Genomic DNA, 112,470 nt, shown 5'->3' on the forward strand with positions numbered 1-112,470 from the left:
GAAGCGGGCGACGCCCGTCCAGCGGCCGGCGATCGCGATGCGGACCCCGAGCGCGGCCATGCCCAGCATGGACAGCGGCCAGAAGAGGTCGATCACGAAGAAGAACCCGGTGTCGTACAGCCCGGGCGTCAGCGCCCACATGAGCGAGGACACGATCGCTACCGCGAGCAGGCCGTGCTCGACGTGCAGGATCCGCCGGGCCAGGCGGCCGGTGCCGATCGCACCGGTCCGCATCTGCACGGTCACGAGGAGCACCAGGCCGATCTGGAAGGCGACCGCGGCCAGGTTGACGACGGTGGCCTGCCAGGTGCCGGCGGGTGGCGTCGTACCCAGGAACGCGCAGGCGACCGCCCAGCTCCCGGCGCCGGCGGAGAGGGCGATCCCGGCGCGTCGGACCAGGCTCGCGGAGGCGCCGGGGACGCCGCCGGCGGGCGTGTTGAGGTCCGTGCGGGCCGGGGCGGGGGTGGTGCTGAGCGACATCTCGTCTCCCGTGGTCTCGTGCGGTGCCCTGTGCACCGCCTGGGAGAACCGTCTCGGGGCGGCGTCCCGGGCACCCAGGGCCGCGCGCCCCCGATCCGGTCCCGGAGCGTGTCCCGGGAAATACGGGACACCGGCCTCGTGACGTCCGGGACACCGGACGGCCAGTATCTGCGCGTGCAGGCGAGGATCCCGGTGGCCGAGTCCACCGACGCGGGGACCCCGGCGGGCGACGTCGCCCCCTCCCCAGCGCGCCGCCGCCCGCGGGTCGCCGCCTGGCTCGTCGTCGCGGTGGTGCTCGGCTCGACGGCCGCGGCAGCAGTCCTCGACGCGGTCACCCCGGAGGTCGCGCGGGCCGCCCGCCCCGGCGCCGAGCTCGGCTGGGTCGTCGCGCTGCCGGGGCTCGCCCTCGCCGCCCCCGCGTGGCTGCTGCTCACCCGGGTCCCGCGCAACGCGCTCTCGTGGGTGGTCGCCGGGACGGCGGTGCTCTGGGCCACGGACGGTCTGGCCGAGTCGTGGCTCACCTACGCGCTGCGCAGCGACCCTCCCCTCCCCGGTGCCAGCCTCGCCTCGTGGACCGTGGAGCGGCTCGGCGCCTTCCTGCTGCTGGGCCTGCCGCTGCTCCTGCTGCTCTACCCCGACGGCCGGCTGCCCACCGGCCGGCTGCGCCGCCTGGCCGTGGCGAGCCTCGTGTCCAGCGCGCTGCTGCCGGCGCTGCTGCTCGTCGTCCCCTCCGAGGTGGCCTACTCCCGGGAGGGCACCGGCACGCCCGACGTCTACGCCGGGCTCGACCTGGACCTCACGACCCTGCCGATCCCGCCGGACGTCGCGCAACCGCTGCTCCGGATCGCCTTCCCGCTCGCGCTGCTGGGCGTCGCCGTGCCGGCCGCCGCGGTCGTCGCGCGGTACCGGAGGGCCCACGGCGAGCAGCGCCGCCGGATGCGGTGGCTGCTCTGGGCGGCCGTCGTCGACGTGCTCGTGATGCTGTCCACGCTGCTCCTGCCCGGCGGGACGAGCACCGCGGCGCTCTCCGTCGCCGTCGCGCTGACCGGGACGGCGGTCACCCTCGGCATCCTGCGCCCGCGGGCGGTCGACATCGACCGGCTGCTCGGCGGCACCGTCGTCTACGGCGTGCTCGGGATCGGCGTGGTCCTCCTCGACCTGGCCGTGCTGGCCGGAGCCGGCGCGCTGCTCGGCGACCGGTTCGGCGAGCGCGATGCCACGCTGCTGACGCTGCTGCTCGTCGCCGCCGTCTACGTGCCCCTCCGGGCCCCGTTGTGGCGCCTCGTCCGGCGTTGGGTCCTCGGGGAGCGGGACGATCCCTACCGGGTGGTCTCCCAGCTCGCGGCCCGGCTGGAGCGGTCCGACGGCGTCGAGGCGCAGCTCGTGGCGATCGCGGCGGCGGTCGCGGAGGCGTTCCGGTCGCCCTACGTCGGCGTCGAGGTCGAGCACGCCGGGGGCGAGCGGCTGGTGGCCGAGCACGGCCGGCGCCCGGCGGCGGTCCAGTCCCTCCCGATCGCCTACCGCGGCGAGGAGGTCGGCCGGCTCCTCCTGCCCAGGGACGGCGTCCGGGCGCACCTGGTCACCCGCGACGAGGGGCTGCTGGCCGACGTCGTGCGCCAGGCTGCGGCCGCCGCCCGGGCCAGCTCGCTCGCCGCCCAGCTGCAGCGGAGCCGGGAAGAGCTGGTGGCCGCCCGCGAGGAGGAACGGCGCCGGCTGCGCCGGGATCTGCACGACGGGCTGGGCCCCAGCCTCGGCGCCGTGGTCCTCCGCATCGACACCGCCCGCAACCTGACCTCCGCGGGGCGCGCGGAGGACGGCGACCGGCTGCTGCGCGCGGTCAGGGACGACGTCGCCGGCGCCCTGGCCGACGTCCGCCGGCTGGTGCACGACCTGCGGCCGCCGGCGCTGGACGACCTCGGCCTGGCCGGTGCCGTACGGCAGCAGGCGGATCGGCTCCTCGCGCCACGGGTCGCCGTCTCGGTCACCGCCGGTCCCGGTGCCGACGAGCTGCCGGCCGCCGTGGAGGTCGCCGCCTACCGGATCGCCTCCGAGGCGCTGGCCAACGTGGCGAAGCACTCCCGGGCCGGTTCCGCCACCGTCTCGCTGCACCGTGACGACGACGGGGCGCTGGTCCTCCGGGTCGCCGACGACGGGGCCGGGATCGATCCTGCGGCACCCGCGGGCGTCGGCCTGGTATCGCTGCGGGAGCGGGCCGCGGAACTGGGCGGCCGGTGCACGGTGGAGTGCCCCGACGAGGGCGGCACGGTGGTGCGGGCGATCCTGCCCGTGGAGAGGACCCGGTGATGACCTCGTCCGAGGAGCCCCTGCGGGTGGTGGTGGTCGACGACCACCCGGTGTACCGCGACGGCCTGGCGATGCTGCTGGGCTCGGTGCCGGGACTGCTCGTCGTGGGCACCGCCGCCGACGGCATCGACGCGGTCGCGCTGGCCCGCGAGGAGCAGCCCGACGTCGTGGTCATGGACGTGCAGATGCCGCGGCTGGACGGCATCGAGGCCACCCGCCGGATCACCACCGAGTCGCCGTCGGTCGGCGTCGTCGTGCTGACCATGAGCGAGGACGACGGCACCGTGTTCGCCGCCGTCCGCGCCGGGGCCCGCGGTTACCTGCTCAAGGGCGCCGACCAGGAGGAGGTCGTGCGGGCGGTGACCACGGTGGCCTCCGGCGGCGCCGTGTTCGGGGCGGCGCTGGCCCGGCGGATCACCGACTTCTTCGCCGCCGGGCCGGCCGGCCCCGGATCGGCGTTCCCCCAGCTGACCGCCCGCGAGCGGGAGGTGCTCGACCTGGTCGCCGCCGGGCGGTCCAACGCGCAGATCGCGGCCGCGCTCTACCTCTCCCCCAAGACGGTGCGCAACAACGTGTCGAACGTGCTGAGCAAGCTGCAGGTCACCGACCGGGCGCAGGCGATCGTGCGCGCCCGCGACGCCGGCCTGGGCCGCTGAGCACCGGGAATGGTGCTGCGGCGCGGCTCGTTCGACCTGGCATGACGACCTCCCCCGAGAAGCCCCAGGTCACCAAGACCGATGAGGAGTGGCGGGCGCAGCTGTCCCCGGAGGAGTACGCGGTGCTCCGCCAGGCCGGCACCGAGCGCGCCTGGACCGGTGAGTACGTCGACACCAAGACCGTCGGCGTCTACGAGTGCCGCGCGTGCGGCGCCGAGCTGTTCCGCTCGGAGACCAAGTTCGACTCGCACTGCGGCTGGCCGTCGTTCTACGAGGCCTCCGCCGAGGACAACGTCATCCTCCGCGAGGACCGAAGCTTCGGCATGATCCGCACCGAGGTGCTGTGCGCGACGTGCCACAGCCACCTGGGCCACCTGTTCGACGACGCCCCGCAGACGCCGACCGGCGACCGCTACTGCATCAACTCGGTGAGCATCAGGTTGCAGCCCGCTACGACATCGTGATCCTCCGGACCACACCGCGGCCAGGAGCCGTGCTCTGACACGGCGATCCTCCGGATCACACCGCGACCAGGTGCCGCGGCCGGGCTGCGCTGAGCTGTTCCGCGGTCGGCGTCGGGAGGCCTCCGGCCCCCGCGACGCCGACCGCCGGGCTCACTACGCGAGGTCGCGGACCAGCTCGGCGACCGGCTTGCGGGTGCCGGTGTAGAACGGCACCTCCTCGCGCACGTGCCGCCGGGCGCGGCTGGCCCGCAGGTCGCGCATCAGGTCGACGATGCGGTGCAGCTCGTCGGCCTCGAAGGCGAGCATCCACTCGTAGTCGCCCAGCCCGAACGAGGCCACCGTGTTGGCCCGCACGTCGGGGTAGGGGCGGGCCTGCATGCCGTGCTCCTTCAGCATGTCCCGCCGCTCCTCGTCGGGCAGCAGGTACCACTCGTAGGACCGCACGAACGGGTAGACGCAGACGAACCGCCGCGGCTCCTCGTCGGCCAGGAAGGCCGGGATGTGGCTGCGGTTGAACTCCGCCGGCCGGTGCAGCGCCATCTGCGACCACACCGGCTCCAGGCGCCGGCCCAGGGCGGTGCGGCGCAGGCGGGTGTAGGCGTCCTGCAGCGCCTCGGCCGACGAGGAGTGCCACCAGACCATGAGGTCGGCGTCGGCCCGCAGCCCGCTCACGTCGTAGGTGCCGCGGACGACGACGTCCTTGCCGGCCAGCTCCTCGACCAGCGCGGTGGCCTCGTCGGCGGCGGCGGACCGCTGCTCGTCGCCGAAGGGCTGCGCCAGCCGGAACACCGACCACATCGTGTACCGGATGGTGGCGTTGAGCTCGTTGGCCCGCTTGCCGGTGCTCCGCTCGTCCACCTGCTGCTCGCTCATGCCCCCATCTTCCTCCGCGCCGCGGACGACGCGAGGACCGGGCGGCTCAGGTGCTCGGGATCACCGACAGGTGCCGGCGGGTGCGTCCCGGCAGGCAGGCGAGCGCGGCCAGCGCCAGCGCGACGCCGTCCTCGACCAAGGCCGCCTGGGTGTCGGGCATCCGCTCCGCCGCCCACCGCCGCCAGGCCAGGCCGCCGAACGAGCCGGCCAGCGTGCCGGCGGCCCCCGCCACCACGGGGAGGGCGCCGTTCGCCAGCTCCCGCGCCGCCAGTCGCCACGCGCCCTCGGCACCGGCGAACAGCCGCGGCACCAGCGCCGCCGGCTCCGTGCGCGGCGGGATGCCCGACTGCTTGTCGGCGACCACCTCGACCAGCACCCCGGCCGCCGCGAAGGCCTTCTTCGCGCTGGACATCCGGCCGACGGCCCCGCGGCTGGCCGGAGCGGTCAGCACCGGCGCCGCGAAGCCGAGCGAGCTGCGGCTCCCGGCGGCCAGCCCGAGCACCGCCGCACGCAGGACCAGGCCCGGCCTTGCCGGGGCGCGCGGAGCCGTCCGCTCGCTCGGGGTGGGCACCGCCTCCAGCACCGCCTGCACCGCGCTGCCGTACGCGAGGTGCGGAACCGCGTCGGCCATCCAGTCCGCACCCGACCAGGTACGCGGATCGCCCACGCCCAGGGCGGCCACCGCGCCGTCGGTGACCGCCGCCGACGCCGCCCCGGCCAGCGCCGCTCCGACCGGGGCGGAGAACCGCACCCCCAGGGACCGGACGGTGCTGGCCAGGACACCCACGCCCAGGCCGTTCACGGTGCCGGCGAGCGCGCCGAGCGCGGTCCGCCGGGCGTCGCGGGCGGCGCCGCGGCCGGGGATCTCCCGTCCCGCCCGTGCGGCGACGGCATCGACCAAGCGCTCGGGCACCGTGCTCGCCGGGCGCCCGCGCGCAGCCATGTCGAGGTAGTTGACGGCGTCGAGGACGACGGTGCCCAGAGCACCGGCCGCCAGGCCACGGACGAAGGTGCCGGTCATGCTCCGACCCTGTGCTGCGACGGCGGCCCCGGCAACCGGAGGCTCAGCCGGTGGCCTCCTCCGCGGTCGCGGCACCGCGCCGGGGAGCGGGCGTGCGCGCGCCGGGTGTGCGGTGGGCGGGCGTGCGGTGGGCGTCGCGGCAGTCGGGGCAGGCGGCCATCCACACGTGGTGGCGCAGGCAGCGGACGGGGGTGACGGGGAACTGGTCGTGGCGGTGGATCGTGCTCACCGGACTTCCAACGCCGCGGCGGCACCGGTGATGCCCCGGTCGGCCGTGGTCCGCACCACGGGCGGGACGGGGCATCAGGTCAGCGCGTCGAGTGCCCGGTGGGCGTCGCGGATGCACGCGGGGATGCCCACCCCGCCGAACGCGGCCCCCGCGATGCCCAGTCCCGGGACCTCCGCGACGGCCGCGCGGGCGGCGTCCACGCGCGCCTGGTGCCCGACCAGGTACTGCGGCAGGCCACCGCCCCAGCGGACGACGGCGGTCTCCAGCGGCTCCGGGCGGGAGAGCCCCAGCAGATCGGCGACGTCGGCCACCACCGCGGCGGCCAGGTCGTCGTCGCCACGCTGCAGTTCGCCCTCGTCGCGGAACCGGCCCACCGACGAGCGCACCAGGAGCACGTCCCCGCCCAGGTGCGGCCACTTGGCCGAGGAGACCGTGACGCCCTTGACCAGCCGCCCGGTGACCGGCGGCACGAGCAGCCCGCTGCCGGCGTCGACGGGCTGCGCGGGGAAGGCCATGGCGACCACGGCCATCGAGGCGTACGGGATGCCCAGCAGCGGCTGCACCGCCCCGGGGGCGACGTCGGCGAGCAGCCGGGCCGCCTTGCCGGCGGGAGCGGTCACCAGCACGGCGTCGGCGCGCAGCACCTCCGGCGCACCCGCCGGGCCGACCGACACCTCGAACCCCGCGGGCGTCCGCCGGATCCCGTGCGCGGGGGTGCGCAGCCGGACCTCGGCCCGGGCCGCTGCCACCAGCGCCGCGGGCAGCGCGCCGATGCCCTCGTCGACCGTCTGGAACACGGGGCCGTCGGCGTCGCCCCGGCTCCGGTTCCCCGCCTCCCGGGCGGCCGCGGCCGCGGCCAGCACCGACTCCGCGCCCGGCAGGTGGGCGAACAGCGCCGGCATGGTCGCCTGCAGGGAGAGCTCGTCGGCCCGACCGGCGTAGACACCGCCCAGCAGCGGCTCGACCAGCCGGTCGACCACCTCGTCGCCGAGCCGCTCGCGCAGCAGCCCGCCGACCGCGACGTCGCCGTCCACGGCGAGCGGCGGCAGCTCCACCTCGGCCCGCACCCGGGCGACGCCCGCGGGCGAGAGGACGCCGTCGAGCCCGTCCGCCGACGCCGGCACGCCGAGCACGGTGCCGGCCGGGAGCGGAAAGCGGCCGTCGGGCAGCACGACCGACGCCTGGGTGGTGGCCGGCGCGACGAGCCGGTCCCCCAGCCCGAGGGCCTCGACCAGGCCGATCGCCTCGGGCACGCGGGCCAGCATCGCCTCGGGCCCGGTGTCGTACCAGTGCCCGGCCAGCTCGATGCGGTGCAGCTTCCCGCCGATCCGGTCACCGGCCTCGAGCACGACGATCTCGTCGTCGGGACGCCTGCGGCGCCACTCGAAGGCTGCGGCCAGCCCGGTGATGCCGGCCCCCACGACGACGAGCCGGGACCGGGTCATCGCGTGGTCAGCTCGTGGACGAGCTCGACGACGTGGGTGAGCACGTCCGGGTCGGTCTCGGGCAGCACCCCGTGCCCGAGGTTGAAGATGTGGCCGCGGGCGGCCTCCGCCTGCCGCACGACCCGGCGCACCTCCCGGTCGACCGTCGCCCGGTCGGCCAGCAGGACCGCCGGGTCCAGGTTGCCCTGCAGGGAGCGGTCGGGGCCCACGCGCCGCACGGCCTCGTCCAGCGGCACCCGCCAGTCGACCCCCACGACGTCGGCCCCGGCCTCGCCGATGAGCGGCAGCAGCTCCCCGGTGCCCACCCCGAAGTGGATCCGGGGGACGTCCCGCTCCCCCAGCCCGTCGAACGCCGCGCGCGAGTGCGGCAGCACCCGCTCGGCGTAGTCGGCGGCCGACAGCACGCCGGCCCAGGAGTCGAAGAGCTGCACCGCCGACGCCCCGGCGTCCACCTGGGCGCGCAGGAAGGTCGCCGCCGACGCCGAGAGCCGCTGCAGCAACCGGCTCCACGCCTCCGGCTCGGCGTACATGAACGCCTTCGTGCGGGCGTGCTCCTTGGAGGGACCGCCCTCGATCAGGTAGGTGGCCAGGGTGAACGGCGCCCCGGCGAAGCCGATGAGCGGCGTGGGACCGAGCTCCGCGACCAGCGAGCGCACCGCCGTCTGGAGGAAGCCGAGCTGCTCGGGCGCCAGGTCGGGCAGCGCGTCGACGTCGGCGACGGTGCGCACCGGGTCGGCGACCACCGGCCCGATGCCCGGCTTGATCTCGATGTCCACACCGGCGACAACCAGCGGCAGCACGATGTCGGAGAAGAGGATGGCGGCGTCCACCCCGTGACGGCGGACCGGCTGCAGGGTGATCTCGGTGACCAGGTCGGGATCCTGGCAGGCCGCCAGCATCGCCGTGCCGGCGCGCAGGGCCCGGTACTCCGGCAGCGAGCGCCCGGCCTGGCGCATGAACCAGACGGGCGTGCGGCTCACCGGGAGGCCGCGAGCGGCACGGACGAGGTCGGAATCGGCCGGGGACGCCGACGCGGGAGCGGGACTCACGACCGCCGATCCTCCCAGACGGCCGGGCGGCACCGGTCCGCCGCGTCCTGCGGGCCTGCGGCGCGTCGGCGCCGCCGCGCCGCCTCCGGGCCTACTCTGCGGACGTGGAGCCGCGCAACCGGGCCGAGGCCGGGGACGGGAGCCGGGACGACGCCGTCCCGGCCGCCTTCCGCGCCGCCCTGGAGTCGCTGGCCGTGGTGCGCGTCCGCCCGGAGATCGAACTGGGCCGCATCCCCGCCCCGCAGCGGCTGGCCCCCTTCGCCTACGCGATCGGTGCCCGGGTGCCCGACCCCGACGCCGGGGACGACGAGGACGACCTGGAGATCGCCAGCGCGCGGTTCATCGTGCTGTTCGACCCGGAGGGCCACGAGGCGTGGCACGGCACCACGCGCTGCGTCGGCTACCTCTCCGCCGCCACCGACGAGCAGCTGGTCGACGACGCGATGTTCTCCGAGGTGGCGTGGAGCTGGCTCACCGACGCGCTGTCGGACTCCGGCGCGGCGCACCACACCGTCGGCGGCACCGTCACCCGCACCGCCTCGACCCGGTTCGGCGAGCTGGCCGGGCCCGAGCACTCCGTCGACGTCGAGATCCGCGCCTCCTGGACGGCCGACGGCGCTGACCTGGACCGGCACCTGCTGGCCTGGCTGGAGGTGCTCGGCAACGCCGCCGGGCTCCCGCCGCCCGGTGTCCGGCTGCTGGGTCCCTCCGACCGGGTCGGTAGCGAGACTCTCTAACATCGGTGCGGCACAGCGGCGCGGAGCCCGTTGCGCCGGTGCTCCTCCCCAGGATCGGCGCGGTCGGCCGCGGTGGACCCCGGCCCGGGCGCCGGTGACCGACAGACGAGGAGCGGCGAGAAGGTGGACGGCAACTGAGCACCGAGCCCACCCCCCAGCCACCGGAGGACCCGGCGGCCGCTGCGGCCCCCGAACCGACCCCGCTGCTGGCCCCCCGCGACGGGCTGCCGCCGGTCATCGAGACCTCCACCCAGCTGGTGGAGTACGCCGAAGCGCTGCGCGCGGGTCGCGGCCCCGTCGCCGTCGACGCCGAGCGGGCCTCCGGCTACCGCTACGGGCAGCGGGCCTACCTGGTGCAGCTGCGCCGCGACGGGTCGGGCACCGGCCTGCTCGACCCGATCCCCCTGCCCGACCTGTCGGTGCTGCAGGAGGCGATCGCCGACGCCGAGTGGGTGCTGCACGCGGCGAACCAGGACCTGCCCTGCCTGGCCGAGATCGGTCTGGTCCCCGCCCGGATCTTCGACACCGAGCTGGCTGCCCGCCTCGCGGGACTGCCCCGGGTCGGGCTCGGCGCCGTGGTCGAGTCGCTGCTCGGCTTCTCGCTGCAGAAGGGGCACTCCGCCGCCGACTGGAGCACCCGCCCGCTCCCCGAGGAGTGGCTGGTCTACGCCGCGCTCGACGTGGAGGTGCTGGTCGACCTGCGGGACGCGCTGGCCGCCATCCTCGAGGAACAGGGCAAGACCGAGTGGGCGCGGCAGGAGTTCCAGGCGATCCTCGCCGCCGGCCCGCCGGCGCCCCGGCAGGACCCGTGGCGCCGCACCTCGGGCGTGCACGGCCTGCGCAGCCGGCGCCAGCTCGGCATGCTCAAGGCCGTCTGGGAGGCGCGCGACGAGCTGGCCCGCAAGCGGGACGTCGCGCCCGGCCGGGTGCTGCCCGACTCGGCGATGGTGGCCGCCGTCCAGGCCGACCCGAAGAACGAGGGCGCCCTGCTGGAGCTGCCGGTGTTCCGCGGCCGGGCCAACCGCCGGCTGGTGGCGCACTGGTACAACGCGCTGGCCCGCGGCAAGGCGCTGCCGGAGGACGAGCTGCCGCCGCACAGCAGGCCCGGTGACGGGCCACCGCCGGTGAACCGGTGGGCCGATCGCGATCCGGCGGCCGCCGCCCGGCTGCAGGTGGTCCGCGCAGGGCTCGCCGAGCTGTCGGAGAAGCATGCCGTGCCGGTGGAGAACATCCTCTCCCCCGACCTGGTGCGCCGGCTGATGTGGAGCCCGCCGGAGCCTCGGGAGCCCGGCGCCGTGGCGGATGCGCTGCGGGCCGGCGGCGCCCGCGAGTGGCAGATCGAGCTCACCCGCGACCTGCTCGCCGACGCGATCACCCGCGCCTGAGGAAGGACCCCGACGCCCCCCACCGCTCGCACGCTCGCGGTGGGTCCCTGCGCCGGGGCCGCAGGAGGGCAGGTCCCTGCGCCGGGGTCAGGAGGACGAACGACGACGCCGGCGCCGCCCGCGGGGTGCGGACGACGCCGGCGCCGGCGTGGTCACCTGCCGCCCGCCGGCGCTGAGCACGGCGGGCGGCAGGGGTCATCGTCGGGCCGTGGCGGCCCGTCGGCGGGCGAGCGCGTCGACGCCCGCGGCGAGCAGGAGCACCCCGCCGGTGATGATGAAGTTGAGGTACGCGGCCACCCCCAGCAGCCCGAGCCCGTTGGCGATGATCGCGATGACGAGCCCACCCAGGACGGCGTCCCGGGCCCGGCCACGCCCACCGAAGAGGCTGGTGCCACCGATCACCGCGGCCCCGACCGCGTAGAGCAGGGTGTTGCCGGCACCGGCGTCCGGGGTGACCGAGCTGAGCCGGGAGACGGCGAAGATGCCGCTGAGCGCCGCCAGGCTGGAGGACAGGACGAAGACGCTCACCCGGATGCGGGTGACGTTGATGCCCGCGCGCCGCGCCGCCTCCGCGTTCCCCCCGACCGCGTAGATGTGCCGGCCGTAGCTGGTGCGGCTCAGCACGAAGGTGAGCAGCAGCAGGAGCACGATGACGATCGGCACCGCGTAGGGGATGCCCTGCAGGTCGATCGCGGCGGCCAGCGCCCGGTCGACGCTGAGGATCGCCGTCGCCGCCAGCACGACCGCCGAGATGACCGCGACGCGGAGCAGGACGACGACCAGCGACTGGTGCGCCAGCCCCCGCGCCCGCTGGCTGCGCCACCGCCACAGCTCGGCGACGGCGTAGACGACCACGACCCCGATCGCCAGCACCCAGCCCCACACGACCGGGAGGTTCTGGTTGATCAGGCCGACGATGACCTCGTCCCGGACGGGCACGGTCCCACCCTGGCCGATCAGCCAGAGGGTGACGCCCTGCCAGCCCAGGAACAGCGCCAGGGTGACCACGAAGGAGGGGATCCCGACGATGCCGACGAGGCTGCCGGTGAACAGCCCGATGAGCGCGCCGACCGCGACCGCGGCCAGCACGGCGACGTACCAGGCCACGTCCGCCTGCACCAGCAGCTGGGCGAGGACGGCGGCGCAGACACCGCTCACGACGCCGGCGGAGAGGTCGATCTCCCCCAGCAGCAGGACGAAGACCAGGCCCATCGCCAGCACCGTGATCGGGACGGCCTGGGTGAGCAGGTTGGCCAGGTTGATCGGTGTCAGGAACGTGTCCGGCCGCAGCACGGTGAACAGGACTCCCAGGACGACGATGCCCAGGATGGCCGGCAGCGCGCCGAGGTCACCGGCCCGCAGCTTGTTCACGTAGCCGCGGACGGCGCCGCCCAGGGAGTTGTCCTGCCGGTCGCCCTCGAAGCCGGCGGCCGGCTTGTGCGGCCCGCTCGCCTCCGCGGCGGTCAGGGTGTTGCTCGACATGGAAGTCCTCTCAGTCCTCGAGCGCTTCCGGCGCGAGCCCCAGCTCGCCGGAGCGGCCAGAGGTGATCAGCTCGATGACCTGGGTGCGGTCGACCTCGGAGATGGGGACGTCCGCGGCGACCCGACCCAGGTACAGGGCGGCGACCCGGTCGGCGACCTCGAACACGTCGACCATGTTGTGGGTGATGAACACGACGGCGTGGCCGGTGTCGGCGAGGCGGCGGACCAGGTCGAGCACCTGACGGGTCTGCGCGACGCCGAGCGCGGCGGTGGGCTCGTCCAGGATGACCAGCTTGGACTCCCAGAGGACGGCCTTGGCGATGGCGACCGTCTGCCGCTGCCCACCGGAGAGGCTGGACACCAGCTGGCGCACCGACTTCAGCGTGCGCACCGACAGCTTGGTGAGCGTGTCCCGCGCGGCCTCCTCCATCGAGGCCTCGTCCAGGACGATGCCACGCTTGCGCTCCCGGCCGAGGAACATGTTCTGGACGACGTCGAGGTTGTCGGCCAGCGCGAGGTCCTGGTAGACGACCTCGATGCCCAGGCGCGCCGCGTCGCGCGGACCGTGCAGCTGCACCGGCCGACCCTCGAACTCGACGGTGCCGGAGTCGATCGGGTGGATGCCGGCGATCGACTTGATCAGCGTGCTCTTGCCCGCGCCGTTGTCACCGACGAGCGCGGTGACCTTGCCGGGGTAGACGTCGAGGTGGACGTCGTGCAGGACCTGGACGGCCCCGAAGCTCTTGTTGACCCCGCGCAGGCTGAGCGTGGGCTGCTCCGAGGTCGTGGTGGTCGGGCTCTGTTCGAGTGCGGACACCGATGCGTCCTTCCGCAGGGGGCCGGCCCGTCGGGGGCCGGAGGGAGACAGTCTGGTGCCCTGGGGTCCGCGGGTGGCCGGGGACCCGCAGGGCGGGCGGCAGACGGCCGGGGCGCCCGACTGGTGGGCGCCCCGGCCGGACCGGCTCAGGAGATGCCGAGCTCCTCGCAGGCAGCCGCGTACTCGCCCGTGCAGACGTCCTCGGCCGACTGGTAGCCGTCCTCGATGACCTGGTTCACGTTGTCCCGGAAGATGGAGACCGGCTCGAGCAGCACCGCCGGCACCTCGCGCTCACCCTCGGGGTCCTCGACCGAGCCGTCGACCTCGGGCTCCTCGCCGTTGACGAGGGCGACCGCGAGCTCGGCCAGGGCGTTGGCCTCCTCCTCGATCGGCTTGTAGACGGTCATGCACTGGCGCTCGGCGAGGATGTTCTGCAGCCCCTCGACCGTCGCGTCCTGACCGGTCACCGGCACCTGCCCGGCGACGTTGTTGCGGGCCAGGATCGACACGACCGCGTTGGCCAGGCCGTCGTTGGCGGCCAGCACGCCCTGGATGTCACCGCCGGCCTGGGTGTACATCTGCTCGAAAATGGTGGCGGCCTGCTGGTTGTCCCAGTCCGGCACGGCCTGCTCGGCCACGACGGTGTACTGGTCCATCGGGTCGAGGACCTCGTGCGCACCCTGCGAGAAGAGGGTGGCGTTGTTGTCGTCGGGCGAGCCGTTGAGGAAGGCGATGTTCGCCGGCTCGTCGCCCAGGCACTGGGCCAGGCCCTCGCCCTGCAGGCGACCGACCTGCACGTTGTCGAAGGAGACGTAGTAGTCGCTCTCCCCGCCGAGGGTCAGCCGGTCGTAGTCGATGGTCTGCACGCCCTGGCTCTCGGCCTGGCGCTGGATGGCCGCGCCGGAGGCCGAGTCGAGGTTCGTGATCGCCAGGACGGTGACGCCCTCGGTGATCATCTGCTCGGCGATGGTGTTCATCCGCTGGGCGTCGCCCTGCGCGTTCTGGATGTCGTACTCGACGCCGGCCTCGTCGAAGGCGGCCTCCAGGAGCGGGCGGTCCGCGGACTCCCAGCGGGCGGAGGACGCGGTGTCGGGGAGGATGACACCGATCTTGCCGGCGGCGTCACCGCCGTTGCCGCCACCGCTGCCGCCATTGCCGCCGCTGTCGTCGCCACCACACGCGGCCAGCCCGAAGACCAGGGCCGCAGCGATCGCCGTCGTCACCGTGCGCCGTCGCGCCATGAGAGGGACCTCTATTTCGTTGGGGTTGCAGAGAAATTCCGGCGGGTCATCTTGCGCAGCTGTCGGTTGTGACCGCAAGCACACCCCGGAGCCGTTGCCGGACCGTGATCCGGAACCCCCTCGATCGGGTTCGTGCCGCGCTTGGACCTCCGGTTACCGGCGGGTAACTTCTAGCCGGACGGGCCCTCCCGGGCCCGCTACGAACTCCTGCGGAGGTCCCATGTCCCGCTCGCTGCGTGAGGTCGTCTTCGTCGACGGCGTGCGCACCCCCTTCGGCAAGGCCGGTCCGAAGGGCATCTACGCCGAGACGCGCGCCGACGACCTCGTCGTGCGGTGCATCCGCGAGCTGCTGCGCCGCAACCCGGCGCTGCCGGCCGACCGGGTCGACGAGGTGGCCATCGCCGCCACCACCCAGATCGGCGACCAGGGCCTGACCCTCGGCCGCACGGCCGCGCTGCTGGCCGGGCTGCCGAAGACGGTCCCCGGCTACTCGATCGACCGCATGTGCGCCGGCGCGATGACCGCGGTGACCACCACCGCGTCCGGCATCGCCTTCGGCGCCTACGACGTCGCCATCGCCGGCGGCGTCGAGCACATGGGCAACCACCCCATGGGCGAGGGCGTGGACCCGAACCCGCGGATCGTGAGCGAGAAGCTGGTCGACCCCTCCGCGCTGGTCATGGGCTCCACCGCCGAGAACCTGCACGACCGGTTCCCGCACCTGACCAAGGAGCGCGCCGACGCGTTCGCGCTGGCCAGCCAGCAGAAGTACGCCAAGGCCGTCGCCAACGGGCAGATCGGCCCGGAGCTGGTGACCGTGGCGACCCGCTCGGCCGAGCACGGCTGGGGCGTCGCCACCGTCGACGAGCCGCCGCGGCCGCAGACCACCCTCGAGGGTCTGGGCACGCTCAAGACGCCGTTCCGCCCGCACGGGCACGTGACCGCCGGCAACGCCGCCGGTCTCAACGACGGCGCCACCGGCTGCCTGCTCGCGGCCGAGGACGTCGCCCAGGAGCTGGGCCTCGACATCGGCATGCGCCTGGTCGGCTACGGCTTCGCCGGCGTCGAGCCCGAGGTCATGGGCATCGGCCCGGTGCCCTCGACCGAGAAGGCGCTGGCCCGCACCGGCCTCTCCATCTCCGACATCGGCCTGTTCGAGCTGAACGAGGCCTTCGCCATCCAGGTGCTGGCGTTCCTCGACCACTTCGGCATCGCCGACGACGACGAGCGCGTCAACCCGTGGGGCGGCGCGATCGCCGTCGGCCACCCGCTGGCGTCCTCCGGCGTCCGCCTCATGACCCAGCTGTCCCGCCAGTTCGCCGAGCGGCCCGACGTCCGCTACGGGCTGACCGCCATGTGCGTCGGCCTCGGCATGGGCGCCACCGTGATCTGGGAGAACCCGAACTGGGAGGGGTTCCAGAAGTGACGAACGCCGTCTTCGAGAACGAGGTCGTGACGCGCGCCCTGGTGCGGTTCGTGACCCACCCGGGCCTGGCCGGGGAGATCGCGCTGATCACCCTGGACAACGGGCACGACCACACCCGCCCCTCCACCTTCGGCCCGGGCGGCCTCGCGTCCCTGGACGCCGCGCTGGACGAGGTCGCGGCGCACACGCCGGCCCCGGCGGCGATCGCCGTCACCGGCAAGCCGTTCATCTTCGCCGTCGGCGCCGACCTCTCCGGCGTCCCGTCGGTGACCGACGAGGCGACGGCACGGCAGATCGCCGAGACCGGCCACCGGGTGTTCCGGCGGCTCAAGGACTCGACGATCCCGACGTTCGCCTTCGTCAACGGCGTGGCGCTGGGCGGCGGGCTGGAGCTGGCGCTGCACTGCCACTACCGGACGATCAGCGGCACGGCCGCGGTCGCCTTCCCCGAGGCGTTCCTCGGGCTGGTGCCCGGCTGGGGCGGCACCCAGCTGCTGCCGAACCTGATCGGCATCGACGCCGCCGTCACCGTCATCGTCGAGAACGCCCTGGCGCAGAACAAGATGACGCCGGCGCCGAAGGCCGCGAAGCTGGGCATCGCCGACGCCCTGTTCGAGCCGGCCGACTTCCTGGAGCGGTCGATCGAGTGGGCCGTCGGCGTGCTCGACGGCTCGGTGGCGGTCTCCCGGCCCGAGATCGACCGCTCGGCCTGGGACGACGCGATCACCCGCGCCCGCGGCATCGTGGCGGCCCGCACCCGCAACGCCTCCCCCGGCGCCGTCCGCACCGTCGAGCTGCTCGACCTGGCCCGGGCCGGTGTCGAGGGCGAGGCCTTCACCGCCGGCACCGCCGCCGAGGACGACGCACTCACCGAGCTGCTGATGAGCGACCCGCTGCGGGCCTCGCTCTACTCGTTCGACCTGGTGAACAAGCGGGCCAAGCGGCCGGCCGGCGCGCCGGACAAGTCGCTGGCCCGGAAGGTCACCAAGGTCGGCGTCGTGGGCGCCGGGCTGATGGCCTCGCAGCTGGCGATGCTCTTCGTGCGCCAGCTGAAGGTGCCGGTGGTGCTCACCGACATCGACCAGGCGCGCGTGGACAAGGGCGTGGCCTACGTGCACGGCGAGCTGGACAAGCTGGCCCAGCGGGGGCGGCTGAGCTCCGACAAGCTCAACCAGCTCAAGGGCCTGGTCACCGGCTCGCTGTCCAAGGACGTCTTCGCCGACGCCGACCTCGTCATAGAGGCGGTCTTCGAGGAGATGTCGGTGAAGCAGCAGGTGTTCGCCGAGGTCGAGGCGATCGTGTCCGAGACCTGCGTGCTGGCGACCAACACCTCGGCGCTGTCGGTGACCGAGATGGCCGCCAAGCTCGAGCACCCCGAGCGCGTGGTCGGCCTGCACTTCTTCAACCCGGTCGCCGTCCTCCCGCTCCTGGAGGTCGTGCGCGCCGAGCAGACCGACGACGCCACGCTGGCCACCGCCTTCGCCGTCGGCAGGTCGCTGAAGAAGAGCTGCGTGCTGGTGGCCGACGCCCCGGCGTTCGTCGTCAACCGGCTGCTCACCCGGTTCCTGGGCGAGGTCACCTCGGCCGTGGAGCAGGGGACGCCGGTCGAGGTGGCGGAGCGGGCGCTCGACCCGCTGGGCCTGCCCATGACGCCGTTCGAGCTGCTCTCGCTCGTCGGCCCCGCGGTCGCGCTGCACGTCGCCGAGCGCATGCACGAGGCCTTCCCGGACCGGTTCGCCGTCGGCGAGGGGCTCAAGCGCGTCGTCGAGCTCGGCAAGTCGAGCGTCTTCGTCGAGCCGGGCGTCGTCGACCCGGAGCTCGCGGACGCCTTCGCCGGCGACGAGCCGCTCACCGCGGAGCAGGTGCACGACCGCGCGGTCGAGGCGCTGGCGCAGGAGATCCGGCTGATGCTGGACGAGGGCGTCGTGCAGGCGGTGCAGGACATCGACCTCTGCATGATCCTGGGTGCGGGGTGGCCGTTCTGGCTGGGCGGCATCTCGGCCTACCTGGACCGCACCGGCGCCTCGGAGAAGGTCACCGGCTCGCGGTTCCTCCCCCAGGGCGTCGCCTCCCTCCCCGCGTGATGATGATCAGGTGACCTGATCGTTCCGGGTCCTGGCTCACGGTCAGCGCTGAGCCAGGACCCCACACGGTGAGCCAGGACGCACGGCCCCGCACGTCGACGACGACGCGCGGGGCCGTTCGTCGTCCGCCACCGCTCAGCGGTAGCTGTCGACGTACTCCCCCGAGGGCGGGATCACCGTGATGACGTCGACCAGCACGCCCTCCGGGCCCGCGAGCACGAAGTGCCGCTGCCCGAACGCCTCGGTGCGCAGCGGCAGCACCGCGGTGAGCCCGGCGTCGAGGACGAGCCGGCGGTACTCGGCGTCCACGTCGTCGACCTCGATGTTGACCAGCACCCCGGCGGCAGCCGCGCCGCGGTGGGACGCCGGCACGGTCGGGTGGTCGGGATCGAGCACGGCGAGCTCCCAGCGCTCCCGGCGGAGGCTGACGTACCAGTCGGACTCGAACGTCGGCTCGAAGCCGAGGTGCTGCCGGAAGAACCCTGCGGTCGCCTCGACGTCGTGGCTCATCAGCACGGGGTACACGCTCGTCACGGACATGACGGCTCCTTACGTACAGTCTGTCGGTAAGTGTCGCCGACGTTATACCTGCACGCTGTACGTATACAAGGAGGTCCGGTGCCACGACGCAGCCGGGAGGAGAGCGAGGCCACCGCCGCACGCGTGCTGGAGGCGGCCACCGAGCTGTTCGCCCGTGACGGGTACGCCCGGGTGGCCCTCGAGGCGGTCGCCGCGGCGGCCGGGGTCACGCGGGGCGCCGTCTACCACCACTACGCGGGCAAGGCCGAGCTGTTCCGCGCCGTGGTCAGCGGCGTCCAGTTGCGGGTGGCCGATGCGGTCGCAGCCGCAGCCGAGGCGGAGACCGACCCGTGGCGCGGGCTCGAGGCGGGCTGCCGGGCGTTCCTCGCGGCGAGCTCCGCGCCGGGGATGCGGCGGATCGTGCTCGTCGACGCGCCCGCCGTCCTCGGCTGGCAGGAGTGGCGGACGGCCGACGCCGCCGGGTCGGGGCGGCTGCTGGCCGAGGCGCTCACCCAGCTGCACGACGCCGGCCGGCTCGGGGACCGTCCGGTTGGCGCCACCGCAGCCCTGCTGTCGGGGGCGATGAACGAGGCCGCGCTGTGGATCGCGGCGGAGCCGGACACGGCCGCGGCGATCGAGGAGGCCTGGGCGCCCCTGTGCGACATGCTCCGCGCCCTGCGCCGCGACTGAACCGGCACCCGCCCGCCGTGCTGCGACGCCCGGGGTGGGACGCCCGTGCCCGGTCCCGTACCGCTCGGCGCGCCGGGACCGACCGCGCAGCCCCCTCCGGTCAGGAGCGGCTCACCCGACGCCGCGCACGGCCTCCTCGGTGATGTGAACCCCCTCGGCGAAGCGGGCGGCCTGCTCCGGCGACCAGCCCAGCGCCCGCGGGACCTGGACGGCGACCGGCTGGCCGGTCACCGGGTCGACGTAGTGCAGCAGGTGCTCGACGCCGATGTCGACGGCTCCCGGCGAGTCCGGATCGACGCCGCCGTCCACGACCACGCCGTCGGTCGTCCCGACACGGACCGGCACTCCCCCGGACGGGGCGGGAGCGTGCGTCGAGCGCAGCAGCACGGTCAGCTTGCCCGCGTACTGCGCCGGGTCGGTGTTCTCCGCGTCGGCCGGCGCGATGGTGAGCGCGTGCTCGGTGACCCCCTGCACGACCCACCCCTGCGGCACCGCGTCCACCACGAAGCCGGCCGGCTGGACACCGGTGTAGTCGACCAGCGCGATCCCGGCCGTCGCGATCCGGGGCGGCTCGTCCGGCGGCGCGGACGGCGGCACCGCACCGCCGCCCAGCAGAGCGGCGCCGGCCAGCGCGCCGGCCGCGAGCAGCCCGGCGACGCCGGAACGCCGGACCCGCCGACGGGCCAGCGCACGACGACCGCGGGCGAGGTCGGCCCGCACGGTCTCGGGTCGCACGGTGGTGTCGACCGAGGCGGCGGCCTCGCGGAGCAGCGCGGAGAGGTTCACCGGTTCCTCCCGCAGGTCGAGGCGGTGCGGTTCTCGTCGACGGGTACCGGACCCGCCCGATCGGGTGTGGCATCCGGCACCGGGGCCGCACCCAGCGCGCGACGCAGGTGCTCCAGCGCGCGCGAGGTCTGGCTCTTCACCGTGCCCTGCGAGCAGTTCAGGACGTCCGCGGTCTCCGCGACGCTGAGCTCGTGCAGGTAGCGGAAGACGACGGCGGCCCGCATCCGCGGCGGGAGCTCGGCCAGGGCCGCCCCCACGCGGCCCAGCCGGTCGTCGGTCTCGGTGTGCGCGTGGTCGGCCGGCACGTCGGGGAGCTCTCCGTGGGAGCGCTCGCGTCGCCGCCACGGGCGTCGTGACTCGTCGACCAGGGTGTTGACGAGGATGCGTCGCGCGTAGGCCAGGCGGGCCCGGGGCGCGCGGACCCAGTGCCAGGCCAGGTAGAGCCGGGTGAGGGCGATCTGCACGAGGTCCTCGGCGAGATGGGTGTCCCCCGCGGCCAGCATGGTCGCGGTCCGCAGCAGGTCACCGCGGTGGCGGACCACGAAGTCGTGGAACGCCTCGTCCCGAGCCGTCCTCACGGCATGTCCGTTCCGTGCATGACTTGAAGACGGAACCGGCGTCGCGGAGGTTGCATGACCGCCGGCCCCGCCGGACGGACTCAGCGGAACTTGGCGGTCAGGCTCTCCATCGTGCGGTTCACCGACGCGACCTTGATGTGCGAGAGCCCACCGGCGGCGCCGGCCGCGAGCATCGCCTCGTGCGCGGCCCGCAGCGTCGCCCACACCTCGTCGGCCTCGCCCTCGAGGGTCGTGCCGAGCGCCCCGACCTCGTAGCGCAGCCCCGACGCCTGGATGACGGCGATCGCCGCCTCCACGTGGGCGTGCGGGTCCTCCGCGGTGCCGGGCGGCGACGGCGCCACCTGGATCTCGGCGACGACGGTCATCGCCGGCCCTCCTCGACCGACTCGACGACGTGCTCGTCGCGGGACTCGGCGAGCCGGGCCGTCCACTCGGCTATCCGGCGGGCGACGTCCTGCTCGGTCAGCCCCGCGTCGGCCAGCACCTGGCCACGGCTGCCGTGCTCGAAGAACTGCTGCGGCAGGCCGAGGGTGCGCACCGGCACGTCGACGTCGCGGTCCTGCAGCGCCTGGGAGAGCGTGGTCCCCACCCCCCCGGCGCGGCCGCCGTCCTCGACGGTGACGACCAGGCGGGAGCCGGCGGCGAGCTCGAGCAGCTCTTCGGAGACCGGCAGCACCCACCGCGGGTCGACGACGGTCACCTCGATGCCGTGGTCGGCAGCGCGCTCGGCGACCGCCAGGCACATCGGCACCATGGAACCGACGGCGACCAGCAGCACGTCCCGCCGCTCGCCACGGCGCAGCACGTCGACCGGCCCGCGTCGCTCGACCGCCGGGATGTCCGGCGGCAGGGAGCCCTTCGGGAACCGCACGACCGACGGCCCGTCGGAGACCTCCACCGCCTCGCGCAGCTCCTCGCGCAGGGTGGCCTCGTCGCGCGGCGCGGCCAGCCGCAGCCCCGGGACGACCGAGAGGATCGACATGTCCCACATGCCGTTGTGCGAGGCGCCGTCCTCACCGGTCACCCCGGCGCGGTCGAGCACCACCGTCACCGGCTGGCGGTGCAGCGCGACGTCCATGAGCAGCTGGTCGAACGCCCGGTTGAGGAAGGTGGAGTAGACGGCGACGACCGGGTGCAGCCCAGCCATGGCCAGCCCGGCGGCCGAGGTGAGCGCGTGCTGCTCGGCGATGCCGACGTCGAAGGTGCGCTCGGGGAACCGCTCGGCGAACGGCGCCAGCCCCGTCGGGTGCAGCATCGCTGCCGTGATGGCGACGACGTCGGGACGCTCGGCGCCGACCCGCACCAGCTCGTCGGCGAAGGCGTCCGTCCAGGGCCGCCCGGTCTTGCGGGCGCTGGTCCCGCTGTCGGGGTCGAAGACGCCGGTGGCGTGCCAGGCGTCGATCTGGTCGGTCTCGGCCGGCGGGTAGCCGAAGCCCTTGGTGGTGACGGCGTGCACGATCACCGGCCCACCGAACGAGCGGGCGCGCCGCAGCGCGGACTCCATCATCTCGACGTCGTGACCGTCGACCGGGCCGACGTACTTCATGCCGAGGTCCTCGAACATGCCCTGCGGTGACAGGACGTCCTTGAGGCCCTTCTTGATCGCGTGCAGCGCGTCGTAGAGCTTGGTGCCGACGACGGGGGCCCGGTGCAGCGCCTGCCGGACGGCGGCCAGCGCCTCCTCGTACCCGGGGCGCAGCCGCAGGGTGGCGAGTGCGTCGGCGACCCCGCCGATCGTGGGCGAGTAGGAGCGCCCGTTGTCGTTGACCACGATGACGACCGGGCGGTCCTGGGCCGCGGCGATGTTGTTCAGCGCCTCCCAGGCCATGCCGCCGGTCAGTGCGCCGTCCCCGATCACCGCGACGACGGGGCGGGAGTCACCGCGGATGGCGAAGGCCTTGGCCAGGCCGTCGGCGTAGGACAGCGACGTCGAGGCGTGGCTGTTCTCCACCCAGTCGTGCTCGCTCTCGGCGCGGCTGGGGTATCCGGAGAGCCCACCTCGCTGGCGCAGCCGCTCGAAGCCCTCGACGCGGCCGGTCAGCATCTTGTGCACGTAGGACTGGTGGCCGGTGTCGAAGACGATGGGCTCGCGCGGGGAGTCGAACACCCGGTGCAGGGCGATCGTCAGCTCGACGCAGCCGAGGTTCGGGCCGAGGTGCCCCCCGGTCCTGGCCACGCTGGTGACCAGGGCGTCACGGACCTCCGCCGCGAGGGCGGGCAGCTGCTCGGGGGGAAGGGCTCGAAGGTCCTCCGGACCCCGCAGCGATCGCAGGAGCGGCACGGTGCGGCGGTGTCCTCTCGGTCTGGGCGGAGGCTGCTGAGCAGCCGCCGACCCACTGTAGCTGCGCTTCACGGGTACTTCCGGTCGAGCGGGTGCTGCGGATGCAGCTCACAGCCGGGGAACCCACCGTTCACCCCGCAGCGCACCGCCGACGACCTCCACCCCGCGGGCGGCGGCGGCCAGCCGGGCGCCCTCCCGTTCGTAGGCCCCCATCGCCGCCTCGATGGCCTCGGGCGGGAGCTGGTCGGCCAGCTCGACGCGCAGCGTGCGCCAGCCGGCGCGCGCGGCCTCCAGGCCGGCCGCGACGTGGTCCCCGGCGAAGCGGGCGAGCAGCACCGGGTACCGGCGGAGCACCTCGTGCGCGCGGTAGTCCGGCGGGACGAGGTCGAACAGCCAGGCGACGGCGGTGCGCTCCCAGTCCGGCGCGCCGGGTGGGCGCACCTCCTCCGGCCAGCCCGGCGGCAGCGTCCTGTCCACGGCACCAGTCTGCCGCACCGGTCGAACATCCGTTCGACGGCGTGCCGGTGCCCGGGTGCCCGCGTCAGCCGGCGGGCGGCGCCGTCGTCAGGAGCCGACCTGCCGCTTGAGCCAGAACTGCTCGAACCCCCAGGTGCCGGCACCGCTGGAGTGGTAGCTGACGAGCTCCCACCCCTCGGCACCGAGCTTGTTGAGCACCGAGCTGGTGTCGCCCTGCTGCCGTTCCGACTGACCGCCGGGGAGCTTGACGCTCACTCCGGCCCGCTGCGACTCGGCGTCGTTCGCGGTGATGACCGAGGCGTATTCCCACGTGGGCACAGGGAGACGGTATCCAATGGGCATCCGGCGGGTGACGGCAGCAGGACGGGAGGCGGTTCCGTCGCGGTCACCGGCCGGCCGGCACCAGCAGCGCCACGCACTCCACGTGGGCGGTCATCGGGAAGGCGTCGAACCCGCGCAGCGCGGCCAGCCGGTAGCCGGCCTCCCCGAACGCCGCGACGTCCCGGCCCAGCGCGGCCGGGTCGCAGGCCACGTAGACGACGGCGCGGGCCCCGCTGCCGGCCAGCAGCCGGCTCACCGCCGTCCCGGCACCGGCGCGGGGCGGGTCCAGGACGACGACGTCGGGCGCGGCGCCGAGCTCGGCGAGCAGGCCCCCCAGCCCGTCGGCGTCCACCTCGCCCTGCCACACCTCGGCCTGCGGGAGCGCGGCCAGGTTGGCGTCGGCCGCGGCGCAGGCGCCCGGGTCCTGCTCCACGCACACCACCCGGCCCTGCTCGCCGACGGCGGGGGCGAGAGCACCGCCGAAGAGGCCCGCGCCGGCGTAGAGGTCGAGGACGAGCTCCCCCGGAGCCGCCGCGGCGAACTCCGTCACCGCCGCGACGAGCGCGTCGGCCGCGGCCGGGTGCACCTGCCAGAAGCCGGTGCCCTCGACCTCCCAGTCGCGCCCGCCCGCCCGCCGCTCGGCGCGGCCGGCCGGCTCCGCGGGCAGTTCCTCCCCCGCCCGCAGCACCTCGGTGGCCTGCACCCGGCCCCGGCGATCCAGCCGCGCGGTGGTCACCGTGCCCGCCGAGTCGACCGAGACGTCGACGGCGCCCGCCCCCGGCCAGCGCCGTCCGAGGACCGCCCGCGCCGCCGGCTCCACGGTGATCGGGCAGTCGTCGAGGGGCACCACGTCGTGCGACCGGTGCCGCCGCAGGCCGGGCGCGCCGCCGTGGTCGACGGCGAAGCGGGCCCGCGAGCGCCACCGCAGGGCGCCACCGGGCAGCTCCTCGACGGCGAGGCCGGCCACCACGGGGTCCTCGGGGTCGAGCCTGCCGAGCCGGACCAGCTGCTCCCGCACCACCGCGGCCTTGAGCCGGTGCTGCTCGGCCGGCTCCACGTGCTGCCAGTCGCAGCCGCCGCACTTCCCGGGGCCGCTGTACGGGCAGGGGCGCTCGACCCGCCCCGGTGCCGCCACCAGCACCTCGACGGCATCGGCGCGGCAGAAGCCGGGGTGCCGGTCCTCGGTCACCCGCACCCGCACCCGCTCGCCGGGCAGGGTGTGCCGGACGAACACCACCCGGCCCTCGTGCCGGGCGACGCAGTGCCCGCCGTGCGCGACCGGACCGACCTCGACCTCGAACTCCCGCCCGGTCCATCCCAGGCCCTTGGGAGCGTCGGGCGCCTTGGCCGCGGAGCGCCTACGGCCCCGCTGCAGGGCCCCGCCCCGAGCCTGCGAGGGGTGAGGAGAACGGGGTCCTTCATCCATACGGGGTCACGTCCATCTCGTCGTCGGTGTAGCCCCGCCGGAGGTCACCGGGCGCGGGCCCGCCGCGCCGCCCGTCGGCGTCGTCGTCGTGCCCGGCGGTGCTCTCCAGCTGCCATGGCACCGTGGTGATCATGACCCCCGGCTGGAACTGCAGCCGGGCGCGCAGCCGCAGCGCGCTCTGGTTGTGCAGGACGTTCTCCCACCAGTGGCCGACGACGTACTGCGGCACGAAGACCACCACCAGCTCGCGCGGGCTGTCCCGCCGGATGCTCTTGACGTAGTCGAGCACCGGGCGGGTGATCTCCCGGTACGGCGACTCCAGCACGGTCAGCGGCACCGGGATGTCGTAGCGCTGCCAGTCGGCCTGCAGCGCCCGGGTCTCGGCGTCGTCGACGTTGACCGTCAGCGCGGTGAGCGCGTCGGGACGGGTGGCCCGGGCGAAGGCCAGCGCGCGCAACGTCGGCTTGTGCACCCTGGAGACGAGGACGACGGCGTGCACCTTGCTCGGCAGCGTGCGGGCGTCGGTGTCGGGTTCCAGCTGCTGCGACACGTTCGAGTAGTGCCGGTTGATGGCTCTCATCAGGAGGAACAGCACCGGCATGGCCAGCAGCACCAGCCAGGCGCCGCGGGTGAACTTGGTGACCACGATGATCAGCAGCACGACGGTGGTGAGCGACCCGCCGACGAAGTTGATCGCCTGGGAACGGCGCATGCGCCGGCGGGTGACGGGGTCGTCCTCCGCGCGCAGCTCCCGGTTCCAGTGCCGCACCATCCCCCACTGGCCGATGGTGAAGCTGGTGAACACCCCGATGATGTAGAGCTGGATCAGCCGGGTCACGTCGGCCTCGAAGACGACGATCAGCAGCCCGGCGAAGCCGGCCAGCAGCAGGATGCCGTTGCTGTACACCAGCTTGTCGCCGCGGGTGTGCAGCTGCCGGGGCAGGAAGCGGTCCTGGGCCAGCACCGATCCCAGCAGCGGGAAGCCGTTGAACGCGGTGTTGGCGGCCAGGATGAGGATGAGCGCGGTGGCGGCCTGGATGTAGTAGAAGCCGACCGAGGTGTCGCCGCCGAAGGTCGCCGCGGCCAGCTGGGCGATGACCGTGCGCTGCGGCTCGGTCTCGCAGGCGGTGAAGCCCACCAGGTCGCAGGGGAACTCGGTGTACTTGACGTCGCCGAGCAGGGCCAGCGCGGTGACCCCGGCGAACATGAAGGCGGCCAGCCCGCCCATGAGCGCGAGCGTCGTGGCGGCGTTGCGGCTCTTCGGCGGCCGGAACGCCGGAACGCCGTTGGCGATCGCCTCGACCCCGGTCAGCGCGGTGCAGCCGGAGGCGAAGGCGCGGAGCGCGAAGAACACCAGCGCCAGCCCCGCCACCTGCTCGTAACCGGGTTCCGGGGTGATCGAGTACTGGGCGCTCTCGGCGACGACCGGGTTGTCGGTGAAGAAGTCCCGGATGAGGCCGGTGACGATCATGATCATGATCCCGGCCACGAACATGTACGTCGGCAGCGCGAAGGTCCGGCCCGACTCGCGCAGCCCGCGCAGGTTCGCCGCCGCGAGGATCGCCACCAGGCCCAGCGCGATGGCCACGCGGTGCTCGTTGAGCGCGGGGAAGGCGGAGATGATGTTGTCGGTGCCGGCCGAGACCGACACCGCCACGGTGAGCACGTAGTCGACCAGCAGCGCGCTGGCCACGACGAGGCCGGCGAACTGGCCGTGGTTCTTCATCGCGACCTCGTAGTCGCCGCCACCGGAGGGGTAGGCACGCACCACCTGCCGGTAGGAGAGCACCACCGTGATCAGCAGGAGCACGACGAGCAGCGCGAGCCAGGGGGCCAGGTAGAGGAACGCCGTGCCCGCCAGGGTCAGCACGATCAGGATCTCCTGGGTGGCGTAGGCCACGGAGGAGAGCGGGTCGCTGGCGAAGATCGGCAGCGCGAGCCGCTTGGGCAGCAGGGACTCCCCCGCCCGGTCGCTGCGCACGGGGCGGCCGAGGACGAGGCGTTTCGGGAGTTGTCCGAGGTCGGACAGGCTTGGCACGGCGCGATGGTACGGACGTGCGGGAGGCCCGCGGGCGTGACTCGGCGCACCTCGCCCCGACGGGGGGATACCGGCGTCCTGCCCGCTGGCGGACCGTGCGCGGGTGTAGCTTCGCGGCCGGTGATGCGCGGGCGGTCGGCGCCGGCGCCGCCGGAGATCTGCGGGAGTGACGCGCGTGCACGTGGTCGTGATGGGCTGCGGCCGTGTCGGCTCGGCCATCGCCCGGCGCCTGGAGCAGATCGGGCACAGCGTGGCCGTGATCGACCAGGACCCCGAGTCCTTCCGGCGGCTCGGCCCGGAGTTCACCGGGCGCCAGATCAAGGGCCTCGGATTCGACCGGCAGACCCTGCTGGACGCCGGCATCGACTCCGCGGGCGCCTTCGCGGCGGTCAGCAGCGGCGACAACTCCAACATCATCTCGGCCCGCGTGGCGCGGGAGACCTTCGGCGTCCAGCACGTCGTGGCCCGCATCTACGACTCCAAGCGGGCCGAGGTCTACGAGCGCATGGGCATCCCGAGCGTCGCCACCGTCCCCTGGACGGTGAACCGGCTGCTGCGCGAACTCCTCTCGGTCAAGGTGAGCGAGCTGTGGCGCGAGCCCACCGGCAAGGTGCTGCTGGTGCGCGTGACGGTCACCGACGCCTGGGTGGGGCGCAAGCTCGCCGCCCTCGAGGCGGCCACCGGGGCCCGCGCGGCCTGGCTGGTCCGCTTCGGTGAAGCCCAGCTGCCCACGCCGGTCACGGTGCTCCAGGACGGCGACCAGCTCGTCGTCGCCGTCACCGACGAGCTGACCGCACGCGTGCACGAGGTCGTCGAGCGCGGCCCCCAGGAGGGGAGTCACTGATGCGGGTCGCGATCGTCGGGGCCGGCGCAGTGGGACGGTCCATCGCGGGGGAACTCCTGGGTTACGGCCACACCGTCATGCTCATCGAGAAGGACAGCCGCAAGGTCCGCACCCGGTCGGTGCCAGGCGCGGAGTGGGTGCAGGCCGACGCCTGCGAGGTCTCCTCGCTGGAGGAGGCGCAGCTGGCCACCTGCGACGTCGTGGTGGCCGCGACCGGCGACGACAAGGCCAACCTCGTCGTCTCGCTGCTGGCCAAGACCGAGTTCGCGGTCAATCGCGTGGTCGCCAGGGTCAAGGACCCGCGCAACGAGTGGCTCTACACCGAGGCGTGGGGCGTCGACGTCGCCGTCTCCACCCCCCGGGTGCTGGCCGCCCTGGTCGAGGAGGCCGTGTCGGTGGGCGACGTCGTCCGGCTCATGAGCTTCCGCAAGGGCGCGGCCAACCTGGTGGAGATCACCCTGGGCGACGACACACCCTGGGTCGGCCACGCCCTGCGCGAGGTGCCGCTGCCCCGCGAGACGGTGCTGACGACGATCCTGCGCGGCGACCGGGTCATCACCCCGTCGCCGGACGAACCGCTGGAGTCCGGCGACGAGCTGCTGTTCGTGTCGCACGGCGACACCGAGGAGGAGCTGCAGCACGTCTTCGCGCCGGACGGCCCGGGCCGCATCGACCGCTGAACGAGGGACCCCGTCCTCCTCACCCCTCGCAGGCTCGGGCGACCCTCTGCACGGGGCCGCACGTGCCCCTGCACCGGAGTCGTGATCAGGTGACGGGCGGGCCGGGCGCGCGGTGCCGGTGCAGCCGGGCGACCACCCACAGGGTCACCACGAGCACGACCGCGGTGAGCGGCAGGCCGAGCACGACCGACGCCGTGCCGAGCAGCTCCACCTCGTCGGCGCGGTAGAGCACCCACTGCACCCCCGCCCGCAGGAAGAACGAGGCCGCCCAGAGCGCGGTCAGCCAGGAGTAGGCGCGCAGCAGCCGGGGCTCCCGGCGCCAGTGCAGCTGCGGCACCGCCGCCGGGTCGGGCACCGGCGGCGCGGTGGCGGGCGCGGGCGCGTCCTCGCGCGCCGCCCGACGACTCCAGGGCAGCGAGTGGGTGGCCATCGCGCCGAGGTGGCTCGGCGCCAGGAACTCGGCCACCACCCCGACCAGCGGCCAGCGCAGCGGGATCGAGCCCAGGAGCACCACCCCGACCACCAGGCTGCGGACGATGCCGAGCACGAAGAAGTCGCGGGCCTGACCGGTGTTGGCGGCGATGGCCACCGCGATGCCGACCCCGACCAGGCCGCTCACCGCCTGCTGCACGCTCTGCCGGCGGCTCAGCCGCAGCACGAAGACCGCGACCGCCGCGACCACCGCCGCCCAGATGCCGGTGCGCAGCCCGGCGATGCCGTTGGCCACGATGAAGGCGACCGTGGGCAGCGTGGCGTCGAGCATGCCGCGCCAGCCACCGAGCTGCGCCAGCAGCTGCTCGCGGTCGAACGGGGAGGCCGGCGCGCCCGCCTCGGGAACGTGCTCGCCGTCGCCCGGCCGGCCCGCTGCGGTCACCTTCGTCTCCCCCGATCGCTGCCCGGCCCACGCATGACGGCTCCCCGCCGCTGGGCGGTGGTCAGCCGGCGCTCAGCTCGTACCAGGGGTTGTAGATGACCTGCCGGCCCTCGAAGGAGGCGAACCGCCCCCGCGCGGTCAGCGACCGACCGGGCTCGATGCCCGCGATCCGCCGCCGGCCCAGCCACACCAGCGTCACCGACCCCGAACCGTCGAACAGCTCGGCCTCGAGCGTGGGCACCGTCTCGCGCGGCGTGTAGACGACCGACTTCAGCCGACCGGTGACGGTGACCACCGCGCCCTTGCGGCAGGTGCTGACCGGCTCGCAGCCGGCGGTGGCCGTTCCCGCGCGCAGCTCCTGCGCGTCGATGGCGTGGTCGTCGGCGGTGAGTCGCTGCAACGTGCGCGACCACCAGCCCGCCGGTCGGGTCTCCGTCACGGTTCCAGCGTAGTGCGCCACGGTGCCCACGGGGACGCGCGCGGGTGTTCCCTGCATCGCGTCGTCAGGCCGGGCCGGCAGCCGGCCCGCCGTCCGGCGACCGCGGGCCCGCAGCCGTCCCCGGGGCGGGCCGCTGCGCGGCCAGCTGGGCCGCGGCCTGCGGGGGCAGGGCGAGCGGGAGCGGCTCGCGCACCGGCATGGGCTCGCTGCCCCGGACGACGACGATGCCGCGGAACGCCGTCTCCAACGCCGCCGCCTCGGCCTCGGCGCCCGCGGCCGCGGAACCGCTGAGCAGCCCCCGCAGGAACCAGCGGGGTCCGTCCACGCCGAGGAAGCGGGCCGGTCGCCGGACCGACGGCTGGGCGGCCTGCCCGGGCTGCGCCGGCGGGGCCGCCACGACGGTGCCGACGAGCTCCGCGCCGAACGGGCCCTCCACCTCGCGCAGCGACGCGCCCTGACCCGAGGCGCTGCGGGCCAGCTCGGCGCGGACGTCGTCCCAGATGCCGGCCGCCCGGGGCGCGGCGAAGGCCGCGATCTGCAGCAGCGAGTCCCCGTGGCGCAGGGTCGCGCCGATCACCTTCTGCTGCTGGTTGAGCTCCACCCGCAGGTCCATGCCGGGCAGTGCGGGCAGCCGGATCGCACCCAGGTCGATGCGCGCCAGACCGTCGTCGGGCGCGTCGGCCTCGTCCCAGGGACCGCTCGTGGGCGGGACGTCCCGGATGCGCTGCTGCGGCTCCGGGGGGACGCCCCGCTCGCGCAGGCTGCGGTCGATGCGGTTGCGCCGTCGTCCGAACGGCATGTCAGTTCCCCTCGGGTGCTGGAGTGTCGGAGGACCCGGCCGCACCGGCCTGGTACCCGCCGGTGGAGCCGTGCCCACCCCCGCCGCGCTCGCTGGGCGGCAGCTCGGGGACCGGCACGAACCGCGCGCGGACCACCGGCTGCACCACGAGCTGCGCGATGCGGTCGCCGCGCGACAGGCGCAGCGGGGCGGCCGGGTCGAGGTTGATGAGGTTGACCATGATCTCGCCCCGGTACCCCGCGTCGATGGTGCCGGGCGCGTTGACCATGCTGAGCCCGACCCGGTGCGCCAGCCCCGAGCGCGGGTGCACGAAACCGGCGTAGCCCTCCGGGATGGCCACCGCGACGCCGGTGCTCACCAGCCGCCGCTCGAAGGGGGCCAGCTCGACGTCCTCGGCTGCTGCCAGGTCGGCGCCCGCGTCACCGGCCAGCGCGTAGCGCGGGACGGCGGCGTCGGGTGCGGTGAGGAGGACGGGCACGTCCAGCTCGGCGGAGGGATCGGGCACGTCGGCGACCCTATAAGGTCCCCGCCTTCACGCTCCGGGCCCGCGCAGGTCGGACAGGACGCGGCGCGCCAGGCCCTCGGTCGCCCGGCGGTTGACCCGGCCGGAGAGCGCGGCGCCGACGAGGAAGGGGGCCGCGCCGGGGACGGCACCGGCCAGCCGGCGGGTCATGCGCCGGCGCAGGGCGCGCATACCGGCGGTGCCCAGGACGGAGCCGAGCCCCGCGGCGCCGACGCCGGCCACGGCCCGCTGCTGCGACCAGCCGGCCAGGTATGCCTGGGCGCGCGCGGCGGCGTCCCCGGGAGGTCGTCGGCCGTGCAGCTCGTGCAGCTCACCGATGAGGACGACCTCCACCGCGGCCACCAGCACCGTCTCCGCCCCCAGCTCCAGGGGCACGGCGAGCAGCGACGGCGGCGCGAACCAGTGCGCGGCGGACAGCCCGCCGGTGGCCGCGCCGATCCCGGAGGTGGCCCGGCCGGCACGCTGGACGAGCGCCTCGGCGATCTCGTCGTCCGAGAGACCGGGATGGGCGGCGCGCAGCCGCTCCCGGTCACGGATCGGCAGCCGGGGCACCGCGGCCGCCAGGAGGTCGCCCAGCAGGGCGCCAGGTGCCCGGCCGTCCCCGCCGGGAACCCGGGCGTCGGCCGGGCCGGGCGTCGGCGGGCCGCTGCCCCCTGCGCCGAACGCTCCGGCCACGGCGCCGGCGACGGCACCGACGACGTCGCGCAGGCCGCCTCCGGCCGCCCGGTCGGCGCCGCTCCCGGTCAGCCCGGCGACGGCGTCGGCGACGGCCCGCCCGGCGCGCGCCAGGGGGCCTTCCTCGACCGGCGCGGCGCCGTCCGACGGCGCCACCGGTCGTGGCGGTGGGACGTCACGCGGCGCCCCGGTCCGCGGCCCCTCGGTCATCGGTCCCCCAGGTGAGGTACTGGAACGGCCCCCGTGCAGGGTCCCGCCGCGAGCCTGCGAGTGGCGGGGGGCACGGGGGTCCTTTCAGGCGCAGTCGCGGCAGAGCAGCTGGTCGCCGCGGGTGGAGGCCAGACGGCTGCGGTGCTGCACCAGGAAGCAGCGCGAGCAGGTGAACTCGTCCTCCTGCTTGGGCAGGACGCGGACGGTCAGCTCCTCGTTCGACAGGTCCGCTCCGGGGAGCTCGAGGTTCTCGTTGAAGTCGGTCTCGTCGACGTCGACCGACGAGGACTGGGCCTCGGCCCGGCGAGCCTTCAGCTCCTCGAGCGAGTCCTCGCCGAGCTCGTCGGTCTCGTTGCGGCGCGGGGCGTCGTAGTCGGTGGCCATGGGGTGTGCCCCTCCTCCGGGGTTCTCGCGGGCGTCGTGCCCGCTCGTCTGACGCGGCGCGGGGTGCGCGCCGTCGTCCTGGCCGATCGCCGGTGGGCGACCGGTGGGTCGGTGTGGGGCGTCCCTCACCGGGCGCCCGTCCACTGCGCCGGCCTCTCCTCGCGGAGTGGCCAGCAGCCCCCCAACGCCGTCCGGCCCCGATTTGTGCCCGACTCTGCGGAGGTGACACATCGGGCCCGGGAAGGGCCGGGCGGGCGGCGGAGCGCCAGAGGTTACCCTGCGCCGGTGGCGACTCCCCCGGGTGCTGATCCAGCCGTCGTCGGGCCGTACCTGGCCTCCGTCTTCGGGGAGGAGCGATGGCGATCGGTGGACGTCGAGCTGATCGCCGCGGGCATGTCCAACCTCACCTACGTGGTGACGCCCGAGGGCGGGTCCGCGGACGACGCGGTGATCCTCCGGCGTCCGCCGACGGGCGCCGTGCTGGCCACCGCGCACGACATGGCCCGCGAGCACCGGGTGATCTCCGCGCTGGTCCCCACGCCGGTGCCGGTGCCGCGGACACTGCACCTGTGCACCGACACGAGCGTGCTGGGCGCGCCGTTCTACGTGATGGAGCGCGTCGTCGGCCTGCACGTCATCGACCGGATCCCGGAGGGCTACGCCGACGATCCCGCCCGGCGGCGCGCGATCGGCGAGGGCCTGGTCGACGTCCTGGCCGATCTGCACTCGGTCGACCACGTCGCGGTGGGCCTGGGCGACTTCGGCCGACCGGAGGGCTTCATGGCCCGCCAGGTGCGTCGCTGGACCCAGCAGTGGGAGGCGACCCGCGACCGCGAGCGTCCGGGGTTGGACGCCCTCGCCGCCCGGCTGGCGGAGACCGTGCCCACCACCCAGCGGCACGGGATCGTCCACGGCGACTTCCGGCTTGACAACTGCCTCCTCGACCCGGAGGTGCCCGGCCGCGTCCGGGCGGTGCTGGACTGGGAGATGTCGACCCTGGGCGACCCGCTGGCCGACCTGGGCATGCTCCACGTCTACTGGCCGCAGGCCGGGGAGCGGAGCGTCGCCGGGCAGAGCACGGTGACGGCTCTGGAGGGCTTCCCCACCCGCGCGGAGGTCGCGGCACGCTACGCCGAGCGCAGCGGCCTGGACCTCTCCGACCTGCCCTGGTACGTGGGCTTCGCCTACTTCAAGTTCGCGGCGATCGTCGCCGGCATCGTCGCCCGCTCGGCCGCCGGAGCCATGGCGGGCAAGGACACGGCGGGCTACGCCGACCGGATCGACCCCTGCGTCGAGCGGGGACGCGCCGCGCTGGACGACGGTGCGATCTAGGGACGCCGTCCGCCCCTAAGCTCGCTGCTGACAGCCGTCCGCACCAGTCGTCGGCGCCGTCCGTCCCGTCCCGGCCGGTCGGCCCCCCGCCTGCCGGATCCCGCCCGAGGAGCATTCCCGTGACCGAGCGCACCGTCCAGCCTCCGGTGCGCCCGCGCAGTGGCCGTCGCCCGCTCCCCCCGCTGATCTTCCTGCTGGTCCTCGCGCTGGCCGCCGGAGCCGTGTGGTGGACGGTGGTCCGGCAGGACCGGGAGCAGCAGGCAGCGGACGCGCGGGCGTGCGCCACCGCGGAGGCGGCGCCCCCGTCGCTGGACCCGGCAGCCGTCTCGGTGCGGGTCCTCAACGCCACGGACCAGGGCGGGCTCGCGCAGACGGTGGCCGACGAGCTCGCCGCACGCGGCTTCACGGTGAGCGAGGTCGCGAACGACCCGAGCAGCCGCGAGGTGGAGGGCGTCGGGGAGGTCCGCCACGGCTCGCCGGGCAACGACGCCGCACGCTTCCTCGCGGTGCACGCGCCGGGCGTCGGGGACTACCGCGACACCCGGGCCACCGCGGTCGTCGACCTCGTCCTCGGCCCCGAGTTCACCTTCCCCGACAGCCTGGCCACCCCCGAGGAGGTCGAGACGGCGCTCACCGCGCCGGAGAGCGCCGCCGAGGACTGCTGAGCCGCACTGCCGGTCAGCGGTGCAGCTCGGACACCAGCGCGAGGAAGGGCTCGGCCACCGAGGGGGCCACCGCGACGACCATCGGCTCGCCGACCGGCGTGCCGTCGAGGCCCGTCACCACCGCGCCCGCCTCGGCGGCCACCAGCGCGCCGGCCGCGTGGTCCCACGGGTTCAGGTCGAGCTCGTAGTAGGCGTCCACCCGGCCGGCTGCCACGGCGCAGAGGTCCAGCGCGGCACTGCCGAACCGCCGGATGTCCCGCACGCGCGTGACCAGCTGCGCCACCACCGCGCCCTGGGCCCTCCGCTGCTCGACCCGGTAGCCGAAGCCGGTTGCGACCATGGTCCGGTCCAGCGCCTCCGGCGTCGGAACGGTGAGCCGGCGCGGCGGCCGCCCGGGCGACTCCAGCCACGCGCCGCCGCCGGACGTCGCCGAGAACAGCTCCCCGGTGGCCACGTTGAGCACCACGCCGGCCCGCACCACCCCGTCGACCTCGGCGGCCACCGAGACGGCGTAGGCCGGGATGCCGTAGAGGAAGTTCACGGTGCCGTCGATCGGGTCGACGATCCACCGCACCCCGCTCGTCCCCTCGCGTGCGGCCCCCTCCTCCCCCAGCACCCCGTCCGCCGGCCGGGCGGCGAGCAGCCGCCGCACCAGCAGCTCCTCGCTGGCGGTGTCCACCGCCGTGACGACGTCGACGGGGCTGGACTTGGTGGTGACGTGCTCGCCGGCGGACTCCCGCCCGCGGGCCACCAGGGCGGCGGCCTCCCGTGCGGCCGTCACCGCGAGCTCCAGCAGCGCGCCCGGTGTCGGCCGGTCGGAGGGAAGTGCGTGCGCAGAGGTCATGCGGCGATCCTGCCGCAGGGAGGGGACCCCTCGTCGGGGCCCGCTGCGAGCATGCGAGCTGCGGGGGGCGAAGGGGGCCTTCCACTAGCCTGTCGGCGTGCAGGGCTTCGGGGTGGACATCGGCGGCAGCGGCATCAAGGGGTGCCTGGTCGACCTGGACGAGGGACGGCTGATCGGGGAGCGGCTGCGCATCGAGACGCCGCAGCCGTCGCTGCCCGAGCCCGTCTTCGACGTCGTGGCTCGCATCGTCGGGTCGTTCGGGTGGTCCGGACGCGTGGGGGTGACCTTCCCGGGGGTGCTCAAGTCGGGCGTCGCGCACACGGCCGCGAACGTCGACAAGACCTGGCTGGGCACGGACCTCGCCGCGGGGGTCGCCCAGCGCGTCCCCGGCCCGGTGGAGACGCTGAACGACGCCGACGCCGCGGGACTGGCCGAGATGCGCTACGGCGCCGGCCGCGACCGGCGCGGGGTGGTGCTCATGCTCACGTTCGGCACGGGCATCGGCAGCGCGCTGTTCGTCGACGGGAAGCTGGTGCCCAACACCGAGTTCGGTCACATCCAGGTCGACGGCGAGGACGGCGAGAAGCGCGCCTCCGCGGCCGCCCGGGAGCGGGAGGAGCTCAGCTACCCCGAGTGGGCGCAGCGCGTCGACCGCTACCTCGACGTCCTGGAGGCCGGCGTCTGGCCGGACCTGATCATCGTGGGCGGCGGGGTCAGCAAGAAGGCCCACAAGTGGGTCCCGCTGCTGTCCACGCGCACCCCGGTGGTGCCCGCGGAGCTGCAGAACGACGCCGGGATCGTCGGGGCCGCGCTGGCTGCGGCCGAGCGCGGCGAGGCCTGACCGCGGCGTCCCGGCGCCGGGTGACCCTCCCGGGGTGAGCCGACCGCCCCCTCGGAGCGAGGGGCCGGGGTGCGAGGCGCTGGTTTCACCCGGCGACGTCGTTACAATGGTGGAGCCCCAGCCCGCCGCGCTCCAGCCGGGAGGGATTCCCATACCCGATCGTGGCCAAACGCCGCGCCGGTCCGTGGGGTCCCCTCCCGCTCCGAGCACAGGGCCGGAGCCGCTGCCCGCGGGCCACACGGTCCCCCGGGGAACGCACCCAGCACGGGAAGGAACCTGAGTGCCCGCCGATCAGCCAGCACCGGAAGCAGCCGCAGCGAGCACCCCGCGCGCCAGGACGGCCGCAGCCGGTACCCGTGCCAAGAAGCCGGCCGGCGAGCCGGCCGCTGCGCGGAAGAAGGCACCGGCCAAGGCCGCCGGTACCACGACCGCGGCCAAGGGCCGCGCAAAGCCGGCGATCACCCCGTCCACGGCGGCCGGCGAGGGCACGGTCCTCACCGCGGTGGCCAGCGAGGACGGCGCGGTCGCGGTCGTCGACGCCGGCTCCGAGGGCCTCAAGCTCGACGAGACGGTCGTCACCGGCAAGGACGGTGTCGAGGTCGCCGCCGAGGAGGAGACCGCCGAGGGCGGCACCGACTTCGAGTGGGACGAGGAGGAGGAGTCCGAGGCCCTCCGCCAGGCCCGCAAGGACGCCGAGCTCACCGCCTCGGCCGACTCGGTCCGCGCCTACCTCAAGCAGATCGGCAAGGTCGCGCTGCTCAACGCCGAGGAGGAGGTCGACCTCGCCAAGCGCATCGAGGCCGGCCTCTACGGCGCCGAGCGGCTGCGCCAGGCCGAGGAGGAGGGCCAGAAGCTCTCCCCGCAGATGCGCCGCGACCTCAACTGGATCGTCCGCGACGGCGAGCGCGCCAAGAACCACCTGCTGGAGGCCAACCTCCGCCTCGTGGTCTCCCTGGCCAAGCGCTACACCGGCCGCGGCATGGCGTTCCTGGACCTGATCCAGGAGGGCAACCTCGGCCTGATCCGCGCGGTCGAGAAGTTCGACTACACCAAGGGCTACAAGTTCTCCACCTACGCCACGTGGTGGATCCGCCAGGCCATCACCCGCGCCATGGCCGACCAGGCCCGCACCATCCGCATCCCGGTGCACATGGTCGAGGTCATCAACAAGCTCGGCCGCATCCAGCGCGAGCTGCTCCAGGACCTGGGCCGCGAGCCCACCCCGGAGGAGCTGGCCAAGGAGATGGACATCACCCCGGACAAGGTGCTGGAGATCCAGCAGTACGCCCGGGAGCCGATCAGCCTCGACCAGACCATCGGCGACGAGGGCGACAGCCAGCTCGGTGACTTCATCGAGGACTCCGAAGCGGTGGTCGCCGTCGACGCGGTCAGCTTCACCCTCATGCAGGACCAGCTGACCAGCGTGCTGCAGACCCTCTCCGAGCGGGAGGCCGGCGTGGTCCGGCTGCGCTTCGGCCTCACCGACGGCCAGCCGCGCACCCTCGACGAGATCGGCCAGGTCTACGGCGTGACCCGTGAGCGGATCCGTCAGATCGAGTCGAAGACGATGTCGAAGCTGCGCCACCCCAGCCGCTCCCAGGTGCTGCGCGACTACCTGGACTAGGACGCCGGCACCGGTCCCGGACACCGCCGTCGGCCTCGCGCAGCGCCATGACCCGGACGGGTCACGGAGTGCCGGTGGCGGTGTACGCCGACACCTGTCGGGTAGACGGCGTAGCGTGGGGCCCGTCAGAACAGCAGCGGACCCACGGCCGGACCGGTCACCCGACGGCCCGGCAGATGATCACCAGCACGTGCACCACCCGTCCCAGCCAGTGACGTCCCCTGCTGAACCCGCTCCACCCACGCCCGGCGTGTTACGGACTCATCTCATTCGGCGAGTCCGGGATGAACCGGGCGGGAACGGGAATCCGAGGGGCCATCCTGGCGCTGTGCAGGAGGCCGATCCGCAGCCGCGGGTCCGTGCGGTAGAGAGCGAGTGATGACCCAGATGACCCAGACGCTGACGACGACCCCCGCCGCCGACGACCTGGTCGTGCCCTTCCACTGCGACCGCTGCGGCGCACTTGCCAAGGTCCGTGTCGTGCTCGCCAACGGCAGCGACCTCGTGTTCTGCGGACACCACGCCCGCGAGTACGAGGGCAAGCTGCGTGACATCGCCGTCGACATCATCGACACTGAGGGCGAGCAGCGCGTAACTGCGTGAGAGAGGCGCTATCGTCGCGCCCGCGATGACCGCCTCACCCGACGACGCCGCCGCGTCCGACGTCCCGCCTCGTGCGGGCGCCGGGCCGGCGGCTCCGTCGTCTGTGGGGGCCCCCGGTCGGCGGCGACCGGAGGAAACCCCCATGTCCCAGCACCACCCCGCATCCGACGAGACGGTGCGCATGCGTCCCGACGCCGGCGACGGGCCACCACCGCCCACGGGCTCGGTCCCGGCCTACCAGGCCGGGGCGGACGACACCCGTCCGGTGGGCCGGGACTGGCAGCCCGGCACGCCCGCTGCGTCCCCGGTCACCGCGGAGAACGCCGCCACCGGGTCGGACCCGGTGGACGACGACGCCGCCAGCACCCGCCGCATCCCGGTGGACGCGGAGGCACCCGCCGCGGACGACGACAGCGCGCGAACCGGCGTCATCCCTCCCGTCGACGACCACGACGCCACGGACGCCACGGACGCCGCGCCCCCCGAGCCGGCCACCCAGGACGCCGATGCCGCCGGTCCCCCGCCGCCGGGACAGGAGAACCACGGCGGCCCTCGCGGCCCCTGGTGGCGGCGCCGCGCCGCCCTGGTCCCCGCCGGTGTCCTGGCCGCGCTGGCCGCCCTCTACGGCATCGACCTGGTCGCGTCCTCCGGCGAGGTGCCGCGGAACACCGTCGTCGCCGGTGTCGACGTCGGCGGGCTCTCCCCCGCGATGGCGGCCCAGCGGCTGGAGGAGCAGCTCGCCCCCCGGGTCGTGGCCGACCACCCCGTCACCGCCGCCGACGTGACGGCCACCCTCTCCCCCGCCACGGCGGGCATCACCCTCGACGTCCCCCGCACCGTGGACGCGGCCGAGGAGCAGCCGCTCAACCCCTGGACGCGCCTGGTCACGCTCGTCTCCGACCGCGAGGTGGAGCCGGTGATCACCGGCGAGGAGACGGCGCTGAACGCGCAGATCGAGGCCATCGCCGCACAGGTCGACCGCGCTCCGCAGGACGCCACGATCGCCATCGAGGGCACCACGCCGTCGGTCGTGGAGCCGGTGGACGGCCGGACCCTCGACCGGGAGGGCGCCGCCGACGCGATCACCGACGCCCTGGCCTCCGGCGGGGACCCCGGCACGCCGATCGAGCTGCCCGTGGAAGAGACCCCCGTCCGGGTCGACGCCGAGGAGGCCCGCCGCGTCCTCGAGGAGACGGTCACCCCCGCGCTCTCCGCGCCCGTCCAGGTCGTGAGCCAGGACGGCACCACCTCGGCCGAGGTGCCGGTGACGGCGATCGCCGACGCGCTCGCCTTCACCCCCGAGGACGACGGCGAGCTCGCCGTCGAGCTGGACCCCGGGTCGCTGCAGGCGGCGCTCGGCGACGAGCTGTCGGTCTTCGGCGCCCCGGCGCAGGACGCCACCTTCGACGTCTCCGGCGGCTCGGTGCGCGTCGTCCCGTCGGTCGACGGCACCGGTATCGCGCCGGCTCGGCTGGCCGAGCAGCTGCTGCCGGTGCTGACCGAGGACGCGCCCCGGACCGTCACCGCCGAACTGGGCCCTGTCCCCGCGGACTTCACCACCGAGGAGGCCGAGGCCCTCGGCATCCGGGAGGAGATCTCCAGCTTCACCACCAACATCGGCAACCCGGCCAGCGGGACGAACATCCGGGTGGTGGCCGAAGAGGTCGACGGCGCGATCGTCATGCCCGGGGAGACGTTCAGCCTGAACGGCTTCACCGGACCCCGCGGTCTGGCGCAGGGCTACGTCGAGGCCGGCGTCATCAACAACGGCGAGTTCACCACCGCCGTGGGCGGCGGCATCAGCCAGTTCGCCACGACGATGTTCAACGCCGTCTTCTTCGCCGGTCTCGAGGACGTCTTCCACAAGCCGCACAGCTACTACATCAGCCGCTACCCGGCCGGCCGCGAGGCGACGGTCTACTACGACTCGATCGACCTCAAGTGGCGCAACGACGGGGACACGGGCGTCTACATCGACACCGCCTGGACGCCGGGGACCATCACCGTCACCTTCTACGGGACCCCGCGCTACGAGATCGAGTCGATCAGCAGCGAGCGCTACAACATCCGCCAGCCGGTCGTGCAGAACAAGCCGGACAGCCCCACCTGCGAGCCCCAGTCCGGCTCGACCGGGTTCGACATCACGGTGACCCGCGTCTTCCGCGACCTGGACACGGGTGCGGAGATCAAGCGGGAACCCTTCCGCACGCGCTACGCCGCCGAACCCGTGATCAACTGCGTCCCCGCCGAGGAGCCGGCCCCGCCGGGCCCCGAGGGCACCGCACCGGGCGGCCCGCCCGCGCCCGGAGGCCGGCGCCCGCCGCGTCCGCGGGCGGCCTGACGCCGGCCGCCCGAGGCGTTCCGCGGGGCGCCGGCGCCGGGAGTCCCGCCGGTCCCCGCTGGCGCGGCGTGCACACTGTGCAGGTGAGCGCCGTCCTCCCCAGCGGCTCGCCCGCCCGGGCCGGCGCGGACGAGCCGGAGCCCCCCGTTCCCGGCGCCTCCGGCGCAACCCGGGCCGATGTGCCACCGCCCTCCCGGCTGCGCCGGTGGCCGACCCCGCTGCGGGTGCCGCTGCAGGTGCTCGGGCGCACGCTGGCCAAGGCCTGGCAGGACCGCATCATCGGCCTGTCGGCCGAGGCGGCGTTCTGGCAGATCCTGTCGGTACCGCCGCTGCTCATCGGGTTGCTCGGCTCGCTGGGCTACCTGGGCTCCCTCATCGGCGACGACGCGGTCACGATGATCGAGGAACAACTGCTGAACGCCTCGTCCGAGGTGCTGACCGACGACGTCGTCGACGACCTGGTACGGCCTACGCTGGCCGACATCCTGGGCTCGGGCCGGCTGGAGGTGGTCAGCGTCGGCTTCCTGGTCTCGCTGTGGGCGGGGTCCTCGGCGACCGCGACCTTCATGAACACCATCGTCATCGCCTACGACCAGCGCGACGTGCGTGGCCCGATCCGCACCCGTCTGAAGGCGCTGTGGCTGTTCGTCGTCGGGCTTCTCCTCGCGGTGCTGACGCTCCCGCTCCTGGTGCTCGGCCGCGGCACGCTCGTCGGCCTCGTCCCGGCCGACTGGCGGAGCACCACCGACATGCTGATCAACGCCGTGTACTGGCCGCTCGTGGTGATCGGCCTGCTGCTGGCGCTCACCAGCTTCTTCCACGTGACCCTGCCGAACCGGCTGCCGTGGCGTCGGCACCTGCCCGGCGCGCTGCTCAGCCTCGGGTTCTTCCTGGTGGCCGCGCTGCTGCTGCGCGCCTACGTCGGCAGCTTCCTCACCACCGCCCTGCCCTACGGAGCGCTGGCGGCACCGATCGGCGCCCTGTTGTTCTGCTTCTTCTTCGGCATGGCGGTGCTCCTGGGTGCGGAGCTCAACGCCACCATCCAGGCCCGCTGGCCGGCGCCGCTGCGCCGGCACGAGCGCCGCCGCCGGGAGCGGCGGCAGGCCAAGCTCGACGAGGAGGCCCGCCGGCTCGGCCTGCGGTAGCGCTACTCCTTGCGGAGCTGCTGGTAGACCTCCTTGCACGCCGGGCACACGGGGCTACCGGGCTTGGGGCTCTTGGTCACCGGGAAGACCTCGCCGCACAGCGCCTCGACCATGGTGCCCATGACGGCGCTCTCGGCGATCTTGTTCTTCTTGACGTAGTGGAAGACCTCGTTGGCGTTGCCGGTGTCGGAGTCGCGGACGTCCGGCCGCTCGAGGATGTCGCTGCTGCTCATGCGGTCTCCCTGTTCGACGGTGCAGTCGTGCGACGGCCGCGCGGCCGGGATCGCCGCGGTGCTCGGCGCACCCGGCGACCATTCTGACAGGGTGCCGGGCGCGAGCACCGCTCCCCGCCCGGTCCTGTCCGCCGAGGGCGCCGACGCCCGGCGGCCGCCGCCGTCGCGGCGGCGCTCCGCACCGGCGCGGTCGTGACCTGCGCGGCCGGGGTGGTCGGTCAGCCCGGAGCGCGCCGGCCCGCCCTCACCGGCTATCCCTCGATGACGCGCCCCGTCCGGGCGGGGTTCTCCAGCACCCGGTCCGGCCGGGCATCCACCCCGGCGAGGCGGGTCCGACTCTTGGGCGGCCGGTCGTTGGCCATGACGACCGCGACCCACGGCAGCACCGTGCCGAGGATCGCCAGGATGATCATCAGCCAGACGATCTTGTAGAAGACGGCAGCCAGGATCAGCGCCAGACCGCGGATCGCCATGGTGATCACGTAGCGCCGCCTGCGGGCGGCCTGCTGGTCGGTCAGGCTCGGCGCAGCTTCGGTGATCAGCACCGGCTCCGGCTTGCGCGACCGCGGGAACTGCTGGCTCGAGGCCACGGGCACCCTTCCCTCCGCTGGCCGGTGGCCGCGGGGGATCAGCCCCGCCGGCTCCCCGGACCACCCCCATGGTGCCACCGGGCGGGGCCCGGTGCAGGGGCCCCGGTCAGCCCGTCGTCACCTGCTTCGCCGCCTTCGCGGCCCGCTTCTGCTCCTGCTTGAACGCCCGCACCTCGGCCAGGGTCTCCGGGCCGGTGATGTCGGCGACCGAGCGCCGGGAGCCGTCGGCGCCGTAGTCACCGGCCGCCTCCCGCCAGCCGGGCGGGGTGACGTCGTACTGCTTCCCGAGCAGCGCGAGGAAGATCTTCGACTTCTGCGCCCCGAAGCCCGGCAGCTGGTTCAGCCGCCTCAGCACCGTGGCGCCGTCGGGTGCGTCGGCCCACAGCCCCTCCACGCGGCCGTCGTAGCGCTCGACGAGGGTCCGGCACACCTCCTGGGCTCGGCCGGCCATCGAACCGGGGTAGCGGTGCAACGCCGGCGGTCCCTGGAACACCCGCACGAGCTCCTCGGCGTCCATCGCCGCCAGCTGCTCGGCCGAGAGGCTGTCCACGCCGAGCCGGTCGGCCAGCAGGCGCGGGGCCCCGAAGGCCCGCTCCATGGGGAACTGCTGGTCCAGCAGCATCCCGATCAGCAGGGCCAGCGGGTCTCGGCTCAGCAGCTCGTCGGCGGCGTCGTCCTGGGCGATGCGCAAGGTGGTCACGTCGGAGATGGTGCCGCAGAGCGGTCCTGCCGCAATCGCCCCCGGACAAGGGGCAGCGTCTCGATGGCGAGTTCCTGTGAGGTCAGGGACAGAGCGCTGATCGGAACACCCTTCCTGCGATCGGCGCAGAACGGTGGGAGTGAGAGGTGTGGGTGGGGGTGGCGATGCGTGTGGTCAGCTGGCTGGGTCGGCGGGCCGGGCTGCGGCCGGACCGCTGGGCTCGGGATGACGCCATGCGGCGACACTCCGCACCGCCCAGCTCGTACGGGTGACGCCCAGGCCGACCAGCCGGCGCAGCGCCGGGCCGGCGGGACTGCCGCCGACGTGGACGGTGATGGCGTGGAGGCCCCGTACGCCGTGCGGGAAGGGTGTTGTGGTCTCCTCCTCCTGCCACTGGCCGGTGGTCGTGCGGCACCGTACGCGCAGCCGGTGCGTACCGGGCGTGGCCGCCCATCGGGCCGCCCATGGCCGCCAGGCGTCCGGGCCGAGGTCGACGCCGAGGGTGGCCTCGGTCCACGGGCCGCCGTCGATCTGCAGCTGCACGCGATCGACGCCGATGGGCGGCGCCCAGACGTAGCCGCGGATGGTGACCTCGCCGGGCTGGATGTGGGCATGCGGGCCGGGGGCGTCGATGCGGGAGGCCGGGTGCACCGGGTAGGTGCCGTCGGTCCAGCCGCGCGAGCCCCAGTAGGACGGCGGAGGTGTCGCGGTGACGGTCAGGCGCCGCAACCACTTGAGGTTGCCGTCCTGCCCGTGCCGGCCGGAGACGAGCAGGCGGGCGGGGCTGCCGTGCTCGCGGGGCAGTGGTTGCCCGGCCATCCCGACGGCGAGGAAGCCGTGCCGGCGGGCCACGGCCAGCGGTAGCACGTTGGCGTAGCCGTCGACGGCCTCGGCGACCAGCCAGCCGTCGTCGTCAGTCACGCCGGCCCGCTCGAGCAGGTCGGCCAGGCCGAAGCCGGTCCAGCGGGCGCAGCCCATCCGGTCGCCGCCGACGGGGTTGTGCACGCAGATCACCAGCAGGTCGCGCTCCTCCAGGGGCAGGGCGAGGAGCTCGCGGAGGGTCAGGGACAGCGGCCGCTCCACCTCGCCGTCCACCTCGAGTCGCCAGGTGCCGAGGTCGGTGCGCGGCTCGGGGACGGTGACGTCGATGACGACCAGCTCGCCGGGCTCGGCCAGGAGCGGGGCGACGCCCGGCTGCGGTGCCGCGTCGGCGGCAGGCACCGGCGGCAGCGACCGGACGGGGGTCGGCAACGCCACCTGGTCGCGCAGCGCGGCGGCGCCACGGCGACGTGCGCGGCGGTCCGTGGCGACGACCGCGCCCGTGGCCGCCGCGGCGGCGGCCAGCACCGCCGACGGCGGTACCGTCAGCGGGGCGACCGCGACCGCGGCCGCGGCGGTGAACATGCCGGCGGCCGTGGCGGCTGCGGTGTCCCGGGCCGAGGCGTCGCCGCGGCGCAGCGCGAGGTAGCCGCCGACGGCGTGCGGAGCAGCGGCCACGGCGGCACCGAGCAGCGGGCGACGGCCGGCCACGGTGCCGCCAGCGGCGGCGGCGAGGCCGCTGGCACCGGCCGCGAGCACGGCCAGGCCGGGCTTGTCGGCCCGGCCGACGAGGGCGACGCCGCCGTCGACGAGCATCGCGGGGGCGGCGTCGACCAGGCCGCGGGCCAGGCCGGAGGACGGTGAGCGGCCACGGCGCGTGGCGGAGGCGGCGATCTCACCGGCCGCGGCGGCGAGCAGCCCGGCGAGCAGGCCGGTCCGCGCGGGACGTGCAGCAGGGGTGGGGTGGTGGGCCATCCAGGGCTCCTCGGGTGCGCGGTCGGTCGCGGATCAGTGGCTCGGTGGGCTGAGGCCGACGCTAGGAACGGACCGCCGGCGTCACGCCGGGAGAACCGCCGGGATTGCCGGGGCCGGGCCGGTGGGCTGCTGCGGCCCGGCGGCGTCCGCGATGAGCCGGGCGGCCAGCGCCCGGGCGTGAGCGCCGAGGAGGCGAGCAGAGCGGAGCCGCGGCAGGTCTGCCAGGGCAGGCCGGGAACGTGCCGGCCGGGAACGTCGCGCCGGCCGGTCCGGGCACCCGGGGAGAACCTCCAGGTCGGTTCCGGACGCCCGCACGGCGCCGGAGCAGGCCCGAGCCCTGCGGCTAGTCGACCGGAAGAGCGGTGAGCTCCGCCCGGGAGGCCACGCCGAGCTTGCTGAACACGTTGCGCAGGTGGAAGTCGACGGTGCGGGGGGACACGAACAGCCGCGCCGCGACGTCCCGATTCGACAGGCCCTGCCGGACGAGTGCGGCGACCTGGCGCTCCTGCGCGGTCAGTTCGGTGGTGGTGGTGACGTCGCGGCGGCGGGCGGTTTCCCCGGAGGCGCGCAGCTCCTGGGCGGCCCGTTCGGCGTAGGGCGCGGCGCCGAGCTCCTCGAAGACGGTGAGCGCGGCCCGCAGGTGCTCGCGGGCGTCGACCCGCCGCCGGGTGCGCCGCAAGTGCTCACCGAAGGCAAGCTGGGTGCGGGCCCGGTCGGGCAGCCGCGGTGAGGCGGCGTGCGCATCGAGGCCGGCCAGGAAGTGCTTCTCGGCGTCCGGGCCGTCGGCGAGCAGCGCGCGGCCGTGCTCGGTGACGGCGACCGCCGAGGCGATGCCGGTGGCCGCGGCGAACTGCTCGACCTCGGCCAGCCACGTGCGCACGACGTCGGTCCGGCCGGCGCGGACGGCGATGTCGAAGACGTCCAGGGCGGCCATGCGGCGCAGCATCGGGTTCTGCAGCTGCTCCAGGTGGTGCAGCGCGGGCGCGGGCCGGTCGGCGCCGCGCAGCGCCTGCGCCCAGTGCGCCAGGTCGGTGACGAGGCTGTCGGTGATTCCGACCGGGTGCGCCGCGCGGACCGCGGCGACGTCGGCGAGGTGACGGCTGGCGGCATCGTCCCCGCGCAGGGCCGCGATCACCGCCAGCTGCGCGGTGGGCAGGGCGGTCAGCCCAGTGGAGCCGGTGCTCGCGGTCAGCGGCAGCGCCTCGGCGGCGGCTGCGGCGGCTCTCGTCCACGCCCCGGTCGCCAGCTGCGCGGGGAACCCGCGGGTGAGGGCGTGCTCGACCATGTTGAGCGCGCCGGCGCGGCGGGCGGCGGTCAGCTGCTCGGCGTGCAGCCGCAGGCTGCGCTCGTCGTCGTCGATGAGCCAGGCGGCGATGCCGAGGTTGGGCTGCAGCACGTGGTCGCCGTCGAGCGGCTCGGCGTCGGTCAGGTCGAACGCGCGCCGGAACGCGGCCGCGGCGTGCGCCCAGTCCCGCCGGCCGACGGCGGCGAACCCCTGCAGCAGCTCCCAGGCCGCCCGGCCGGTGGCCGGTGCGTCGGCGGGAGGTTGGCCGACCAGCGTGGCGGGGTCGACCGGGCGCGGGGAGCGCGCCCCGAACGCCGACAGCGCCGCGGCGAGCATCGCCAGCGGCCGCGCGATCGCCTCGTCGGCTGTGGCGGCGAGGGTGGCGGCCTCCAGGACGAGGTCGTAGCCGTCGTCGAGGGAGTGGGTGTTCCACTCGATCTGGCCCTGCAGCAGCAGCAGCCGTGCGCGCTGCACCGGGTGGGTGAGGTCGGCCGCGGCGGCGGCCGCCAGCCCGGCGGCGTGCGATGGATGGGCGCCGAGCCAGGCCGAGGAGGCAGCGGAGAACAGCCGCCGGCCGCGGGCGGCGCTGTCGACGGTCAGTTCGGCCGCGCGGGCCCAGGCGGCGGAGGCGGCCTCGTGTCCTCCGCGGGCGGCGGCGCGCTCGGCGACGCCGTCGAGCGCGCCGACCACCGTCTCGTCGGGCCGATCGGCCGCCGCGGCCAGGTGCCAGGCGCGCCTGTCGGGGTCGGCGCCGAGGACGTCGGCCAGCGCTCGGTGGGCAGCGCGGCGCTGCGCGCTGGTGGCCGCCCGGTACACCGCCGAGCGGACCAGCGGGTGGTACAGCGCCAGGGTGTCGCCGTCGACGCGGAGCAGCCCGATCCCTTCCGCCTCGTCCAGGGCGTCGTCGGCGATGTCGAGACGCGAGGCGGCGTCGCGGACCACGGTCAGCCGGCCCGTGTCGTCGGCTGCGACCAGGAGCAGCAGCCGCTGGGCCGGCGCGCTCAGGCGACGGACCCGGTCGAGGAACCCGCGCTCGACCCCGCCGGTCAACGGAAGCGGGGTCGGCAGCGGCGCCCGCCCGGCCAGCTGGTCACCGGTCAGCGCGGCGGCGAGCTCACCGAGCGCGAGCGGGTTGCCACCGGTCGCGGTCACCAGCCGGTCGCGCACCGCCGGGTCGACCTCACCGTTGCCCTGGGCGGTCAGCAGCTCCTCGGCGTCGGCACCGCTCACGCCACCGAGCACGGCGGTGGGAAGATCGGGCGCCTCGAAGCCGTAGCCCTCGCCCTCGCGGGCGGCGAACAGCAGCGCGACGCGCTCGGCCTGCAGCCGGCGAGCGACGAACAGCAGCGCCGCGGCCGAGGCGTCATCGAGCCAGTGCGCATCGTCGACCACGACCAGCACCGGGGCCTCCTCGGCGGCGTCGGCGAGCAGGCTCAGCGTTCCCAGGAACGCCAGGAACCGATCGCCCTCGCCGTCGGCCTCGCCCAGTGCCGCGCCCAGCGCGGCGGCCTGCCGCGCCGGTAGCGCGTCCAGGCGGGCGCGCAGCGGCCACAGCAGCCGCTGCAACGCGGCGAACGCCAGCGGCGACTCCGATTCCACCCCCGACGTGCGCAGCACTTGCATGCCGGCCGCAGCGCTGACCGCGTCGGCCAGCAGCGTCGACTTGCCCGACCCGGCCACGCCGCGGATCACCAGGGATCCGCCGGCCCCGGCGCGGGCGGCGCCGAGCAGCGCAGCGATCGCCGCGCGTTCGGCATCCCGTCCGGCCAGCACGAACGGGACCGTACCGACCGCGGCGGACAGGTCCCGTGATCGCGATCCCGGTGGTTTTCCCGGCGTGAGGGCCCTCGACGGCGGCGAGCGTGGCAGCCAGACCCGCAGACCCACCTCGAGGAGGAGCCATGTCGGCCCACCCCACCATCGAACCGGCGGCGCCCGCTCACCAGCACCCGCACGCCTGCGGCCACGGTCACGCGGCACCTGCCGCGGACGAGCCGCGCCGGCCGTGGACGGTCTTCGCGCTGATGATCGCCGCCCAGTTCATGGTCATCCTGGACGTGTCGGTGGTGAACGTCGCCCTGCCGTCCATCAGCGAGTCCCTGCGCCTGTCGGCCGCGGACTACCAGTGGACGATCAGCGCCTACGTGCTGCTGTCGGGCGGGCTGCTGCTGCTCGGCGGCCGGATCGCCGACCTGCTCGACCGGCGCCGCGCGGCCCTCGCCGGTATCGCCCTGTTCACCGCCGCGTCGCTGGTCAGCGGTCTGGCGCAGACCCCGCTCACGCTCATCGGAGCCCGGGCGGCGCAGGGTGCCGGTGCGGCACTGCTCACCCCGGCCGCCTTGTCGATCATCATGACCGCCTACGCCGGAAAGCAGCGGCAGACCGCGCTCGCGGTGTGGGGCACCGTCGGCAGCCTCGGCATCGCCGCCGGCGTGCTCTTCGGCGGGGCGCTGACCAGCGCGCTGGGCTGGCGGGCGGTCTTCTTCATCAACGTGCCGATCGGCATCGCCGTCGTGCTCGGCACCCTGCGCACCGTGACCCGCGGCAACGCGAGGACCGGTGCGCTGCGCCGCCTCGACGTGCCCGGTGCGCTCACCCTGGTCGGCGGGCTGCTGGCCCTGGTGTTCGGCATCGAGGCCACCCGCTCGGCCGGCTGGGCCGCGCCGCGCACCTGGCTCGCGCTGGTCGCCGCCGCCGCCCTGCTCACGACGTTCGCCCGGCTCGAGCGGCGCGCCGCCGATCCGCTCATCCCGCCGGCCACCTGGCGGATGCGGTCGCTGGTCTCGGCCTCGGCGGTGATGGCCGGTGTCACCGGTGTGGTGGTCGGCGCGATCTTCCTGACCTCGCTGTACCTGCAGGCCATCGTGGGCTCGACGCCGGTCGTGGCCGGCTTGCAGTTCCTGCCGCTGGCCGCCGCGATCACCCTCGCCGCCGCCGCTGCGTCGAAGGTCATCGGCCACCTCGGCGCCCGCACCCTCATCCTCGGCGGGTTGGTCGTGCTGGCCGCCGGCGTGCTGCTGCTGGCCACGAGCGCCGGCGGCACCTCCTACGCCGCCCACGTGCTGCCCGGCTTCCTGCTCGTCGGTGCCGGTGTCGGCCCGATGTTCGTGGCCATCGCCGTCGCCGCGATGAGCGACGTGCCCGCCGAGCGCTCCGGGCTGGCCTCGGGGCTGATGATGACCGGCCACGAGATCGGCGCCGCCCTCGGCGTCGCCGCGCTCACCGCCGTCGCCGGCAACCTCGCCACCTCCGCCGGGCTCATCGACGGCTACGGCCGGGCGTTCGCCGTCACCGCCGCCGTCCTCGCCGCGCTGTTCGTGCTCACCGCACTCGCCGTTCCCGGCGGCAAGCCCCCGGCCGGCACCGCCGGCCACGGGCACGGGCACGGGCACGGGCACGGGCACGGGCACTGACCCGGCCGATCCCAGCACAGATCCCGGCGATTTCCCCGGTGAGAGGCACCCACCCCGGCGCCGAGGCTCCTCCCGACCGACGCCGCACCCACGCACCAGGAGCTCCCCATGCTGTCCGGCACCCCGCGCACCTTCATCGGCGCCACCACCTTCCGCGTCACCGGGATGACCTGCGCGCACTGCCGCCAGGCGGTCACCGAGCAGATCGCCGCCGTCGACGGCGTCGAGACCGTCACCGTCGACCTGGCCAGCGGCATGGCCACCGTCACCGCCACCCGGCCGGTGGACCGCGCCGACATCGCCGCCGCGATCGAGGCGGCCGGCTACCGCGTCCTGCCCTGACCGCCCGGCGGCGGAAGCCCGCGATGCTTCCGCCGCCGGCGCTCCCCCACTCCCTGCACCGCCCGCACGAAGGGACACCCGCCGTGAACCTGCTCCACGAGGAGCTCTTCCACGCCCGCCAGGCCGAACTGCTCCACGACGCCCGCACCCACCAGCTCGCGCGGGCGGCCGTGGCCCGCTCCCTGCGCCGCCGCACCCGCTGACCACCCGCCTCACACGCCCCCTGGAGACGCCATGCCCGCCCGCCCTCTTCTCCCACCGCACCCTCGGCCCGCCTCTGCAGGAGAGACCATGACCCGCTCCTCCGCCGTCCCGGCCGCCGCGACGACGGAAGACGAGCCGCCGATCGCCGCCCGCGCCATCGACCTGGTCAAGACCTACGGCCGCGGCGAGGCCACCGTCCGAGCCCTGGACGGCGCCTCGGTCGCGATCCCCGCCGGTGAGTTCACCGCCGTCATGGGTCCCTCCGGGTCGGGCAAGTCGACCCTCGTGCACGCCCTCGCCGGCCTCGACGCCGTCGACTCCGGCCGGGTCCTCCTCGGCGACACCGACCTGACCACCCTGTCCGAGCGCGACCGCACCCTGCTGCGTCGCGAGCGGATCGGCTTCGTCTTCCAGGCCTTCAACCTCATCCCGGCGCTGACCGCCGCCGAGAACATCAGCTTGCCGCTCACGCTCGCCGGCGAGCGCCCCGACCCGGCGTGGCAGGAGGAGCTGGTGGCGATGCTGGGCTTGGGTGACCGGCTCGACCACCGCCCGGCGCAGCTGTCCGGGGGGCAGCAGCAGCGCGTCGCCGTCGGCCGGGCGCTGATCGCCCGCCCAGAGCTGGTCTTCGCCGACGAGCCGACCGGCAACCTCGACTCCCGCGCCGGCGCCGCGCTGCTGTCCTTCCTGCGCAACGCCACCCGCACGCTGGGCCAGACGATCGTCATGGTCACCCACGATCCGGTCGCGGCCGCCTCCGCCGACCGCGTCGTCTTCCTCGCCGACGGCCGCATCGTCGACGAGCTGCCCGACCCCACCGCCGAGACGGTGCTCGCCCGCATGGCCGGCCTCGACACGCGAGCGGGGGTGTGAGCCGAGATGTTCCGTCTGGCTCTCGCCAACGCGCTCGCGCACCGGTCCCGGCTCGCGCTGACCTGGCTGGCCGTCGCGCTCGGTGTCGCGTTCGCCGCCGGCAGCCTCGTGCTCACCGACACCAGCAGTCGACTGCTCGACGAGCAGTTCCGCGCCACCGCCGCCGGCGTCGACCTCACCGTCCGGGGTGCGGCCGCCTTCGACGCCGCGATGGGGGTCGAGGTGCAGCGCGACCCGCTACCGGTCGGCCTCGCCGACCGCATCGCTGCCACCCCCGGTGTCGACCGGGTCCAGGCGGTGGTCTCGGGTCCAGGGCAGCTGCAGGTCGACGGGCAGTCCGTGGGACTGGCGGGGCCGACCATCCTCGCCTCCTGGGCCGAGGCCCCGTTCACCGCCTACAGCCTGCGGGCCGGCCGCGCCCCGGCCGGTGACGGGGAGGTGGTGCTCGACTCGGCGACCGCCGCCGAGCACGGCATCGCTCTCGGCGACACCGTCACCGTGTCGGCGACCGCCAGCCGGCAGCTGCGCGTGGTCGGCCTGACCGGCGTCGGGGACGGCGACGGCTTGGCCAACAGCACGGTGGCGCTGGTCGACCTGCCCACCGCGCAGGCGCTGCTCGACCTCGGCGCCGGAGTCACCTCGCTCGACGTGCTCGCCGCCGACGACGTCGCCGTGACCGATCTGCGCGGCGATCTGGCCTCCGCCCTCGGCGAGGACTACGCCGTGGCCAACGCCCAGGACGCCGCCGCCGCCAGCGCCGACGCCGCCAAGGAGAGCATCGACTACCTGCGCATCGTGCTGCTGGCGCTGGCCGCCGCCGGTCTCGTCGTCGGCGGGTTCCTGATCGCCAACACCTTCGGCATCGTGCTCACCCAGCGCGCCGGGGAGCTGGCGCTGCTGCGTGCCGCCGGAGCCACCGGCCGGCAGGTGTTCGTCTCCGTGCTCGGTGAGGCGCTGCTGGTCGGCGTCACCGGCGCCGCGGGCGGCACCGCCGCCGGAGTCGGCGCCGCCTACGCCCTGCGGGGGCTGGCCTCCGGCGTCGGATTGGCGCTGCCCGACGGCCCGCTGACCGTCACCGCCCGCACGATCGTCGTCGGGCTGGCCGCCGGCACGGTGATCACGCTGCTGGCCGTGCTGGGTCCGGCCCGACGGGCTGCCCGTACCGCGCCGGTGGAGGCCATGCGTAGCTCCGACCCCGTGCCGACGGCCCCCCGACGCGGCCGGCTGATCGCCGGCTGGGCGGCCTCCGCACTCAGCCTGGCGGGCCTGCTTGCCGCCGCGCTGCTGCGCGACATCGCCGGCGTCGCGCTGGGCGCGGTGCTGCTGCTGTTCGGCCTGATCGTGCTGAGCCCCGTGCTGACGCCGCGGCTCGCGCTCGCGGTCGGCCGGCCGCTCACCGGCCTCGGCGTGCCCGGCCAGCTGGCCCGGGAGTCCGTGGTGCGCAACCCGCGGCGTACCGCAGCCACCGCGATGGCCCTGGCGCTGAGCCTGGCGCTGATCGGCTTCGTCACGGTGCTCGGCAGCTCGGTGAAGGCCATCGGAGCGACCACCGGTGAGGCGATCACCGCCGACCTGCTGGTGCAGAGCAGCCGCGACGAGATGCTCGGCGGACTGTCCCCGCAGATCGCCGCCCGCGTCGCCGCCCTGCCCGAGGTCGCCACCGTCTCCGCGGTCCGCTACGGCCACTGGCTCGACGCCGGCACGACCAGCGCGCTCACCGCGGTCGACCCGGCCACCCTGCCCCGTGTCGCCGACATCGACATGACCGCCGGCGACCTGGCCGCCCTCACCGACGGCGGCATAGTGCTCGCCGACAGCGTTGCTGCCGAGCGCGGCCTGTCCGTCGGCGACACTCTCGCGCTGACCCTCCCGCGCGATGGTGACCAGCGGCTGCGGGTGGTCGGGCTGATGGCCGACGACTCCGCCCGCGCGCTGTCCACCAGCTACGTCATCTCCCTGGACACCTACGCCGCCCACTTCAGCGAGAACGTCGACGCCACCGTCTACGTCGCCCTCGCCGACGGCACCGACCCGGCCCACGCGCGGACGGCGCTGCGCACAGCGGTCGCCGACTTCCCCAACGCCGAGGTGCTCGACCAGGCCGAGGCCGCGGCCGGTCGGGCCGCCGCCGTGGACCAGGTGCTCGGTCTGATCACCGTGCTGCTCGGGTTCGCCGTGCTGATCGCGCTGCTGGGCATCACCAACACCCTGGCGCTGTCCATCGTCGAGCGGACCCGCGAGATCGGCCTGTTGCGCGCGGTCGGCATGACCCGCGGGCAGCTGGCCGGCATGGTCCGCGCCGAGGCGGCGCTGATCGCCGCCGTCGCCGCGGTCGTGGGCGTCGGTCTGGGTCTCGGTCTGGCCGCGGCCACCCTGGCCGGGTTGTCCGGGGACAACCCGTTTGTCATGGAGGTCCCCGTGGTCAGGCTGCTCGCCGTCACCGCCGCGGCGGTGCTCGCCGGCCTGGCCGCCGGGCTGCTGCCCGCCCGCAGGGCCGCGAGGCTTGACGTGCTCACCGCCATCGCCACCCGCTGACCACCGGGAGCCGGGCCCGGCTCCACGGGCCCCGGCGCCGGCACCACTCCACCGCAGCCCGTCCCCCTCCAACCGGTCCCCGCCACCTCCAGGAGCCGACCATGCCCCACCCGCCCGCGGCCGACCTCAGCGCCCCCGCCGCAGCGCCCCCACACGTCGCGATCCGGCGGGCCGCACCTGCCGACGCCGCCGCCGTCGCCGCGATGGCCGGCGAGATCGCCGCCCACGAGGACCAGAGCGCACACGTGCACGTCGATGTGGAGAAGTGGCGCCGGATGCTCGACCGCCCCGATGCCATCGTGCTGCTCGCCGAGCGCGCCGGACAGGCCGTCGGCTACGTCTCCGCCCTTCGCCAGCTGCACCTGTGGACCGGCGGCGACGTGCTCAACCTCGACGACCTCTACGTCCGCCCCGGCCACCGCGACGCCGGCGTCGGCCGCCATCTCATGGCCGCCCTCGCCGCTCTTGCCGCGCCCGAACAGCTGCTCATCCGCTGGGGCATGGAGGTCGACAACGCCGACGCCCAGCGCTTCTACCGCCGCCTCGGCGCCACCCTGCGGCCCAAGGTGCTCGCCGCCTGGACTCCCGCCGCCTACCGCCACCTCGCGTCCGCCCGCCCCCAGCCGGAGAACTGATGAGGCTCCACCTACGCCCCGCCACGGCCGGCGACCTCCCGGCCGCGGCCGCGCTCCTCGCTGACGCCTTCACCGACTACCCCTGGACCCGCTGGACCGTCGCCGCCGACGACCACGACCGACGGCTGACCGCGCTGCAGGAGCTGTACCTCACCGCCGTCGCCCTGCCCTACGGGCACGTCGATCTCGGCTACACCGCCGAGCGCCTGACGACGGTCGCCGTCTGGCTGCCCGGCACCGCCATCCCCGACCAGGTGTGGCGTGAGATCGGGGCGACGGTCGCCGACCTGGCCGGTGACCGCGCGGCCACGGCCGCCGCAGCCGACGCCGTGCTCGGCCCGCACCGGCCCGGCGGCGCACATCTCCTGCTGGCCAGCGTCGGCGTGGACAGGAGCCACCAGGGGCGGGGCATGGGAGCCGTCGCCCTCGCACCGGGGCTCGCCCGCGCCGATCGATACGGGCTGCCGGTGCACCTGGAGACCAGCGCGGCGCGCAACGTGCGCTTCTACCAGCGCCTCGGTTTCACGGTGACCGACGTCGTCGACCTGCCCGACGGTGGTCCACGCACCTGGCTGATGCACCGTGCGCCACGCCCGGCCGACGCGGGCCCTGCTGCCACCGGGACGGCGGCTGGAGCGGAGCCCATCAGGTGAGCGGGTTGCTGATCGCCCTCATCGTGGCCTGCGAGGTCGGCTTCTGGTGCCTGCTCGGCGCCTGCCTGGTCACCCGCTACCTCCTGCGCCTGCGCCGCACCAGCGCGGTCCTGCTGGCCGGCGCCCCGGTGCTCGACCTGGTCCTGCTCATCGCCTCCTTCCTCGACCTCCGCTCGGGCAGCACAGCCGGCGCCGCGCACGGGCTCGCCGCCGTCTACATCGGCTTCTCCGTGGCGTTCGGGCCGCTCACCCTGCGGTGGGCCGATCAGCGCTTCGCCCACCGCTTCGCAGGCGGCCCGCCACCCGCGCGCCCCCCGGAGTACGGGCAGGCACGCGCTCGCCACGAGTGGAAGCTGTGGGCCCGCGCGCTCGCCGGGTGGGCGGTCGCCTGCAGCCTGCTCGGCCTGGCCGTCCTCTCCGCCGACGATGCCGCGCGCACGGCGCACCTGGCCGGCTGGATCAACGGGCTCACCGCCGGCGTCATCATCTGGGCGCTGGCCTGGCCGCTGCCCTACACCTTCTGGCCGAAGACCCACCGTTCACGATGCCCCACCTCGTGACCGGTGCACGATCGGCCGGTCCACCGGCACCGCCGACCGGTTCACGAGCCACTTCGGGAACGGTCACTGCTTCGTCGACGCATGTGCTGCCAGCAGCATCCCGATCAGCAGCGCGAGCGGGTCGCGGCTCAGCAGCTCGTCGGCGGCGTCGTCCTGGGCGATGCAGAGGGTCGGCACACCCGAGATGGTGCCGTAGAGCGATCCCGTGGCAATCACCACCGAGCACCGCGGGCCGTATGGTTCCGCCGGTGGACGATGTGCCTGCCAGAGAGCTCGTTCCAGGTTTTGTGAACGAGCGCTGACTTCCGGCTTCGCTCTACCCCGGTCACCACCACGCCGTCCGCATCCTGGGCGCCGGGCGCCACTTCCCGACATGCATAACGAGCCGGCGCGCGGTAGCGTCGCAACAGTAGTTGAGCATTCAATGAGATACGCCGACTGCTGCCCGTCATGTCCGAACCAACGCGCTACAGGGAGACCCGTGCCCAACATCGCTGTCGTCTACTACTCGTCGACCGGGAACGTCCACCAGCTCGCCGCCGCTGTTGCTGACGGCGCCCGCGAAGCCGGGGCCGAGGTTCGCCTGCGTCGAGTCCCCGAGCTGGCTCCCGAGGAGGCCATCGACTCCAACCCGCTCTGGCGCGCCCACGTGGACACCACCGCCGATCAGGTCGAGGTGGCCACGCCGGCGGACCTCGAGTGGGCCGACGGCTACGCCTTGGGCACGCCGACCCGATTCGGCACCCCTGCAGCCCAGATGAAGCAGTTCATCGACACCCTCGGTGGGCTCTGGTTCACCGGGAAGCTGGCCAACAAGGGCGCCACCGCCTTCACGAGCGCGCAGAACGTCCACGGCGGCCAGGAGTCGACGATCCTGACACTGTTCAACGTGTTCTCCCACTTCGGGGCGGTCATCGTGCCGCCCGGCTACACCGACCCCCTGCTGTTCGAGGCCGGCGGGAACCCCTACGGCGTCTCCAACGCCTCGGGCGGCCAGGCGGCGACCGCCAACCAGGCCGAGCTGGCCGCGGCCCGCTACCAGGGCCGCCGCCTCGCCGAGGTGACCGCCAAGCTCGTCGCCTGACATGGATCACGGTTCCTGGGGCTGCTCCGCGGACTCGCCCCAGGAACCGGCCAGATCCAAGATCCCGGCGCTACCGCCGCAAGGTCGCCAGCGCCTCTCCCGCCCATACGGCACGGAGCGCGAACTCCACCCCGTCACGGGTCACCGGGCGCGTCGGCTGCCGCCCTTCCAGGGGCCACGCGGGTAGCGAGGGACTCTCGCGCCGCGGCCGCTCCGCGGGAAGCCGCGGTCAGAACCGGCCCTCCTCGTCGCGGCGGGCGAACTGCAGTCGACTTCTTCAGCTGCTTCGTCGACGCATGTGCTGGTCCAGCAGCCTCCCGGCCAGCAGGGCGAGGGCGTCCCGGCCGAGCAGCTCGTCGGCGGCGGCGTCCCGGGCGATGCGGAGGGTCGGCACGCTCGCGAATCCAGCCACGGGTCAGCGGGACGCCCTCCTGGCGACCGCGCTCCTCCACGACCGCAGTGCGCCGGAGCGAGACGCCGCCCAGGGCCCGGCCCCGTGACGGCGTGGTGCCGCCGCCCCTAGCCTGGAGCAGATGCAGTGGCCACGGTGGGACAGCTCGGCACGCTGGTGGCTGATGGCTGCGGCCGTCGTCATGGGCGCAGCCGCGGCTGTCGCGGAGCTCTGGTGGACGACCGCCGGCATGGCCGTCCTCGTCGTCGGTCACCTCGCCGCCCTCGTCCGCCAGCGTCGTCGAGAAGCCGGCGAGGATCGCCCGGGCCAGTGAGCCCAGCCGGACGCACCCGCTCTGCGAGCGTCGACCCGCAACCGCAGCGCACGTGCCCGGCTCCGCCGCGCAGCACCCGCGCCTCCCCCGGTGCCCTCCACCCCGAGGGGACGCCCCGGTGGGCTCCGCAGGGAGTCGCGGACCGCGAGAGGATCGGGAGATGCCGCGCCGTCCAGCTCTCCGGGCCACCCTGGCGCTGGTGCTGGTCACGACCGTGCTCGCCGTCGCGGGGCTGGTGTGCCACCCGGCACTGCGCGCGACCGCGAAGGCCGTGTTCGTGCTCGACAGCGCGCTCGACGGGCCGCTCCCCCGGCCGTGGGCGCCACCGGTCGAGCGCAGCGAGCAGCAGTTGGGGGACGTGGTCGTCGACCGCTACTCGCCCGCTGCTGTCGCGCCGCCGGTCCTCGTGGTGCCCGGTGCGGCCCCCGCCGGGCGGGACGACGAGCGTGTCGTGTCCCTGGCCTCGTCGCTCGCCGCCGCGGGGCGGGAGGTGGTGGTCCCCGAGCTGAGCCTCTACGGGCAGGTGCTGGACGTCGACGACCTCGACCGGGTGGTGGAGGTGGCCGCGGAGCTCTGCCGCGGTGGCGATGAGCTGGTGCTCCTCGGGTTCTCCTACGGCGGGTCCCTCGCCCTGGTCGCGGCCGCCGACGAGCGCGTGGCCGGCTGCATCGACCTGGTCGCGACCTTCGGCGCCTACGCCGACCTGGTCGGGGTCCTCCAGGCGGCGGTGACCGGGGTCTCTGTCGTGGACGGTGAGGTGCACCCGTGGCAGGGCTCCGACGAGTCCGTCGTCCGCACGGTGCTCCAAGACGCGGCGACGCAGCTGGTGCCCGAGGATCAACGGGAGCCGCTGCGCCGCGCGCTCGAGCGGCGCGATCCGAGCGGTCTGCCCGCCGCCGCGCGCCACGTCTACCGCATGGCGACCACCGACGACCCGATGCTGGTGGCCGACCTCGCCCGGAGCCTCCCGCCGCCCGGGGACGCCCTCGTGGAGACGTTCTCCCCCGTCGACGTCGCCGACGACGTCGAGGCCGATGTGCTGGCCGCACACGCCCTCGACGACCCGGCCGTACCGGTCGCGGAACTCGTGCGCCTCCAGCGGGCCTTCCCCGAGGCGGAGGTGGCGGCTGTTCGTTCCTTCGAGCACGTCGACCTGGCCACGGACGCCGACCTCGGCGCCCTCCTCAGCGATCTGGTGACCGCGTGGGGATTCGTGCAGGGCGTGCTGCGGGCGCAGGAGGACTGGCCCTGGGACTAGGGGCTCAGGGCGCGACCTCGTCGACCAGGTCCTCCGCGGCCCTGTGCGTGCGCCGCAGCAGCACCTCGCCGCCGGCCCAGAGCGCCCCGAGGCCCGCGACGATCAGGACCCACGGCGGATCGGGCCACTCGATGATCGACTGCACGTGGCGGTGCAAACCCAGGACCAGGCCGGCGAGGTGCACGAAGGGCAGGAGGAAGAAGGGCTCGTCTCGATCGCCGCTCCATCGGGGTCGTCCGGCGGCAGGGTCGTGACCGGGGTGACATGTCGCGGACGAGGCGACGAGGCAACGCGGTTCCGCCGTCCCTAGCCCGGGGCCGTGCGCAGGATGCGACCGGAGAGGGCGTCCCGCGACTCCCGGGACGGTCTGCACGGGTGGACCGGCGGCGGAGGCTAGTCCGAGACCTCGCGGGCGTCCTCGTCACCGGAGGAGACGAGGAGCCGCTCGGCGAACGCTGCTTCCAGGCTCTCGGTGAGCAGGTAGACCACCCCGCCGAGGAACGGCGCCAGCGCCCAGACGGCGACGTGCGAGAAGAAGGCGCTCAGCAACGCCGCGGCGCCCAGGCCGACGAGCACGGACAGGATGTTGAGACTGGTGCCGAGCGCCAGGGTCTGGGTGGGGTGCTGGGGCATCGGCCGCCGGAAGCCGGCCGAGAGGAGGCCCTCGAGGAGGGTGAAGGACATGACCGCGCCCGCCGCGTAGAGGAAGATGCGCGGCAGGTCGGGCGGCCCCTGCGTCACCTGGCAGACCCCGAAGGTGACGGTGGCGAGGATGGAGAAGCCGAAGGTGGTGCTCTCCCGCCCGACCGTGCTGCGCATTCCCCGGACGACCGTGCTGCCCACGCTCTCCGTGTCCCTGTCCGTCGGCACGACATCCCCCTCGCAGTTCCGGTAGCGGCGTGCTCCGGTAGGCCCGGACCGCTGCGACTGCCCGCCATACCCAGACGCGCCGACCCATGCCTCCGGGGAGCGTCCGCGGCAGCCCCGCTACGGAGATGCGCCCCCACGCTCCTGCGCCGGCCGGGTGCAGCGCAGGCGGGCACCGTGCTGGAACTCGCTCGGCCACGGCCCGCACACGCCCGTGCGAATCACACGCCTGTCCCTCCCGGCCACCTCGGCCCCGCCCCGTTCTGCGGTTACGACGATCACGTGAGCAGTCCTTCGTGCAGGGCACGAAGGACTGCATTCGTCCGGTCGCGTGCGCCCAGCTTGAGCAGGATGGCCGAGACGTGGTTCTTCACCGTGCCCTCCACCAGGAACAGCGCCCCCGCGATCTCCCGGTTGGTACAGCCCTCGGCCATCAGCCGCAGGACCTCCAGCTCGCGGGTGGTCAGCGCCTGGACCGCCGGGGCACCGGCGTCAGCCGGTGGGGCCCCGGAGCGGACGGCCCGCAGCAGCCGATCGGTGATCGATGGGGAGATGAGCGTGCCACCCTCGGCCAGGGTGCGCACCGCATCGGTCAACTGCTCCAGGGTCACGTCCTTGAGCAGGTAGCCCCGCGCCCCGGCTCGGAGGGCTCCGAGCACCAGCGTGTCGTCGTCGAAGGTCGTCAGGACGAGCACAGGGATCTCGATACCGCGCTGGTGCAGCTGCTCCAGCGTCCAGATGCCGTCGTGGCGAGGCATGCGCAGGTCGAGGAGGACGACGTCTGGCGCCGTGGCCGCGATGACCTCCAGTGCCGACTGCCCGTCGTCTGCCTCGCCGACCACCGCCACCTCGGAGAGCTCCAGCAGTGTGCGGATGCCCTGGCGGACGAGGGTCTGGTCGTCCACCACCACGACCCGCGTCACGTCACCGGCGCCCGGGCGGTGACGCGAAAGCCCTCGCTCCCGTCGAAGGTCACGTCACCGCCCAGCGCCTCGAACCGCTCGGCGATCCCACGCAGCCCGTTGCCGGGCGTCGGTTCCCGCGCACCGCGTCCGTCGTCGACAGCGGTCAGGACGGCTCGGGAGCCCTCGGCACGCACCTCGATCCGGAGGGTGCGGGCACCGGCGTGCTTGATCGTGTTGGTCAGGATCTCCTGCACGGCACGGACGAACGCGGCGGTCTCCTCCTCGCCGGCGCGTACATCGCGGTCGACAGCGACGGAGACGTCGAGCCCCGGGATGTCCCGGGCCACCTGACGAAGCGCCTCGGCGAGATCCGGCGACTCGGTCCGCAGCCGGCCCACGGTGCTCCGGACGTCCGCCAGCAGGTCCCGCGCGACCCGGCCCGCTCGGTCGACGTGCTCGCGTGCCTGCTCACCTGGCCGGTGGCGTGCCGCCTCCAGCTCCAGGCTGAGGATGGTGAGCTGGTGCCCGATCAGGTCGTGCAGCTCGCGGGAGATCCGCACCCGTTCGGCCGTGCGCGCCGAGTCCGACAGCAGGACGGCGGCAGCCTGCAGGTCGATGTGCGCCTCGGTCAGCTCCCGCCGCATCCGCTGCTCGCGGATCATGGCCACCGAGCTGAGGACAGCGGCCAACTGGATCAGCAGGTAGAAGCCCGAGACGACGAGCACCTCGGGGGAGGCACCGTCCCGACCGGTGGAGTAGGCGAGAACGGCGGTGTTGAGCCCGACCAGGAGGATGCCGGCACCCAGCGGCGCGACGTGGACGCTTACGGCCGCGGTCACCACGAGGAGGACCGGCAGCAGCCCCACGTGGGGGGCGGCCAGGACGACCGACCAGGAGAGGACGACGGCCGTGGTGAGAGCCCCGTACCTGAGCGCAGCCGGTCGCTCGATGACCACGGCGGACAGCAGCGTGACGATGAACCCGGCGAACAGCACGATCCACCAGCCACGGGGGATCGATGTCTCGGCGACTCCGAACAGCACCGGCCCGACGACCACGACGGTCACGACGAGCATGGCGAGGCCCGACCACTCCTCGGGTCCGAGTCGTCGCATACGAGGAGCCTAGGGGCCGCTCGAGAGCCGGCCAGGTGCCGGAAGTCATGGTCACAGCTCCTGACCATCGGCACAGGCGACCGGGCGCAGGCCGCACCTAGCGTCGCAGCCATGGGAACTGCAGCTCCGGTGATCGATGCCGAGGACCTGCACAAGCACTACGGCGACAGAGTGGTCGTCGGCGGTGTCACCTTGCGGGTCGACCGGGGTGAGGTGTTCGGCGTCCTCGGGATCAACGGCGCGGGCAAGACGACCCTGGTGGAGATGATCGCCGGGTTGCGCAGGCCCGACCGCGGACGGGTGAGTGTCCTCGGCCTCGACCCGCACCGCGACCGGGCCCAGGTGCGCCAGGTCCTGGGCGTCCAGCTGCAGCAGGCCCACTTGCACCACGCCCTGACGGTCGCCGAACTGCTGGCGCTCTACCGCACCTTCTACCCCCGCCCCCGGCCCGCCGAGGAGCTCCTGGAACTGGTCGGGCTGCGAGAGCACCGCGACGCGCGCTTCGAGAAACTCTCCGGCGGCCAGCAGCAGCGACTGTCCGTCGCCCTCGCGCTCGCCGGTCGCCCGCAGGTCGCGATCCTGGACGAACTCACGACGGGCCTCGACCCGCGGGCCAAGCGGGCGATGTGGCGGACGATCGAGCGCCTCCGCGACGAAGGCGTCACCATCCTGCTGGTCAGCCACGCGATGGAGGAGATCGAACGCCTCTGCGACCGCGTGGCCCTCCTCGAGAGCGGCCGCACCATCGCCGTCGACACACCCGGCGGCCTGGTGACCCGGGCAGGTGCCGACGACCTCGACGACGCGTTCGTCGCCCTGACCGGCAAGGAACTGGAGGACGACGGATGAGCACCGAGGCGACGATGCGGCGTCACCGCCCGGGCCTGACGTCGTGGCTGACCCTGATCACCTGCGAGGCCAAGATGGTCGCGCGCGACACCTCCGGCCTCGTCGTGCCGATCGTCGTGCCGCTGCTGATCCTGGTGATGAACGCTTCGGCGGCCGGCGACGAGGTCGTGACCAACGGGCGCACCGTCTTCGACGTCTTCGTCCTGCCACTGGTGTTCACGATCGTCGTCGCGACCATCGGGATCATCAACCTGCCGAGCTTCCTGGCCTACTACCGTCGCACCGGGATCCTGCGGCGCCTTTCGGTCACCCCGGCTTCGCCGGTCATGGTGCTCGCCGCACAGGTCGCCGTGGGCGTGTTCCAGGCACTCATCGGCATCGCACTCGCGCTCGCACTCGCGGTGGGCGTGCTCGACGCCAACCTCCCGGTGCGTCTCGGCGTTGCCACGGGCGTGCTCCTGCTGGCGATGGCCGCGATGTACGCCGTCGGCATGATCGTCGCGGCGACGGCGCCGACACCCAACTCCGCGGTCGCGATCGGACTCGTCACCTTCTTCGCCCTCGGCGCCCTCGGGGGGCTGTTCGGCGGCCGCGACTCCCTGCCGGACGCCCTCGCCCTCCTCGGCGAACGGCTCCCCTTCGGAGCAGCCGTGCAAGCCCTGTCCTCGGCCTGGGCCGGCGTCGCGGTCGACCCCCTCCATCTGCTGAGCCTGGGCGCGACGACGGTCGTAGGCGTAGTCCTCGCCGCTGCGCTCTTCCGCTGGGACTGACGCGGAGGCGCCTGGCCGCCTCCGACCAGCCGGCGCGGACGGGCACGCCTGGCACTGGTCGGCTCGGGGATGCCCGCGAGACGGTCCTCAGCGGGGGTGGCTGTGCGGCCGCGCGCCCTCGGGCGCGGCCCGCCGTTCGACGTAGGCCTGGATGGCCACGAAGGCGGTGACCACGAGGCCGGCGCCGATGGCGAGGGCGAACATCGGCAGCCCGCCGTCGTCCGGTGCCAGCAGGGTCCGCTCCTCGTCCTGCCACGGCCACAGCGCGCGCAGGCACCCCACCATGAGGCCGCTCATGATCGCCAGGGTCAGGGCTCGGTGCCGGTGGAGGGCTGCCTGCAGGGCCTTCACGAACATCCCCAGCCCGAGCGCCGCGCCCAGGGCGAAGGCGCCCACGTAGGCGAGATCGCGGTCGTTCACCGCGGTCAGGGTGGGCTGGTAGAGGCCCAGTGTCAGCAGGAGGAAGGAACCTGACAGCCCGGGCAGCACCAGCGCGCAGATCGCCACCGCCGCGGCGACGACGACCACCGCCAGGGGTGGGTCCACGTCACCTGCGGGCGGCAGGCCGGTGAGCACGAACGCCGCGACGGCGGCCAGCACCGCTGCGGCGACGTCGCGCGAGGACCAGCGCCCCACCATCCGGGCCGGCACGATGATCGAGAACAGCACCATCCCGAAGAAGACCGCGCGGGCGCCCACGGGGTGGTCGGTGATCACCGGCTCCAGGAGGCGGGCGGCGGCGAGGACGGCGAAGAGCATGCCGACGAGCACCGGGACGATGGTCGACCACTCCGCTCGGCCCACCTGCTCCCGGGCTCGCGCCCACTGGCCCGTCACGGCCAGCCGCAACGCGGTCACGACGTGCCCGGCACCGTCGATGAGCCGCTCGTAGACCCCCACGACGAGGGCGACCGTTCCCCCGCTGACCCCCGGCACGACCTCCGCGGCGCCCATGGCCACGCCGCGGAGGACGTGACCGGGGGCGGGAGGCAGGCGCGACGGCCGCTCGGGTGGGGCAGAACTCGCGTTCACTGGTGGGCGCACCAGGACGAAGTTACCGCCGACACCCTGGCGCGATGTGGTCGTCGACCGGTGCGCCGCGAAGGCGTCGTCCGACGGAGCTGCCCGCCCGGTCCCACCGTTCCCGGCTGGCGCGATCGAGGCCCTCCCGTTGAGGTGGTCATCGGCGTCGACAGTGGCGCCCTGACACCTCCGGAGGTCACCCGCGTGAACCAGACCCAGTTCCTCTGGGACGGCTGGGACCCGATCCTGCGCATCCTCCTGGTCGGCACCTTCGGCTACATCTGGCTGGTGCTGCTGCTGCGCGGCACCGGCCCCCGCAACATGGCCAAGATGACGCCGTTCGACTTCGTCATCACCGTGACGCTCGGCTCGGCGTTCGGCCGGGTGCTCACCGCCTCCGAGGTGCCGTTGTCGGAGGCGTTCGTGACGTTCGCGCTCCTCGTCGCGCTGCAGTGGCTGTTCGCCGCGGGGCGGGCGCGGTGGTCTGCCCTCAGGCGGCTGGTGGACCCCGGCCCGACGCTGCTGTTCCACGACGGGCAGCCGGTGGACCGCGCGCTGCGCCGGCACCGCATGATCGAGGCGGACCTGCACTCGGCGGCGCGGGAGAAGGGGTTCGGTTCACTGGACGACGTCGCGGCGGTGATCCTGCAGGCCGATGGCACGCTCGCCGTGGTCGGCGCGAGCAAGATGGGCGACGGCGCCTCGGTGCTCCCCTTCACTTCGACCGGGAGGTGACGACGACGGCGGCGCGCCGCTGGGGGCGCGCCGCCCAGGGTCGGCACCGGCCGTCGTCGTGGCCATGATCAGCTTCTCCCGGTCGGTGTGCCGCGACCGATCCGGCAGCACCATCGGCGCCGCGGCTGTGGCGGGGCTGTGCGCCGGCCCCGACCTCCATGCGGGTCCGCAGGTCCCCGCCCGTCGCCGGCGGGGGCGCGGGAGAATGCCGAGGTGCGAGCGGTGGTGAGCCGGGTGAGTACAGCGGCTGTAACTGTGGACGGCGGAGTCGTGGGCGAGATCGGCCCCGGCTTGCTGTCACTGGTCGGAGTGGGCCGGGACGACGACGCGGACCGGGCACGCGCGATGGCGCGCAAGATCCACGAGCTGCGCATCTTCCCGGGGCCTGACGGCGCGGTGTCCGCGTCCGACCTCGGGCTGCCGCTCCTCGTCGTCAGCCAGTTCACGCTCTACGCCGACACGCGCAAGGGCCGCCGCCCGTCCTGGCAGGACGCCGCCCCGGGCGAGCTCGCCGAACCCCTCGTCGACGAGGTCGTGGCCGAACTGCGCCGCCGCGGCGCGACCGTGGCCACCGGGGTCTTCGGTGCCAGCATGCGGGTCTCGTCGGTCAACGAGGGGCCGATGACCCTCCTCCTGGAGGTCTGACCTGCGGAACCGCCCGGGGCCAAATGACATGACTGGGACCCCGCGGCCCCGGGTACCGAGGGGTGACCGAAGACACTCCCTGTCGGTTTGCTGTGAACGGCGGGTTAGCGGAACACGAACCCCCGTGGCGGCCGTTGTGCAGGGCGTACCACACCGGACAGAGAAGAGCGGGACCGGCCGGTGACCCCGTAGCCGTGGACCCGCTCCACGCCTGGACCGCACCGCCGCCCGACGACGCCCGGCAGGTGCATCCGAACCCAAGGCAAGGACGAAGACCCATCGTGACGCTGCTGCAGTCCTCCCCCACCGACACCCTGGACGTGCGCGCCCCCCGGCGGGAGCCCGACACCAGCGGCCTGGTCTCCACCGACCTCGTGCGCGTCTACCTCAACACGATCGGCAAGACCGCTCTGCTCACCGCGGAGCAGGAGGTGGAGCTGGCCAAGCGGATCGAGGCCGGGCTCTACGCCGAGCGCCTGCTCGCCGAGCAGGAGGGCCTCACCCCGGCCCGCAAGCGCGACTACAAGATCCTGGCGACCGACGGCAAGGCGGCCAAGGCGCACCTGCTGGAGGCCAACCTCCGGCTCGTCGTCTCGGTGGCCAAGCGCTACACCGGCCACGGCATGACGTTCCTGGACCTCATCCAGGAGGGCAACGTCGGCCTGATCCGTGCCGTCGAGAAGTTCGACTACACCAAGGGCTTCAAGTTCTCCACCTACGCCACCTGGTGGATCCGGCAGGCGATCACCCGCGCCATGGCCGACTCCGGGCGCACGATCCGGCTGCCCGTCCACCTGGCCGAGCAGGTCAACAAGGTCGTCCGGACCCGCCGGCGCATGCACCAGGAGCTGGAGCGGGAGCCCACCGCCGAGGAGCTGGGGCTGGAGCTCGACCTGCCCGAGGAGCGGATCACCGAGCTGCTCGAGTACAGCCGCGACCTGGTCAGCCTCGACCAGACCGTCGGCGCCGACGAGGAGTCCCGCCTGGGTGACTTCATCGAGGACGCCGACGCCGCCGTCGCGGAGGATGCCGTGGCCTTCCAGATGATGAAGGGCGATGTGCGCACCGTGCTCTCCACGCTGGAGGACCGCGAGCGGGACGTCGTCGTGCTGCGCTTCGGCCTCGACGGCGGCCAGCCCCGGACGCTGGAGCAGATCGGCAAGCAGTTCGGTCTCTCCCGCGAGCGGGTGCGCCAGATCGAGCGCGAGACGATGGCCAAGCTGCGCGACCCGCAGCGCGCCGACGCCCTGCGCGACTATCTCGCCTGAGCGATGACACTGTCGTCCTCCGGACGACACCACGGCCACGAGCCGTCCCCCGGCTGCGCTGAGCGTGTCCACGGACGTCCTGCCGGGAGCCTCCGGCCCCGCGCCAGGACGCCGTTGCGCGCAGAGCGGCTCACCTCGACGAGGTGACTGCCGGGCACGAGAGCCCGTCCCCGACTCCGGGGGCGGGCTCTCGGCGTCTCAGACCGGCGAGCGCATCCTCCTGGGCCCGGGGTCGACCCGGGCGGTGGGCGGACCGATGCGGGCGGTGCCGCCGGCCACCACGAGCGACCGGCCACCGTGCCACGGGTTCTTCGGACCCACGATGACCGGCTCCAGCTGCAGGTGCAGCACCTCGGGCAGGTCGTCGGCGAGGCGGGCCACCCGCAGCAGCAGGTCTTCCAGCGCCTCCACGTCGACCGGCTCCGCACCCCGGTAGCCGTCGAGCAAGGGCCAGGCGCGCGGCGCGCGGACGAGCTCGGCTGCGTCCAGGTCGGTCAGCGGCAGCGTTCGGTACGCCCGGTCGCCGAGCAGGTCGGTGGCCACGCCCCCGACGCCGAAGCTGACGAGCGCCCCGAACGACGGGTCGTCGACGATCTCGACCACGGTGGCGACACCGGGGGCGGCCATCTGCTGGACGATCACCGGATCGCCCGCCGGGATCGCGGCGTAACCGGCGCGGACGGCGTCGGCGTCGACGAGGTCGAGGCGCACCCCGCCGAGGTCGGACCGGTGCCGCAACCACGGCGCTGTGGACTTCAGGACGACGGGGTAGCCGATCTCGTCCGCGGCGGCGACGGCGTCCTCCGCGCTGGTCACCGTCCGCGTCGCGAGGACCGGGACGCCGTAGGCCCCGAGCAGCTCGATCAGCTCGTGGTCGACCAGCTCGCGCCCGCCGGCGCCCTCGGCCAGGACGCGGCGGACCAGGCCGCGGGCGGCGGCCTCGTCGACGTCGGGCAGGTCGGGCACCTCGCCGACCGGGCGGCGGCGCCATCGGCCGTACTCCACCACCTTGGCCAGCGCGATGACCGCCCGCTCGGGCGTGCTGTACGACGGCACCGAGCCGCGGGCGGGCATCCCGTGCTCGTCGAGCACCGCGAGCTCGGGCGGGATGCCCTCGGCGGAGAGGAAGCTGGCCACGATCGGCTTGCCCGACCCGGCCGAGACCTCACGCAGCGCCGGCCCGTACTCGGCCGACCCGGCCATCAGCGGCGGCAGGAACACCGCGATCACCGCGTCGACGCCCTCGTCGTCGACGGCGGCCTGCAGCGCGGCCCGGAACTCCTCGGGGCTGCCGGCGACCCCGATGTCCACCGGCGCGTCGTGCGCCAGCTCCATCCCCTCCTCGAGGACGGCGTCGGCGACGAGCACCCCAATGGCGGTCGAGTTGCCCACGACCGCGACCCGGGTCCCGGCGGGCACGGGCTGGTGGGCCAGCAGCGTGCCGACGTCGAACAGCTGCGCGACGGTCTCCACGCGGATCACCCCCGCCGAGGCGAACAGCGCCGCCACCGACTGCTCGGGCACCGCCACCGACGTGCCCGCGAGGCCCGGGGTGACCCCGACGTGCCGGCCGCTCTTCACCGCGACGACCGGCTTGGTGCGCCCGACGGTGCGGGCCAGCCGGGCGAACTTGCGGGGGTTCCCGAAGCTCTCCAGGTGCAGCAGCACCACCTCGGTGCCGGGGTCGGTGGACCAGTACTGCAGCAGGTCGTTGCCGCTGACGTCGGCGCGGTTGCCGGCGGAGACGAAGGTGGACAGCCCGATGCCCCGGCTGCGGGCCCGCTCGAGCAGCGCGACGCCGAGCGCGCCGGACTGGGCGAAGAACCCGACCCGGCCACGGCCGGGCACCATCGGCGCGAGGCTGGCGTTGAGCCGCACCTCCGGGTCGGTGTTGACCACGCCCAGGCAGTTGGGCCCGACCACCCGCATGCCCGATGCGCGGGCCGCGGCGACCAGCCGGCGTTCGGCCTCACGCCCCTCCGGCCCGGCCTCCCCGAAGCCGCCGGAGATCACGACCAGGCCGCGGACCCGCTTCCGGCGGCAGGCCTCCACCACGCCGGCGACCTCGTCGGCGGGCACGGCCAGGATCGCCAGGTCGAGGTCGTCGGGGATGGACTCGATGTCGGCGTACGCCGGGACGCCGCGCACGTGCCGGGCGCCGGGGTTGACCGGGTAGACCGGCCCGGCGAACCCGTAGTCCAGCAGGTGCCGGAGCACCGCGTTGCCGATCTTGCCGGCGTCGTTGCTGGCGCCGACCACGGCCACCGAGGACGGCGTCAGCAGCCGGGCGATCGACCGCGACTCGCTGCGCTGCTCGCGCTCGTAGGCGACCGCGAGCGCGTCCTCCGTCTGCTCGATGGGGAAGGTCAGGTGGACGACGCCGTCCTCGTACGAGCGCTCGGCCTTGTACCCGGCGTCGCGGAAGACCCGCACCATCTTGCTGTTCTGCGCCAGCACCTCGGCGACGAAGCGCTTGATGCCCCGCTCCCGGCCGGCGGCGGCGAGGTGCTCGAGCAGCACCGAGCCCAGCCCCCGCCCCTGGTGGGCGTCCTCGACCAGGAAGGCCACCTCGGCGTCGTCGGTGCCGGGGTACCGGTCGTAGCGGCCGACGGCGACGACCTGGTCGCCCAGCAGCACGACGAAGGCGACCCGGTTGTCGTGGTCGACGTGGGTGAACCGATGCAGGTCGCGCTCGGACAGCCGCTTCATCGGCCCGAAGAACCGGTAGTAGCGGGTCTGGTCGCTGCTGCGCTCCATCAGCCCGTTGAGGCCGGCGGCGTCCTCGGGGCAGATCGGCCGCAGGTGCACCGTGCCGCCGTCGGCGGCGACGATGTCGGCCTCCCAGTGCGGCGGCGGCGTCGGGTTCTGCTGCTGCTCGTCGGGCGACCCCTCCCCAGGGGCCCGCTGCGAGCCTGCGAGCGGTGGGGGGGAGAGGGGTCCTTGTTCAGTCACGGGGGTCGTCCGGGTCGAGGCCGAAGTAGGGGAAGCTGGCACGACGGGTGCGCATGATCGCCCGGTCGACCCGGGACTCGGTGAAGGTGTCCCACCGGGAGAAGCCGGTGTACCCGCCCTCGGTCATGTGCGTGGGCGGTCGGGCGCGCAGGCCGCGGCGCAGCACGTCCTCGCGCCACGGCTCGGGGATCTCCGTGGCCGGGTCCAGCGTCGCGCCACCGGCCTCGGCGATCAGGTGGGTCCACGCTCGGGGCACGCAGCGCACCAGGCCGTACCCACCGCCACCGAGGGCGACCCAGCGCCCGTCGCAGATCTCGTGGGCCAGTTCGTGCATGGCCTTGTAGCTGGCGCGCTGCCCGTCGACGGTGAGCGCGAGGTCGGCCAGCGGGTCCTCGTGGTGGGCGTCGCACCCGCACTGGGTCACGATGATCTGCGGCGCGAAGGCCTTGAGCACGCTGGGCACGACGGCGGTGAACGCCCGCAGCCAGGACGAGTCGTCCGTGCCGTTGGGCAGCGCGAGGTTGACGGCGCTGCCCAGGGCCTTGCCGGGGTCGCCGGTCTCCTCCGGGAAACCGGTGCCCGGGAACAGCGTCAGCGGCGTCTGGTGGATGCTCACGGTGAGCACCCGGGGGTCCTCGTAGAACGCGGCCTGGACCCCGTCACCGTGGTGGACGTCGAGGTCGACGTAGGCGATCCGCTCGTACCCCTGGCCCAGCAGCCAGGCGATGGCGATGGCGGCGTCGTTGAAGATGCAGAAACCCGAGGCGGCCCCCCGCATCGCGTGGTGCAGGCCGCCGGAGATGTTCACCGCGTGCTGTGCGGCGCCGCTGTGCACCTGCTGGGCGGCGAGCACGCTGCCCCCGGTGATCAGCGCCGCGGCCTCGTACATCTCCGGGAAGATCGGGTTGTCCGGGGTGCCCAGACCGTGGCCGACGCCGGGATCGGCCGGCGCCTGGCGCACCGCCTCCAGGTACAGCGGGTCGTGGACCAGGGTGAGCAGGTCCTCGCCGGCCGGTTCCGGTGCGAGCACCCGCAGCCGGTCGCTGGACAGCAGGCCGAGGCCGTCGGCCAACCGCATCGTCAGGTCCAGCCGCACCGGGTGCAGCGGGTGGTCGCCTCCCATCGTGTAGCCGAGCAGCGCGTCGTCCCAGACGACGGCGACCGAGTCGCTCACGGCACCTCCCCTCCGGCGCGCCCGGCCGGGCGCGGCGGCTCGGTCGCCGACGCTACCGGGTCCCGTGGTGACCGGTACCTCGGCGAGACCGCTCGCCGGGGGGCCGGTGACCGCCCTCCGGCCCCGTAGACTGGACGCCGACACGGAGGAGACCTGTGAACGACCTCATCGACACGACCGAGATGTACCTCCGGACGATCTTCGAGCTGGAGGAAGAGGGCATCGTCCCGCTCCGGGCCCGCATCGCCGAGCGCCTGCACCAGAGCGGTCCGACGGTGAGCCAGACGGTCGCCCGGATGGAGCGCGACGGCCTCCTGACCGTCGAGGGCGACCGGCACCTGCAGCTCTCCGAGGAGGGCCGCCAGCTGGCCACCGCGGTCATGCGCAAGCACCGGCTCGCGGAGTGCCTGCTCGTGGACGTGATCGGCCTGGACTACGCCGACGTCCACGAGGAGGCCTGCCGCTGGGAGCACGTGATGAGCGAGGCGGTCGAGCGCCGTCTGCTGTCCCTGCTCGGCAACCCCACCGTGTCGCCGTTCGGCAACCCGATCCCCGGGCTGGAGGCCCTGCGCGGCGACGAACCGCTGGGCGGTGAGACCTCCGCGGTCCTCGACTCCCTGACGCTGCTGTCGACCACCGCCTCGGCAGAGGGCCGGCCGGTGGTGATCCGCCGGATCAGCGAGCAGCTGCAGGAGAACGCCGAGCTGCTGCGTGCGCTGGCCGACCACGGGGTGCGCCCGGGCGTCACCATGACGGCCCAGCTGGTCGACGGATCGGTGAGCCTGGACGGGTACGTGCTGCCCGCCGGTGTCGCCCAGCACATGTTCGTGAGCGCCGTCGACGAGGAGCTGACCCCGCTCGAGGCCGCGCCGCGCCTCTGAGCCGACCGGATGCAGGAGGTGGGCGTGGACGAGCACGCGGCGACGGCTCCCCGGGCCGCCGAGGTGTTCCTCGCGCGGCTGCTGCCCCGGCCCGGCGGGGCGCTGCTGCACCGCCTGCGGGTGGCCGGGGCGTTCGCCTCCGGGCTCCTGTGGGGCCTGCTGCCCGCGCCGTCGGTGCACGACGTCGTGGTGACCCGACGGGACGACGGCAGGGAGGTGCTGCGCTTCCCGGCCGGTGACCCGTTCGCGGCCGGGGACATGCTGCGGGCGGTGGACACGGAGCTGGCGACGCTGGGCCCGGAGGAGTTCCTCCAGGCCTGGGACGTGCGCTGACGCACAGCGGGGCGCTGCCCGGCTCACTACGGTGAGGCGGTCCCCCGCTGCCGTGCGAGAGAAGGCCCTGGTGAGCTCGTCCGCTCCGGCACCCGCAGACACCTCCCCCGAGCCGGCACCCACGCCGTTCCACCGGCTGGCCGATTTCACCGCGTTGCCGCGGATCGGCGCCCTGGCGCTCTCTCCGGACGGGACCCGGCTGGCGGTCTCGCTGCAGACGCTGGACCGCGAGGGCAAGAAGTGGCAGTCGGCGGTGTGGGAGCTCGACCCGCGGGGTGCGCGGCCCGCCCGGCGGCTCACCCGCAGCGCACCGGGCGAATCCGCCCCCGCCTGGGCGCCGGACGGCTCGCTGCTGTTCACCTCGGCCCGGCCCGACCCCGGCGCGGAGCCGGCGGCCGAGCCGAAGCCGTCGCTGTGGCGCCTCCCCGCCGAGGGAGGCGAGGCCCGGCCGGTGCTGGGACGCCCGGGGGGCATCGGCTCCTTCGTCGTCGCCGCCGGCAGCGGGGACGTCGTGGTCGTCTCCGCCACCATGCCCGGCGGCTCCGACCCGGATGCCGACGAGGAGCGGCGCAAGGCCCGGAGCGAGGCCGGGGTCTCGGCGATCCTGCACGAGGCGTACCCGGTGCGGTACTGGGACCACGACCTCGGACCGGCGGCTCCGCACCTGTTCTGGGCCGGGCAGCTCCCGACCGAGGAGCAGCCGGCCGGCAACCCGCCGGTGGAGCTGCGCGACCTGACCCCGGACGCGTCCCCGCCCAACGGGTCGGGCGACGACATCGCGCTCTCCCCCGACGGCCGCCTGCTGGCCCGGGCCGAGGAGGTGCCCGACGGGCCGGCCGGCCGGCGCACCCGGCTGGTGCTCACCGACACCGGCTCCGGCGACACGCGGGTGCTGGTGGACGACCCGCTGGCCGACGTCCACTCCGCGGCCTTCTCCCCGGACGGCGCCCGCCTGGTCTGCGTACGGGAGGCGATGTCCTCCTACGCCGAGCCGCCGGACTACACGTTGCTCCTGGTCGAGGTCGCCGACGGCTCCGCCCGGGAGCTGACCCCCGACTTCGACCGCTGGCCGAGCGCACCGCAGTTCGCCGCCGACGGCACCGCCGTCCACTTCCTCGCCGACGAGGACGGCCGGCACGCGATCTTCTGCGTACCCGTCGACGGCGGGGAGCCGGTGCGGCTCACCGCCGACGGCGCCTACAGCCACCTGCAGGTCGCCCGGGACGGCAGCGCGCTGTACGCCCTGCGGTCCGCGTACGACTCGCCGCCGCTGCCGGTCCGCCTGGACCCGACGGCCCCGATGCAGGACCCGGAGCCGCTGCCGAGCCCGGCGGCGATCGACCGGCTGCCCGGCAGCCTGCACGAGGTGGAGGCGACCGCGGCCGACGGCACCCGCGTGCAGTCGTGGCTGGTGCTACCCGACGGGGCCTCGGCGGAGGCACCGGCCCCGCTGGTGCTCTGGATCCACGGCGGCCCGCTGATGAGCTGGAACTCGTGGTCCTGGCGCTGGTGCCCGTGGGTGCTGGCGGCCCAGGGCTACGCGGTCCTCCTGCCCAACCCGGCGCTGTCCCAGGGCTTCGGCCAGGATTTCGTGCGCCGGGGCTGGGGCGAGTGGGGCGACACCCCCTACACCGACCTGATGGCGGCGGTGGACGCCGCGGAGCAGCGACCCGACGTCGACGCCGCACGGACGGCGGCGATGGGCGGCTCCTTCGGCGGCTACATGGCCAACTGGATCGCCACCCGGACCGACCGGTTCCGGGCGATCGTCACCCACGCCAGCCTGTGGAACCTCGAGCAGTTCACCGGCACCACCGACGCCGCGTACTACTGGGAGAAGGAGTGGGGTGACCCGTTCACCGAACCGCGGCGGTACGAGCAGAACTCCCCGCACCGCTACGTGGACCAGATCCGCACCCCGATGCTGGTCATCCACGGCGACAGGGACTACCGGGTGCCGATCGGTGAGGCACTGGCGCTCTGGTACGGCCTGCAGAAGCGCGGCGTCCCCTCGAAGTTCCTCTACTTCCCCGACGAGAACCACTGGGTGCTGACGCCGGGGAACAGCCGCCTCTGGTATGAGACCGTGCTCGCCTTCCTGGCCGAGCACGTGCGTGGCGAGCAGTGGCGGCGGCCCGAGCTGCTCTGAGGACCGGCGCACGGCTCACCCCGGCTGGCGGCTGCCGCCGTCGGTGCCAGCCCGCGCCAGCAGGTCGCGCAGCCCCGCCGGCGGCAGGCAGGCATCCAGGGCCTGGCGGAGCAGATGGGCCAGGCTGTACCCGGGATCGCCGTCCAGGGCCCGGTCGAGGGCGATGCCGGCCATCGCCCCGTCGCCGCGCAACCAGGCGCTGACCGCCAGCAGGGTGGCCGGGGCCGCGTCGAGCGGCGCGGGCAACCGCCGGGCGCACTCGGTCCAGAGCACCTCCGCCGCTGCGGCGTCGGCGCCGAGCGCCAGCTGCAGGGCGCGGTCGCGCACCTGCACGTCGCGCAGCGCCCAGGCCAGACCGGCCAGCTCGTCACCACCGAGCGGTCCCTCGCCGGACGGGCCCGGCCGGTACCGCGCGACCGCCCGCCGGACCGCGGCCCACGACTCCTCGGCCAGCGCCGCCCACCCCACCTCCCGGAGCCGGGCCGAGCGCTCCTCGGCGGCGCGGAGACAGGCGGCCCGCATGCCCCCACCCGGCCCGGGCGGCGAGGTGAGGCGCTCGGCCAGCGCCGCCCGGTCGGGGGCCACCACCTGCCCGGTGCTGATCGCGGCGGCCGCCAGCGCACTGACCCCGCCGGGCAGGGGCGTCCCCGCCGACGGTGCGCAGCAGGGGTGCGGGCAGTCGTAGGACCACCAGCGCCCGCGCCGGACGAGCAGCGCGTCGCGCGGGGCGATGCCGGTGGCGGCCAGGGCCAGGACGAGTTCGTGCACCAGCGTCCGGTGCGGCAGGACGCCGGCCGGCCCCTCCTCCGCGCCGCCCTGACCGGTGTCGTCGGGCGCCTCGGAGACCACCACGACCAGCGCGGCCGCGGGCCGGTCGCTGTGCAGGCTGTCGACCAGCAGCCGCGCGATCCCCGCGCCGTCGCCCGACGGGGGGAGGTCGCCCCGGACCGTGAGCCCGACCCGCCCGCCCGACGGGCCGCCCAGGCCGATCAGCACGATCGACTCGGCCGGGTGGAAGCCCAGCAGGTGCGGTAGCGCAGCGGCCACCTCCCCGGGGTCGGAGAGCCGGATCTCCAGCTGGTCGGCGGGGTGCTGCGCGGTGGGCACGTCCATGCGGCGACCCTGCTCGCGCCCGGGCCGCGGCGAGCGGCCCCGGGTCGATCTGTGGACGGCGACCGCTCCTGTGGACGCCTCAGCCCACCGGAGCGGGCAGGGCGCAACCGCCCGCGGAGCACGCCGTCCCGCCGCGGGTCCGGGACGACTCCGGGTGGGGGGCCTGGCGGAGCTCGTGCCCTGCCCACAGGGGCGGGCAGGGCACGAGCTCCGAGGCCGCTACCCGTGTCGCCCCCTCCCCCGGGACAGGGCAACCCCCGGGACAGGGCAACCCCCGGGACGGCCCGGAGCGCCGGGCCGTCGTGGCATGGCCGGCGTGGCCGGCGGCCGGCTCAGCCCAGCGCGTCGGCCTGCGTCTCGTAGGCCTGCTGGAGCAGCTCGGCGAAGGGTGCCGGGTCGGCCGGTGTGGCGCCGGCGAGCCCGGTGTCCAGGGACACCAGGAGGAGCAGCCGGTCGTCGTCCTCCACCGCCCCGATCAGCGTCGGCACGGTCACCCGAGAACCGTCGGGGGCGGTGATCGCAGTCGTGTAGCGCACGAGGGCCGAGCCGTCACCCAGGTCGGCCACCGGGAGGTTCTCGAAGGAGACCGCCGCCTCACCGATCTGCGGGGAGGCGAGCTGCGCCTCGGGGCAGCCCTCGGCGGCGTCGGCCATCTGCGCGACGGCGCCGTCCAGCGGTCCGCCGCGCACCAGCATCTGCACCGTCGTCGCCGATCCGGTGGTCGCGCTCTGCGCGGCGACGTCCTCGAACGCCGCCAGATCGGGCTGGGTGCCGTCCACGGCGGCCCGACAGCTGTCCGGGGTGATCTGCACGTCCGGCGCGGCGGCCGCGATGCCCGCGCCCAGGCGCAGCTGCTCCGGCGACACCGCCACCACGGTGGCGTCGGGACCGAAGGCGTCGGCGGGCAGCAGCCCAGAGGCCAGACCGGGCGCCTCCGTCGCCTGCGCGGCGGAGGCCTCCGCCGCCGAGGAGGCGGCCGCGGCGGTGCGGTCCGAGGCGTCCCCGCCGCCGCAGCCGGTCAGCAGCACGACGGCGGCCGCCCCGGCCAGCAGGGCGCCGGGACGACGGTGCCGGCCGGGGAGGCGCTGTGCGGAGGTCATGGCGAAGACGCTAGTCGGCGGGCACCGCACCGCCCCTCAGATCCGGTGCTGGATCGCCGTCCGCGAGGCCAGGATGGGCCGCACGTGGTCGGCGATGACCGCCAGGTGCACGGGGTCCTGCGCGTAGTGGCGGAAGGCCTCGACATCGGGGAACTCGGCGATCAGCACGGTGTCGGCGTTGCCGTCGACCAGGCCCGCGTCGTCGGCGACCACCAGCGACGTCATCCCGCCGACCGTGCGCCGCAGCCCGCGCAGCGCCTCGATGGTCTGCGCCCGCCGCTCGGCGTCGGCATCCGGGGACCAGGTGAAGAGCACGACGTGACGGATCATGCGGGAACTGTGCCAGGCCCGGCGTCGACCGGCCGGGTGGTCCGGCTACCGGCTGGTAGCCGTCGTCCGGTGCGCGATCGTTAGAGTCCGGTCCATGGGACGGTCGTTGCGCATTGCACTGCTGTCCTACCGCAGCAAGCCCCACGGCGGCGGCCAGGGCGTCTACGTCCGGGCGCTCTCCCGCGAGCTGCGCGAGCTCGGTCACCGCGTCGAGGTGCTCAGCGGTCAGCCCTACCCCGAGCTCGACCAGGGCGTGCCGCTCACCCGCGTGCCGAGCCTGGACCTCTACCGGGAGCCCGATCCCTTCCGCACCCCGCGCCCGTCGGAGATCCGCGACTGGCTCGACGTGGCGGAGTGGGCCACGATGTGCACCGCCGGCTTCCCCGAGCCGCTGACGTTCAGCCTGCGCGCCGCCCGCCACCTGCTGCCCCGGCGGGACGAGTTCGACGTGGTGCACGACAACCAGTCGCTGGGCTACGGCCTCCTCCGGCTGGTGCGGGCCGGCGTGCCCACGGTGGCGACGGTGCACCACCCGATCGCCATCGACCGCGACCTCGAGCTGGCCGCGGCCCCGACGCTGCGCCGCAAGCTCACCCTGCGGCGGTGGTACGCCTTCACCCGCATGCAGGCGCGGGTGGTCCAGCGGCTGGATGCCGTCACCACGGTGTCGGAGAACTCCCGCCGTGACATCGCCGCCCGCATGGGGCTGGCGCCGGAGCGGATGAGCGTCATCCCGGTGGGGATCGACCCCGACCAGTTCACCCCGCCGCCGGCCGGGCAGCCCCGTGAGCCCGACTCGATCCTCGCGGTCACCAGCGCCGACGTGCCGCTCAAGGGGCTGGTGCACCTGCTGGAGGCGCTGGCGAAGCTGCGCACGGAGCGACCCGTGCGGCTCACCGTCGTGGGCTCCGCCCGGCCCGGCGGTCCCGCCGAGGCGGCGCTGGACCGGCTGGGGCTGCGCGACGCCGTCCGCTTCACCGGCCCGGTGCCCGAGGCGGAGCTGACCCAGCTGTTCCAGCGGGCGAGCGTCGTGGCGATCCCCTCCCTCTACGAGGGGTTCTCGCTGCCTGCAGTGGAGGCCATGGCGTGCGCGACCCCGCTGGTGACCACCGACGCCGGTGCGCTGCCCGAGGTGGTCGGCACGAAGGCGGGGCTGCGGGTGCGCGCCGGTGACGTCGGCGAGCTGACCGCCGCCCTGCAGCTGGTGCTCGACTCCCCCTCGCTGGCCGAGCAGCTGGGGCGCGCCGGCCGCCGGCGGGTCCTGGACACCTACACCTGGCGGGCCACGGCCGCGCGCACCGCCGAGTGGTACGCCGAGACGCTGGACCGGAAGGGAACCCCGTGCTGACCGTCGACTACGACCGGCTCGACCTGCGCCCAGGGATGACCGTCCTCGACCTGGGCTGCGGCGAGGGGCGGCACGCCTTCGAGGCCTACCGCCGCGGCGCGCGCGTGGTCGCCGTCGACTGGGGCCGGCACGAGGTCGAGACGACGAAGCGCTGGCTCGGCGCGATCGCCGAGGCCGGCGAGGCCCCGGCCGGTGCGCGCTTCGAGGTGGTGCGCGGCGACCTGCTGCACCTGCCCTTCCCCGACGCGAGCGTCGACCGGGTGATGGCCTCGGAGGTGCTCGAGCACATCCCGGACGACGCCGCGGCGATGGCCGAGATCGTGCGCGTGCTCAAGCCCGGTGGCCGGGTGGCGGTGACCGTGCCGCGCTACGGCCCCGAGCGGGTGTGCTGGGCGCTGTCGGACGAGTACCACGCCAACGAGGGCGGCCACATCCGCATCTACCGCGGCGAGGTGCTGCGCGCCCGCCTGGCCACCGCCGGCCTGGTCCCGGGGGCGAGCCACCACGCGCACGCCCTCCACGCCCCGTACTGGTGGCTCAAGTGCGCCGTCGGTGTCGAGAAGGACACCGCCGCGGTCCGGGCCTACCACCGGCTGCTGGTCTGGGACCTCACCACGCGTCCCTGGCTCACCCGGGCGCTGGAGCGCGTCCTCGACCCGCTGATCGGCAAGAGCTTCGTCGTCTACGCCGACAAGCCGGCCGGGGCCGGCGCGGCCGCGGCGGCCGGGCTGGACCTGGAGCGGTCCGCTGCGGCCCGCTGACCGGGGCGGCCCGGTGCTGCCCGAGCTGCCCGAGCTGCCCGGGGTGCTCGGCGCCGACCAGGTGCGGCAGACGGTCGCCTGGATCGCCGGCGAGCAGCATCGCGACGGCGCGCTCCCCTGGTTCGCCACCGGGCAGCTGGACCCCTGGGACTCCGTCGAGGCGGCGATGGCGCTGGACCTGGGTGGCGAGCACGCCCGGGCGGCGGCCGCCTACCGGTGGCTGGCCGGCCGGCAGCGGCCGGACGGCAGCTGGGCGGCCGAGTACCGCGGCGGCGAGGAGTCCGCACCCGCCGCGGAGAGCAACCACGCCGGCTACCTCGCCGTCGGGCTCTGGCACTCCTGGCTGGTCTCCGGGGACGAGCAGCTGGTCACCGAGCTGTGGCCGGCGGTGCGGGCCGGCCTGGACCTGGTGACCCGGATGCAGCTGCCCGGCGGAGCGGTCTCGTGGGCGCTGCGGCCCGACGGCACCCCCGACGACCTCGCGCTGCTCACCGGGAACGCCAGCCTGTTCCAGGCGCTGCGCTGCGGCCTGGCGCTGGCCGAGCTGGCCGGCGAGGCCCAGCCGGATTGGGAGCTGGCCGTCGCCGACCTCGGCACGGCCCTCCGCCGGCGACCGGAGGCGTTCGCCGACCGGTCCCGCTACTCCATGGACTGGTACTACCCGGTGCTCGGCGGCGCCGTCACCGGTGCCGCGGCCCGCGACCGGCTGGCCGGCGACTGGCACCGGTTCGTCGTCCCGGGGCTCGGCATCCGCTGCGTCGCGGACCGGCCGTGGGTGACCGGGGCCGAGACCTGCGAGCTCGCGCTGGCCCTGGTCGTCGCCGGGCAGCGCGACGCCGCCCTCGAGCAGGTGGCCGCGATGCAGCACCTGCGGGACGACGACGGCTCCTACTGGACCGGGTTCGTCTACCCGGACGACGCGCGGTGGCCGGTCGAGCGCACCACGTGGACCGCCGCGGCCGTGCTGCTGGCGGCCGACGCCCTCTGCGGCGCCTCCCCCGCCAGCGGGCTGTTCGCCGACCCCTGGGCGCTGCCGGCAGCGGGCATGGCGGACGCCACTCCGACCGCTGATTGGCTGGCCGGAGGCGCGGGCACGGTGACCCCGTGACCGCGCCCTCCCCGACCGACCGGGCTCCCTCCCCCGACGTGACCGTCGTCGTCGCGAGCCGCAACCGCCGCGAGGACCTGCTGGCGACGCTGCCGCGTCACGAGGCCCCGGTGGTGCTCGTCGACAACGCCTCCACCGACGGCACCGTGGACGCGGTGCGCCAGGCGCACCCCGAGGTGACGCTGCTGCCGCTGGACCGCAACGAGGGCGCCCACGGCCGGACGCTGGGTGCCGCGCGCGCCCGCACCCCGTTCATCGCCTTCGCCGACGACGACTCGTGGTGGGCACCGGGCGACCTCGCCCGCGCGGTGGCGATCATGCGGGCCCACCCCCGGCTGGCCCTCCTCAACGCCCGCATCCTGGTCGGGCCCGAGGAGCGGCTCGACCCGGTCTGCGCGGAGATGGCCGCGAGCCCCCTCGGCACCGCGCGGGACCTGCCCGGCCCCTCGCTGCTGGGCTTCGTCGCCTGCGCCGCGCTGGTGCGCACCGAGGCGTTCGAGGCCGTCGGCGGGTTCGACCCGGTGGTCCGGTTCCCCGGCGAGGAGGAGCGACTGGCCCTCGACCTGGCCGCCGCCGGGTGGGGGCTGGCCTACGTCGACGAGGTGACCGTGCACCACCACCCGTCCCCCCGGCGCGAGGCCCCCGGACGGCGGCAGACCGGGATCTGGCGCAGCCGGCTGCTCACCGCGGCGATGCGGCTCCCGATGCGGGACGTCGTCCGGACGGCCGGGCGGGCCGTGCGCGCGGGTCGCCCCGGCGTCGAGGGCCTGCTGCGGGCGCTGCCCGACGTCCCGGCCGCGCTCCGCCGGCGGGCACCGGTCCCCCCGGCGGTGCGGGCGGACCTGCGCGTGCTGGCCGGTGAGCGCGCGTGAGCACGACCGGCACCACCCCCGCGGCTGCCACCGGTGACCGCCCCGCCGGGCCCGACCCGCGCGTGGCCGTCGTCGTCATCACCCACCAGCGGCGGGACGAACTGCTGCTGGCCCTGGAACGCCTGGTGGCCCTGCCCGAGCAGCCGCACGTCGTGGTCGTGGACAACGGCTCGACCGACGGCACCGCCGATGCCGTGCGCGAGCAGTTCCCGCAGGTCGAGCTGATCGCCAGCCCGGAGAACCTGGGCGCGGTCGGTCGCAACCTCGGCGTCGCCCGGCTCGACACGCCCTACGTCGCCTTCTGCGACGACGACACCTGGTGGGAGCCGGGGGCGCTGCGCACCGCGGCGGACACGCTGGACGCCCACCCGCGGCTCGCCGTCGTCACCGCCCGGATCCTGGTCGAGCCGGGCGGTGTCGAGGACCCGATCGTCGCCGAGCTGCGCGACTCCCCCGTCCGCGGCGCCGACTGGCTCCCCGGCCCGGCGCTCGGCTCCTTCCTGGCCGGTGCCTCCGTGCTGCGCCGGGAGGCGTTCGAGGAGGTGGGCGGGTTCTCCGCGCGGCTGTGGCTGGGGGGCGAGGAGGAGCTGATGGCCGGCGACCTGGCCGCCCGCGGCTGGGAGCTGTGCTACCTGCCCGCGCTGACCATCCACCACCAGGCCAGCACCGCCCGGGATCCGCACAAGCGGCGGGCCGACGGCATCCGCAACACCCTGTGGACCACGTGGCTGCGGCGTCCGTTCCGCCCGGCGCTGCGGCGGACGGTGCACCTGCTGCGCACCGTGCCCCGCGACCGGGTGACCGCCCGCGGCCTGGTGCAGGCGGTCCGCGGCCTGCCGTGGGTGCTGCGCGAGCGGCGGGTGCTGCCGCCGCACGCCGAGGCCCGGTTCGCCGCGCTCGAGGAGGCGCAGCGGAACTCGAAGGCCCGGCGGTACGTCAGCTGAGACCTCGTGCGGCCGGGGTGCCGCCGGCCTACCGTGCGAGCCGTGGAGAACGGGCAGGGGCGGCGCCACGTCCGGCTGATGACGGACTACGGGGCCGAGTGGCCGTTGTGGACCGTCGGCCTCACGGACCCCGGCCGGCTCGGGCTCTCCGAGGAGCTCACGGCCCGCCTGGCCGCCTGGAACGAGCTCTTCCAGGAGCATTTCCACTGGGACGGCGGCTGGCGCGATCCGGATGCCCGCGCCCGCTTCGCCGCGGAGGGCCCGCGCCTGCTGCGGGATCTGCGACGCGAGCTGCCCGACGACGAGGTCGAGCTCGACGACTGGACGCAGTCGGGGGTGTTCGGCCCCGGGTGACCACGCGGCCGGCGCCTCAGCGGGCGCAGTCGATGCAGGTGCGGGCGGTGGGGCGGGCGGCGAGCCGCTCCGGCGCGATCGGCCGGCCGCAGGTCTCGCAGCGGCCGTAGGTGCCGTTCTCCACGGTGACGACCGCGGCATCGACGTCGGCCAGCCGGCGCCGCGCCTGTTCCAGCAGCGCGACCACCTGCTGGCGCTCGAACGCGATGGTGGCGCCCTCCGGATCGTGCTCGTCGTCGGCGTTGGAGGCCTGCGAGGCCGCGACGATCGCGTCGAACTCGCGGGTCAGCGCCTCGATCTGCGCGAGCGCCTCGGTCCGCGCGCGGGAGAGGTCGTCGGGTGGGAGCACCGGGCCATCCTCCACCCCGGTGCCGACAGGACGACGCCTCCGCAGTGGGCGCCGACCTCACCCACGGGTCGCCGTCCGCGCGCTGCAGCACGCGGACGGCGGCCGTGCGGTGCGGTCCGCGGCGGGGGCGCCTCAGGCGGTGCGGCGCAGCAGCCGCAGCGACCCGCTGCCCGGCAGCTCATCGAACTCCCCGCTGTCGAGCACCCGGCGGTAGACGCCGTAGGGCGCCTGACCGCCGTCGGCCGGGTCGGGGAAGACGTCGTGGATGGCGAGCGTGCCGCCGACGGCGAGCTTGGCCACCCACGCGTCCTGGTCGCGGCGCGCGGACTCCTCGGTGTGGCTGCCGTCGAGGAACAGCAGCGCGAGCGGCGTGCTCCACAGCGGGGCGAGCGTCTCCGACCGGGTGACGACGGCGATCACGACGTCCTCGGCGCCGGCCTCGGCGATGGTCCGGCGGAAACGCGGCAGGGTGTCGATCCGCCCGACGGCGGGATCCACCAGCGACGGGTCGTGGTACTCCCACCCGGGCTGGTGCTCCTCGGAGCCCCGGTGGTGGTCGACGGTGACCACCTGGCGACCGGTCTCCCGCGCGGCCGCGGCCAGGTAGAGGGCCGACTTGCCCATCCAGCTGCCCACCTCCAGCAGCGGCCCGGGGACGGGGATGGCGCGGGCGGCCTCGTACAGGGCGCGGCCCTCGTCGTCGGGCATGAAGCCGGAGGCCGCCCGGGCGGCGGCGAGCAGGTCGGTCACGCGCACAGCCTGGCTCATCGGGCGAACCGGGTGCGCAGGGCGGTCAGCCCTCGCTCCGTGGCGGTGCCGGCCTGGGTGTCCGCCGCCTTGGCGAAGAAGGCACCGGCCGCCGTCGTCACCGGGACGGCGAGCACCAGCGCGATCGCCCCGACCAGCGTGCGGATGACCTCCTCGGCCAGGGCTGCGCTGGTGATGAGCGTCCAGACGGGCGTGGCGTAGATCTCGAACAGCAGGAGGAGGGGCAGCGCCGCCCCGGCGTAGGCGAAGACGATGGTGTAGACCGTCGAGGCGATGTGGTCCCGGCCGACCGCCATGCCGCGGGCGTAGAGCTCCCGCCAGGTCATCTCCGGGGAGACCTCGTGCAGCTGCCAGATGGCCGACGCCTGGGTGATGGTCACGTCGTTGAGCACGCCCAGGCCCGCGACCACGATGCCGGCCAGCACCAGGCCGGAGAAGCTCAGCGTCGGGTCGTAGCGCTGGAGCGTGAAGGTCTCGTCGTTGGTGAGCCCGGTGAGCCGGGCGGCCGAGACCGCGAGCGACCCCATGACCGCGACCAGGGTGAGCCCGAAGAGGGTCCCCACCAGCGCGGTGGTCGTCCGGGCCGAGAACCCGTGCGCCAGGTAGAGGACGACGAACATGATTGCCGCGGAGCCGACCAGGCTGACCAGCGTCGGAGAGTCCTCGCTCAGCAACCCGGGCAGCACGAACTGCAGCAGCACGAAGAACGCGAACGCCAACCCCACCAGGGACGCCAGCCCCCGGAGCCGCGCCACCAGCCCGACGACGAGGGCGAAGGCGACGGCCAGGACGATGATCGGCGTGCTCCGCTCGTAGTCCCAGAAGGCGTACGTCGGGCCACCCTCGGCGCCCGCGTCGCGGGTGAGCACCAGCGTCTCCCCCTCCGAGACGCCGGCGGCGACCACCTCCGGCGGCATGTCCACCCGCTCGAAGTTCCCGGCACCCTCGCCCTCGAGGACCTCCACCACGGCGGTGGCGCACGTCTGCGGCGGGCCGGCGGGGTCGAGGCCGCAGTCGAACGTCTCGATCGAGACGATCCGCCCGTCGGGGTAGGTGGTCCCCGGCGGCAGCGCCTGCTCGGCCGCCTGTTCCGCCCGGGTCGGCTCCCCGCTGGGCCAGAGCGCGATCAGCCCGATGACCGTGGCCAGGCCGACGGGCACGAGCAGCAGGAGCATCAACCAGACGGCGCGCCGCCGCCGGCCGAGCGCCTCCTCGGTGGGCGGGGGCGCGTCCGGATCGGGACCGTGGCTGTGGGCATGCGTGGACGACACCCGGCCAGGCTAGGAGCCCCGTGGCCGCGGAGCCGCCCCGGCGCCGGGTCAGGTGTGTCGCGGGTCCGGCGGCGCGGGGCTCCCGCCGGTCGACGCCTCGGTGACCACCCGGCCGTCGTCCGTCACGACGGTGAAGCGGTGCCAGAGGCCGGTGAGCTGCAGGGGGCGCGACACCGAGGACGGCGGCTGCACCAGGACCGTGGGGATCCCGCGGGGCACCCCGAGCTTCTGCAGCTGCACCAGCACCGCGAGCCCCGCCGAGTTCATGAAGCCGACCTCACGCAGGTCCAGCTCCACCCGCTGCAGCGAGTGCTCGGCGAGCAGCAGGTCGGTGAGGGTGCGCACGAGTGGCCGGCGCGCGGCCTCGGTCAGCTCGCCGCCGACGACCAGCCTCGCGGTGTCCCCCTCGACCGTGTGCGACACGGAGGGCTCGGCGGACGGCGCGTCGGCGTGCGGTGAGTCGTTGGTCGTCTCCTCCACGGTCCGGTCCTGCCCCGCCGGGCCGCGGTTCACGCACCCGACGGTCGGCCCACCGGCAGCCGACGCGGGGAACATTTTTCCGCGAGGAACGTTTACCAGGGTGCGCGACCGAGGTAATCTGTAGCCGCCACTAGAGGTTCAGACCTCGGGCAGCGAACACGAGTACCACCGTCACAGGAGGTTCCAGCCATGATGCTGACCGCTTACGACCCGTTCGCCGCCACGTCCGCCGCCTTCCGCGCGCTGGATCAGCTCACCGGCCGTGGCGGGAATGCGACCGCCCGCCCGCTCTCGGGCATGCCGATGGACGCCTACCGGGTCGGCGACAACTTCGTCGCCCACTTCGACCTGCCCGGCGTGGACCCCGGCTCGATCGACCTCTCGGTGGAGGGCAACACCCTCACCGTGAGCGCCGAGCGCTCGGTCCCCCAGCTGGAGAATGCGGAGTGGACGGTCGCCGAGCGCCCGTTCGGCAGCTACACCCGTCAGCTGGTGCTCGGCCGCAGCCTCGACACCGACCGGCTCGAGGCCAGCTACCACGACGGCGTGCTGACCATCAGCATCCCGGTGGCCGAGCAGGCGAAGGCGCGCAAGATCACCGTGACCCGTGCCGACACGCCCGCGGCCGTCGAGGGCCGCACCATCGAGGGCGAGGCGCAGCGCGAGGCCAAGGCGGTCGAGAGCTGATCGCGGCCGAACCGGTCAGCACCACAGGGGCCGGGCCCGTCCAGGGCCCGGCCCCTGTTCCGTTCGACGCCCGACGCGGCGTCCCGACACCCGGAGGCGGGCGATGGACCCCGACCGCACTGATCCGCTGCGCCGACTGGACGATCCGGACTACCCGGCCCTGACCATGAGCCAGGCGGCCGAGCTGCTCGGCGTGCAGGCCGCCTTCCTGCGCAGCCTGGACAACTCGGGCGTGCTCTCCCCGCACCGCTCCCCCGGTGGTCATCGCCGCTACTCCCGCCAGCAGCTGGCCCTGGCCGCGCGCATGCGGGGCCTGCTCGACGACGGCCACCCCGTCGCCTCGGCCGAGATGATCGTCGGCCTGCAGGACGAGCTCGCCGCGGCCCGGGCCGACCTGGCCAGGCTCCGGGCGGAGGAGGAAGAGGAGGGCGCGACCGGACTTGACGCATAACCCTAGGGGGGTATGGTGTTCCTCGGCGTCGCGGGGCGCGGCGCCGGCAGGAGGGACGACGTGGACACGACCGACGGTGCCTGCAACGACCACGAGCACGCGCACGGCTACATCCACCGCAAGGACGACTACCTCAAGCGCCTGCGGCGGATCGAGGGGCAGGCCCGCGGCCTGCAGCGCATGGTGGAGGACGAGAAGTACTGCATCGACATCCTCACCCAGGTCTCGGCCATGACGAAGGCGCTGCAGGCGGTCTCACTGGGGCTGCTCGAGGAGCACCTGAGCCACTGCGTCGTCGACGCGGCACGAGCCGGTGGCCGGGAGGCCGAGGAGAAGGTCCGCGAGGCCACCGACGCGATCGCCCGCCTCGTCCGCTCCTGACCCGTACACCCGAGAGGACCCCCCATGACCACCACCGCCAGCTACACCGTCACCGGCATGACCTGCGGCCACTGCGTCAGCTCGGTCACCGAGGAGGTCTCGCAGGTACCCGGCGTGACCGGCGTCGAGGTCGACCTCGCCACCGGCGGCCTGACCGTCACCAGCGAGCAGCCGGTCGACGACGCCGCCGTCCACGCCGCCGTCGAGGAAGCCGGATACGAGGTGAGCGGCCGCTGACGCGGCCGGTGCCATGAACACTCCCGCGAGGATCGCCGCGTTCGCCGTCGGCCTGGTCGCCGTCTTCGGCGCGGCGGTCGGCGTGGGCGCGGCCCTCGGCCCCGTGGGGCCGGCCGCGGACACCGCCGGTGCCGGGCACGCCGAGCCCGGCACCGGCCACGGCGACCACGACGCCGCCCCTGCACCGGCGGACGGACCGGGCGGGCTCCAGGTGACCCAGGACGGCTTTACCCTCGCCCTGGCCGACGGCACCGCTCCGGCCGGCCCGGCGACCCCGGTCGCCTTCACCGTCCGGGGTCCCGACGGCTCCCCGGTGACCGCCTACGAGACCGACCACGACGTCGACCTGCACCTCGTCGCGTTGCGCCGCGACCTGACCGGCTACCAACACGTGCACCCCGACCTCGGGGACGACGGCGTCTGGCGGGCACCCCTGGCCCTGGAACCGGGCAGCTGGCGGCTGTTCGCCGACTTCACCGCCGCCGCCGACGGCGAGAACCGCGTCCTGGGCGCGGACCTCGCCGTGCCCGGCACCTACGAGCCCACTCCCCTGCCCGCACCGTCGGCGGTCGCGGAGGTCGACGGCTACACCGTCGTCCTGACCGGCGACCTCGTTCCCGGGGAGGAGACGGAGCTGACCCTGAGCGTCAGCCGGGACGGCGTGCCGGTCACCGACCTCCAGCCCTACCTCGGCGCCTACGGGCACCTGGTCGCCCTGCGGGACGGCGACCTCGCCTACCTGCACGTGCACCCCGCCGAGCCCGCCGGTGGCAGCCGGCCCGCGCCCGGACCGCACGTCTCGTTCGTCACCACCGCCCCGTCGGCGGGTACCTACCGGCTGTTCCTGGACTTCCGGCACGGCGACGCCGTGCACACGGCCGCGTTCACGGTGCCCGCGCAGGAGCACGAGGAGCACCCATGACCGCCGCCCCCGGCAGCACCACCGACGTCGAACTGCTCATCGGCGGGATGACCTGCGCCTCGTGTGCGGCACGCGTCGAGAAGAAGCTGAACAAGCTGGACGGCGTCACCGCCACGGTCAACTACGCCACCGAGAAGGCGAAGGTCAGCTACGCCGGCGGCGTCAGCACCGACGACCTCATCGCCACGGTGGAGAAGACCGGCTACACCGCGCGGCTCCCGGAGCCCCCGCGACCGGAGGCGCCCGCCGAGGACGACCAGGCCGACGGGCCGGCGCGCGCGCTCGGCACCCGGCTCGCCGTGTCGGCGCTGCTCAGCGTGCCGGTGGTCCTGCTCGCGATGGTGCCGGCGCTGCAGTTCGAGTACTGGCAGTGGCTGTCGCTGACCCTGGCCGCGCCGGTCGTCGTCTGGGGCGGCCTGCCGTTCCACCGCGCGGCTTGGACCAACCTGCGCCACGGCGCGGCGACCATGGACACGCTGGTCTCCCTGGGCACCCTGGCGGCCTTCGGCTGGTCGCTGTACGCGCTCTTCTGGGGCACTGCCGGCGTGCCGGGGATGACGCACCCGTTCGAGCTGACCATCGCCCGCACCGACGGCGGCGCCAACATCTACCTCGAGGCCGCGGCCGGGGTGACGACGTTCATCCTCGCCGGGCGCTGGTTCGAGGCGCGGTCGAAGCGCCGAGCCGGGGCGGCCCTGCGGGCGCTCCTCGAACTCGGCGCCAAGGAGGTCTCGGTGCTGCGCGGCGGCACCGAGCGGCGCATCCCCGTCGCCGAGCTCGGCCGCGATGACCTGTTCGTCGTCCGCCCCGGCGAGAAGATCGCCGCCGACGGCGAGGTCACCGAGGGGTCCTCCGCTGTCGACGCCTCGATGCTGACCGGCGAGTCGGTGCCCGTGGAGGTGCGCCCGGGCGACACCGTCACCGGCGGCACCGTCAACGCCGGGGGCCGGCTCGTCGTGCGGGCCACCCGCGTGGGGAGCGAGACGCAGCTGGCCCAGATGGCCCGGCTGGTGGAGGAGGCGCAGAACGGCAAGGCGGAGGTGCAGCGCCTGGCCGACCGCATCTCGGGCGTCTTCGTCCCGGTCGTGCTGGTGATCACCGCCGGGACGCTCGGCTTCTGGATCGGCACCGGCGCGGGGCTGCCCGCCGCCTTCACCGCCGCGGTCGCCGTGCTGATCATCGCCTGCCCCTGCGCGCTCGGCCTGGCCACCCCCACCGCCCTCATGGTGGGCACCGGCCGCGGCGCGCAGCTGGGCATCCTGATCAAGGGGCCCGAGGTGCTGGAGTCCACCCGCCGGGTCGACACCGTGGTCCTGGACAAGACCGGCACCGTCACCACCGGCCGCATGACCCTGCTCGACGTCGTCCCGGCCGCCGGCGAGGACGCCGACCGCGTGCTGCGGCTGGCCGGCGCCCTGGAGGCGGCGTCGGAGCACCCCATCGCACAGGCCGTCGCCCGGGGCGCGACCGAGCGCACCGGCTCCCTCCCGTCGGTGGCCGAGTTCGCCAACGTCGAGGGGCTGGGCGTCCAGGGGGTGGTCGAGGGTTCCGCGGTGGTCGTCGGCCGCCGGCGCCTGCTGGCCGACTGGGCCATGCCGCTGCCCGCCGACCTCGAGCGGGCCGTCACCGAGGCGGAGGGCGCCGGCCGCACCGCGATCGCGGTCGGCTGGGACGGCGCGGCGCGCGGCGTGCTCGTGGTCGCCGACGCGGTCAAGGACACCTCCCCCGCCGCGATCGCGCAGCTGCGCGCGCTGGGGCTGACGCCGATCCTGCTCACCGGTGACAACGAGCAGGCCGCGCGGGCCGTCGCCGCCCAGGTGGGCATCGACGAGGTCGTCGCCGAGGTGCTCCCGCAGGACAAGGTCGACGTGGTCCGGCGGCTGCAGGACGAGGGCCGGACGGTCGCAATGGTCGGGGACGGCGTGAACGACGCCCCCGCCCTGGCGCAGGCCGACCTCGGCCTGGCGATGGGGACCGGCACCGACGTGGCGATCCAGGCGAGCGACCTGACCCTGGTGCGAGGTGACCTGCGGGTCGCGGCGGACGCCATCCGGCTGGCCCGGCGGACGCTGGCCACCATCAAGGGCAACCTGTTCTGGGCGTTCGCCTACAACGTCGCCGCCCTGCCGCTGGCCGCCGCCGGGCTGCTCAACCCGATGATCGCCGGCGCCGCCATGGCGTTCAGCTCGGTCTTTGTCGTCTCCAACAGCCTGCGGCTGCGCTCGTTCGCGCCGCTGCCGGAGAACCGGGACGCGACCCTCGCGGTGCCCTCCGGCCGCCCGGCGGCCGCTCCGGCCGAGCCGGCGGACCGCAGCTGACCGACGGGAGCGGCCGACTCCGGGGCGTGCACCGGACCGGCCGGGGTACCCCTGCGCGCAGTCGGACTCTGCCCAGTTGGACTGGGCAGAGTCGGACGTGCCCGGATACCTGTTCCCCCTCGGAGGCGTTCCGCTGAGTACCACCCTCGACCACGGCCGGCGATCGGCCGCCCGCGTCCTGTCCGGCGTCGGCCTGGCCGCCGGGCTGACCCTGGTCACGCGCCCGGCCACGCTCACCGGTCGGCTGGCGCCGCACTACCCGCGCCGCCGGCTGTGGGTGGCCCGGGTGCTCGGCGCGCGGCTGGTCGCCCAGCACCTCGCGGTGCTCGTCTCACCGGAACCCGCCGCGTTGCGCCTGTCCGCCGCGGTGGACGGGCTGCACGCGGCGAGCATGCTGCCGGTGCTGGCGCTCCCCCGCTACCGCCGGGCCGCGCTGGTCAGCGGCGGGTTCGCGGCGGGCTCGGCGCTGGCCGACCGCTTGCTCGCCGGGTCAGGACCCCGCTAGCAGCAGCACCTTGCCCACGTGGCTGCTGGCCTCCAGGAGCACGTGCGCGTCCGCCGCCTGGCTCATCGGCAGGCGACGGTCCACCACCGGCCGGATGACCCCTGCCTCGACGTCGGGCCACACCTCGGCGAGCACGGCGGCCACCACCTCGGCCTTGCTGCCCGGCCCGGTGGCCGGCCGGCCGCGCAACGTGGTGGTGCGCACCTTCCCCCGCTTCCGCATCAGGACGCCGAAGTCCAGCCCGCCCCGGGTCCCGCCCTGCATCCCGATGGTCACCAGCTGCCCGCCGGGAGCCAGGACGTCGACGTTGCGCCCGAGGTAGGCCGCACCCATGTTGTCCAGCACGACGTCGGCACCGTGCCCGTCCGTGGCCTCCCGGACCTCGGCGACGAAGTCCTGCTCGCGGTAGTTCACCAGGATGTCGGCGCCCAGCTCCCGGCACACTGGAGCTTGGCCGCACTCCCGGCCGTGGTGGCCGCCCGCGCCCGGCCCGGGCGGCCAGCTGGATCGCCATCGTCCCGACCCCGCTGGAGCCGCCGTGCACGAGGAACGCCCGTCTCCCCGGGGGCCGGGTTGATCGTGGCGATCGCCATGGTCGCTCCCGTACGTGCGTCGTGGATGGGCGTCCGTGCTGCGGAGGGGGCTGCAGGCGGGGGGGTCAGCTGCGCTGCTCGCGCAGCAGGTTCTTCTGCACCTTGCCGGTGGAGGTCTTGGGGAGCTCTCCGCGGACGAACCGCTTCGGCGTCTTGAACGCGGCCAGCCGGGACCGGACGAGGTCGGCCAGCTCCTGGTCGGTGACCTCGGCGCCGGCCCGCAGCGTCACGTACGCGACCGGCACCTCGCCCCACTTCTCGTGCGGTTCGGCGACCACGGCCGACTCGACGACGGCCGGGTGCGCGTCGAGCGCCCGCTCGATCTCCACCGAGGAGATGTTCTCGCCCCCGGAGATGATGATGTCCTTGCTGCGGTCCCGGATCTCCACGTAGCCGTCCGGGTGGACGACCGCGAGGTCACCGGTGCGGAACCAGCCCCGCTGACCGTCCGCGTCGGCGAGGGTGACCGCCGCGGTCGCCTCGTCGTCGCGGTAGTAGCCGAGCATCACGTCGTTGCCACGGGCGATGATCTCCCCGACCGTCGTCGCGTCGCGCGGCACGTCGGCACCGCTGTCGTCCACGACGCGCAGCGGATCGGCGACCACGTTCCCCACGCCCTGCCGCGCCTTGAGCTCGGCCTGCTGCTCGGCGTCCAGGTCGTCCCACTCCGGGTGCCACTGGTTGAGCGCCAGCGGGCCGTAGGTCTCGGTGAGCCCGCAGAGGTGGGTGACCTCCATGTTGAGCGCCGACATGCGCGCCAGCAGGGTCGGCGTCGGGGGTGCCCCGCCGGTCTGCACCTCCACCCGGGGGTCCACCGGCCCCTCGGCCGCCTCGTCGGCGTTGAGGATCATCGTCAGCACGGTGGGCGCCGCGCTGAAGTGCGTGATGCCCTCGGTGCGCAGCAGCTGCCAGATGCGGGTGGGCTCGACCTTGGGCAGGCAGACGTGCGTGGCGCCGGCGGCCGAGACGGCCCACGGGAAGCACCACCCGTTGCAGTGGAACATCGGCAGCGTCCACAGGTACTGGCTGGAGGAGCCGAGCCCGGTGTGCATCGCCATCGCCAGCGCCTGGAGGTAGGCCCCGCGGTGGGCGTACATCACGCCCTTCGGCCGTCCCGTGGTGCCGGAGGTGTAGTTCAGGGCGAGCAGCCCGGTCTCGTCCGAGCACGGCATCGCCAGGGGCTCGCCGCCGGCCAGCAGCTGCTCGTACTCGCTGTCGCGGTCCCCGGCCAGGACCAGGGGGATGCCGGCGTTCGCCGCCACCTCGGTCGCGGTCGCGGCGAACTGCGGATCGGCGACCAGCAGGGACGCCCCGGAGTGCTCCAGGACGTACCCGAGCTCGGCCGGGGAGAGCCGGCTGTTCAGCGGCACGATCACCGCGCCCGCCCACGGGATCCCGTTGTGCAGCTCGAGCATCGTGGCGCTGTTGGCGCACAGCGCCGCGACGCGGTCGCCCGGCGCGATGCTGCGCGCGGCCAACCCACCGGCCAGCCGGCGGGAGCGGTCGGCGAACTCCCGGTAGGTGAACCGGCGGTCCCCGTCGATGATCGCGGTGCGCTCGGGGAACACCCGCGCCGACCGCTCGAGGTACGCCGTCGGGCTGAGCTGGCTGAACGTGAACGAGGCCATCCGGGTCTCCTGACGGGTCAGTCGGTGGGGAGCGGGCCGTGCTGAGCCCTGGGTCACACCCTGCCCGGTCCTGAGCCGACCGGCTCGCGGGACGGCGCGCCGACGGGGCCGAACCCGTACCGGCGGGCGGGGCTGTCCACCAGGACGGCGTGCCGGACGGCGGGGTCGGGCACCCAGCGGTCCAGTCGCTCGCGCAACCCCGCGGCGTCGGGGCGGGGCAGCTGCAGGTTCACGTGCGGCCAGTCGGTGCCCCACAGCAGGTTCTGCGGCCGCACCTCGAGGAGGGCGCGGACCGGGCGGCGATCGCCTCGTCGTGCCGTTTTCACGCCTCGGCGAACGCGGCGCCGCCGGCCTCGGCCTCCACGCCGGCCGGCAGCAGCCGCTCCAGCCCGGAGAGCGTCACCCAGACCTGGTCCTCGGCGAGGAGGACCTGCAGGAGCTCCGGGACATCGTGGCCCTGCAGAAGTCCATCTCCGTCGAGGAGCCGCGGGTCCCCGCACTGGACGAGCAGTTCCACGGGGCCATCGCCCGCGCCTCCGGCAACCGCGTCCTGGCCTCCTTCGTCAGCGCACTGCACTTCGAGACCGAGCCGGTGCACTACCTCGACCTCTCCCCCCGAGGTGGGCCGGACGACGGTGCGCCAGCACCAGCGGATCGTGCGCGCGCTCGCCGAGCAGGATCCCGCGGCCGCAGAGGAAGCGGTGATCGAGCACCTCACCTATCTGCACGAGCACCTGCTGGCCTACCAGCAGCGCTGAGGCCCGGCCCCGCTCAGCCCACCGCGGGCACCAGCAGCAGCGCCGTCGGCAGGAGCAGCAGCAGGACGGCGGCGGCGAGGGCCGTTACGCGGGCCGCGGGCGGGAGCGGGTCGGCCGGCTCGAGCAGCCGCACCACCCGGGCCCGCACCCCCGCCCCGGCCACCGCGAGGGCTCCGCTCGGCACCCCGCCGGAGCCACCCGCGGCCGCGACGATCGCCTCGGCGAGCGTGCGCCGGGGAGCGGCACCGCGCAGCGACCTCAGCGCCACGTCGTCGGCCCGCATCTCCACCAGCTCCCGGACCGCGCCGTAGGCACGCTCGGCCGCCGGCAGCACCGGCAGCGCCGCCTTCCACGCCACGAACGGCAGCAGCAGCAGGTGGTGGTGCTCACCCAGGTGCGCCCGCTCGTGCGCCACGACGGCGGCGAGCTGCTCGTCGTCCAGCTCGGCGACCATGCCGGAGGAGAGCACCAGCAGCGGCCGGGCCCCGGGGATGCAGAACGCCACGGGGGCCGGGTGCTCCAGCAGCCGGGCATCGGGCTGCGGCGCCGGCTGCACCACCAGCTCCAGCAGCGCGCGGTGCCGGCGCCGGGTGCGGGCGATCCGCACCCAGGAGAGCACCAGCACCCCGACCAGCTCGAAGGCCAGCACGCCGGCGAGGGTCAGCGTCACCCAGTGGTCGCCCCGGACCGGGTCGACGGCGGAGTGCCCGGTCAGCACCGCCCACCCCGCCTCGGGCAGCGAGTGCCCCCACGGCGCGAGCCCGTGCACCAGCAGCGCGCCGATGATCGACAGGCCGCCGGCCAGCCCGATCGCCTGCCAGCACAGCAGCGCGACGAGCGGGTCGCGCGAGGGCCAGCGGGACCGGGCCAGCAGCGCCGGCACCGGCCAGGCCAGGAGGGCGGCGAGCGCCGCGAGGGCGGCCGCGGTGGCGGGGAGCACGACGAGGGACGCGAACGGTCAGGCGGTGTCGCGGGAGGGCGGCCCCGCCAGCAGCTCGCGCAGCAGGCGCGCCTCCTCCTCGTCCACGCCGCCCACGAACCGGGCGAGCACGGCCTGCCGGTCGGCGGCCTGCCCCAGCACCTCGCGCATCACCTGGGCCGCGTGGTCCTCCCGGCTGGCCCGGGCGGAGAACCGGCGGGGCCGGGCGGCGTCGTGGACGACGAACCCCTTCTGCTCCAGCCGGGTCAGCACGGTGTGCACCGTGGTCAGCGCGACACCGCGATCGGCCAGCTCGTCCCGCAAGCGGGTCGCGGCCACCGGGCCGTCGGCGGCCCACAGCCGCTCCATGACGGCGCGCTCGAGCTCTCCCAGTGAAGCCATCGGTCCTCCTGTCCGGCGGATCACACCGCACTCTTCTACGTGTCGTAGAAAATCTCTTCTACGAAGCGTAGAAAGAACGTGTCGATAGTACGTCGGCCTCGACGACGAGGGGACAGGTGCCGTGGACGTCCTGGACGTGGCGCGCTGGCAGTTCGGGATCACGACCGTCTACCACTTCCTGATGGTCCCGCTGACCATCGGGCTGGGGCTCGCGGTCGCCGTCATGCACACCATGTGGGTGCGCACCGACAAGCCCGAGTGGCTCCGGATGACCCGGTTCTGGGGCAAGATCTTCCTGATCAACTTCGTGCTCGGGGTCGCGACCGGGCTCGTGCAGGAGTTCCAGTTCGGGTTGGCGTGGAGCGAGTACTCCCGCTTCGTCGGCGACGTGTTCGGCTCGCTGCTGGCGCTGGAGGCCCTGCTGGCCTTCTTCCTCGAGTCGACCTTCCTGGGGCTGTGGATCTTCGGCTGGGGCCGGATCCCGAAGAAGGTGCACCTGGCCGCCCTGTGGGCGGCGGTCATCGGCTCGACCGTCAGCGCCTACTTCATCATCGCCGCCAACTCCTGGATGCAGCACCCGGTCGGGGTGGTCGCCGACGACGCCACCGGCCGCCCGGTGCAGGTCGACTTCCTCGCCGTGCTGACCAACAACACCGCGCTCGCCGCTTTCACGCACACCATCGTGGCCGCCCTCATGGTCGCCGGCGCGCTGCTGGTCGGCGTCGGGTTGTGGCACCTGCGCCGGCGGAAGCTGGCCGGGCGCCCGGCCGACGAGATCGACCACGCGGTGTGGCGGCGGTCGGTCCGGATCGGCGGCTGGGTGTCGCTGGTGGCCTTCGTCCTGGTCGCCCTCACCGGTGACTGGCAGGCCAAGCTGATGTACCAGCAGCAGCCGCTGAAGATGAGCTCGGCGGAGGCGCTGTGCGAGACCGAGGCGCCTGCCTCCTTCTCGGTCTTCGCCTGGAGCAAGCTCGGCTCCAACGAGTGCGACGACGTCCACTCGATCACCGTCCCGGGCCTGCTGTCCTTCCTCGCGCACAACGACTTCACCAGCGAGGTCCCCGGCGTCAACGACCTCCAGGAGCGGTACGCCGAGGTCTACGGCGCCACCTACCCCGACGACCCGTCGCGCTTCGGCTCGCTGGCCGGGGAGCCGGTGGACTACCAGCCGCTGCTCGCGGTCACCTACTGGAGCTTCCGGCTGATGATCGGCATGGGTGCCGTCTCGGCGGGGGTCGCGGCCTACGCCCTCTGGGCGACCCGGCGCGGCCGGGTGCCCACCTCCCGGATCGGCGTGTACGGCGCGCTGGCCGCGGTGGGGGCTCCGTTCGCGGCCAACGCCGCGGGCTGGGTGTTCACCGAGATGGGCCGTCAGCCGTTCGTCGTCGTCCCCAACCCGGACGTGCCGGTCGACGAGCAGATCTGGTTCTTCACCGCCCAGGCGGTCTCACCCGGCGTCACCGCGGGCGAGGTCTGGACGTCGCTGACCGCGCTGACCCTCGTCTACGGGGTGCTGGCCGTCATCGAGGTCGGCCTGCTGACCCGCTTCATCCGGGCCGGCGTCACCGCGGGCGACACCAGCGCCACGCCCCCCATCGGCACCGGGAAGGACGACGACCGCCGCGAGGGACCGGACGGCGACGCCGGCGGCGTCGGGGGCGACGGCCGCGACCGCCGCCCCGACGACGACGTCCTCCAGTTCGCCTACTGACGCCCGCACCCGCTCGTAGACCCGAGGACACTGTCATGGACCTGCAGACCCTGTGGTTCGCCGCCGTCGCCGTGCTCTGGATCGGCTTCCTGCTCCTGGAGGGCTTCGACTTCGGCGTCGCCGCCCTCCTGCCCGTGCTGGGCCGCAAGCCCGCCGACCGGCACCTGATGCTGCGCAGCATCGGCCCGCTCTGGGACGGGAACGAGGTGTGGCTCATCACCGCGGTCGGCGCGGTGTTCGCCGCCTTCCCCGGCTGGTACGCCACCTGGCTGCCGGCGCTCTACCTGCCCTTCGTGCTCGTGCTGCTGGGGCTGATCGTGCGGGCGGTGGCCTTCGAGTGGCGGCACCAGTCGCACGACGCGCGCTGGGACACCAGCTGGACGCACGTGATCACCGCCGGCTCGCTGATCGCCTCCCTCGGCATCGGCGCCGCCCTCGGCGCCACCACGCTGGGGATGCCGATCGACGGCGACGGCAACCGGGTGGGCGGCGTCCTCTCCGGCCTCGGCTGGCCGGCACTGCTGGGCGCGGTCGCGGTGCTCGCCTTCTCCCTGGTGCACGGCGCGCTGTTCCTGGCGCTCAAGGTCGACGGCGACGTCCGGCTGCGGGCGCGGGCGTTCGCCCTCCGCTGGGCCCCGGTCGCCGCGCTGCCCCTGCTGGCGTGGGCCGGCCTGGTGCACCTGCGGTACGGCACGACCATCACCGCCGCGCTGTGGGCGGTCGCCGGCGCGGCCGTCGTCCTGGCCTGGACGCGGATGAAGCTCGACCGCGAGGGCGCGGCGTTCACCGCGTGGGCGGTATTCCTCGTCGCCGCCGCGGCGACGATCTTCGGGGCCGCGTACCCGGTGGTCCTGCCCTCGACCCTCGACGTCGCCTTCGACCTGACCATCGCCGAGGCGTCGGTCAGCGACTACACGCTCACCGTGATGACCTGGGCCGCGGCGGTCGGCCTCCCGGTCGTGCTCTGCTACCAGGCCTGGACCTACTGGGTCTTCCGCCGGCGGCTGACCGCCGAGCCCCAGCACGAGGACGCGCCCGGCGCGGGCCGGGCCCCGGCCCCGGGTGAGGTCCCGGCGTGAGCGGTCCTGCGGCCGGGGCGCCGGCGCGCGCCCGGGGACCCCTCAGGGCGCTGGCCGGCGTTCCCGATCTGCGCGCGGCGCTGGTCCGGGCCGCGCTCGCCGCCCTCGTCCAGACCGGTGGCCTGGTCCTGCTGGCCGCCGGCCTCGCGCACGCCGTCGCCCGGGGCGCGGGGCTCGCCGACGGCTCCCCCGTCGTGCCCCTGGCGCTCGCCGCCGCAGGTGCCGCGGTGCGGGCGCTCGCCGGCAGCCTCGGCGAGGTGCTGGCCGCCCGGGACGCACGCCGGGCCGAGGACCTGCTGCGCCGCGAGCTGCTCGACCGGCTCGCATCGTCCCCGGCTGCCCTGGCCGCCGGCGGCGGCCCCGCACCGGCGGCCGTGCTCGCCACCACCCGGCTGCACGACCTCGGGCCGGCGCTGGCCACCTACCTGCCGGCGCTGGCGCAGACCGTCGTCGTCCCGCCGGCGCTGCTGCTGGTCCTGGCGTGGACCGACCTGCTCTCGGCGGTGCTGGTGGCGGTCACCCTCCCGCTGGTGCCGCTGTTCATGGTGCTGGTCGGCAGGCACACGCAGGCGGCGACCGCCGACTCCGCGCGGGCCCTGGACCGCATCGCCGCGCACGTCGCCGAGCTGGTGCGCGGCCTGCCCGTGCTGGTCGGGCTGGGCCGGGCCGCCGAGCAGACGGCGGCGCTCGCCGCGCTGGGTGAGGCCCACCGCACCCGGACGCTGGCCACGCTGCGGATCGCCTTCCTCTCGGCGCTCGTGCTCGAGCTGATCGCCACCCTGTCGGTCGCGCTCGTGGCGGTGACCGTGGGCGTCCGGCTGGTCGAGGGGCACCTGGCCCTCGTGCTGGGGCTGACCGCGCTGCTGCTCGCCCCCGAGGCCTTCGCCCCGCTGCGGGCGCTCGGCGCGGCCCACCACGCCGCGGAGGACGCCGCCCTGGCCGCCGCCGAGGCGCGCGCGGTGCTGGCCGCGCCCGCCGGTGCTCCCGTCGCTCCGGCCCCCGGGGACGACGACCCGCGGGGCGCCGACGTGCTGGTCGCGGGCCTGACCGTCGCCTACCCCGGCCGGGCCGTCCCCGCCCTGCCGCCCACCGACCTCGCCGTCCGCCCCGGTGAGCTGATCGTTCTCCGCGGCCCGAGCGGATCGGGCAAGTCCACGCTGCTGGCCGCGCTCGCCGGCCTGACCGACCCGGCCGCCCGCGTCACGGGCGCGGTGACGGGTGGGAGCCCCGTCGCGGTCGTGCCGCAGTTCCCGCGCACCACCGGGGCCACCGTCGCCGACGAGCTGCGCCGGCACGCGGGCGCCGAGCCGGGGGTCGACGAGATCGTCGGCGAGGCGTACGTCATCGAGGCGCTGCGCCGCGTCGAGGCCGACGGGCTGGCCGGGCGGGCGCCGGAGTCGCTCTCCCCCGGCGAGCTGCAGCGGGCGGCGCTGGCCCGGGCCCTCGTACGGGTCCGCCGCGGCGCCCGGCTGCTGCTGCTCGACGAGCCGACGGCCCACCTGGACGACGACGCCCGCGGGCTGGTCGCGGCCGTGCTCGCGTCGCTGCGCGGCACGGTGACGATCGTGCTGGTCACCCACGACCCGGTGCTCGCCTCGCTCGCCGACCGCGCCGTCGACCTGCCCGTGCCCTCCCCCACCGCACCAGCCGTCGTCCGGCCTGCCGGCGCCGCTGCCACCCCGGCGCCCGGCGCGCGGTCGGGCACCGTGAGCACCGCGCTGCCCGGGCCGTCGCCGGCTGCCCCGACCGCCTCGACCGCACCGACCGCGGGCGCCCTGCGGCGCGCGGTGCTCGCCGGCGCCCTCTCCTCCGGCGCGGGGGTCGCGCTCACCGCGACCTCGGGCTGGCTGATCGTGCGGGCGGCGGAGATGCCGCCGGTGCTCACGCTGCTGGTGCTCACCGCCGGCGTCCGCTTCTTCGGTCTCGCCCGGGCCCTGCTGCGCTGGCTGGAACGCATGACCGCGCACGACGCCGCGCTACGGCAGGCCACCGACCTGCGGGTGCGGGTCTGGCGGGCGCTCGCCGCGCAGGGCCTGGCCGCCGACCGCACGCCGGGATCGGCCCTGGCCCGCGTGGTGGCTGACGTCGGCGTGGTCCAGGACCTCACCGTACGGGTCCGCCCGCCGCTGCTGGTCGCCGCGGTCGTGCCCGCGGTCACCGTCGCGGTGCTCGCGCTGATCCACCCGGCCGCCGCGGTCGTGGTCGCCGCCGTGCTGGCCGCCACGGTGGGCGCCGTCCTGCTCGCCCACCGCGGCCTCGACGCCGGCGCCGCCCGCGCGGAGAGCGCCCTGCGGGTCGCGGCGCTGCGCGAGACGAGCACGGTGCTCGAGGGGCTGCCCGACCTGCGGGCGCACGGGCTGGCCGCCCGGGCCGCGGCGGAGCTCGGGGCGTCGGCCGCCCGACAGGCAGCCCACGCCGGCACCCGCGACCGGGCCGCCGCGCTCGGCAACGGCCTGGTGGTGCTGGGCACGGGCCTCGCCGCGGTGCTCGGCACCGCCGCGGCCTGGGCGGGCGGCCTCTCCGGCCCCGCGCTGGCGGCGCTCGCGCTGGCTCCCCTGGCCCTCGCCGAGCCGCTGTCCGGTCTGGTCGCCGCCCTGCAGCGGCGCGGCGCGCTCGCCGACGCGCGGGCCCGCCTCGACGCCGTCCTCACCGCCCCGGTCGCCGCCGACCCCGCCGACCCGGTGCCCGCGCCGGCCGGCATCTCGTCCCTGCGCACCGAGGGCCTCGTCGCCGGCTGGCCCGGCCGGGCCGACGTGCTGCACGGCGTCGACGCCGAGGCCGAGGCCGGCGCGGGCTGGCTGGTCGTGCGCGGGCCGTCGGGCAGCGGCAAGTCGACGTTCCTGGCCGTGCTCATGGCGGCGCTGCGCCCCCGCGCCGGGGACTACCTGGTCGACGGCGTGCCCACCGAGCGGCTGACCGGCGAGGCCCTGCGCAACCGCATGGCCTGGCTGCCGCAGGAGGCGCACGTGTTCGCCTCCACCATCCGGGCCAACCTCGCGCTGGCCGCCCCACGCGGGGAGCTCGCCGGCCCGGCCGGGGAGGCACGCATGCTGGCCGCCCTGACCGCCACCGGGCTGAGCGGGCTGCTCGCCACGCTCCCCGACGGCCTGGACACCCCGGTCGGGGCCGGAGGCACGGCGCTGTCCGGCGGCGAGCGCAGACGGCTGGCCGCCGCACGGGCGCTGCTGGCGGACCGGGACGTCGTGCTGCTCGACGAGCCGACCGCGCACCTCGACGCCCCGACCGCCGCGGCGCTGGTGCGCGACCTGCGGGCGGCACTGGCCGGGCGGGTGGTCGTCTGCGTGACGCACGACGAGCTGGAGAGCGCCGGCGACACCGTCGTCCGGCTCGGCGAGACGGCGACCCGCACGCCCGCCTGAGGCCGGTCAGCCGTTGGGGACCTCCACCGGGATCTCCGGCCCGAGGCGGGCCCCCCGCAGCAGCTGGAGGTCGTCGCCGGACCAGAAGCTCCCGGGGTCGTAGGCGTTGGCCGGTCGGTCGGCGGGGAGCAGCCCCATCGCCGTGTACGTCGCCGCGACGAGCTCGGCGCAGTAGACCGTCTCGGTGCTGGTGCCCCGGCGGAGCCGGCCGTTGATCCAGCCCCCGGCCAGCCGCCGGGTCGTCGGGAAGGGCCGGCCGTCCATGCGGGCGATCGTGCGCAGGACGGCGTCCTCCATGGCCGGGGTCACCCCGCCGTCGTCGGAGGGCCCGACCAGCTGCCGCAGCCACGCCCGCTGGCCGTACTTCACCCGCCAGGTGACGACGGCGTCGCGCAGGTCGTGCAGCTGGACCCCGCGCTGGTGCTTGCCCGTCCAGACGTCGGGCAGCGACCGGCCGAGCTCGGCGTGCCACAGCAGCGGGGGCAGGTCCTCCAGCACCACCGCCATCCCGACGTGGTTCACCGGGGCGTTGGTCAGCGTCTGGATGGCCCGGTCGGCGACGGACGCGCCGCGGAAGATCCACACGTCGCCGGTGCGGGTGAGGTCGACCGCCTCGTCCAGGGTCAGCGTCGGCACGGCGCTACCGTACGGACGTGCGCCTCTGGAAGCTGCTCGGCCTGGCCGGCCTGGCCGGGGTCACCGCCGGCGGTGTCGTGCTCGCCCGGAACGAGCGGCAGCGCCGCGCCTACACCCCCGACGACGTGCGGGCCCGCCTGCACGAGCGGGCGGCTGCGGCCCCGGAGCCGGAGGAGCCGGCACCGGCGACCGCCGCCGAGCTCACGGCGGGCCGCAAGCACCGGCTGGCCCGGGCGCTGCGCCGCCGTCGAGAGGCGCCCGCGGTCACCCGCGGCCGTCGGCCTCCCCCGCCTTGACGGCCAGCACCTGGCACTCGGCGTCCAGCAGGATCCGCTGGGCGTCGCTGCCGAAGATCAGCTTCCCGGTCGGCGACCGACGGCGGAGCCCGATGACGATCAGCGAGGCGCCGAGCCGGTGCGCCGCCGCGACCACCTCCTCGGCGCCGTCGCGTCCTCCCACGCGCTGCTCCAGCTCGAAGGGGACGCCGGACTCCTCCAGCACCCGCCGCACCTCGGCCAGGTCCTCGGCGGTCGCGTAGGACGGGTCGACGTAGGCATCCCCCCGCGACGTGTTGAGCACGTGCAGCGGCTGGTTGCGCAGGTCCGCCTCCTCGACCGCGGCGCGCAGCGCTGCACGCCCCTCCGGCTTGGGCACGTATCCGACCACGATGGTCACGAGCGGGTCCCTTCTGACGTCACGGGTTCGGACCGGGCCTGGCCGAGCTCCGCCTCGACCCGTGCCTGCCGGCGCTTGACGTACACGCCGGCGGCCAGGAAGACGAGGAGCAGGGTGTAGACGATCGCGGCGAACGGGCTGGTGACCAGCGCGCTCGGGTCGCCCTGGCTGATCGCCAGGGTCCGCCGCAGCTGCTCCTCGGCGATCGGCCCCAGGATGAGACCGACGACGGCCGGCGCGACGGGGAAGCCGAACTGCCGCATGCCCCAGCCGAGGACGCCCACCGCGAACAGCAGGATCATGTCGGCGGTCGAGGCGCCCACCGCGTAGCTGCCCAGCGCGGCGAACGTGAGGATGCCGGCGTACAGGTACGGGCGCGGGATCTGCAGCAGCTTCACCCAGACCCCCACCAGCGGCAGGTTCAGCACCAGCAGCAGCAGGTTGCCGATGTAGAGGCTGGCGATCAGCGTCCACACCAGCGGCGCCTCCTGCTCGAAGAGCAGCGGGCCGGGCTGGATGCCGTAGCTCTGGAAGGCCACGATGATGATCGCCGCCGTCGCGGAGGTCGGCAGGCCGAGGGTCAGCAGCGGCACCAGCACGCCGGCCGCCGCCGCGTTGTTCGCCGACTCCGGGCCGGCCACGCCCTCGATCGCGCCGTGGCCGAACTCCTCCTTGCGCTTCGAGAGCTTCCGCTCCATGGAGTAGGAGAGGAACGTCGCGACGTCCGCGCCGCCGGCCGGGATGGTCCCGATCGGGAACCCGACCGCGGCGCCGCGCAGCCACGGCTTCCACGAGCGCCGGAAGTCCTCGCGGTTCATCCAGCTGCCGCCGATGGGCACCAGGGGCAGGGGCCCCTTCCGCATCCGGGAGGCGACGTAGAGCGCCTCGCCGACGGCGAAGATGCCGACCGCGACCACGACGACGTCGATGCCGTCGGCCAGCGCCGGCAGCCCGAAGGTGAAGCGCTGCTGCCCGGTGAGCGAGTCGGTGCCGACCATCGCCAGGAGCAGCCCGACCGCCAGGGCGGCGATCCCGCGCGCCGGCGAGGCGCCGAACATCGCGGCCACGGTGAGGAAGGCCAGCACCGTGAGCGCCACGAAGTCCTGCGGGCCGAGCTGGACGGCGAGGTCGGCCACCACGGGCGCCAGGAAGGTCAGCGCGATCGTGGCGATGGTGCCCGCGACGAACGAGCCGATCGCCGCCGTCGCCAGCGCCGATGCCCCCCGCCCCGCCCGGGCCATCGCGTTGCCCTCCAGCGCGGTGACGATGGACGCCGCCTCGCCGGGGGTGTTGAGCAGGATCGACGTCGTCGACCCGCCGTACATGCCGCCGTAGTAGATGCCGGCGAACAGGATCAGGGCGGCGGCGGGCTCCAGGCTGTAGGTCAGCGGCAGGAGCAGGGCCACGGTCATGGCCGGGCCGATGCCCGGCAGCACGCCGACGGCCGTGCCCACGGTGACGCCGAGCAGCGCGTACAGGAGGTAGAGCGGCTGCAGGACGGCCGCGAAGCCGTCCATCAGCAGGCCGATGTCACCCAAAGAAGGGCACCCCCTCCAGCGGACCTGCGGGCAGGAACAGCCCGAGGACCTGCACGAACAGCACGTGGATGGCGACGTTGAGCACGGCGCCGACGACGGCGGCGCGCACGACGCGGGCGCCGAGGGCCCACGCCGTGCCGGCGAACAGCAGGGTGGCGGCGATGGGCCAGCCGAGCGGCTCGATCAGCAGCACCAGCGCCGCGAACGAGGCGACCAGCTTGGCCACGGTGACCCAGTCGGTAGGGGCGCCGGCGTCGACGTCCTCGCCCTCCTCGGCGTGCCCGTGCTGCCCGCGCGCCAGGCTGACCGCGAGCGCCAGGGACGCACCGATCAGCAGCACGCCGACCGCGTACGGGAAGGCCCGCGGCCCCAGCACGTTGGCCGAGCCGGGCACGGTGATCGACGTCGTCTCCACGAGGGTGAACACCCCCACGGCGAACAACCCCGCGGTGATGGCGGCCTCGCCCCAGGACCAGGTCCGGGAGCGACCGCCCCGCTCCGGCGCCGCTTCCCCGGAGGAAGCGGCGCCGGAGCCGGAGGCGGTGCTCACTGGACGAGCCCGATGTCCTCCAGCACGCCACGGACGCGCTGGCGCTCCTCGGCCAGGAATGCCTCGAACTCGTCACCGGCGAGGTAGGCGTCGGACCAGCCGCGCTCCTCGACCTCGCTCTGCCAGGCCTCGGACTCCTGCATCTCCGCCACCAGGGCGAGCAGCCGCTCGCGCGCCTCGTCCGAGATGTCGGGCGGACCGACGACACCGCGCCAGTTGGTCAGCTCCACGTCGTACCCGGCCTCGGTGAGGGTGGGTGCGTCGATGCCCTCGACGGGCTCCGCGCCGGTCACCGCCAGGGCCCGCAGCTCCCCCGCCTCGATCTGCTGGGCGTACTCGCCGACGCCGGAGATGCCGGCGTCCACCTGGCCGCCGAGCAGCGCGGCCAGCGACTCGCCGCCGCCGGAGAACGCCACGTAGTTGAGGTCCTCGATCGGCAGGTCCGCGGCCTGGAAGAGCAGCCCGGCCGCGATGTGGTCGGTGCCGCCGGCCGAGCCGCCGGCGATCGAGACGCCGCGCCCCTCGGTGCGGACGGCCTCGACCAGGTCGTCGACGCTCTGGTACGGCGAGGCAGCGGGGACGACGATGACCTCGTCCTCGGTGGTCAGCCGGGCCAGCGGCGTCACGTCGTCGAGGGTGGCCTGCGACTGGTTGGTCTCGACGGCGCCGACCATGACCAGCCCCATCACCATGAGGAAGTCCTCGCTGCGCTCGTTGGCGAGCTCGGCGAGGCCGACCGTGCCGCCGGCGCCGCCGACGTTCGTCACGCGGGTGCTGCCGACCAGCTGCTCCTCCTCGAGCGCCGCCGCGATGGCCCGGGCGGTCTGGTCCCACCCCCCGCCGGGGTCGGCCGGTGCCATGACCGCGAGCCGGTTGATCCGGTCGGCGCCGCCTCCCGAGCCGCCACTGCCGCCCTCGCTGCCGCAGCCGGTCAGGCCGACCGCCAGGGCGGCCGCGGCCGCGACGGATGCCGAACGCACGCGCCGGCGAACCGGCCGATGGACCGCGCGATGAGTGACTGTCATGGAGGACCTCCTCGTCCCGGAGCCGGACGGCTCGCGGTGCGCCGGACGCTAGGAGCGCCGGGACGGCGGGAGAATCCTGCGGTCGTACCGGTCGTATTGGTCGTTGTGGTCGCAGTCACATCCGACCTGCGGGCAGCGACAATGACCCGGTGCGCCGGACCATGACCCTGGGAGCCCAGCTCCTGCTGCTGCAGGTGGGCATCGTGCTGGTGACGCTGCTGCTCGCCGGCGCCGTCGCCGTGCACCACCAGCAGGAGCAGATCCGGGACGCCTATCGCCAGCAGGTGCTGACGGTCGCCAACAGCACCGCGCGGCTGCCGAGCGTGGTGGACGCCTACGGCACCGCTGACCCGAGCGAGACGCTGCAACCCCTGGCGGAGCTCATCCGGGAGGCCTCGGCGGTCACCTTCGTCGTCATCACGGACGCGAGCGGCATCCGGCACTCCCACCCCGATCCCGACCGGATCGGTCAGCGCGTGTCGACCGATCCGAGCACCACCCTGGCCGGTGAGGTCTTCGTCGGCACCGAGACCGGCACGCTCGGGGAGTCCCTGCGCGCCAAGGTGCCGGTGCGCGGCCCGGACGGCGCGGTCATCGGTGCGGTGTCGGTCGGCATCCTGGAACGCGAACTCGCCGCCGAGTTCGGCCGCGAGGCCCCCGCCCTCGTGGCCTGGCTCGGCGGCGCCGCGCTCGTCGGCGCCCTGGGGTCGGTGCTCGTCGTCCGGCTGCTTCGCCGCCGCATCTTCGGCCTCGAACCGGAGGAGATCGCCCGGTTGCTGGAGACCCGCGAGGCGATGCTGCACGGCATCCGCGAGGGGCTGGTGGCGGTCGACCAGAAGGGGCGGGTGGTCCTGGTCAACGATGAGGCGTCGCGGCTGCTCGACCTCCCGCCGGACGCCGTCGGCCGCCCGGCCGCCGAGGTCCTCGACACCGCCATGCTCCCGCTCGTGCTCGGTGACCGGCCGGTCACCGACGAGCTCGTGCTCTCCGGGGAGCGCTTGCTCGTCGCCAGCCGCACCCCCGCGGTCGTCGGCGGCCGCCGGATCGCCGACGTCCTCACCCTGCGGGACCGCACCGAGCTGTTCGGCGCGATGCGGGAGCTCGATGGCCAGCGGAACCTGACCAACACGCTCCGCGCGCAGGCGCACGAGTTCAGCAACCAGCTACACGTCGTCCAGGGGCTGATCGAGCTCGACCGGCGGGACGAGGCGGTCGCCTTCATCGAGCGGATCGGCGGCGGCCGCCTGCTCGGTGGCGCCCCGCTGAGCACCGTCGTCGATCCTGGGGTGACGGCGCTCCTCCTGGCCAAGGCCGCGGTCGCCCGGGAGCGGGGCGTCCGGCTCGTGCTCGGGGCGGACAGCCGGCTGCCCGCCGGGCTCGGCGACGACGTCGTGACCGTGGTCGGCAACCTGGTGGACAACGCGGTCGACGCCACCGGGCAGGGCGGCGAGGTGCAGGTGCTCGTGCGCCAGGAGGACGACGGAACGGTGCTGGTGCAGGTCGACGACGACGGGCCGGGGGTGGCCCCGGTCGACCGGTCCCGGGTCTTCGACGTGGGCGTGACCACGAAGGGGCGGCCCGACGGCGACCACGGGCGCGGCATCGGGCTGGCCCTCGTCGCCCGCGTCGCGGCACGCCGGGGCGGGGCGGCGGTGGTCACCGACTCCCCCACCGGCGGCGCCCGGGTCACCGTGCGGCTGCCCGGCTCGCGACAGCCCTCCCCCGGCGCGCTGGTCGCCCCGTGACCGGCGAGGTGCGGGTGCTCGTGGTCGACGACGACTTCGCCGTCGCCTCGGTCCACCGCGGCTACGTCGAGTCCCTCCCCGGCTTCACGGTGGTGGCCGAGGTGCACCGCGGGGTGCAGGCGGTGGAGGCGGTGCAGGCGCTCCGACCGGACCTGGTGCTGCTCGACGTCTACCTTCCCGACATCTCCGGCCTGGAGGTGCTCCGCCGGATCCGCGCCGCACCCGGCCCGCAGCCCGACGTCCTGGCGATCACCGCGGCGCGCGAGGTGGACACGGTGCGCCAGGCCATGACCGGCGGCGTCGTGGACTACCTGGTGAAGCCCTTTTCCCTGGCGACGTTCCGGGAGCGGCTGGAGGTCTACCGCGCCCACCGCACCGATGTGCTGCGGCGCAGCGGCGACACCGGAGGCCTGGAGCAGAGCGACGTCGACCGGCTGCTGGCCGGCCGGCGCCGCGGCGGTGGCGCGGGGTCGGTCACCGACCTGCCGAAGGGTCTCTCACCGAGGACCCTCGAAGCCGTGGCGCGCACGCTGCGCAGCGACCCCACCCGGGACCTGTCCGCCGGGGAGGTGGCCGAACGCTGCGGCCTCGCCCGCGTCAGCGCCCGCCGGTACCTCGAGCACCTGGAGCGCACCGGCCGGGCCACGGTCTTCCCGCGGTACGGCGGCACCGGGCGGCCGGAGAACGGCTACCGGTGGGTGGACTGAGCGGCGTCAGCCGGTCAGCATCGGCCCCTCGTCCTTGAGCGCCACTCCGGAGGCCCCCAGTTCCCTGGCCGCCGTCAGCAGCCGGACCACGACGTCGGCCGCCTCCGCGTAGCCGAGCCCGTGCGGGGGCCGGACGTTGGAGACGCAGTTGCGCTCGGAGTCCGCCCGGCCCGGCCGCGGGTCCCAGGTGAGGTAGATGCCGAGCGAGTCGGCCGAGGAGAGACCGGGCCGCTCCCCGATGAGGACCACGACCACCCGCGCCCCGAGCGCCGCCCCGATCTGGTCGCCGAGGGCCACCCGCGCCTGGGTGGCGAGCACGACCGGGCCGACCGACCAGTCGACCAGCCGGTCCAGCAGCGCGGTCGCCAGGGCCGCCCCGTGCTCGTGCACGGCCCGCGGCGAGAGCCCGTCGGCGAGCACCAGCGCCACGTCGGCGTGCGCGCGGGGCAGGGTCGTCCCGGGGGCCAGCCGCCGGCCGAGGTCGGGGCGCTGGAGGTACTCGGCGCGGTCCGCGGCGGCCGAGTGGACCTCGAGCACCGGCAGCCCGCCGAGCCCGGCGCGCACGAGGCCGGGGTCCAGGGCCGTGTGGACGGCGTCGCGCGCCACCGCGTGCGCCAGCCGGAACTCCAGCTCCCGCGCGGTGGGCAGGCCGTCGCCGGCGCGCCCCAGGGCGACCCGTGCCCGGGTCGCGCCGCGCAGCACCGCCCAGGGGTCGTTCCCGGCGATGCTCACGACTGCGCCGCCGCGAGCAGGGCCCTCGCCGCCGGGGCGTCGGCGGTCAGCGACCGCACCCGGCCGGCGTCGTCCAGCAGGTCCATCCGGGTCAGCCACGCCTCGAACTCCGGCGCCGGCCGGAGATCGAGCACCTGCCGTGCGGTGAGCACGTCGGAGAACGACAGCGACTGGTAGTGCAGCATGACGTCGTCCGATCCCGGGACGGCGATCACGAACGAGCAGCCCGCCGCCCCCAGCAGCAGCGTCAGGGTGTCGGTGTCGTCGGCGTCCACCTCGGCGTGGTTGGTGTAGCAGACGTCGACCCCCATGGGCAGGCCGAGCAGCTTGCCGCAGCAGTGGTCCTCCAGCCCAGCCCGGATCACCTGCTTGCCGTCGTAGAGGTACTCCGGCCCGATGAACCCCACCACGGTGTTGACCAGCAGCGGCTCGAAGTGCCGGGCGACGGCGTAGGCCCGGCACTCCAGGGTCTGCTGGTCCACCGACCGGCCGTCGACGCCGCGGTGGGCGTCGGCCGACAGCGCCGAGCCCTGGCCGGTCTCGAAGTAGGTGACGTTGCGCCCGACCGTGCCCCGGCCGAGCTCCAGCGCGCCCGCCCGGGCCTCGGCGAGCAGGTCGAGCGTGACACCGAACCCGCGGTTGGCCGCCTGCGTGCCGGCGACCGACTGGAACACCAGGTCCACCGGCGCACCCTTCTCCAGGGCCCGCAGCGTCGTCGTCACGTGCGCCAGCACGCACGACTGGGTGGGGATGTCGTACCGCTGGATGACCGCGTCCACCAGCTCCAGGAGCGCGATCGTCCGCCCCGGGGAGTCGGTGGCCGGGTTGATGCCGATCACCGCGTCACCCGAGCCCTGGAGCAGCCCGTCGACGATCGACGCGGTCACGCCCACCGGGTCGTCGGTCGGGTGGTTGGGCTGCAGCCGCGAGGCCAGCCGCCCGGGGAGACCCAGCGTGCTGCGCAGCCCGGTCACCACCCGCGCCCGGCGGCCGACGGCGACCAGGTCGGCGTTGCGCATCAACTTCGAGGTGGCCGCCACCATCTCCGGGGTGAGGCCGCGGGCCAGCCCGCTGATCGCCGCCTCGTCGCCGGCCGCGGCCCAGCCCAGCAGCCGGTCCCGGAACTCCCCCACGGTCAGGTCCGCCACCGGGGCGAAGGCGACCGGGTCGTGGGTGTCGAGGATCAGCCGGGTGACGTCGTCCTCGTCGTAGCCGACCACCTGCTCCTCCAGGAAGGTCGCCAGCGGCACGTCGGCGAGCACCGTCTGGGCGGCGACCCGCTGTGCGGCCGACTCCGCCGCGCACCCGGCCAGCACGTCGCCCGAGCGGGCCGGCGTCGCCTTGGCGAGCAGGTCGGACAGCGACGGGAACTCGTACGTGTGCCCGCCCAGCGTCGTGCGGCGGACGGTCATCGCACCTCCTCCTCGGCGGCGGCGAGCAGCTCGAACTCCTCCTCGGGCGCCGACGCCACCAGGTGGTGGCGGCTGTAAAGGGCGAAGTAGCCGAGGAAGACCGCGTAGGCGGCCAGCGTCCAGAGGGCGGCGACCTCGTCGACCAGGAAGGTGGCGACGACGGCGGCCGCGGCCAGCACCAGGGCGACGCCGGTGGTGACCGTGCCACCCGGGGTGCGGTACGGGCGGGGCAGCTCGGGCTCCCGGCGGCGCAGCACGATGTGGCTGACCATCATCAGCACGTAGGAGACCGTGGCCCCGAAGACGGCCATGTTCAGCAGCATCGCGCCCTGGCCGGTCAGCGAGAGCGCGAAGCCGATGGCGCCGGGCACCAGCAGGGCGAGCACCGGGGCCCGGCGGCCGTTGGTCACCGACAGCGCCCGCGGCAGGTAGCCGGCCCGGGACAGCGCGAACGTCTGCCGCGAGTAGGCGTAGATGATCGAGAAGAAGCTGGCCACCAGGCCGACCAGCCCGGCGTAGTTGATCAGCGTCGTCAGCCAGCCGGCGGCCCCGGCGACCTGGAGCGCCTCCACCGGCGGGTTGCCGCTGGCCGACATGGTCTCCGCGCCTCCGGCGCCGGCGGTGAACACCAGCATCAGCACGGCGAGCACCAGCAGCACCCCCATGGCCGCGACGATGCCCCGGGGCATCGAGCGGGCCGGGTCGCGGGCCTCCTCGGCGGCCAGCGGCACGCACTCCACCGCGAGGAAGAACCAGATCGCGAACGGGAACGCCGCCCAGACGCCCATCAGCCCGAACGGCAGGAAGTCCGAGGCGCCGGCGGCGTCGGTGGGCGCGATGTCGAGCAGGTTGGCCGAGTCGAAGGCCGGGACGGCCCCGACCAGGTAGACGACCAGCCCGGCGACGGCGATCCCCGCGATCACCAGCATCACCCTCAGCGCCTCGCCGACCCCCATGAGGTGGATGCCGATGAACAGCGCGTAGGCGGCCAGGTATACCCACCAGCCGTCGGTGATGCCGAACAGGCCGAGCGACTCCACGTACGCCCCGATGAAGGTGGCGATCGCCGCGGGGGCGATCGCGTACTCGATGAGCACCGCCACCCCGGTGGCGTACCCACCCCAGGGCCCCAGCGCGCGCCGGGCGAAGGTGTAGCCGCCCCCGGCCGTCGGCAGCCGATCCGAGTTCGGCCAGGCCGAACACCATCGCCGAGTACATGATCGCCATGAGGACGACGGCGATCAGCAGGCCCCCGAAGCCGCCCTCGGCCAGGCCGAAGTTCCAGCCCGCGTAGTCACCGGAGATGACCGCCGCGACCCCCAGCCCGGCCAGCAGCACCCACCCGGCGGTCCCGGTCCGCAGCTGCCGCTTCTGGTGGTAGCCGGCATCGACCGTCTCGGCCTCCACCCCCTGACGGTGGGCCGGCCGGCCTGGACGTACTCGGGGTTCCGCGGTCATGCGCCGGCCTTCCGGTGAGCCCCCGCAGGTCGGGTGGGGTCAGCCTGGCCCCGCCCGGCCCCACGGGCAATGTCTTGCGACAGGACGGAACACGCTGTTCACACGGCCGCTCCCCCACCTGCGCCGCCGTCCACGGTGCCGGCAACCCGCGTGATCACGGGCAGCCGGGGTATGACCCAGCTCCGACCTCTCCCAGGGAGTCCTCATGGCTCGTCACACCCTGTCCCGCTCGCTGCACGACCTCGGCCTCTCCGCCTGGTTCGGTGGCACGCTCGCCAACGCCGTCGCCCTGAACGCGGCCGCCGGGGAGGCGGGGAGCGCCCCCGCCACCGGCCGGGTGGCCAACGCCGGCTGGGACCGCTGGACGCCGGTCAACGCCCTGGCCATCGGCGCCCACCTGATCGGCAGCGTGGGTCAGCTGCGGGCGGACAGGGAGCGGGTCGCGCAGCAGGAGGGCGTGGCCTCCATGTCGGGGATCAAGACCCTGCTCACCGTCGCAGCCCTCGGCGCGACGGCGTACAGCCGGGTCCTCGGCCAGCGGGTGTCGGCCGCAGGGTCGGTGCCGTCGCGGTCCGGGACCCGGCCGAGCAAGCGCACCAAGGCGGCCCGCGCCGACGTCGCCGCCGCACAGCAGCAGCTGGACACCCTGCAGTGGGTCATCCCCGCCCTGACCGGCGCGCTCGTCGCGGTCACCTCGTACGCGGGTGAGCAACAGCGCCCCAGCGAGGTGGCCAAGGGAGTCGCCGGTCGGTGAGCAGGCGCTGACCCGGCCGGGCGACCCACCCGGTGCTCCGGGTCCCGGGGCCGACGCCGCACGGCGCGGGGGGCCTGACCCGTTCGGGCGGGCCCCTCCCGGCGCGCGGTGCCGGGCTGCGGGCTCACCCCGTCGAGCGCGGCGGCTGGGTGCGGTCGAGCCAGCTGACGGCCAGCACGTGCGGCAGCGTCAGCGCCGCCAGCAGCGGCAGGCCCGTGGCGACGAGTCCGCGCCAGCCGTCCGCCCAGGACCAGAGGGCGGCGAGCGCCAGCAGGACGGCGGCGGTC

Annotated in this window: 115 protein-coding genes and 1 pseudogene (2 of these 116 only partly in view); 56 read left to right on the forward strand and 60 right to left on the reverse strand. The window is 74.8% G+C overall.

The window, feature by feature from the left end; translation table 11 throughout:
• Nucleotides 1-480, reverse strand: partial view of a hypothetical protein gene (locus ACI79Q_RS05725; RefSeq protein WP_456614359.1) — the 5' portion only. It extends 162 nt beyond the left edge of the window; 480 of the gene's 642 nt are visible here — the first part of the coding sequence; its start codon is at nt 478-480; its stop codon lies off the left edge, out of view.
• A gap of 174 nt (nt 481-654) precedes the next feature.
• Here ACI79Q_RS05725 and ACI79Q_RS05730 point away from each other — a divergent pair, with 174 nt between their 5' ends.
• The 3 genes from ACI79Q_RS05730 to msrB are packed head-to-tail and all read left to right on the forward strand — an operon-like array spanning nt 655 to nt 3,904.
• Entirely contained in the window at nt 655-2,784 is a 2,130-nt protein-coding gene (locus ACI79Q_RS05730) for a sensor histidine kinase (RefSeq protein WP_456614360.1), read from the forward strand.
• The gene (locus ACI79Q_RS05735) at nt 2,784-3,440 is read left to right on the forward strand and encodes a response regulator (RefSeq protein WP_456587786.1); all 657 of its coding nucleotides are present in this window, start codon (nt 2,784-2,786) and stop codon (nt 3,438-3,440) included. Before ACI79Q_RS05730 ends, ACI79Q_RS05735 begins: the two co-directional genes overlap by 1 nt.
• Nucleotides 3,441-3,481: 41 nt before the next feature.
• On the forward strand, nt 3,482-3,904 hold the full coding sequence (gene msrB / locus ACI79Q_RS05740) for a peptide-methionine (R)-S-oxide reductase MsrB (protein WP_456587785.1): 423 nt from the start codon (nt 3,482-3,484) through the stop codon (nt 3,902-3,904).
• A 153-nt stretch (nt 3,905-4,057) separates the two neighbouring features.
• Here msrB and hemQ read toward each other — a convergent pair whose 3' ends face one another.
• The 5 genes from hemQ to hemE form a co-directional block, all read right to left on the reverse strand.
• Nucleotides 4,058-4,777, reverse strand: coding sequence for a hydrogen peroxide-dependent heme synthase (gene hemQ / locus ACI79Q_RS05745; RefSeq protein ID WP_456587784.1), 720 nt, complete (start codon nt 4,775-4,777; stop codon nt 4,058-4,060).
• A gap of 46 nt (nt 4,778-4,823) precedes the next feature.
• The gene (locus ACI79Q_RS05750) at nt 4,824-5,798 is read right to left on the reverse strand and encodes a hypothetical protein (RefSeq protein WP_456598860.1); all 975 of its coding nucleotides are present in this window, start codon (nt 5,796-5,798) and stop codon (nt 4,824-4,826) included.
• A gap of 43 nt (nt 5,799-5,841) precedes the next feature.
• On the reverse strand, nt 5,842-6,027 hold the full coding sequence (locus tag ACI79Q_RS05755) for a hypothetical protein (protein WP_456587782.1): 186 nt from the start codon (nt 6,025-6,027) through the stop codon (nt 5,842-5,844).
• Between the two features lie 74 nt (nt 6,028-6,101).
• Nucleotides 6,102-7,472 (reverse strand): protoporphyrinogen oxidase, encoded by a 1,371-nt coding sequence (gene hemG / locus ACI79Q_RS05760; protein ID WP_456614361.1) that lies wholly within the window; start codon nt 7,470-7,472, stop codon nt 6,102-6,104.
• A complete protein-coding gene (gene hemE, locus ACI79Q_RS05765; RefSeq protein ID WP_456614362.1) occupies nt 7,469-8,554 on the reverse strand; it encodes a uroporphyrinogen decarboxylase in 1,086 nt (361 codons plus the stop codon). Before hemE ends, hemG begins: the two co-directional genes overlap by 4 nt.
• Before the next feature lie 71 nt (nt 8,555-8,625).
• Here hemE and ACI79Q_RS05770 point away from each other — a divergent pair, with 71 nt between their 5' ends.
• A complete protein-coding gene (locus ACI79Q_RS05770) occupies nt 8,626-9,258 on the forward strand; it encodes a DUF3000 domain-containing protein (protein WP_456587779.1) in 633 nt (210 codons plus the stop codon).
• A gap of 257 nt (nt 9,259-9,515) precedes the next feature.
• Nucleotides 9,516-10,643: an HRDC domain-containing protein gene (locus ACI79Q_RS05775; RefSeq protein WP_456614363.1), complete on the forward strand. Its 1,128-nt coding sequence runs from the start codon at nt 9,516-9,518 to the stop codon at nt 10,641-10,643.
• A 195-nt stretch (nt 10,644-10,838) separates the two neighbouring features.
• On the opposite strand, the gene ACI79Q_RS05780 is transcribed toward ACI79Q_RS05775, so the two are convergent.
• The 3 genes from ACI79Q_RS05780 to ACI79Q_RS05790 all read right to left on the reverse strand — a co-directional run bounded on the left by ACI79Q_RS05780 (nt 10,839) and on the right by ACI79Q_RS05790 (nt 14,183).
• Nucleotides 10,839-12,125 (reverse strand): sugar ABC transporter permease, encoded by a 1,287-nt coding sequence (locus ACI79Q_RS05780; protein WP_456587777.1) that lies wholly within the window; start codon nt 12,123-12,125, stop codon nt 10,839-10,841.
• A 10-nt stretch (nt 12,126-12,135) separates the two neighbouring features.
• Nucleotides 12,136-12,942, reverse strand: a complete 807-nt coding sequence (locus ACI79Q_RS05785) for an ATP-binding cassette domain-containing protein (protein WP_456614364.1) — start codon at nt 12,940-12,942, stop codon at nt 12,136-12,138.
• Between the two features lie 146 nt (nt 12,943-13,088).
• Entirely contained in the window at nt 13,089-14,183 is a 1,095-nt protein-coding gene (locus ACI79Q_RS05790) for a sugar ABC transporter substrate-binding protein (protein ID WP_456614365.1), read from the reverse strand.
• Between the two features lie 220 nt (nt 14,184-14,403).
• On the opposite strand from ACI79Q_RS05790, the gene ACI79Q_RS05795 reads away from it, so the two are divergent.
• Both ACI79Q_RS05795 and ACI79Q_RS05800 read left to right on the forward strand, forming a co-directional pair.
• Complete coding sequence (locus ACI79Q_RS05795; protein WP_456587774.1) at nt 14,404-15,609, forward strand: thiolase family protein; 1,206 nt, start codon at nt 14,404-14,406, stop codon at nt 15,607-15,609.
• The gene (locus tag ACI79Q_RS05800; protein WP_456614366.1) at nt 15,606-17,693 is read left to right on the forward strand and encodes a 3-hydroxyacyl-CoA dehydrogenase NAD-binding domain-containing protein; all 2,088 of its coding nucleotides are present in this window, start codon (nt 15,606-15,608) and stop codon (nt 17,691-17,693) included. Before ACI79Q_RS05795 ends, ACI79Q_RS05800 begins: the two co-directional genes overlap by 4 nt.
• A 135-nt stretch (nt 17,694-17,828) precedes the next feature.
• Here the strand turns inward: ACI79Q_RS05800 and ACI79Q_RS05805 are convergent, their stop codons facing one another.
• Nucleotides 17,829-18,233, reverse strand: a complete 405-nt coding sequence (locus ACI79Q_RS05805) for a VOC family protein (protein ID WP_456614367.1) — start codon at nt 18,231-18,233, stop codon at nt 17,829-17,831.
• Between the two features lie 78 nt (nt 18,234-18,311).
• Here ACI79Q_RS05805 and ACI79Q_RS05810 point away from each other — a divergent pair, with 78 nt between their 5' ends.
• Nucleotides 18,312-18,902, forward strand: a complete 591-nt coding sequence (locus ACI79Q_RS05810) for a TetR family transcriptional regulator (protein WP_456598869.1) — start codon at nt 18,312-18,314, stop codon at nt 18,900-18,902.
• A gap of 111 nt (nt 18,903-19,013) precedes the next feature.
• Here ACI79Q_RS05810 and ACI79Q_RS05815 read toward each other — a convergent pair whose 3' ends face one another.
• From ACI79Q_RS05815 to ACI79Q_RS05850, 8 genes are all read right to left on the reverse strand, one after another.
• Nucleotides 19,014-19,688: a hypothetical protein gene (locus ACI79Q_RS05815; protein WP_456587770.1), complete on the reverse strand. Its 675-nt coding sequence runs from the start codon at nt 19,686-19,688 to the stop codon at nt 19,014-19,016.
• Nucleotides 19,685-20,266 carry a SigE family RNA polymerase sigma factor gene (locus ACI79Q_RS05820; RefSeq protein WP_456614368.1) on the reverse strand — a complete coding sequence of 194 codons (582 nt, stop codon included), beginning with the start codon at nt 20,264-20,266 and terminating at the stop codon, nt 19,685-19,687. Before ACI79Q_RS05820 ends, ACI79Q_RS05815 begins: the two co-directional genes overlap by 4 nt.
• An 80-nt stretch (nt 20,267-20,346) precedes the next feature.
• Nucleotides 20,347-20,631, reverse strand: coding sequence for a thiamine-binding protein (locus ACI79Q_RS05825; protein WP_456587768.1), 285 nt, complete (start codon nt 20,629-20,631; stop codon nt 20,347-20,349).
• Entirely contained in the window at nt 20,628-22,547 is a 1,920-nt protein-coding gene (gene dxs, locus ACI79Q_RS05830; protein ID WP_456614369.1) for a 1-deoxy-D-xylulose-5-phosphate synthase, read from the reverse strand. Before dxs ends, ACI79Q_RS05825 begins: the two co-directional genes overlap by 4 nt.
• Nucleotides 22,548-22,655: 108 nt before the next feature.
• Entirely contained in the window at nt 22,656-23,024 is a 369-nt protein-coding gene (locus tag ACI79Q_RS05835) for a hypothetical protein (protein WP_456587766.1), read from the reverse strand.
• 87 nt (nt 23,025-23,111) lie between these two features.
• Nucleotides 23,112-23,342, reverse strand: coding sequence for a DUF4177 domain-containing protein (locus ACI79Q_RS05840; RefSeq protein ID WP_456587765.1), 231 nt, complete (start codon nt 23,340-23,342; stop codon nt 23,112-23,114).
• Nucleotides 23,343-23,409: 67 nt separating this feature from the next.
• On the reverse strand, nt 23,410-24,771 hold the full coding sequence (locus ACI79Q_RS05845) for a class I SAM-dependent RNA methyltransferase (protein ID WP_456587764.1): 1,362 nt from the start codon (nt 24,769-24,771) through the stop codon (nt 23,410-23,412).
• A complete protein-coding gene (locus ACI79Q_RS05850) occupies nt 24,764-26,809 on the reverse strand; it encodes an APC family permease (protein ID WP_456612889.1) in 2,046 nt (681 codons plus the stop codon). Before ACI79Q_RS05850 ends, ACI79Q_RS05845 begins: the two co-directional genes overlap by 8 nt.
• Before the next feature lie 175 nt (nt 26,810-26,984).
• On the opposite strand from ACI79Q_RS05850, the gene ACI79Q_RS05855 reads away from it, so the two are divergent.
• Nucleotides 26,985-27,653, forward strand: a complete 669-nt coding sequence (locus ACI79Q_RS05855) for a potassium channel family protein (RefSeq protein WP_456587762.1) — start codon at nt 26,985-26,987, stop codon at nt 27,651-27,653.
• On the forward strand, nt 27,653-28,333 hold the full coding sequence (locus tag ACI79Q_RS05860; protein ID WP_456612890.1) for a potassium channel family protein: 681 nt from the start codon (nt 27,653-27,655) through the stop codon (nt 28,331-28,333). Before ACI79Q_RS05855 ends, ACI79Q_RS05860 begins: the two co-directional genes overlap by 1 nt.
• An 85-nt stretch (nt 28,334-28,418) precedes the next feature.
• Here the strand turns inward: ACI79Q_RS05860 and ACI79Q_RS05865 are convergent, their stop codons facing one another.
• From ACI79Q_RS05865 to ACI79Q_RS05890, 6 genes are all read right to left on the reverse strand, one after another.
• Nucleotides 28,419-29,207 carry a DUF3159 domain-containing protein gene (locus tag ACI79Q_RS05865; protein ID WP_456587760.1) on the reverse strand — a complete coding sequence of 263 codons (789 nt, stop codon included), beginning with the start codon at nt 29,205-29,207 and terminating at the stop codon, nt 28,419-28,421.
• A 61-nt stretch (nt 29,208-29,268) separates the two neighbouring features.
• The gene (locus ACI79Q_RS05870; protein WP_456596426.1) at nt 29,269-29,646 is read right to left on the reverse strand and encodes an OB-fold nucleic acid binding domain-containing protein; all 378 of its coding nucleotides are present in this window, start codon (nt 29,644-29,646) and stop codon (nt 29,269-29,271) included.
• Nucleotides 29,647-29,710: 64 nt separating this feature from the next.
• Nucleotides 29,711-30,445 (reverse strand): DUF3710 domain-containing protein, encoded by a 735-nt coding sequence (locus tag ACI79Q_RS05875; RefSeq protein ID WP_456614370.1) that lies wholly within the window; start codon nt 30,443-30,445, stop codon nt 29,711-29,713.
• Nucleotide 30,446: 1 nt separating this feature from the next.
• Complete coding sequence (gene dut / locus ACI79Q_RS05880; RefSeq protein ID WP_456596424.1) at nt 30,447-30,950, reverse strand: dUTP diphosphatase; 504 nt, start codon at nt 30,948-30,950, stop codon at nt 30,447-30,449.
• 27 nt (nt 30,951-30,977) lie between these two features.
• A complete protein-coding gene (locus ACI79Q_RS05885) occupies nt 30,978-31,799 on the reverse strand; it encodes a hypothetical protein (protein ID WP_456614371.1) in 822 nt (273 codons plus the stop codon).
• A gap of 138 nt (nt 31,800-31,937) precedes the next feature.
• Nucleotides 31,938-32,237, reverse strand: a complete 300-nt coding sequence (locus ACI79Q_RS05890; RefSeq protein WP_456587755.1) for a DUF4193 domain-containing protein — start codon at nt 32,235-32,237, stop codon at nt 31,938-31,940.
• 285 nt (nt 32,238-32,522) lie between these two features.
• Here ACI79Q_RS05890 and ACI79Q_RS05895 point away from each other — a divergent pair, with 285 nt between their 5' ends.
• Nucleotides 32,523-33,569, forward strand: coding sequence for a phosphotransferase family protein (locus ACI79Q_RS05895; protein WP_456587754.1), 1,047 nt, complete (start codon nt 32,523-32,525; stop codon nt 33,567-33,569).
• A 119-nt stretch (nt 33,570-33,688) separates the two neighbouring features.
• Nucleotides 33,689-34,234 (forward strand): LytR C-terminal domain-containing protein, encoded by a 546-nt coding sequence (locus ACI79Q_RS05900; protein ID WP_456587753.1) that lies wholly within the window; start codon nt 33,689-33,691, stop codon nt 34,232-34,234.
• Between the two features lie 13 nt (nt 34,235-34,247).
• On the opposite strand, the gene ACI79Q_RS05905 is transcribed toward ACI79Q_RS05900, so the two are convergent.
• Nucleotides 34,248-35,078, reverse strand: a complete 831-nt coding sequence (locus tag ACI79Q_RS05905) for an inositol monophosphatase family protein (protein ID WP_456614372.1) — start codon at nt 35,076-35,078, stop codon at nt 34,248-34,250.
• 97 nt (nt 35,079-35,175) lie between these two features.
• On the opposite strand from ACI79Q_RS05905, the gene ppgK reads away from it, so the two are divergent.
• From ppgK to ACI79Q_RS05930, 5 genes are all read left to right on the forward strand, one after another.
• Nucleotides 35,176-35,919 (forward strand): polyphosphate--glucose phosphotransferase, encoded by a 744-nt coding sequence (gene ppgK, locus ACI79Q_RS05910; RefSeq protein ID WP_456587751.1) that lies wholly within the window; start codon nt 35,176-35,178, stop codon nt 35,917-35,919.
• 280 nt (nt 35,920-36,199) lie between these two features.
• Nucleotides 36,200-37,543, forward strand: a complete 1,344-nt coding sequence (locus tag ACI79Q_RS05915; RefSeq protein WP_456587750.1) for an RNA polymerase sigma factor — start codon at nt 36,200-36,202, stop codon at nt 37,541-37,543.
• 378 nt (nt 37,544-37,921) lie between these two features.
• Nucleotides 37,922-38,146: a DUF7455 domain-containing protein gene (locus tag ACI79Q_RS05920; RefSeq protein ID WP_091930645.1), complete on the forward strand. Its 225-nt coding sequence runs from the start codon at nt 37,922-37,924 to the stop codon at nt 38,144-38,146.
• A gap of 142 nt (nt 38,147-38,288) precedes the next feature.
• The gene (locus ACI79Q_RS05925) at nt 38,289-40,487 is read left to right on the forward strand and encodes a VanW family protein (RefSeq protein WP_456614373.1); all 2,199 of its coding nucleotides are present in this window, start codon (nt 38,289-38,291) and stop codon (nt 40,485-40,487) included.
• Nucleotides 40,488-40,570: 83 nt separating this feature from the next.
• The gene (locus tag ACI79Q_RS05930) at nt 40,571-41,632 is read left to right on the forward strand and encodes a YihY/virulence factor BrkB family protein (protein ID WP_456587748.1); all 1,062 of its coding nucleotides are present in this window, start codon (nt 40,571-40,573) and stop codon (nt 41,630-41,632) included.
• Between the two features lie 2 nt (nt 41,633-41,634).
• On the opposite strand, the gene ACI79Q_RS05935 is transcribed toward ACI79Q_RS05930, so the two are convergent.
• The 5 genes from ACI79Q_RS05935 to ACI79Q_RS05955 form a co-directional block, all read right to left on the reverse strand.
• Nucleotides 41,635-41,865: a DUF3039 domain-containing protein gene (locus tag ACI79Q_RS05935; RefSeq protein ID WP_456587747.1), complete on the reverse strand. Its 231-nt coding sequence runs from the start codon at nt 41,863-41,865 to the stop codon at nt 41,635-41,637.
• Between the two features lie 251 nt (nt 41,866-42,116).
• Complete coding sequence (locus tag ACI79Q_RS05940; protein ID WP_456587746.1) at nt 42,117-42,461, reverse strand: DUF3099 domain-containing protein; 345 nt, start codon at nt 42,459-42,461, stop codon at nt 42,117-42,119.
• 100 nt (nt 42,462-42,561) lie between these two features.
• Nucleotides 42,562-43,155 carry an HhH-GPD-type base excision DNA repair protein gene (locus ACI79Q_RS05945; RefSeq protein WP_456612895.1) on the reverse strand — a complete coding sequence of 198 codons (594 nt, stop codon included), beginning with the start codon at nt 43,153-43,155 and terminating at the stop codon, nt 42,562-42,564.
• Between the two features lie 174 nt (nt 43,156-43,329).
• Entirely contained in the window at nt 43,330-44,949 is a 1,620-nt protein-coding gene (locus ACI79Q_RS05950) for a molybdopterin-dependent oxidoreductase (protein ID WP_456587744.1), read from the reverse strand.
• Between the two features lie 343 nt (nt 44,950-45,292).
• Complete coding sequence (locus ACI79Q_RS05955) at nt 45,293-48,007, reverse strand: AAA family ATPase (RefSeq protein ID WP_456612897.1); 2,715 nt, start codon at nt 48,005-48,007, stop codon at nt 45,293-45,295.
• Between the two features lie 128 nt (nt 48,008-48,135).
• Between ACI79Q_RS05955 and ACI79Q_RS05960 the strand changes: the two genes are divergently transcribed.
• From ACI79Q_RS05960 to ACI79Q_RS05990, 7 genes are all read left to right on the forward strand, one after another.
• Complete coding sequence (locus tag ACI79Q_RS05960; RefSeq protein ID WP_456587742.1) at nt 48,136-49,647, forward strand: MFS transporter; 1,512 nt, start codon at nt 48,136-48,138, stop codon at nt 49,645-49,647.
• 108 nt (nt 49,648-49,755) lie between these two features.
• Nucleotides 49,756-49,989 (forward strand): heavy-metal-associated domain-containing protein, encoded by a 234-nt coding sequence (locus ACI79Q_RS05965; protein WP_456587741.1) that lies wholly within the window; start codon nt 49,756-49,758, stop codon nt 49,987-49,989.
• A 291-nt stretch (nt 49,990-50,280) separates the two neighbouring features.
• Nucleotides 50,281-51,066 carry an ABC transporter ATP-binding protein gene (locus ACI79Q_RS05970; protein WP_456598880.1) on the forward strand — a complete coding sequence of 262 codons (786 nt, stop codon included), beginning with the start codon at nt 50,281-50,283 and terminating at the stop codon, nt 51,064-51,066.
• Between the two features lie 6 nt (nt 51,067-51,072).
• Complete coding sequence (locus ACI79Q_RS05975; RefSeq protein WP_456614374.1) at nt 51,073-53,601, forward strand: FtsX-like permease family protein; 2,529 nt, start codon at nt 51,073-51,075, stop codon at nt 53,599-53,601.
• A 101-nt stretch (nt 53,602-53,702) separates the two neighbouring features.
• The gene (locus tag ACI79Q_RS05980) at nt 53,703-54,236 is read left to right on the forward strand and encodes a GNAT family N-acetyltransferase (RefSeq protein WP_456614375.1); all 534 of its coding nucleotides are present in this window, start codon (nt 53,703-53,705) and stop codon (nt 54,234-54,236) included.
• The gene (locus ACI79Q_RS05985; protein WP_456598552.1) at nt 54,236-54,889 is read left to right on the forward strand and encodes a GNAT family N-acetyltransferase; all 654 of its coding nucleotides are present in this window, start codon (nt 54,236-54,238) and stop codon (nt 54,887-54,889) included. The genes ACI79Q_RS05980 and ACI79Q_RS05985 overlap by 1 nt, the downstream gene beginning before the upstream one ends.
• A complete protein-coding gene (locus ACI79Q_RS05990; protein WP_456614376.1) occupies nt 54,886-55,449 on the forward strand; it encodes a hypothetical protein in 564 nt (187 codons plus the stop codon). Before ACI79Q_RS05985 ends, ACI79Q_RS05990 begins: the two co-directional genes overlap by 4 nt.
• Nucleotides 55,450-55,512: 63 nt before the next feature.
• On the opposite strand, the gene ACI79Q_RS05995 is transcribed toward ACI79Q_RS05990, so the two are convergent.
• Nucleotides 55,513-55,665 carry a hypothetical protein gene (locus ACI79Q_RS05995; protein ID WP_456598554.1) on the reverse strand — a complete coding sequence of 51 codons (153 nt, stop codon included), beginning with the start codon at nt 55,663-55,665 and terminating at the stop codon, nt 55,513-55,515.
• A gap of 265 nt (nt 55,666-55,930) precedes the next feature.
• On the opposite strand from ACI79Q_RS05995, the gene wrbA reads away from it, so the two are divergent.
• The 3 genes from wrbA to ACI79Q_RS06010 all read left to right on the forward strand — a co-directional run bounded on the left by wrbA (nt 55,931) and on the right by ACI79Q_RS06010 (nt 58,516).
• Nucleotides 55,931-56,533 carry an NAD(P)H:quinone oxidoreductase gene (gene wrbA / locus ACI79Q_RS06000; RefSeq protein ID WP_456568071.1) on the forward strand — a complete coding sequence of 201 codons (603 nt, stop codon included), beginning with the start codon at nt 55,931-55,933 and terminating at the stop codon, nt 56,531-56,533.
• A gap of 533 nt (nt 56,534-57,066) precedes the next feature.
• On the forward strand, nt 57,067-57,258 hold the full coding sequence (locus ACI79Q_RS06005; RefSeq protein WP_456590963.1) for a hypothetical protein: 192 nt from the start codon (nt 57,067-57,069) through the stop codon (nt 57,256-57,258).
• 160 nt (nt 57,259-57,418) lie between these two features.
• On the forward strand, nt 57,419-58,516 hold the full coding sequence (locus tag ACI79Q_RS06010; RefSeq protein ID WP_456614377.1) for a hypothetical protein: 1,098 nt from the start codon (nt 57,419-57,421) through the stop codon (nt 58,514-58,516).
• A 4-nt stretch (nt 58,517-58,520) separates the two neighbouring features.
• Here the strand turns inward: ACI79Q_RS06010 and ACI79Q_RS06015 are convergent, their stop codons facing one another.
• The 4 genes from ACI79Q_RS06015 to ACI79Q_RS06030 form a co-directional block, all read right to left on the reverse strand.
• On the reverse strand, nt 58,521-58,700 hold the full coding sequence (locus tag ACI79Q_RS06015) for a hypothetical protein (protein ID WP_456590965.1): 180 nt from the start codon (nt 58,698-58,700) through the stop codon (nt 58,521-58,523).
• 209 nt (nt 58,701-58,909) lie between these two features.
• Entirely contained in the window at nt 58,910-59,386 is a 477-nt protein-coding gene (locus ACI79Q_RS06020) for a hypothetical protein (protein ID WP_456614378.1), read from the reverse strand.
• A gap of 275 nt (nt 59,387-59,661) precedes the next feature.
• Entirely contained in the window at nt 59,662-60,306 is a 645-nt protein-coding gene (locus ACI79Q_RS06025) for a response regulator (protein WP_456590967.1), read from the reverse strand.
• Nucleotides 60,303-61,403 carry a sensor histidine kinase gene (locus ACI79Q_RS06030; protein WP_456614379.1) on the reverse strand — a complete coding sequence of 367 codons (1,101 nt, stop codon included), beginning with the start codon at nt 61,401-61,403 and terminating at the stop codon, nt 60,303-60,305. The genes ACI79Q_RS06025 and ACI79Q_RS06030 overlap by 4 nt, the downstream gene beginning before the upstream one ends.
• 111 nt (nt 61,404-61,514) lie before the next feature.
• Here ACI79Q_RS06030 and ACI79Q_RS06035 point away from each other — a divergent pair, with 111 nt between their 5' ends.
• Both ACI79Q_RS06035 and ACI79Q_RS06040 read left to right on the forward strand, forming a co-directional pair.
• The gene (locus ACI79Q_RS06035; protein WP_456614380.1) at nt 61,515-62,252 is read left to right on the forward strand and encodes an ABC transporter ATP-binding protein; all 738 of its coding nucleotides are present in this window, start codon (nt 61,515-61,517) and stop codon (nt 62,250-62,252) included.
• Nucleotides 62,249-63,022: an ABC transporter permease gene (locus tag ACI79Q_RS06040; protein ID WP_456614381.1), complete on the forward strand. Its 774-nt coding sequence runs from the start codon at nt 62,249-62,251 to the stop codon at nt 63,020-63,022. The genes ACI79Q_RS06035 and ACI79Q_RS06040 overlap by 4 nt, the downstream gene beginning before the upstream one ends.
• Nucleotides 63,023-63,109: 87 nt before the next feature.
• Here ACI79Q_RS06040 and ACI79Q_RS06045 read toward each other — a convergent pair whose 3' ends face one another.
• Complete coding sequence (locus tag ACI79Q_RS06045) at nt 63,110-63,976, reverse strand: DUF368 domain-containing protein (protein WP_456614402.1); 867 nt, start codon at nt 63,974-63,976, stop codon at nt 63,110-63,112.
• Nucleotides 63,977-64,249: 273 nt separating this feature from the next.
• Between ACI79Q_RS06045 and ACI79Q_RS06050 the strand changes: the two genes are divergently transcribed.
• The 3 genes from ACI79Q_RS06050 (at nt 64,250) to sigB (ending at nt 66,693) form a co-directional block, all read left to right on the forward strand.
• Complete coding sequence (locus tag ACI79Q_RS06050; RefSeq protein WP_456614382.1) at nt 64,250-64,780, forward strand: DUF421 domain-containing protein; 531 nt, start codon at nt 64,250-64,252, stop codon at nt 64,778-64,780.
• Between the two features lie 225 nt (nt 64,781-65,005).
• Nucleotides 65,006-65,425, forward strand: coding sequence for a D-aminoacyl-tRNA deacylase (gene dtd, locus ACI79Q_RS06055; protein WP_456590972.1), 420 nt, complete (start codon nt 65,006-65,008; stop codon nt 65,423-65,425).
• Nucleotides 65,426-65,706: 281 nt separating this feature from the next.
• A complete protein-coding gene (sigB, locus tag ACI79Q_RS06060; RefSeq protein WP_456596402.1) occupies nt 65,707-66,693 on the forward strand; it encodes an RNA polymerase sigma factor SigB in 987 nt (328 codons plus the stop codon).
• A 198-nt stretch (nt 66,694-66,891) separates the two neighbouring features.
• Here the strand turns inward: sigB and ACI79Q_RS06065 are convergent, their stop codons facing one another.
• Both ACI79Q_RS06065 and ACI79Q_RS06070 read right to left on the reverse strand, forming a co-directional pair.
• Nucleotides 66,892-69,645: a bifunctional acetate--CoA ligase family protein/GNAT family N-acetyltransferase gene (locus ACI79Q_RS06065; protein ID WP_456598558.1), complete on the reverse strand. Its 2,754-nt coding sequence runs from the start codon at nt 69,643-69,645 to the stop codon at nt 66,892-66,894.
• Nucleotides 69,638-70,819, reverse strand: coding sequence for an acetoin utilization protein AcuC (locus ACI79Q_RS06070; protein ID WP_456590975.1), 1,182 nt, complete (start codon nt 70,817-70,819; stop codon nt 69,638-69,640). The genes ACI79Q_RS06065 and ACI79Q_RS06070 overlap by 8 nt, the downstream gene beginning before the upstream one ends.
• Before the next feature lie 155 nt (nt 70,820-70,974).
• On the opposite strand from ACI79Q_RS06070, the gene ACI79Q_RS06075 reads away from it, so the two are divergent.
• From ACI79Q_RS06075 to ACI79Q_RS06085, 3 genes are all read left to right on the forward strand, one after another.
• Nucleotides 70,975-71,700, forward strand: coding sequence for a metal-dependent transcriptional regulator (locus ACI79Q_RS06075; protein ID WP_456590976.1), 726 nt, complete (start codon nt 70,975-70,977; stop codon nt 71,698-71,700).
• 24 nt (nt 71,701-71,724) lie between these two features.
• Nucleotides 71,725-72,033 carry a hypothetical protein gene (locus ACI79Q_RS06080; protein ID WP_456590977.1) on the forward strand — a complete coding sequence of 103 codons (309 nt, stop codon included), beginning with the start codon at nt 71,725-71,727 and terminating at the stop codon, nt 72,031-72,033.
• A gap of 70 nt (nt 72,034-72,103) precedes the next feature.
• Complete coding sequence (locus ACI79Q_RS06085) at nt 72,104-74,182, forward strand: S9 family peptidase (RefSeq protein WP_456590978.1); 2,079 nt, start codon at nt 72,104-72,106, stop codon at nt 74,180-74,182.
• 15 nt (nt 74,183-74,197) lie between these two features.
• Here the strand turns inward: ACI79Q_RS06085 and ACI79Q_RS06090 are convergent, their stop codons facing one another.
• The 3 genes from ACI79Q_RS06090 to ACI79Q_RS06100 all read right to left on the reverse strand — a co-directional run bounded on the left by ACI79Q_RS06090 (nt 74,198) and on the right by ACI79Q_RS06100 (nt 76,725).
• On the reverse strand, nt 74,198-75,295 hold the full coding sequence (locus ACI79Q_RS06090; protein ID WP_456614383.1) for a DUF4192 domain-containing protein: 1,098 nt from the start codon (nt 75,293-75,295) through the stop codon (nt 74,198-74,200).
• Between the two features lie 332 nt (nt 75,296-75,627).
• The gene (locus tag ACI79Q_RS06095) at nt 75,628-76,395 is read right to left on the reverse strand and encodes a hypothetical protein (protein WP_456614384.1); all 768 of its coding nucleotides are present in this window, start codon (nt 76,393-76,395) and stop codon (nt 75,628-75,630) included.
• A 36-nt stretch (nt 76,396-76,431) separates the two neighbouring features.
• The gene (locus tag ACI79Q_RS06100) at nt 76,432-76,725 is read right to left on the reverse strand and encodes a Dabb family protein (protein WP_456590981.1); all 294 of its coding nucleotides are present in this window, start codon (nt 76,723-76,725) and stop codon (nt 76,432-76,434) included.
• Nucleotides 76,726-76,819: 94 nt separating this feature from the next.
• Between ACI79Q_RS06100 and ACI79Q_RS06105 the strand changes: the two genes are divergently transcribed.
• From ACI79Q_RS06105 to ACI79Q_RS06130, 6 genes are read left to right on the forward strand one after another with little or no spacing between them, the layout of a single operon-like run.
• On the forward strand, nt 76,820-78,073 hold the full coding sequence (locus ACI79Q_RS06105; protein ID WP_456598563.1) for a glycosyltransferase family 4 protein: 1,254 nt from the start codon (nt 76,820-76,822) through the stop codon (nt 78,071-78,073).
• Nucleotides 78,067-78,834: a class I SAM-dependent methyltransferase gene (locus tag ACI79Q_RS06110; protein WP_456590983.1), complete on the forward strand. Its 768-nt coding sequence runs from the start codon at nt 78,067-78,069 to the stop codon at nt 78,832-78,834. The genes ACI79Q_RS06105 and ACI79Q_RS06110 overlap by 7 nt, the downstream gene beginning before the upstream one ends.
• Before the next feature lie 13 nt (nt 78,835-78,847).
• Nucleotides 78,848-79,942: a prenyltransferase gene (locus ACI79Q_RS06115; RefSeq protein ID WP_456614385.1), complete on the forward strand. Its 1,095-nt coding sequence runs from the start codon at nt 78,848-78,850 to the stop codon at nt 79,940-79,942.
• Nucleotides 79,939-80,814, forward strand: coding sequence for a glycosyltransferase family 2 protein (locus ACI79Q_RS06120; RefSeq protein WP_456614386.1), 876 nt, complete (start codon nt 79,939-79,941; stop codon nt 80,812-80,814). Before ACI79Q_RS06115 ends, ACI79Q_RS06120 begins: the two co-directional genes overlap by 4 nt.
• Nucleotides 80,811-81,758, forward strand: a complete 948-nt coding sequence (locus ACI79Q_RS06125; protein WP_456614387.1) for a glycosyltransferase family 2 protein — start codon at nt 80,811-80,813, stop codon at nt 81,756-81,758. The genes ACI79Q_RS06120 and ACI79Q_RS06125 overlap by 4 nt, the downstream gene beginning before the upstream one ends.
• A 42-nt stretch (nt 81,759-81,800) precedes the next feature.
• Complete coding sequence (locus tag ACI79Q_RS06130; RefSeq protein ID WP_456590987.1) at nt 81,801-82,112, forward strand: hypothetical protein; 312 nt, start codon at nt 81,801-81,803, stop codon at nt 82,110-82,112.
• 16 nt (nt 82,113-82,128) lie between these two features.
• On the opposite strand, the gene ACI79Q_RS06135 is transcribed toward ACI79Q_RS06130, so the two are convergent.
• The 4 genes from ACI79Q_RS06135 to ACI79Q_RS06150 form a co-directional block, all read right to left on the reverse strand.
• Nucleotides 82,129-82,461, reverse strand: a complete 333-nt coding sequence (locus ACI79Q_RS06135; protein ID WP_456614388.1) for a TraR/DksA family transcriptional regulator — start codon at nt 82,459-82,461, stop codon at nt 82,129-82,131.
• 132 nt (nt 82,462-82,593) lie between these two features.
• Entirely contained in the window at nt 82,594-83,211 is a 618-nt protein-coding gene (locus ACI79Q_RS06140) for a class I SAM-dependent methyltransferase (RefSeq protein ID WP_456598566.1), read from the reverse strand.
• 14 nt (nt 83,212-83,225) lie between these two features.
• A complete protein-coding gene (locus ACI79Q_RS06145; RefSeq protein WP_456590990.1) occupies nt 83,226-84,500 on the reverse strand; it encodes a YibE/F family protein in 1,275 nt (424 codons plus the stop codon).
• 48 nt (nt 84,501-84,548) lie between these two features.
• Nucleotides 84,549-85,013 carry an STAS domain-containing protein gene (locus ACI79Q_RS06150; RefSeq protein WP_456590991.1) on the reverse strand — a complete coding sequence of 155 codons (465 nt, stop codon included), beginning with the start codon at nt 85,011-85,013 and terminating at the stop codon, nt 84,549-84,551.
• A gap of 156 nt (nt 85,014-85,169) precedes the next feature.
• On the opposite strand from ACI79Q_RS06150, the gene ACI79Q_RS06155 reads away from it, so the two are divergent.
• The 7 genes from ACI79Q_RS06155 to ACI79Q_RS06185 all read left to right on the forward strand — a co-directional run bounded on the left by ACI79Q_RS06155 (nt 85,170) and on the right by ACI79Q_RS06185 (nt 90,481).
• The gene (locus tag ACI79Q_RS06155; RefSeq protein ID WP_456590992.1) at nt 85,170-85,667 is read left to right on the forward strand and encodes an Hsp20/alpha crystallin family protein; all 498 of its coding nucleotides are present in this window, start codon (nt 85,170-85,172) and stop codon (nt 85,665-85,667) included.
• Nucleotides 85,668-85,770: 103 nt separating this feature from the next.
• Nucleotides 85,771-86,118: a helix-turn-helix domain-containing protein gene (locus tag ACI79Q_RS06160; protein WP_456590993.1), complete on the forward strand. Its 348-nt coding sequence runs from the start codon at nt 85,771-85,773 to the stop codon at nt 86,116-86,118.
• A 60-nt stretch (nt 86,119-86,178) separates the two neighbouring features.
• The gene (locus tag ACI79Q_RS06165) at nt 86,179-86,499 is read left to right on the forward strand and encodes a metal-sensitive transcriptional regulator (RefSeq protein ID WP_456590994.1); all 321 of its coding nucleotides are present in this window, start codon (nt 86,179-86,181) and stop codon (nt 86,497-86,499) included.
• Between the two features lie 24 nt (nt 86,500-86,523).
• Nucleotides 86,524-86,736 (forward strand): heavy-metal-associated domain-containing protein, encoded by a 213-nt coding sequence (locus tag ACI79Q_RS06170; RefSeq protein WP_456598567.1) that lies wholly within the window; start codon nt 86,524-86,526, stop codon nt 86,734-86,736.
• 13 nt (nt 86,737-86,749) lie between these two features.
• Entirely contained in the window at nt 86,750-87,658 is a 909-nt protein-coding gene (locus tag ACI79Q_RS06175; protein WP_456614389.1) for a hypothetical protein, read from the forward strand.
• Nucleotides 87,655-89,976, forward strand: coding sequence for a heavy metal translocating P-type ATPase (locus tag ACI79Q_RS06180; protein ID WP_456598569.1), 2,322 nt, complete (start codon nt 87,655-87,657; stop codon nt 89,974-89,976). Before ACI79Q_RS06175 ends, ACI79Q_RS06180 begins: the two co-directional genes overlap by 4 nt.
• Before the next feature lie 97 nt (nt 89,977-90,073).
• Nucleotides 90,074-90,481, forward strand: a complete 408-nt coding sequence (locus ACI79Q_RS06185) for a hypothetical protein (RefSeq protein ID WP_456613381.1) — start codon at nt 90,074-90,076, stop codon at nt 90,479-90,481.
• Here ACI79Q_RS06185 and ACI79Q_RS06190 read toward each other — a convergent pair.
• The 4 genes from ACI79Q_RS06190 to ACI79Q_RS06205 form a co-directional block, all read right to left on the reverse strand.
• A complete protein-coding gene (locus ACI79Q_RS06190) occupies nt 90,467-90,925 on the reverse strand; it encodes a zinc-binding dehydrogenase (protein WP_456613380.1) in 459 nt (152 codons plus the stop codon). The genes ACI79Q_RS06185 and ACI79Q_RS06190 overlap by 15 nt on opposite strands.
• Before the next feature lie 214 nt (nt 90,926-91,139).
• Complete coding sequence (locus tag ACI79Q_RS06195; protein ID WP_456614390.1) at nt 91,140-92,702, reverse strand: acyl--CoA ligase family protein; 1,563 nt, start codon at nt 92,700-92,702, stop codon at nt 91,140-91,142.
• Nucleotides 92,703-92,755: 53 nt separating this feature from the next.
• The gene (locus ACI79Q_RS06200) at nt 92,756-93,028 is read right to left on the reverse strand and encodes an amidohydrolase family protein (RefSeq protein WP_456614391.1); all 273 of its coding nucleotides are present in this window, start codon (nt 93,026-93,028) and stop codon (nt 92,756-92,758) included.
• Nucleotides 93,025-93,219, reverse strand: coding sequence for a hypothetical protein (locus ACI79Q_RS06205; RefSeq protein ID WP_456598775.1), 195 nt, complete (start codon nt 93,217-93,219; stop codon nt 93,025-93,027). Before ACI79Q_RS06205 ends, ACI79Q_RS06200 begins: the two co-directional genes overlap by 4 nt.
• On the opposite strand from ACI79Q_RS06205, the pseudogene ACI79Q_RS06210 reads away from it, so the two are divergent.
• Nucleotides 93,154-93,460 (forward strand): annotated as a pseudogene (locus ACI79Q_RS06210) (FadR/GntR family transcriptional regulator). The gene ACI79Q_RS06205 and the pseudogene ACI79Q_RS06210 overlap by 66 nt on opposite strands.
• Nucleotides 93,461-93,473: 13 nt before the next feature.
• Here the strand turns inward: ACI79Q_RS06210 and ACI79Q_RS06215 are convergent.
• Complete coding sequence (locus ACI79Q_RS06215; protein ID WP_456591001.1) at nt 93,474-94,400, reverse strand: M56 family metallopeptidase; 927 nt, start codon at nt 94,398-94,400, stop codon at nt 93,474-93,476.
• 18 nt (nt 94,401-94,418) lie between these two features.
• Nucleotides 94,419-94,781, reverse strand: coding sequence for a BlaI/MecI/CopY family transcriptional regulator (locus ACI79Q_RS06220; RefSeq protein WP_456591002.1), 363 nt, complete (start codon nt 94,779-94,781; stop codon nt 94,419-94,421).
• A gap of 121 nt (nt 94,782-94,902) precedes the next feature.
• Here ACI79Q_RS06220 and ACI79Q_RS06225 point away from each other — a divergent pair, with 121 nt between their 5' ends.
• From ACI79Q_RS06225 to cydC, 3 genes are read left to right on the forward strand one after another with little or no spacing between them, the layout of a single operon-like run.
• Nucleotides 94,903-96,492, forward strand: a complete 1,590-nt coding sequence (locus tag ACI79Q_RS06225; protein WP_456598574.1) for a cytochrome ubiquinol oxidase subunit I — start codon at nt 94,903-94,905, stop codon at nt 96,490-96,492.
• Between the two features lie 35 nt (nt 96,493-96,527).
• Nucleotides 96,528-97,571: a cytochrome d ubiquinol oxidase subunit II gene (gene cydB, locus ACI79Q_RS06230; protein WP_456596377.1), complete on the forward strand. Its 1,044-nt coding sequence runs from the start codon at nt 96,528-96,530 to the stop codon at nt 97,569-97,571.
• Nucleotides 97,568-100,951: a thiol reductant ABC exporter subunit CydC gene (gene cydC, locus ACI79Q_RS06235; protein WP_456614392.1), complete on the forward strand. Its 3,384-nt coding sequence runs from the start codon at nt 97,568-97,570 to the stop codon at nt 100,949-100,951. Before cydB ends, cydC begins: the two co-directional genes overlap by 4 nt.
• A gap of 6 nt (nt 100,952-100,957) precedes the next feature.
• On the opposite strand, the gene ACI79Q_RS06240 is transcribed toward cydC, so the two are convergent.
• The gene (locus ACI79Q_RS06240; RefSeq protein WP_456591006.1) at nt 100,958-101,587 is read right to left on the reverse strand and encodes a hypothetical protein; all 630 of its coding nucleotides are present in this window, start codon (nt 101,585-101,587) and stop codon (nt 100,958-100,960) included.
• Nucleotides 101,588-101,604: 17 nt separating this feature from the next.
• Here ACI79Q_RS06240 and ACI79Q_RS06245 point away from each other — a divergent pair, with 17 nt between their 5' ends.
• Nucleotides 101,605-101,883: a hypothetical protein gene (locus tag ACI79Q_RS06245; protein ID WP_456591007.1), complete on the forward strand. Its 279-nt coding sequence runs from the start codon at nt 101,605-101,607 to the stop codon at nt 101,881-101,883.
• Here the strand turns inward: ACI79Q_RS06245 and ACI79Q_RS06250 are convergent.
• Genes ACI79Q_RS06250 through ACI79Q_RS06265 form a run of 4 tightly spaced genes read right to left on the reverse strand, consistent with a single transcriptional unit; the run spans nt 101,852 to nt 105,330 of the window.
• The gene (locus tag ACI79Q_RS06250; RefSeq protein WP_456591008.1) at nt 101,852-102,262 is read right to left on the reverse strand and encodes a universal stress protein; all 411 of its coding nucleotides are present in this window, start codon (nt 102,260-102,262) and stop codon (nt 101,852-101,854) included. The two genes, ACI79Q_RS06245 and ACI79Q_RS06250, sit on opposite strands and share 32 nt — an antisense overlap.
• Entirely contained in the window at nt 102,259-103,800 is a 1,542-nt protein-coding gene (locus tag ACI79Q_RS06255; RefSeq protein WP_456591009.1) for a tripartite tricarboxylate transporter permease, read from the reverse strand. The genes ACI79Q_RS06250 and ACI79Q_RS06255 overlap by 4 nt, the downstream gene beginning before the upstream one ends.
• The gene (locus ACI79Q_RS06260) at nt 103,793-104,350 is read right to left on the reverse strand and encodes a tripartite tricarboxylate transporter TctB family protein (protein ID WP_456614393.1); all 558 of its coding nucleotides are present in this window, start codon (nt 104,348-104,350) and stop codon (nt 103,793-103,795) included. Before ACI79Q_RS06260 ends, ACI79Q_RS06255 begins: the two co-directional genes overlap by 8 nt.
• Nucleotides 104,347-105,330, reverse strand: coding sequence for a Bug family tripartite tricarboxylate transporter substrate binding protein (locus ACI79Q_RS06265; RefSeq protein ID WP_456588585.1), 984 nt, complete (start codon nt 105,328-105,330; stop codon nt 104,347-104,349). Before ACI79Q_RS06265 ends, ACI79Q_RS06260 begins: the two co-directional genes overlap by 4 nt.
• A gap of 194 nt (nt 105,331-105,524) precedes the next feature.
• Here ACI79Q_RS06265 and ACI79Q_RS06270 point away from each other — a divergent pair, with 194 nt between their 5' ends.
• Together ACI79Q_RS06270 and ACI79Q_RS06275 are read left to right on the forward strand one after the other, a co-directional pair.
• A complete protein-coding gene (locus ACI79Q_RS06270) occupies nt 105,525-107,120 on the forward strand; it encodes an ATP-binding protein (RefSeq protein WP_456614394.1) in 1,596 nt (531 codons plus the stop codon).
• Entirely contained in the window at nt 107,117-107,827 is a 711-nt protein-coding gene (locus ACI79Q_RS06275) for a response regulator (protein ID WP_456614395.1), read from the forward strand. The genes ACI79Q_RS06270 and ACI79Q_RS06275 overlap by 4 nt, the downstream gene beginning before the upstream one ends.
• Nucleotides 107,828-107,833: 6 nt before the next feature.
• Here the strand turns inward: ACI79Q_RS06275 and eutC are convergent, their stop codons facing one another.
• From eutC to eat, 3 genes are read right to left on the reverse strand one after another with little or no spacing between them, the layout of a single operon-like run.
• Nucleotides 107,834-108,559 carry an ethanolamine ammonia-lyase subunit EutC gene (eutC, locus tag ACI79Q_RS06280; RefSeq protein ID WP_456614396.1) on the reverse strand — a complete coding sequence of 242 codons (726 nt, stop codon included), beginning with the start codon at nt 108,557-108,559 and terminating at the stop codon, nt 107,834-107,836.
• Nucleotides 108,556-109,971 (reverse strand): ethanolamine ammonia-lyase subunit EutB, encoded by a 1,416-nt coding sequence (locus tag ACI79Q_RS06285; protein WP_456614397.1) that lies wholly within the window; start codon nt 109,969-109,971, stop codon nt 108,556-108,558. The genes eutC and ACI79Q_RS06285 overlap by 4 nt, the downstream gene beginning before the upstream one ends.
• Nucleotides 109,968-111,146, reverse strand: coding sequence for an ethanolamine permease (gene eat, locus ACI79Q_RS06290; protein WP_456614403.1), 1,179 nt, complete (start codon nt 111,144-111,146; stop codon nt 109,968-109,970). Before eat ends, ACI79Q_RS06285 begins: the two co-directional genes overlap by 4 nt.
• 488 nt (nt 111,147-111,634) lie before the next feature.
• Between eat and ACI79Q_RS06295 the strand changes: the two genes are divergently transcribed.
• The gene (locus ACI79Q_RS06295) at nt 111,635-112,183 is read left to right on the forward strand and encodes a hypothetical protein (RefSeq protein WP_456588579.1); all 549 of its coding nucleotides are present in this window, start codon (nt 111,635-111,637) and stop codon (nt 112,181-112,183) included.
• 124 nt (nt 112,184-112,307) lie between these two features.
• Here ACI79Q_RS06295 and ACI79Q_RS06300 read toward each other — a convergent pair whose 3' ends face one another.
• A protein-coding gene (locus ACI79Q_RS06300; RefSeq protein WP_456614398.1) for a Brp/Blh family beta-carotene 15,15'-dioxygenase crosses the window boundary here: on the reverse strand, nt 112,308-112,470 show its 3' end. It continues 836 nt past the right edge of the window; the window shows 163 of its 999 coding nt (coding positions 837-999); the start codon falls outside the window, past its right edge; its stop codon occupies nt 112,308-112,310.

The sequence above is a fragment of the Blastococcus sp. SYSU DS0828 genome (assembly GCF_054050975.1).

Excerpts from the sequence above, each read along its gene's own strand:
- ACI79Q_RS05735 (WP_456587786.1), top strand. The coding sequence starts at position 2,784 with ATGACCTCGTCCGAGGAGCCCCTGCGGGTGGTGGTGGTCGACGACCAC.
- msrB (WP_456587785.1), top strand. The coding sequence starts at position 3,482 with ATGACGACCTCCCCCGAGAAGCCCCAGGTCACCAAGACCGATGAGGAG.
- hemQ (WP_456587784.1), bottom strand. The coding sequence starts at position 4,777 with ATGAGCGAGCAGCAGGTGGACGAGCGGAGCACCGGCAAGCGGGCCAAC.
- ACI79Q_RS05750 (WP_456598860.1), bottom strand. The coding sequence starts at position 5,798 with ATGACCGGCACCTTCGTCCGTGGCCTGGCGGCCGGTGCTCTGGGCACC.
- hemG (WP_456614361.1), bottom strand. The coding sequence starts at position 7,472 with ATGACCCGGTCCCGGCTCGTCGTCGTGGGGGCCGGCATCACCGGGCTG.
- ACI79Q_RS05780 (WP_456587777.1), bottom strand. The coding sequence starts at position 12,125 with ATGTCGAGCAACACCCTGACCGCCGCGGAGGCGAGCGGGCCGCACAAG.
- ACI79Q_RS05790 (WP_456614365.1), bottom strand. The coding sequence starts at position 14,183 with ATGGCGCGACGGCGCACGGTGACGACGGCGATCGCTGCGGCCCTGGTC.
- ACI79Q_RS05795 (WP_456587774.1), top strand. The coding sequence starts at position 14,404 with ATGTCCCGCTCGCTGCGTGAGGTCGTCTTCGTCGACGGCGTGCGCACC.
- ACI79Q_RS05805 (WP_456614367.1), bottom strand. The coding sequence starts at position 18,233 with ATGTCCGTGACGAGCGTGTACCCCGTGCTGATGAGCCACGACGTCGAG.
- ACI79Q_RS05825 (WP_456587768.1), bottom strand. The coding sequence starts at position 20,631 with ATGACCGTCGTCGCCGAGATCCAGGTGGCGCCGTCGCCGCCCGGCACC.
- ACI79Q_RS05845 (WP_456587764.1), bottom strand. The coding sequence starts at position 24,771 with ATGGATGAAGGACCCCGTTCTCCTCACCCCTCGCAGGCTCGGGGCGGG.
- ACI79Q_RS05860 (WP_456612890.1), top strand. The coding sequence starts at position 27,653 with ATGCGGGTCGCGATCGTCGGGGCCGGCGCAGTGGGACGGTCCATCGCG.
- ACI79Q_RS05875 (WP_456614370.1), bottom strand. The coding sequence starts at position 30,445 with ATGCCGTTCGGACGACGGCGCAACCGCATCGACCGCAGCCTGCGCGAG.
- ACI79Q_RS05890 (WP_456587755.1), bottom strand. The coding sequence starts at position 32,237 with ATGGCCACCGACTACGACGCCCCGCGCCGCAACGAGACCGACGAGCTC.
- ACI79Q_RS05905 (WP_456614372.1), bottom strand. The coding sequence starts at position 35,078 with ATGACCTCTGCGCACGCACTTCCCTCCGACCGGCCGACACCGGGCGCG.
- ACI79Q_RS05920 (WP_091930645.1), top strand. The coding sequence starts at position 37,922 with ATGACCCAGATGACCCAGACGCTGACGACGACCCCCGCCGCCGACGAC.
- ACI79Q_RS05925 (WP_456614373.1), top strand. The coding sequence starts at position 38,289 with ATGTCCCAGCACCACCCCGCATCCGACGAGACGGTGCGCATGCGTCCC.
- ACI79Q_RS05935 (WP_456587747.1), bottom strand. The coding sequence starts at position 41,865 with ATGAGCAGCAGCGACATCCTCGAGCGGCCGGACGTCCGCGACTCCGAC.
- ACI79Q_RS05950 (WP_456587744.1), bottom strand. The coding sequence starts at position 44,949 with ATGGCCCACCACCCCACCCCTGCTGCACGTCCCGCGCGGACCGGCCTG.
- ACI79Q_RS05960 (WP_456587742.1), top strand. The coding sequence starts at position 48,136 with ATGTCGGCCCACCCCACCATCGAACCGGCGGCGCCCGCTCACCAGCAC.
- ACI79Q_RS05965 (WP_456587741.1), top strand. The coding sequence starts at position 49,756 with ATGCTGTCCGGCACCCCGCGCACCTTCATCGGCGCCACCACCTTCCGC.
- ACI79Q_RS05970 (WP_456598880.1), top strand. The coding sequence starts at position 50,281 with ATGACCCGCTCCTCCGCCGTCCCGGCCGCCGCGACGACGGAAGACGAG.
- ACI79Q_RS05975 (WP_456614374.1), top strand. The coding sequence starts at position 51,073 with ATGTTCCGTCTGGCTCTCGCCAACGCGCTCGCGCACCGGTCCCGGCTC.
- ACI79Q_RS05980 (WP_456614375.1), top strand. The coding sequence starts at position 53,703 with ATGCCCCACCCGCCCGCGGCCGACCTCAGCGCCCCCGCCGCAGCGCCC.
- ACI79Q_RS05985 (WP_456598552.1), top strand. The coding sequence starts at position 54,236 with ATGAGGCTCCACCTACGCCCCGCCACGGCCGGCGACCTCCCGGCCGCG.
- ACI79Q_RS06005 (WP_456590963.1), top strand. The coding sequence starts at position 57,067 with ATGCAGTGGCCACGGTGGGACAGCTCGGCACGCTGGTGGCTGATGGCT.
- ACI79Q_RS06010 (WP_456614377.1), top strand. The coding sequence starts at position 57,419 with ATGCCGCGCCGTCCAGCTCTCCGGGCCACCCTGGCGCTGGTGCTGGTC.
- ACI79Q_RS06030 (WP_456614379.1), bottom strand. The coding sequence starts at position 61,403 with ATGCGACGACTCGGACCCGAGGAGTGGTCGGGCCTCGCCATGCTCGTC.
- ACI79Q_RS06035 (WP_456614380.1), top strand. The coding sequence starts at position 61,515 with ATGGGAACTGCAGCTCCGGTGATCGATGCCGAGGACCTGCACAAGCAC.
- ACI79Q_RS06040 (WP_456614381.1), top strand. The coding sequence starts at position 62,249 with ATGAGCACCGAGGCGACGATGCGGCGTCACCGCCCGGGCCTGACGTCG.
- ACI79Q_RS06045 (WP_456614402.1), bottom strand. The coding sequence starts at position 63,976 with ATGGGCGCCGCGGAGGTCGTGCCGGGGGTCAGCGGGGGAACGGTCGCC.
- ACI79Q_RS06090 (WP_456614383.1), bottom strand. The coding sequence starts at position 75,295 with ATGGACGTGCCCACCGCGCAGCACCCCGCCGACCAGCTGGAGATCCGG.
- ACI79Q_RS06095 (WP_456614384.1), bottom strand. The coding sequence starts at position 76,395 with ATGACCTCCGCACAGCGCCTCCCCGGCCGGCACCGTCGTCCCGGCGCC.
- ACI79Q_RS06100 (WP_456590981.1), bottom strand. The coding sequence starts at position 76,725 with ATGATCCGTCACGTCGTGCTCTTCACCTGGTCCCCGGATGCCGACGCC.
- ACI79Q_RS06105 (WP_456598563.1), top strand. The coding sequence starts at position 76,820 with ATGGGACGGTCGTTGCGCATTGCACTGCTGTCCTACCGCAGCAAGCCC.
- ACI79Q_RS06155 (WP_456590992.1), top strand. The coding sequence starts at position 85,170 with ATGATGCTGACCGCTTACGACCCGTTCGCCGCCACGTCCGCCGCCTTC.
- ACI79Q_RS06160 (WP_456590993.1), top strand. The coding sequence starts at position 85,771 with ATGGACCCCGACCGCACTGATCCGCTGCGCCGACTGGACGATCCGGAC.
- ACI79Q_RS06170 (WP_456598567.1), top strand. The coding sequence starts at position 86,524 with ATGACCACCACCGCCAGCTACACCGTCACCGGCATGACCTGCGGCCAC.
- ACI79Q_RS06175 (WP_456614389.1), top strand. The coding sequence starts at position 86,750 with ATGAACACTCCCGCGAGGATCGCCGCGTTCGCCGTCGGCCTGGTCGCC.
- ACI79Q_RS06180 (WP_456598569.1), top strand. The coding sequence starts at position 87,655 with ATGACCGCCGCCCCCGGCAGCACCACCGACGTCGAACTGCTCATCGGC.
- ACI79Q_RS06195 (WP_456614390.1), bottom strand. The coding sequence starts at position 92,702 with ATGGCCTCGTTCACGTTCAGCCAGCTCAGCCCGACGGCGTACCTCGAG.
- ACI79Q_RS06220 (WP_456591002.1), bottom strand. The coding sequence starts at position 94,781 with ATGGCTTCACTGGGAGAGCTCGAGCGCGCCGTCATGGAGCGGCTGTGG.
- cydB (WP_456596377.1), top strand. The coding sequence starts at position 96,528 with ATGGACCTGCAGACCCTGTGGTTCGCCGCCGTCGCCGTGCTCTGGATC.
- ACI79Q_RS06285 (WP_456614397.1), bottom strand. The coding sequence starts at position 109,971 with ATGACCGTCCGCCGCACGACGCTGGGCGGGCACACGTACGAGTTCCCG.
- ACI79Q_RS06295 (WP_456588579.1), top strand. The coding sequence starts at position 111,635 with ATGGCTCGTCACACCCTGTCCCGCTCGCTGCACGACCTCGGCCTCTCC.